The organism is Pseudomonas sp. CK-NBRI-02 (genome assembly GCF_008124495.1).
Lineage (GTDB): Bacteria > Pseudomonadota > Gammaproteobacteria > Pseudomonadales > Pseudomonadaceae > Aquipseudomonas > Aquipseudomonas guariconensis.
This window is the reverse complement of the sequence record NZ_VSJH01000007.1, coordinates 116326-219351: the sequence shown is the minus strand read 5'-3', so window position 1 is coordinate 219351 and position 103026 is coordinate 116326. Positions and strand designations below refer to the sequence as shown.

General features: G+C 63.0%; 96 protein-coding genes and 3 pseudogenes (1 of these 99 only partly in view). 63 read left to right on the top strand and 36 right to left on the bottom strand.

Going from position 1 to position 103026, the window contains the following annotated elements:
• Positions 1-1554, top strand: a pseudogene (locus DQ397_RS24985) (hypothetical protein); the annotation flags it as partial.
• 33 nt (positions 1555-1587) lie between these two features.
• Here the strand turns inward: DQ397_RS24985 and DQ397_RS07780 are convergent.
• On the bottom strand, positions 1588-2046 hold the full coding sequence (locus DQ397_RS07780) for an Lrp/AsnC family transcriptional regulator (protein ID WP_043215826.1): 459 nt from the start codon (positions 2044-2046) through the stop codon (positions 1588-1590).
• A gap of 156 nt (positions 2047-2202) precedes the next feature.
• Here DQ397_RS07780 and DQ397_RS07775 point away from each other — a divergent pair, with 156 nt between their 5' ends.
• Positions 2203-3387, top strand: coding sequence for a PLP-dependent aspartate aminotransferase family protein (locus tag DQ397_RS07775; protein ID WP_043215825.1), 1185 nt, complete (start codon positions 2203-2205; stop codon positions 3385-3387).
• A 111-nt stretch (positions 3388-3498) separates the two neighbouring features.
• Here the strand turns inward: DQ397_RS07775 and DQ397_RS07770 are convergent, their stop codons facing one another.
• Positions 3499-3732: a YdcH family protein gene (locus DQ397_RS07770; RefSeq protein ID WP_043215824.1), complete on the bottom strand. Its 234-nt coding sequence runs from the start codon at positions 3730-3732 to the stop codon at positions 3499-3501.
• A 118-nt stretch (positions 3733-3850) separates the two neighbouring features.
• Here DQ397_RS07770 and DQ397_RS07765 point away from each other — a divergent pair, with 118 nt between their 5' ends.
• From DQ397_RS07765 to DQ397_RS07745, 5 genes are all read left to right on the top strand, one after another.
• A complete protein-coding gene (locus DQ397_RS07765) occupies positions 3851-4225 on the top strand; it encodes a 5-carboxymethyl-2-hydroxymuconate Delta-isomerase (protein WP_043215822.1) in 375 nt (124 codons plus the stop codon).
• 148 nt (positions 4226-4373) lie between these two features.
• Positions 4374-6014, top strand: a complete 1641-nt coding sequence (locus DQ397_RS07760; protein WP_043215820.1) for a phosphoethanolamine transferase — start codon at positions 4374-4376, stop codon at positions 6012-6014.
• A 79-nt stretch (positions 6015-6093) separates the two neighbouring features.
• Positions 6094-7224: a ribonuclease D gene (rnd, locus tag DQ397_RS07755; RefSeq protein ID WP_070571426.1), complete on the top strand. Its 1131-nt coding sequence runs from the start codon at positions 6094-6096 to the stop codon at positions 7222-7224.
• On the top strand, positions 7224-7517 hold the full coding sequence (locus tag DQ397_RS07750; RefSeq protein WP_043215465.1) for a YcgL domain-containing protein: 294 nt from the start codon (positions 7224-7226) through the stop codon (positions 7515-7517). The genes rnd and DQ397_RS07750 overlap by 1 nt, the downstream gene beginning before the upstream one ends.
• A gap of 78 nt (positions 7518-7595) precedes the next feature.
• Entirely contained in the window at positions 7596-8528 is a 933-nt protein-coding gene (locus tag DQ397_RS07745; protein ID WP_043215467.1) for a D-2-hydroxyacid dehydrogenase, read from the top strand.
• Positions 8529-8621: 93 nt separating this feature from the next.
• Here the strand turns inward: DQ397_RS07745 and DQ397_RS07740 are convergent, their stop codons facing one another.
• Complete coding sequence (locus DQ397_RS07740; RefSeq protein ID WP_043215469.1) at positions 8622-9215, bottom strand: nitroreductase family protein; 594 nt, start codon at positions 9213-9215, stop codon at positions 8622-8624.
• A 219-nt stretch (positions 9216-9434) separates the two neighbouring features.
• On the opposite strand from DQ397_RS07740, the gene DQ397_RS07735 reads away from it, so the two are divergent.
• Together DQ397_RS07735 and DQ397_RS07730 are read left to right on the top strand one after the other, a co-directional pair.
• A complete protein-coding gene (locus DQ397_RS07735) occupies positions 9435-9884 on the top strand; it encodes a YcgN family cysteine cluster protein (protein WP_043215470.1) in 450 nt (149 codons plus the stop codon).
• A gap of 49 nt (positions 9885-9933) precedes the next feature.
• Positions 9934-11142: a hypothetical protein gene (locus DQ397_RS07730; RefSeq protein WP_043215473.1), complete on the top strand. Its 1209-nt coding sequence runs from the start codon at positions 9934-9936 to the stop codon at positions 11140-11142.
• Between the two features lie 97 nt (positions 11143-11239).
• On the opposite strand, the gene DQ397_RS07725 is transcribed toward DQ397_RS07730, so the two are convergent.
• The 3 genes from DQ397_RS07725 to DQ397_RS07715 form a co-directional block, all read right to left on the bottom strand.
• Positions 11240-11521, bottom strand: a complete 282-nt coding sequence (locus DQ397_RS07725; protein ID WP_043215502.1) for a DUF2892 domain-containing protein — start codon at positions 11519-11521, stop codon at positions 11240-11242.
• A 127-nt stretch (positions 11522-11648) separates the two neighbouring features.
• Positions 11649-12119 (bottom strand): RNA methyltransferase, encoded by a 471-nt coding sequence (locus tag DQ397_RS07720; RefSeq protein ID WP_043215476.1) that lies wholly within the window; start codon positions 12117-12119, stop codon positions 11649-11651.
• Between the two features lie 70 nt (positions 12120-12189).
• Positions 12190-12561 (bottom strand): YajD family HNH nuclease, encoded by a 372-nt coding sequence (locus tag DQ397_RS07715; RefSeq protein ID WP_043215477.1) that lies wholly within the window; start codon positions 12559-12561, stop codon positions 12190-12192.
• A gap of 133 nt (positions 12562-12694) precedes the next feature.
• Between DQ397_RS07715 and DQ397_RS07710 the strand changes: the two genes are divergently transcribed.
• Positions 12695-12973: a hypothetical protein gene (locus DQ397_RS07710; RefSeq protein ID WP_043215479.1), complete on the top strand. Its 279-nt coding sequence runs from the start codon at positions 12695-12697 to the stop codon at positions 12971-12973.
• 19 nt (positions 12974-12992) lie between these two features.
• Here DQ397_RS07710 and DQ397_RS07705 read toward each other — a convergent pair whose 3' ends face one another.
• Positions 12993-15035, bottom strand: coding sequence for a S9 family peptidase (locus tag DQ397_RS07705; RefSeq protein WP_043215481.1), 2043 nt, complete (start codon positions 15033-15035; stop codon positions 12993-12995).
• Positions 15036-15207: 172 nt separating this feature from the next.
• On the opposite strand from DQ397_RS07705, the gene DQ397_RS07700 reads away from it, so the two are divergent.
• From DQ397_RS07700 to DQ397_RS07690, 3 genes are read left to right on the top strand one after another with little or no spacing between them, the layout of a single operon-like run.
• Positions 15208-15711: a hypothetical protein gene (locus DQ397_RS07700; RefSeq protein ID WP_043215483.1), complete on the top strand. Its 504-nt coding sequence runs from the start codon at positions 15208-15210 to the stop codon at positions 15709-15711.
• A 16-nt stretch (positions 15712-15727) separates the two neighbouring features.
• Positions 15728-16501 carry a class II glutamine amidotransferase gene (locus DQ397_RS07695; RefSeq protein ID WP_043215485.1) on the top strand — a complete coding sequence of 258 codons (774 nt, stop codon included), beginning with the start codon at positions 15728-15730 and terminating at the stop codon, positions 16499-16501.
• Between the two features lie 12 nt (positions 16502-16513).
• Positions 16514-17035 (top strand): DUF2937 family protein, encoded by a 522-nt coding sequence (locus DQ397_RS07690; RefSeq protein WP_043215487.1) that lies wholly within the window; start codon positions 16514-16516, stop codon positions 17033-17035.
• Between the two features lie 101 nt (positions 17036-17136).
• Here DQ397_RS07690 and DQ397_RS07685 read toward each other — a convergent pair whose 3' ends face one another.
• Positions 17137-18048, bottom strand: coding sequence for a LysR family transcriptional regulator (locus DQ397_RS07685; protein ID WP_043215489.1), 912 nt, complete (start codon positions 18046-18048; stop codon positions 17137-17139).
• Positions 18049-18178: 130 nt separating this feature from the next.
• Here DQ397_RS07685 and DQ397_RS07680 point away from each other — a divergent pair, with 130 nt between their 5' ends.
• The 4 genes from DQ397_RS07680 to DQ397_RS07665 are packed head-to-tail and all read left to right on the top strand — an operon-like array spanning position 18179 to position 21857.
• Positions 18179-19462 carry an MFS transporter gene (locus DQ397_RS07680; protein WP_043215492.1) on the top strand — a complete coding sequence of 428 codons (1284 nt, stop codon included), beginning with the start codon at positions 18179-18181 and terminating at the stop codon, positions 19460-19462.
• 9 nt (positions 19463-19471) lie between these two features.
• Entirely contained in the window at positions 19472-20251 is a 780-nt protein-coding gene (locus DQ397_RS07675; RefSeq protein WP_043215494.1) for a 5-oxoprolinase subunit PxpA, read from the top strand.
• Positions 20248-20943, top strand: a complete 696-nt coding sequence (pxpB, locus tag DQ397_RS07670; protein ID WP_043215497.1) for a 5-oxoprolinase subunit PxpB — start codon at positions 20248-20250, stop codon at positions 20941-20943. Before DQ397_RS07675 ends, pxpB begins: the two co-directional genes overlap by 4 nt.
• Entirely contained in the window at positions 20940-21857 is a 918-nt protein-coding gene (locus tag DQ397_RS07665) for a biotin-dependent carboxyltransferase family protein (RefSeq protein ID WP_148921522.1), read from the top strand. Before pxpB ends, DQ397_RS07665 begins: the two co-directional genes overlap by 4 nt.
• 188 nt (positions 21858-22045) lie before the next feature.
• On the opposite strand, the gene DQ397_RS07660 is transcribed toward DQ397_RS07665, so the two are convergent.
• From DQ397_RS07660 to DQ397_RS07650, 3 genes are all read right to left on the bottom strand, one after another.
• The gene (locus DQ397_RS07660) at positions 22046-23224 is read right to left on the bottom strand and encodes a VWA domain-containing protein (RefSeq protein ID WP_043209273.1); all 1179 of its coding nucleotides are present in this window, start codon (positions 23222-23224) and stop codon (positions 22046-22048) included.
• 12 nt (positions 23225-23236) lie between these two features.
• Positions 23237-24082 (bottom strand): MoxR family ATPase, encoded by an 846-nt coding sequence (locus DQ397_RS07655; RefSeq protein ID WP_043209275.1) that lies wholly within the window; start codon positions 24080-24082, stop codon positions 23237-23239.
• Positions 24083-24288: 206 nt separating this feature from the next.
• Positions 24289-25362 carry a DUF748 domain-containing protein gene (locus DQ397_RS07650; protein WP_043209276.1) on the bottom strand — a complete coding sequence of 358 codons (1074 nt, stop codon included), beginning with the start codon at positions 25360-25362 and terminating at the stop codon, positions 24289-24291.
• 133 nt (positions 25363-25495) lie between these two features.
• Here DQ397_RS07650 and cysK point away from each other — a divergent pair, with 133 nt between their 5' ends.
• From cysK to DQ397_RS07635, 3 genes are all read left to right on the top strand, one after another.
• Complete coding sequence (cysK, locus tag DQ397_RS07645; protein ID WP_043209279.1) at positions 25496-26470, top strand: cysteine synthase A; 975 nt, start codon at positions 25496-25498, stop codon at positions 26468-26470.
• A gap of 214 nt (positions 26471-26684) precedes the next feature.
• A complete protein-coding gene (locus tag DQ397_RS07640) occupies positions 26685-27620 on the top strand; it encodes an aspartyl/asparaginyl beta-hydroxylase domain-containing protein (RefSeq protein ID WP_043209281.1) in 936 nt (311 codons plus the stop codon).
• Between the two features lie 490 nt (positions 27621-28110).
• Positions 28111-28992, top strand: a complete 882-nt coding sequence (locus DQ397_RS07635; protein WP_043209282.1) for a DMT family transporter — start codon at positions 28111-28113, stop codon at positions 28990-28992.
• A 90-nt stretch (positions 28993-29082) separates the two neighbouring features.
• Here DQ397_RS07635 and DQ397_RS07630 read toward each other — a convergent pair whose 3' ends face one another.
• On the bottom strand, positions 29083-29958 hold the full coding sequence (locus DQ397_RS07630) for a DMT family transporter (RefSeq protein WP_102081362.1): 876 nt from the start codon (positions 29956-29958) through the stop codon (positions 29083-29085).
• Positions 29959-30174: 216 nt separating this feature from the next.
• Here DQ397_RS07630 and aceK point away from each other — a divergent pair, with 216 nt between their 5' ends.
• Positions 30175-31890, top strand: a complete 1716-nt coding sequence (gene aceK / locus DQ397_RS07625; RefSeq protein ID WP_043209285.1) for a bifunctional isocitrate dehydrogenase kinase/phosphatase — start codon at positions 30175-30177, stop codon at positions 31888-31890.
• Positions 31891-31973: 83 nt separating this feature from the next.
• On the opposite strand, the gene DQ397_RS07620 is transcribed toward aceK, so the two are convergent.
• The gene (locus DQ397_RS07620; protein WP_043209288.1) at positions 31974-32834 is read right to left on the bottom strand and encodes a DUF6279 family lipoprotein; all 861 of its coding nucleotides are present in this window, start codon (positions 32832-32834) and stop codon (positions 31974-31976) included.
• Positions 32835-32964: 130 nt separating this feature from the next.
• Between DQ397_RS07620 and DQ397_RS07615 the strand changes: the two genes are divergently transcribed.
• Entirely contained in the window at positions 32965-33801 is an 837-nt protein-coding gene (locus DQ397_RS07615) for a S1 RNA-binding domain-containing protein (RefSeq protein ID WP_043209290.1), read from the top strand.
• Here DQ397_RS07615 and DQ397_RS07610 read toward each other — a convergent pair whose 3' ends face one another.
• The gene (locus DQ397_RS07610) at positions 33802-34182 is read right to left on the bottom strand and encodes a hypothetical protein (RefSeq protein ID WP_043209291.1); all 381 of its coding nucleotides are present in this window, start codon (positions 34180-34182) and stop codon (positions 33802-33804) included.
• A gap of 272 nt (positions 34183-34454) precedes the next feature.
• Here DQ397_RS07610 and DQ397_RS07605 point away from each other — a divergent pair, with 272 nt between their 5' ends.
• Together DQ397_RS07605 and def are read left to right on the top strand one after the other, a co-directional pair.
• The gene (locus DQ397_RS07605; RefSeq protein WP_043209293.1) at positions 34455-35408 is read left to right on the top strand and encodes a YihY/virulence factor BrkB family protein; all 954 of its coding nucleotides are present in this window, start codon (positions 34455-34457) and stop codon (positions 35406-35408) included.
• Positions 35405-35941, top strand: a complete 537-nt coding sequence (gene def / locus DQ397_RS07600; RefSeq protein WP_043209294.1) for a peptide deformylase — start codon at positions 35405-35407, stop codon at positions 35939-35941. Before DQ397_RS07605 ends, def begins: the two co-directional genes overlap by 4 nt.
• Here def and DQ397_RS07595 read toward each other — a convergent pair.
• Entirely contained in the window at positions 35896-36345 is a 450-nt protein-coding gene (locus DQ397_RS07595) for a GNAT family N-acetyltransferase (protein ID WP_080642071.1), read from the bottom strand. The two genes, def and DQ397_RS07595, sit on opposite strands and share 46 nt — an antisense overlap.
• 238 nt (positions 36346-36583) lie before the next feature.
• Here DQ397_RS07595 and DQ397_RS07590 point away from each other — a divergent pair, with 238 nt between their 5' ends.
• The 7 genes from DQ397_RS07590 (at position 36584) to DQ397_RS07560 (ending at position 41402) form a co-directional block, all read left to right on the top strand.
• Positions 36584-36841, top strand: a complete 258-nt coding sequence (locus DQ397_RS07590; RefSeq protein ID WP_043209299.1) for a DUF2790 domain-containing protein — start codon at positions 36584-36586, stop codon at positions 36839-36841.
• 82 nt (positions 36842-36923) lie between these two features.
• Positions 36924-37880, top strand: coding sequence for a threonine dehydratase (locus DQ397_RS07585; protein ID WP_043209302.1), 957 nt, complete (start codon positions 36924-36926; stop codon positions 37878-37880).
• A 98-nt stretch (positions 37881-37978) separates the two neighbouring features.
• Complete coding sequence (locus DQ397_RS07580) at positions 37979-38623, top strand: LysE family translocator (RefSeq protein ID WP_043209304.1); 645 nt, start codon at positions 37979-37981, stop codon at positions 38621-38623.
• Positions 38624-38828: 205 nt separating this feature from the next.
• Positions 38829-39254, top strand: coding sequence for a nuclear transport factor 2 family protein (locus tag DQ397_RS07575; protein ID WP_148921525.1), 426 nt, complete (start codon positions 38829-38831; stop codon positions 39252-39254).
• A gap of 52 nt (positions 39255-39306) precedes the next feature.
• Complete coding sequence (locus DQ397_RS07570) at positions 39307-39651, top strand: YciI family protein (protein WP_043209307.1); 345 nt, start codon at positions 39307-39309, stop codon at positions 39649-39651.
• An 18-nt stretch (positions 39652-39669) separates the two neighbouring features.
• Positions 39670-40161: an SRPBCC family protein gene (locus DQ397_RS07565; RefSeq protein ID WP_043209310.1), complete on the top strand. Its 492-nt coding sequence runs from the start codon at positions 39670-39672 to the stop codon at positions 40159-40161.
• Positions 40161-41402: an RNA polymerase sigma factor gene (locus tag DQ397_RS07560; protein ID WP_043209312.1), complete on the top strand. Its 1242-nt coding sequence runs from the start codon at positions 40161-40163 to the stop codon at positions 41400-41402. Before DQ397_RS07565 ends, DQ397_RS07560 begins: the two co-directional genes overlap by 1 nt.
• Before the next feature lie 109 nt (positions 41403-41511).
• Here DQ397_RS07560 and DQ397_RS07555 read toward each other — a convergent pair whose 3' ends face one another.
• Positions 41512-41982 carry a MaoC family dehydratase gene (locus DQ397_RS07555; protein WP_043209315.1) on the bottom strand — a complete coding sequence of 157 codons (471 nt, stop codon included), beginning with the start codon at positions 41980-41982 and terminating at the stop codon, positions 41512-41514.
• A gap of 36 nt (positions 41983-42018) precedes the next feature.
• Entirely contained in the window at positions 42019-42963 is a 945-nt protein-coding gene (locus DQ397_RS07550) for an alpha/beta hydrolase (RefSeq protein WP_043209317.1), read from the bottom strand.
• Between the two features lie 212 nt (positions 42964-43175).
• On the opposite strand from DQ397_RS07550, the gene fadD2 reads away from it, so the two are divergent.
• Together fadD2 and fadD1 are read left to right on the top strand one after the other, a co-directional pair.
• Positions 43176-44864 (top strand): long-chain-fatty-acid--CoA ligase FadD2, encoded by a 1689-nt coding sequence (gene fadD2 / locus DQ397_RS07545; protein WP_043209319.1) that lies wholly within the window; start codon positions 43176-43178, stop codon positions 44862-44864.
• Between the two features lie 292 nt (positions 44865-45156).
• Positions 45157-46854, top strand: a complete 1698-nt coding sequence (fadD1, locus tag DQ397_RS07540; RefSeq protein WP_043209321.1) for a long-chain-fatty-acid--CoA ligase FadD1 — start codon at positions 45157-45159, stop codon at positions 46852-46854.
• Between the two features lie 78 nt (positions 46855-46932).
• On the opposite strand, the gene DQ397_RS07535 is transcribed toward fadD1, so the two are convergent.
• Together DQ397_RS07535 and DQ397_RS07530 are read right to left on the bottom strand one after the other, a co-directional pair.
• On the bottom strand, positions 46933-48240 hold the full coding sequence (locus DQ397_RS07535; RefSeq protein WP_043209323.1) for an FAD-binding oxidoreductase: 1308 nt from the start codon (positions 48238-48240) through the stop codon (positions 46933-46935).
• Positions 48241-48265: 25 nt separating this feature from the next.
• Complete coding sequence (locus DQ397_RS07530) at positions 48266-49630, bottom strand: glutamine synthetase family protein (RefSeq protein ID WP_043209325.1); 1365 nt, start codon at positions 49628-49630, stop codon at positions 48266-48268.
• A 519-nt stretch (positions 49631-50149) separates the two neighbouring features.
• On the opposite strand from DQ397_RS07530, the gene hrpA reads away from it, so the two are divergent.
• Positions 50150-54055, top strand: coding sequence for an ATP-dependent RNA helicase HrpA (hrpA, locus tag DQ397_RS07525; RefSeq protein ID WP_043209327.1), 3906 nt, complete (start codon positions 50150-50152; stop codon positions 54053-54055).
• A gap of 207 nt (positions 54056-54262) precedes the next feature.
• Positions 54263-55384, top strand: a complete 1122-nt coding sequence (locus DQ397_RS07520; RefSeq protein WP_043209328.1) for a beta-ketoacyl-ACP synthase III — start codon at positions 54263-54265, stop codon at positions 55382-55384.
• 173 nt (positions 55385-55557) lie between these two features.
• Here the strand turns inward: DQ397_RS07520 and DQ397_RS07515 are convergent, their stop codons facing one another.
• The gene (locus DQ397_RS07515) at positions 55558-56802 is read right to left on the bottom strand and encodes a putative porin (protein WP_043209330.1); all 1245 of its coding nucleotides are present in this window, start codon (positions 56800-56802) and stop codon (positions 55558-55560) included.
• Positions 56803-57055: 253 nt separating this feature from the next.
• Here DQ397_RS07515 and DQ397_RS07510 point away from each other — a divergent pair, with 253 nt between their 5' ends.
• Positions 57056-58183 (top strand): GNAT family N-acetyltransferase, encoded by a 1128-nt coding sequence (locus DQ397_RS07510; protein ID WP_043209421.1) that lies wholly within the window; start codon positions 57056-57058, stop codon positions 58181-58183.
• A gap of 59 nt (positions 58184-58242) precedes the next feature.
• On the opposite strand, the gene DQ397_RS07505 is transcribed toward DQ397_RS07510, so the two are convergent.
• The 4 genes from DQ397_RS07505 to DQ397_RS07490 form a co-directional block, all read right to left on the bottom strand.
• Positions 58243-60075, bottom strand: a complete 1833-nt coding sequence (locus DQ397_RS07505; RefSeq protein ID WP_043209332.1) for an ABC transporter ATP-binding protein — start codon at positions 60073-60075, stop codon at positions 58243-58245.
• A gap of 62 nt (positions 60076-60137) precedes the next feature.
• Positions 60138-60695: a peptidylprolyl isomerase gene (locus tag DQ397_RS07500; protein ID WP_043209334.1), complete on the bottom strand. Its 558-nt coding sequence runs from the start codon at positions 60693-60695 to the stop codon at positions 60138-60140.
• Positions 60689-61501 (bottom strand): alpha/beta fold hydrolase, encoded by an 813-nt coding sequence (locus DQ397_RS07495; RefSeq protein WP_043209337.1) that lies wholly within the window; start codon positions 61499-61501, stop codon positions 60689-60691. Before DQ397_RS07495 ends, DQ397_RS07500 begins: the two co-directional genes overlap by 7 nt.
• Before the next feature lie 13 nt (positions 61502-61514).
• Positions 61515-62438, bottom strand: a complete 924-nt coding sequence (locus tag DQ397_RS07490; RefSeq protein ID WP_043209339.1) for a LysR family transcriptional regulator — start codon at positions 62436-62438, stop codon at positions 61515-61517.
• Positions 62439-62486: 48 nt separating this feature from the next.
• Here DQ397_RS07490 and DQ397_RS07485 point away from each other — a divergent pair, with 48 nt between their 5' ends.
• The 3 genes from DQ397_RS07485 to DQ397_RS07475 all read left to right on the top strand — a co-directional run bounded on the left by DQ397_RS07485 (position 62487) and on the right by DQ397_RS07475 (position 64580).
• Complete coding sequence (locus DQ397_RS07485) at positions 62487-62813, top strand: hypothetical protein (protein WP_043209340.1); 327 nt, start codon at positions 62487-62489, stop codon at positions 62811-62813.
• Between the two features lie 101 nt (positions 62814-62914).
• Positions 62915-63514: an FMN-dependent NADH-azoreductase gene (locus DQ397_RS07480; protein WP_043209343.1), complete on the top strand. Its 600-nt coding sequence runs from the start codon at positions 62915-62917 to the stop codon at positions 63512-63514.
• A 196-nt stretch (positions 63515-63710) separates the two neighbouring features.
• Positions 63711-64580: a carboxylate/amino acid/amine transporter gene (locus DQ397_RS07475; RefSeq protein ID WP_043209345.1), complete on the top strand. Its 870-nt coding sequence runs from the start codon at positions 63711-63713 to the stop codon at positions 64578-64580.
• A 48-nt stretch (positions 64581-64628) separates the two neighbouring features.
• Here DQ397_RS07475 and DQ397_RS07470 read toward each other — a convergent pair whose 3' ends face one another.
• Complete coding sequence (locus DQ397_RS07470; protein WP_043209347.1) at positions 64629-65921, bottom strand: mechanosensitive ion channel family protein; 1293 nt, start codon at positions 65919-65921, stop codon at positions 64629-64631.
• Between the two features lie 144 nt (positions 65922-66065).
• On the opposite strand from DQ397_RS07470, the gene DQ397_RS07465 reads away from it, so the two are divergent.
• Positions 66066-67391, top strand: a complete 1326-nt coding sequence (locus tag DQ397_RS07465) for a DEAD/DEAH box helicase (RefSeq protein ID WP_043209349.1) — start codon at positions 66066-66068, stop codon at positions 67389-67391.
• A 107-nt stretch (positions 67392-67498) separates the two neighbouring features.
• On the opposite strand, the gene DQ397_RS07460 is transcribed toward DQ397_RS07465, so the two are convergent.
• The gene (locus tag DQ397_RS07460) at positions 67499-67771 is read right to left on the bottom strand and encodes a hypothetical protein (protein WP_043209351.1); all 273 of its coding nucleotides are present in this window, start codon (positions 67769-67771) and stop codon (positions 67499-67501) included.
• A 200-nt stretch (positions 67772-67971) separates the two neighbouring features.
• Between DQ397_RS07460 and DQ397_RS07455 the strand changes: the two genes are divergently transcribed.
• Both DQ397_RS07455 and DQ397_RS07450 read left to right on the top strand, forming a co-directional pair.
• Complete coding sequence (locus DQ397_RS07455; RefSeq protein WP_043209353.1) at positions 67972-68364, top strand: transcriptional regulator; 393 nt, start codon at positions 67972-67974, stop codon at positions 68362-68364.
• A 106-nt stretch (positions 68365-68470) separates the two neighbouring features.
• A complete protein-coding gene (locus DQ397_RS07450) occupies positions 68471-69397 on the top strand; it encodes a DMT family transporter (protein WP_043209356.1) in 927 nt (308 codons plus the stop codon).
• Positions 69398-69418: 21 nt separating this feature from the next.
• Here the strand turns inward: DQ397_RS07450 and DQ397_RS07445 are convergent, their stop codons facing one another.
• Positions 69419-70591: a YbfB/YjiJ family MFS transporter gene (locus tag DQ397_RS07445; RefSeq protein WP_043209358.1), complete on the bottom strand. Its 1173-nt coding sequence runs from the start codon at positions 70589-70591 to the stop codon at positions 69419-69421.
• 105 nt (positions 70592-70696) lie between these two features.
• Between DQ397_RS07445 and DQ397_RS07440 the strand changes: the two genes are divergently transcribed.
• Together DQ397_RS07440 and DQ397_RS24705 are read left to right on the top strand one after the other, a co-directional pair.
• Complete coding sequence (locus DQ397_RS07440) at positions 70697-71590, top strand: LysR family transcriptional regulator (protein ID WP_043209360.1); 894 nt, start codon at positions 70697-70699, stop codon at positions 71588-71590.
• 125 nt (positions 71591-71715) lie between these two features.
• Positions 71716-71844 (top strand): PA1414 family protein, encoded by a 129-nt coding sequence (locus tag DQ397_RS24705; protein WP_256543834.1) that lies wholly within the window; start codon positions 71716-71718, stop codon positions 71842-71844.
• Between the two features lie 87 nt (positions 71845-71931).
• Here the strand turns inward: DQ397_RS24705 and DQ397_RS07435 are convergent, their stop codons facing one another.
• The gene (locus DQ397_RS07435; protein WP_043209362.1) at positions 71932-73311 is read right to left on the bottom strand and encodes a sodium:solute symporter; all 1380 of its coding nucleotides are present in this window, start codon (positions 73309-73311) and stop codon (positions 71932-71934) included.
• 247 nt (positions 73312-73558) lie between these two features.
• Positions 73559-74509 (bottom strand): agmatinase, encoded by a 951-nt coding sequence (gene speB, locus DQ397_RS07430; protein WP_043209365.1) that lies wholly within the window; start codon positions 74507-74509, stop codon positions 73559-73561.
• A gap of 225 nt (positions 74510-74734) precedes the next feature.
• Here speB and DQ397_RS07425 point away from each other — a divergent pair, with 225 nt between their 5' ends.
• From DQ397_RS07425 to DQ397_RS07415, 4 genes and pseudogenes are all read left to right on the top strand, one after another.
• Positions 74735-75628, top strand: a complete 894-nt coding sequence (locus DQ397_RS07425; RefSeq protein WP_043209367.1) for a LysR family transcriptional regulator — start codon at positions 74735-74737, stop codon at positions 75626-75628.
• 137 nt (positions 75629-75765) lie between these two features.
• Positions 75766-76047 (top strand): annotated as a pseudogene (locus DQ397_RS24980) (PAS domain-containing protein); the annotation flags it as partial.
• A gap of 303 nt (positions 76048-76350) precedes the next feature.
• Positions 76351-77331: pseudogene (locus tag DQ397_RS24975) on the top strand (methyl-accepting chemotaxis protein); the annotation flags it as partial.
• Between the two features lie 75 nt (positions 77332-77406).
• Positions 77407-78000, top strand: coding sequence for a tRNA-uridine aminocarboxypropyltransferase (locus DQ397_RS07415; RefSeq protein WP_043209370.1), 594 nt, complete (start codon positions 77407-77409; stop codon positions 77998-78000).
• 7 nt (positions 78001-78007) lie between these two features.
• Here the strand turns inward: DQ397_RS07415 and DQ397_RS07410 are convergent, their stop codons facing one another.
• Complete coding sequence (locus DQ397_RS07410) at positions 78008-78892, bottom strand: LysR substrate-binding domain-containing protein (protein WP_043209372.1); 885 nt, start codon at positions 78890-78892, stop codon at positions 78008-78010.
• A 149-nt stretch (positions 78893-79041) separates the two neighbouring features.
• On the opposite strand from DQ397_RS07410, the gene DQ397_RS07405 reads away from it, so the two are divergent.
• Complete coding sequence (locus tag DQ397_RS07405) at positions 79042-82062, top strand: FAD-binding and (Fe-S)-binding domain-containing protein (protein ID WP_043209373.1); 3021 nt, start codon at positions 79042-79044, stop codon at positions 82060-82062.
• A gap of 105 nt (positions 82063-82167) precedes the next feature.
• Here the strand turns inward: DQ397_RS07405 and DQ397_RS07400 are convergent, their stop codons facing one another.
• The 5 genes from DQ397_RS07400 to phhA all read right to left on the bottom strand — a co-directional run bounded on the left by DQ397_RS07400 (position 82168) and on the right by phhA (position 86208).
• Positions 82168-83367, bottom strand: a complete 1200-nt coding sequence (locus tag DQ397_RS07400; RefSeq protein WP_043209375.1) for an MFS transporter — start codon at positions 83365-83367, stop codon at positions 82168-82170.
• A gap of 102 nt (positions 83368-83469) precedes the next feature.
• Positions 83470-83598, bottom strand: coding sequence for a hypothetical protein (locus DQ397_RS24700; protein WP_256543836.1), 129 nt, complete (start codon positions 83596-83598; stop codon positions 83470-83472).
• 232 nt (positions 83599-83830) lie between these two features.
• The gene (locus DQ397_RS07395; protein ID WP_178113780.1) at positions 83831-85027 is read right to left on the bottom strand and encodes an amino acid aminotransferase; all 1197 of its coding nucleotides are present in this window, start codon (positions 85025-85027) and stop codon (positions 83831-83833) included.
• Entirely contained in the window at positions 85024-85380 is a 357-nt protein-coding gene (locus tag DQ397_RS07390; RefSeq protein ID WP_028691075.1) for a 4a-hydroxytetrahydrobiopterin dehydratase, read from the bottom strand. Before DQ397_RS07390 ends, DQ397_RS07395 begins: the two co-directional genes overlap by 4 nt.
• Before the next feature lie 39 nt (positions 85381-85419).
• Positions 85420-86208 (bottom strand): phenylalanine 4-monooxygenase, encoded by a 789-nt coding sequence (phhA, locus tag DQ397_RS07385; protein WP_043209381.1) that lies wholly within the window; start codon positions 86206-86208, stop codon positions 85420-85422.
• Positions 86209-86465: 257 nt separating this feature from the next.
• On the opposite strand from phhA, the gene DQ397_RS07375 reads away from it, so the two are divergent.
• Positions 86466-88025 carry a sigma-54-dependent phenylalanine hydroxylase transcriptional regulator PhhR gene (locus DQ397_RS07375; RefSeq protein ID WP_043209382.1) on the top strand — a complete coding sequence of 520 codons (1560 nt, stop codon included), beginning with the start codon at positions 86466-86468 and terminating at the stop codon, positions 88023-88025.
• A gap of 94 nt (positions 88026-88119) precedes the next feature.
• On the opposite strand, the gene DQ397_RS07370 is transcribed toward DQ397_RS07375, so the two are convergent.
• Positions 88120-88377 carry a DUF2790 domain-containing protein gene (locus tag DQ397_RS07370; RefSeq protein ID WP_043209383.1) on the bottom strand — a complete coding sequence of 86 codons (258 nt, stop codon included), beginning with the start codon at positions 88375-88377 and terminating at the stop codon, positions 88120-88122.
• A gap of 416 nt (positions 88378-88793) precedes the next feature.
• Between DQ397_RS07370 and acs the strand changes: the two genes are divergently transcribed.
• From acs to astE, 13 genes are all read left to right on the top strand, one after another.
• On the top strand, positions 88794-90755 hold the full coding sequence (gene acs / locus DQ397_RS07365) for an acetate--CoA ligase (RefSeq protein WP_043209384.1): 1962 nt from the start codon (positions 88794-88796) through the stop codon (positions 90753-90755).
• A 524-nt stretch (positions 90756-91279) separates the two neighbouring features.
• Positions 91280-92065: an ABC transporter substrate-binding protein gene (locus DQ397_RS07360; RefSeq protein WP_043209388.1), complete on the top strand. Its 786-nt coding sequence runs from the start codon at positions 91280-91282 to the stop codon at positions 92063-92065.
• Between the two features lie 90 nt (positions 92066-92155).
• Entirely contained in the window at positions 92156-92845 is a 690-nt protein-coding gene (locus DQ397_RS07355; protein WP_043209390.1) for an ABC transporter permease, read from the top strand.
• Positions 92842-93540, top strand: a complete 699-nt coding sequence (locus DQ397_RS07350) for an ABC transporter permease (RefSeq protein WP_043209392.1) — start codon at positions 92842-92844, stop codon at positions 93538-93540. The genes DQ397_RS07355 and DQ397_RS07350 overlap by 4 nt, the downstream gene beginning before the upstream one ends.
• Before the next feature lie 22 nt (positions 93541-93562).
• Positions 93563-94327: an ABC transporter ATP-binding protein gene (locus DQ397_RS07345; protein ID WP_043209394.1), complete on the top strand. Its 765-nt coding sequence runs from the start codon at positions 93563-93565 to the stop codon at positions 94325-94327.
• 99 nt (positions 94328-94426) lie between these two features.
• Positions 94427-95407, top strand: a complete 981-nt coding sequence (argR, locus tag DQ397_RS07340) for a transcriptional regulator ArgR (protein WP_043209396.1) — start codon at positions 94427-94429, stop codon at positions 95405-95407.
• A 327-nt stretch (positions 95408-95734) separates the two neighbouring features.
• Entirely contained in the window at positions 95735-96955 is a 1221-nt protein-coding gene (locus tag DQ397_RS07330; protein WP_043209399.1) for an aspartate aminotransferase family protein, read from the top strand.
• A gap of 148 nt (positions 96956-97103) precedes the next feature.
• On the top strand, positions 97104-98123 hold the full coding sequence (gene aruF / locus DQ397_RS07325; protein WP_043209401.1) for an arginine/ornithine succinyltransferase subunit alpha: 1020 nt from the start codon (positions 97104-97106) through the stop codon (positions 98121-98123).
• Positions 98124-98204: 81 nt separating this feature from the next.
• Positions 98205-99230 carry an arginine N-succinyltransferase gene (gene astA / locus DQ397_RS07320; RefSeq protein WP_043209403.1) on the top strand — a complete coding sequence of 342 codons (1026 nt, stop codon included), beginning with the start codon at positions 98205-98207 and terminating at the stop codon, positions 99228-99230.
• Positions 99231-100694 carry a succinylglutamate-semialdehyde dehydrogenase gene (astD, locus tag DQ397_RS07315; protein WP_043209406.1) on the top strand — a complete coding sequence of 488 codons (1464 nt, stop codon included), beginning with the start codon at positions 99231-99233 and terminating at the stop codon, positions 100692-100694.
• Between the two features lie 23 nt (positions 100695-100717).
• The gene (gene astB, locus DQ397_RS07310) at positions 100718-102067 is read left to right on the top strand and encodes an N-succinylarginine dihydrolase (RefSeq protein WP_043209408.1); all 1350 of its coding nucleotides are present in this window, start codon (positions 100718-100720) and stop codon (positions 102065-102067) included.
• A gap of 13 nt (positions 102068-102080) precedes the next feature.
• Positions 102081-102368 carry a hypothetical protein gene (locus tag DQ397_RS07305; RefSeq protein WP_043209409.1) on the top strand — a complete coding sequence of 96 codons (288 nt, stop codon included), beginning with the start codon at positions 102081-102083 and terminating at the stop codon, positions 102366-102368.
• Between the two features lie 11 nt (positions 102369-102379).
• Positions 102380-103026 carry the 5' portion of a succinylglutamate desuccinylase gene (gene astE / locus DQ397_RS07300; RefSeq protein ID WP_043209412.1) on the top strand. 361 nt of this gene lie beyond the right edge of the window, so only the first 647 of its 1008 coding nucleotides appear in the window; its start codon is at positions 102380-102382; its stop codon lies beyond the right edge, outside the window.

Below are 103026 nucleotides of genomic sequence, written 5' to 3'. Positions count from 1 at the left end.
AGCTGTTCGTGCGGGCCTTCGGTACCAACAACTTCCCGGACTGCTCGAACATGTGCCACGAAGCCAGTGGCGTGGGCATGGGCGAATCCCTCGGCGTGGGCAAGGGCACTGTGGTGTTCGATGACCTGGAGGAAGCCGACGCGATCTTCGTCATCGGCCAGAACCCCGGCACCAACCACCCGCGCATGCTCGAACCGCTGCGCGAGGCGGTCAAGCGCGGTGCCCAGGTGGTGTGCTTCAACCCGCTCAAGGAGCGTGGCCTGGAGCGCTTCCAGCATCCGCAGCACCCCTTCGAAATGCTCAGCAACGGCTCGGAGCCGACCAACACTGCGTACTTCCGCCCGGCGTTGGGCGGCGACATGGCGGCCATGCGTGGCATCGCTAAGTTCCTGCTGCAGTGGGAACGCGAGGCCCAGGCCAAAGGCGGGCCGGCGGTGTTCGACCACGCCTTCCTCGAGGCGCACACCTCGGGTGTGGACGCCTACCTGGCAGTCCTGGATGCCACATCCTGGGAGCATATCGTCGAGCAGTCCGGCCTGAGCCTGGCCGAAATCGAGCTGGCCGCACGCATGTACAGCAAGGCAGAGCGGGTGATCATGTGTTGGGCCATGGGCGTGACCCAGCATCGCCACTCGGGACCAACACTGCGTACTTCCGCCCGGCGTTGGGCGGCGACATGGCGGCCATGCGTGGCATCGCTAAGTTCCTGCTGCAGTGGGAACGCGAGGCCCAGGCCAAAGGCGGGCCGGCGGTGTTCGACCACGCCTTCCTCGAGGCGCACACCTCGGGTGTGGACGCCTACCTGGCAGTCCTGGATGCCACATCCTGGGAGCATATCGTCGAGCAGTCCGGCCTGAGCCTGGCCGAAATCGAGCTGGCCGCACGCATGTACCGCAAGGCTGAGCGGGTGATCATGTGTTGGGCCATGGGCGTGACCCAGCATCGTGGGTGATCGGCGACTATGCCCGCATCCGTGACCTGATCGCCGACACCATCGTGGGCTTCCAGGATTTCAATGCCCGACTGCAGCAACCGGGCGGTTTCCACCTGGGCAACGCGGCGGCCGAGCGCGAATGGAACACCGCCACCGGCAAGGCCCAGTTCACGCCCAGCGAACTGCCTGAGCAACTGGTCAATGCCAAGGTCCTGGCCCGCGGCGACCAGCCGGACCTGATCCTGCAGACCCTGCGCTCGCACGATCAGTACAACACCACCCTGTACGGCCTGGACGACCGCTACCGGGGCGTGTTCGGCCTGCGCGAGGTGGTGTTCGTCAACGAGGCTGACATCCGCCGCCTGGGCTTCGAGCCCGGCGAGCAGGTGGACATGGTCTCGCTCTGGGAAGACGGCCGTGAGCGGCGCGTATCGGGCTTCCGCCTGGTGGCCTACGACCTGCCCGAGGGCCAGGCGGCTGCCTACTACCCGGAGACCAACCCGCTGGTGCCGCTGGAGAGCTACGGCGAAGGGACCTACACTCCAACGTCGAAGTTCGTGGCGATCAAGCTTCAGAAGGCGCGTGCGGACATCAGAATCGAAGTCAGCCACGCAGACTGACTGAAGGCCGGGGCTGCTTTGCGGCCCCAGCGTTCAGCGGTGAACCGGGTACGCCGTGGTGTACTTCATCTGCTCCATGGCAAAGCTCGAGGTAATGTTCGAAAGGCCGTCGGTGCTGGTAATCAGCTTCTTGTAGAAACGGTCATACGCGGCGATATCGCCCACCACTACCCGCAGCATGTAGTCCCAGTCGCCGGACATTCGATACACCTCCATCACTTCCTCGAACCCGGTCACGACCCTGGCGAATTGCTCGAGCCAGGCGCTGTCGTGACGCTGGGTCTTGAGCTGGACGAACACGGTCAGTCCCAGGCCCAGCTTTTCGGGGTCGAGCAGGGCGACGCGGCCGCGGATGAAACCCTCATCCTCCAGGCGCTTGACCCGCTTCCAGCAAGGCGTGGTCGAGAGATTGACGGCTTCGGCCAGGTCCTTGAGGGAGATGGAGGCATCGCGCTGGAGCAGGGTGAGGATGTGTTGATCGAAACTGTCCATACCGTTATCGGGCGCCCGTTGAGAAAAAGTTTCTCGAGATTAACGTGCTTGAAGAATAACGAGAATAGTCAAACAGCCCAGGCAGCAGATTCATCCCCCGCTCGGCGAAGGGCAGTGGATATGCCATAGTGGCGCCTTCCTTCCTCATCATCGTCAATGGACCCGACCATGTCCGACAACAAGCCGCGCAATTTCGCCACCCGTACCATCCACGCCGGCGAGCAGACCAGCGTCGCCGACAACGCCATCTTCCCGGCCATCGTCACCACCAGCTCGTTCATCAAGCGCGGTCTGGATGACCACCCCGAATACGCCTACAGCCGGGTCAGCAACCCGACCCGCCACGCCTATGAAACCTGCGTCGCCGCCCTGGAAGAGGGCGTGGGCGCGGTCGCCACCGCTTCGGGTGTCGGCGCCACGGCCACCGTGCTGGAACTGCTGTCCAAAGACGCCCACGTCGTGGTGATGAACGGCGTGTATGGCGGTACCTTCCGCCTGCTGGAGGACTACCGCAGCCGCACCTCGGGCCTGACCACCACCTATGTCGATCTCAACGACTTGGACGCCGTCGCCGCCGCCATCCGCCCCGAGACCCAACTGATCTGGATCGAGTCGCCGACCAACCCGTTGCTGCACCTGGTGGACATCCAGGCAGTGTGCACGCTGGCCCGTGAGCGCGGCATCCTCACCTGCATCGACAATACCTTCTGCTCGCCCTGGAACCAGCGCCCGATCACCCTGGGGGTCGATCTGGTGATGCATTCGGCGAGCAAGTACATCGGGGGGCACTCCGACCTGATCGGTGGCGTGGTGGTGGCGGCCAACGACGAGCTGCTCAAGCGCCTGCGCCGCATCAGCATGGCCGTGGGCGCGATCCAGGGGCCGTTCGACTGCTACTTGGCCCTGCGCGGGCTCAAGACCCTCGACGTGCGCATGGAGCGCCAGTGCGCCAACGCCCTGCGCGTGGCCCAGTTCCTGGAGGGGCATCCGCAGGTCGAGCAGGTGTATTACCCGCAGCTCGAAAGCCATCCGCAGCATGAGCTGTGCAAGCGACAGATGCGCGGCGGCGGCGCGGTGGTGGCGATGAAGATCAAGGGCGACCGCGCTGCGGTCAACCGCCTGGTGCAAGCGCTGTCGATCTTTGTGCTGGCCGATTCGCTGGGAGGGGTGGAGAGCATGATCAACCACTCCTGGAGCATGTCGCACAACTCCCTGAGCCCCGAGCAGAAGGGGCAGATGGGCATCAGCGAGAACCTGCTGCGCCTGTCGGTGGGTATCGAAGACTACCGCGACCTGATCGAGGATCTGGAGACCGGGCTCAAGGCTTCGGCCGGGGCGTAACGACAGCCGCTTGGGTCGTATGTCTGGCTTTCGCGGGTGAACCCGCTCCCATTGGCTTTTGCAGAACCTGTGGGAGCGGGTTCATCCGCGAATGTTTTTGAAGAGGGAATGTTATCTGGCGGGATGAACGATCCGTTCGATCTTGTCCTTGATCAGCAGGCGCTCCTTGCGCAAGCGATTGACCGCGTCGTCAGCGGTACCGTTGCCTTCGGCGGCCACCACTTCCTTGTCCTTGGCGTTGTACTCCTTGTGCAGTTGATGGAGCGTCTGGTCCTTGTCGATCAGCGCCTGGAAATCGTCAGCGGAAATGTGCAGGTCAGCGAGCAGATCATGCGGGACTGGCATTTCTTCACCTCGGGTCAGGGGTTGGCAAAAAGTCCTGAACCTTGAGGATAGTCGCCTTTGCCCGGTTGCGGGACTGGAGTAGGCTGTGGCACTCCCGCCATGACCTGGAACCCGCGCCATGCCTCATCTGAACCTGGAATACAGCGACAACCTGGCCGATCTGAATGTCGATCTGCTGCTGATGCGCCTGAACCACACCCTGGTGGGCAGCGGGCAGTTCGCCGACGAGCTGGATATCAAGAGCCGTGCCCAGGCCTTCGCCCATTACCGGGTGGGCACCGCACCGCTCGAACGGGCGTTTGCCCATGTACGGCTGGCGATTCTCAGCGGGCGTTCGGCGCAGGTGAAGAAGCAGTTGTCCGCCAGCCTGCTGGAGGTGCTGAGCGAAGTAATCGCCGCTCGCGAGGGGCTGGATATCCAACTGTGCGTAGAGGTGCAGGATATCGACCGCGAGCCTTACGCCAAGCTACATCTGCCCGCCGGGGAAAGATGAAATTCATTTAATGTTAAAAAGATATCAGCCAACCCTTTGTTGGCGTCTTTTTCACAAATTCTTGATGGTGCGCTTTCTAGAGTTCGGTCAACTTCCCCGGTGCCCTGCCAGGTGCGTGGGCCGATCTTAATTCTCGACTGCGAACATCATCTTGAACGTAAAAACACTGCGGGCCGAATGGGTCACGTTGCTGGCCAGTCTTTACCTGTTGATCGGGTTCAATACCGCGCTCTGGGAGCACCTGGAAACCGCTGTACCTCCAGGCATGGTGGGCATGTGGCTGTTACTGGCCTTCGCCGTGATGATGCTGTTCGCGTTCAACCTGCTGCTGACGCTGGTGGCGTTCAGGTACGTGCTCAAGCCATTGTTGATCGTGTTGTTCATGAGCGGCGCGGGGGTTGCCTATTTCATGAACCAGTACGGTGTGCTGATCGACACAGGCATGTTCCGCAACATGGCCGAGACCAACGTCGCCGAAGTCCGTGACCTGCTGTCGATCAAGTTCGCCCTTTACATCGGCCTGCTCGGCGTCCTGCCGTCGGTGCTGCTGTGGAAGGCCAGGATCGCCTATCGGCCCTGGCATCGCGAGCTGCTGGGCAAGCTGGTGGTCAGCGGTGCCTGCGTGGCGGCCCTGGGCTCAGTGGCGCTGGTCAACTACCAGGGGCTGTCTTCGCTGTTTCGCAACCACCATGAAATCCGCCTGATGCTCACCCCGAGCAACATCGTCGGCGCCTCGTTCGGTTATGTCAGCGAGCGCCTGGGCAGTGCCGCGCGGCCGTTCCAGCACTACGGTGAGGACGCCAAGCGCGACCCCCATGCCTGGCAGCGCCACGAACGCAAGTCGCTGACCGTGCTGGTGGTGGGGGAGAGCGCCCGGGCCGAGAACTTCGGGGTACTGGGTTATGGACGCGACACCACGCCTCGCCTGAACCAGGAGCAAGGCCTGCTGGCGTTCAGCGATGTGCATTCGTGCGGCACCGAAACCGCCGTGTCGGTGCCGTGCATGTTCTCCGGCATGCCACGCAAGGACTACGATGCTCGCGTTGCCAAGAACCGCGAAGGGCTCCTGGACATCCTCCAGCGCGCCGGCCTGAGCGTGCAGTGGCGCGACAACCAGTCCGGGTGCAAAGGCACCTGCGACCGGGTGCAGTTCGTCGATGTCAGCAACCTCAAGGACCCTAAGCTCTGCGCCGATGGTGAATGCCACGACGAGATCCTTCTGCAGGGCCTTGGCGAGCTGCTGGACAATCTGACTCAGGACACCGTGCTGGTACTGCACCAGATGGGCAGCCATGGCCCGGACTATTACAAGCGCTATCCGGCCAGCGCCGAGCGCTTCACCCCGGTGTGCCAGAGCAACGCCCTGAACCAGTGCGACCAGCAGGCCATCGTCAACAGCTATGACAACACCTTGGCTTACACTGACCAGGTGCTGGGCTCGCTGATCGATCTCCTGCGCAGCCGTCAGGACAAGGTCGACACCGCGATGATCTACCTCTCCGACCATGGCGAGTCGCTGGGCGAATACAACCTGTACCTGCATGGCACGCCCTACATGTTGGCGCCCGAGCAACAGCGTCATGTGCCGCTTTTGGTTTGGTTCTCCGACAGCTACCGCCAGGACTTCGCCCTCGACACCGACTGCCTGGGCCGTCTGCGCGACGCGCCGCTGAGCCAGGACAATCTGTTCCATTCGATGCTCGGCCTGTTGCAGGTGCGTACCGAGGTCTACCGGCAATCGATGGATATGTTCGCCAGCTGCCGGCCGTGGATGACCGCCGACCGTTGATCAAACCAAGGATGGCGCAGGTTTCACCCCCAATGCCCGCGCCGTATATACTGCCCGCCATTATTTGTGGGAGAGCCTCGTGGGCATCGAAATACACTGGATACGAGATGACCAGACCCTGGCCGAACACTGCCGGGCCTGGCGCGAGCTGCCCTTCGTGGCGCTCGACACCGAGTTCATGCGGGTCGACACGTTCTATCCCAAGGCCGGCCTGATCCAGGTCGGTGAAGGCAACCGGGCTTTTCTGATCGACCCATTGCTGATCCGCGACTGGCAGCCGCTGGCCGAGCTGCTCGAGGACAACGGCGTGGTCAAGGTGCTGCACGCCTGCAGCGAAGACCTGGAAGTGCTCCTGCGCCTGACCGGCAAGCTGCCGCAACCGCTGTTCGACACCCAGCTGGCCGCCGGCTATCTGAATATCGGCTTCTCCATGGGCTACTCGCGCCTGGTGCAAGAGGTCCTGGGCATCGAGCTGCCCAAGGGCGAAACCCGTTCGGACTGGCTGCAACGGCCATTGTCCGAAACCCAGGTCAGCTACGCCGCCGAGGATGCCGTGCACCTGGCCGAGCTGTTCAGTGCCCTGCGCCCGCGCCTGTCGGACGACAAGTATGCTTGGGTGCTCGAAGACGGCGCCGAGCTGGTTGCCCAGTTGCGCCGCGAAGTCGAGCCGGAGCTGCTTTATCGCGACGTGAAGCTCGCCTGGAAGCTCAGCCCCCAGCAACTCGCGGTGCTGCGCGAATTGTGCATCTGGCGCGAGCGTGAGGCCCGCAGCCGTGATGTACCGCGCAACCGCGTGCTGCGTGAGCACTCGCTTTGGCCCATGGCCAAAAGCCAGCCGGACAACCTGTCGGCCTTGGCCCGGATCGACGACATGCACCCGCGCACCATCCGCCAAGACGGCGAGTTCCTGCTTGGCTTGATCAAGCGCGCGGCGAGCCTGCCGGCCGAACAGTGGCCGCAAGCCTTGCCCGAGCCGCTGCCGATCGAGGCCTCCGGCATCCTCAAGCGTCTGCGCGCGGTCGGCCAGGCCGAAGGCGAGCGTCTGGGTATCGCCCCGGAACTGATGCTGCGCAAGAAAACCCTCGAAGCCTTGCTCAAGAGCGGCTTCCCCAACGGCCCCTATCAACTGCCCGATTCGCTGCGCGGCTGGCGCCGCGAGCGCATGGGCCAGGCCCTGCTGGACAGCCTGGCAGGCGCCGGAGACTCCTGATGAAACGTATTTGCTCGATCTACAAGAGCCCTCGCAAGAACGAAATGTACCTCTATGTGCTCAAGGCCGAGGGGCTGGCGCGAGTGCCCGAGGCCTTGCTGCCCTTCTTTGGCACCCCGGTGCATGCCTTCGACCTGGTGTTGACCCCCGAGCGCAAGCTGGCGCGTGAGGACATCGCCAAGGTGCTTGAGAACCTCGACAACCAGGGCTACCACCTGCAGATGCCACCGCCCGAGGACGACTACATCGAGCACCTGCCCGAAGAGCTGCTGCGCCGCAACGACCCGGCCTGACCTCGGCCCGGTCCCCATCGTTCGTCAAGCGACCCGCCTGCCGGGTCGTTTTCGTTGTTTGCCAAGGTTGTCTTCTACATGCGCGTTCTGATCGCTGAACAGGATCATGCCAACTATGCCCGCCTGCTGGGCGAGGCGGCGCCAGAGCTGGATATCGTGACCAGCGGCGATTCCGCCGAATTATCGCGTCTGGCGCCTGACTGCCCGGTATGGCTGGGCCAGCCCGACCTGCTTGCCAGTCTGCTGCGCCAGGGCCATGCGCCCCGGTGGATACAGTCCACCTGGGCCGGCATCACGCCGCTGCTGGCCAAAGGCCTGCCGCGTGATTACCGCCTGACCCGTGCGGTCGGTATCTTCGGCCAGGTGATGGCCGAATACATGCTCACCTACATGCTGATTCACGAGCGCGACGTGCTGGCGCGTCTGGTCAGTCAAGTCGAGCGCCGTTGGGATGATCGTCCGGGGCGCTCCCTCGAAGGTCGTCGGGTGCTCGTGGTGGGCACGGGCGATATCGGCCAGCGGGTCGCCGAGTTTCTCGTGCCGTTCGGCGTGACCTTGTATGGCATTGCCAGCAGTGCTCGCGAGCAGGCGCCATTCGTCGAGGTGGCCGGGCTCGAGGACTTGCCGCGCATGGTGGCGCAGGCCGACTACGTGCTCAACCTGCTGCCGGACACGCCGGCGACGCATGATCTCTACGATGCTGCTCTGTTCAAGTGCTTCAAGCCCAGCGCTCTGTTCATCAATGCCGGGCGCGGCGTGGCAGTGGTCGATGCCGACCTGGTGGAAGCCTTGAAGCAGGGCCATCTGGCCGGGGCAGTGATCGATGTCTGCCGGCAGGAGCCGCTGCCTCAGCGCCATCCGTTCTGGACGGCCTGGGGCCTGCTGTTGACCGGGCACAGCTCGGCGCCCACCTCGCCAGTGGCGATGGTGCGGTTGTTTGTCGAGAACATGCAGGCGTATCAGGCGGGGCAGGGGTTGCGCGGGGAAGTGGATTTCAAGCGCGGGTACTGAGTCGGTCGCAGTTCGCGGATGAACCCGCTCTCACAAAGACCGCACGGTCTCTTGCAGGAGCGGGTTCATCCGCGCATCAGGGCCGGGAGAGCCTCAGAGGCTGAAGTCGCCCTCGGCCGCCAGTTCGCTCAGCGGACGGCGTGGGCTTGGCTCTTCACGCGCTTGCAGGGCCTCGGCCAAGGTGGCCTTGTCGCCGAGCTTGCCGATCGCCACCATCGCGTGCAGCGCATAGCCTTCGGGGATTTTCAGCTCCTTGCGAGCCAGCTCCTGATCGAAACCGGCCATGCCATGGGTGTGCCAGCCGCTGATGCTGGCTTGCAGCGCCAGGTGGCCCCAGGCGGAACCGGTGTCGAAGGTGTGCCACAGGGCCGGTTTTTCCTCGCTGGAGCCAGGGGCGGCGAAGGTGGTCTTGGACATCACCAGTACCAGCGCCGAGGCCTGTTGCGCCCAGCTGCGGTTGAACTCGTTGAGGATGCCCAGGTAGCGCTCCCAGTTCGCCGTGTCACGGCGGGCATACAGGAAGCGCCAAGGCTGTGAGTTGTAGGCCGAAGGCGCCCAGCGCGCGGCCTCCAGGAAACTCAGCAGGGTCTGCTCGCTGATCGGCTCGGCGGTGAACGCCCGTGGCGACCAGCGGTTGATGAACTGCTCATTGATGGCGTAGTCGGCGATGCGTGGGTTGGCGCTCATGCGTGCTCCTGCAAATGGACGGGAAAGCGCGCACGCTACTGCGTCTGGTCGGCACTGACAAGCGGTCTGGCTTTGGTTCGGGACAGGCTCTAGACTGGCGCCGCCATGGCGGCAGCTGCGCGTTTGAAGCTGCTAGCCACAAGAAAAAGCCGTTACGCCCGCTCTTGCTTGAAGCGTGTTGTTTCAAGCATGCCGCTGGCCCAAGCAGGAACACGTGTGATGATCGCCGATACCGCGCCCTTCTGGCGGCGCAAGACCCTCGAGCAACTCGACCCGCAAGAATGGGAGTCGCTGTGCGACGGCTGCGGCCTGTGTTGCCTGCAGAAGCTCGAGGACGAGGACGACAACAGCGTCTACTACACGCGCATCGCCTGCAAACTGCTAGACCTCACCACCTGCCAGTGCAGCGACTACCCGAACCGCTTCGCCCAGGTGCCCGACTGCATCCAGCTCACCCCGGGCAAGGCCGACCAGTTCAAGTGGTTGCCCACCACCTGCGGCTATCGCTTGGTCAGTGAAGGCAAGGACTTGCCTGCCTGGCATCACTTGGTCTGCGGGGATCGCAACCAAGTGCATGAACAGCGTATTTCCCAGTCTGGGCGCATGCTCAGCGAGCACGATGTCGACGAGGACGACTGGGAAGACCACCTCATCTTCCGCGCCGGCTGATCACGTCGCGCATTTTTGTCTTTCGCTTCTGGGAACAAGGAGTTTCTGCATGCGTTGCCATTTGTTGTGTGTTCTGGGCCTTCTGGCCTGTACGCCGGCCTGGGCCAAGAAAGTCGATCTGGATTACCAGGTGCGCCTGCTGCCGGCGAGCGGGCAGGCCGAGGTGCATCTGACCCTGGCCGATGGCAGTGTGGTGCGCAGCCTGGATTTCGACCTGGGCAAGCACAGCGCGTACAGCGATTTTCACGCCGATGGCCAATGGCAGGTGCAGGGCGAGCGGGGGATTTGGCGCCCGGCCTCGGGCAAGACCCAGCTCAGCTATCGCGTGCAGCTCGACCAAAAACCACGGGGCGGCGCCTATGAAAGCCGCATCACGCCGCACTGGGCGTTGTTTCGCGGGGACCAGCTGGTGCCGCCAGCGCGCCTGGACCAGCAGGACGGCACCGAGCTGGTGGCGCGCCTGATGTTCGAGTTGCCGACAGGCTGGAAGAGCGTAGAAACCGCTTGGCCACGTATCGGCAAGCAGAAGTTTCGCATCGACGATGTCTCGCGCCTGTTCGACCGTCCGACCGGCTGGATGCTTGCTGGCAACCTTGGCAGTCGCCGGGCGCGGTTGGGCGAGACGGAGGTCACCGTGGCCGCGCCGCAAGGCCAGGGCTTGCGGCGGATGGACACACTGACTTTGTTGACTTTCGTCTGGCCGCAGGTGCAGGCCGTGTTCCCGCGCAATCCGCCCAAACTGCTGTTGGTGGGGGCGCGGGATGAAATGTGGCGCGGGGCGCTGGCCGGGCGTAATTCCATCTATCTGCACAGCAACCGGCCATTGATCGGTGAAAGTGGCGCCAGCCCTTTGATGCGTGAGTTGGTTCAGGTATTCGCCCAGATCAACGACCGTGAGGGCAGCGACTGGCTCGGGGAAAGCCTGGCTGACTACTACGCCACCGAGCTGCTGCGCCGGGCTGGGGGGCTCAGTGATGACCGTTACGAGGCCTGGCAGGCGCGCCTGCACAAACAGGCGGCCAAGGTCACCCGTCTGAGAGGGGAGAGGGCTGATGCCGCCCAGGTTGCCCGAGGTGTGCTGCTGCTCCAGGCCCTGGACCGCGAGATCCGCCTGCACACCCAGAACAAACGCTCGCTGGACGACGTCACCCGTGCGTTGATGCGCCTGCCCAGCGTCAGCACGGCAGAGTTCATCCAGCTCAGCGAAAACGTGCTGGGACGATCTTCCGAGGTGCTGGACAGCAAGGTTCTGCGCTGAAGTTCCGAGGGTTTGTCCGCGGGTAAGCCCGCTCCACAGATGTTTCGATGTTCCCACTGTGAGGCGGCTTTACCCGCGAATGCGCCACGCAGGCGGCTCAGCCTTTGGCCTTGAGCGCCTTCAACTGCTCCGCACTGCGTTCGATATCGTCGCGCAGGCGCAGGTATTCCGCCCTGTGACGTTGCCACCATGCCTTGGTCGAGCAGTGTCCGCTGATCCCGCGGGCCAGGGCCATGCCGCCTACCACGATCTGCAGCAGCCCGAGCGCGCCGCCATGGCGCAGCCCCTTGCCGATCATCAGCGCGCCGCCTGCCAGGGAGCTGGCACGCTCCCAGCCGTGGACATTATGGGTATGCACAAGCAAAGGGGTATCACGCATGGCTTGGTCTCCGTGTGGGGTGTAAGTAACTGACCCGCTACGGCTGCTGGCCGTTCAGTTCGATTGCCAGGCGGAACCTGTTGGAGAGCGTTTCAACCGCGCGAAGGCCCCCTCGCGAAGGTGGTGTTCATTTGAATTTGGGCCCCGAGCGGGTATTGAGCCCCTTGGCCATGCGGTCATACAGCACCACATTCACCGTTGCCGCCAGGTTCATGCAGCCTTCGGTGGGGATGTAGATGGTTTCTTCGCACCAGGCCCGGACATCGGCGCTCAGGCTGCCGTCTTCGGGGCCGAAGATGTAGAGCGCGCGGTCGGGATGGGTGTACTCGGGCAGGGGGCGGGCGCCTTCGACCAGTTCCACGGCCACCGGGGTGCAGCCCAGGGGGATGATGCGCTGCAGATCGTCGATACCGATCAGCGGGATGTCGTAGTGCACGCGTTTGGTGTCGGTGACGAAGTCGCGGGCGCGCTCATAACGCTTGCCGGTGTAGAACACCGAATTGACGCCGTAGCAACCTGCTGCGCGCATCACCGAACCTACGTTCTCTGCCGACTTGGGATTGAACAGGCCGATGCAGCTGTACCGTTTGTTTGCCACGTGCCGGGGTCCTTCGCAAAAAAAGCGCGATTATACGGACTCGCCGGCGGCAGCGGAGGCGATTCGACGATCAGTCTTTCTTGAGCAGGCTCGCAAGGCCGGCGAACGGGTTGTGGGTTGCCTTGGCGATGCTCGGGGTACTGGTGGAACCTTCGCTGAAATACTGCTGGTCGGTGTAGCGCGAGTGCTCGTTGTCGTGGCAGTACAGGCACAGCAGCTCCCAGTTCGAACCATCCTGGGGGTTGTTGTCGTGGTTGTGGTCGCGGTGATGCACGGTCAGTTCGCTCAGGCGCTTGCCGGAGAACTCGCGGGCGCAGCGGCCGCAGACGTGCGGGTACATCTTCAGGGCCTTGTCGCGGTAGCCCATTTCCTTGTCGCGCTTGGCGTCGGCGAGGATGCGGTCGAGGCGGGCAGTGGCGGCGGAAGTAGAGGCCGAGCTCATGGGTGTTACCTTTCTAGTGTTCAGGCGGATGACGGTTTTACCATTGAGTCTAGCGCGCCTGCGCTGTCCTCGGACAGGCGAAAACGCAGGAATGGGCATAGCCTGTAGGTAGGTTCCAGACAGGAGGTTGCTGATGTTTCCTGCGATCCTCGCCGTATCGATCCTTGCTCTTGCGCCGTGCGCCGAGGCTGCGGGCCAGCCGACGCCGCGGATCAACACGTCAGTGCCAGGGGCGCCGGGCACGCCGACGCCGACACCTTACCCACAGATCACCCCGAGCACGCCGCCCAAGGCCGGCGACAACCGGCCCGGTGCGCCGCTGCTGCCGCCGATGCCGCTGCCCGGGCCGCGCAAAGACCAGCCTCTGCCAGGGCTACAGCCGGAGCCGCCGAAGGCGCCGATCAAGCATTAGCGGCTGGGTGAAATGCGGATTACATCACCCCCAGCTCGTTGAGCACGAAGGCATACTCCAGCGCCACATCGCGCAGCCCCTGGTAACGGCCGCTCATGCCACCGTGGCCGGCGCCCATTTCGGTCTTGAGCAGCAGCAGGTTGCCGTCGGTCTTGCAGGTACGCAGACGTGCCACCCACTTGGCTGCCTCCCAATACTGCACGCGGCTGTCGTTGTAGCCGGCGACCACCAGCATGGCTGGGTAGGCCTGGGCCTTGAGGTTCTCGTAGGGGGCGTAGGCCTTGATCCGCTGGTACACGTCCGGCTCCTGCGGATTGCCCCATTCGTCGTACTCGGTGACGGTCAGCGGCAGCTCTGGGTCGAGCATGGTATTGAGCACGTCGACGAACGGCACCTCGGCAATGGCGCAACGGAAGAGCTCCGGGCGCTGGTTGAGCACCGCACCTATGAGCAGGCCGCCGGCGCTGCCGCCACTGATGGCCAGGTGCGCGGAGTCGGTCACACCTTCGGCGATCAGGTGTTCGGCGCAGGCGATGAAGTCATCGAAGCTGTTCTGCTTGTGTTCCTGCTTGCCAGCCCGGTACCAGGCCTCGCCCAGCTCGCCGCCGCCACGCACATGGGCGATGGCGAAGGCCACGCCCCGTTGCAGCAGGCTCAGACGGGCATGGGAGAACCAAGGGTCGAGGCTTTCGCCATAGGCACCATAGCCGTACAGGTAGAGCGGCACGCATTTGCCCAGATCGTCACGGCGGCGCACCAGGCTGATCGGTACCCGGGTACCGTCCTTGGCCACCGCCCACAGGCGCTGGCTGACGTAGTCGTCGGCGTCGAACTCACCCAGCACCGGCGTCTGCTTGAGCACGGCCTGGGCGCCGCTGGCCAAGTCCAGCTGGCGCACTTGGGCCGGCCGATTGAGCGCTTCGTAGCGCAGGCGCACGCGGGGGCTGACGAACTCCAGGCTGTCTTGCACGTACAGGCTATAGGCGGCATCCGGCAGCTCGACGCGGTAGGGCGGCAGGTCGCGCGGGTGCACTTCGATGATCGGCAGGCCGCCTTCGCGCAGGCTCAGGGTCAGCGCGCTGGCATTGAGGCTCAGGCCTTCGAGCATGATGTCGTCACGATGGGGGACCAGCACTTGCCATTGATCACGGGTCGGCACCTGCTCGGCCGGGGCGTGGAACAGGGCAAAATTGATACCGTCCTGGTTACTGCGGATGAACCAGCGCCACTGGCCGTCGAGCTGGCCGTGGTCGGGGTAGTACTCGTGATCCTCGACCCGGGGCGCCAGGCACGTGAACGCGGCCTGTGGAGTCGCGGCGTCCAGTACCCAGGCTTCGCTGGTGGTCTTGCTGTTGAGCAGCAGCACCAGCTGGCGCTCGGAGCTGGTGCGATAGCAATGCAGGAAAAACCGCCCATCGGCTTCCTCGAACACGCTCTGGGCGGTGTCCTCACCGAGGGTGTGACGGCGCAGGCGCCATGGGCGGTGGGTGTCGTCCAGCTCGGCGAAGAACAGCGTGCGGCTGTCGTTGGCCCAGGTCATGCTGCCGTCGCAGTCCTCGAAGGGCAGGGTGGTGACCGCGCCGCTGGTCAAGTCCTTGACGTACAGGGTATAGATTTCGTCGCCGCTGGTATCGAGGCTGTAGGCCAGCAGGCGATGGTCGGGGCTGACGTTGAAGGAGCCCAGCGCCAGGAAGCCGCCAGCAGCCAGCACGTTGGGGTCGAGTAGCAGTTCTTCGCGGCTTTCATCGACGGTGTTGCTGTCGTCCGCCGGACGCGGGCAGCGGTAGTGGCGCGGGTATTCATCGCCTGCTGTGGTGCGGGTGTAGTACAGGTACGGGCCCCAGGGGGAGGGCAGCGACAGGTCGGTTTCCAGGATACGGCCCTTGATTTCCTCGAACAGTTGCTCGCGCAAGGGAGCCTGGTCGGCCAGGCAGGCCTGCTGGTAGGCATTTTCCGCGTTTAGGTAAGCCAGCACCTGGGGCGTGTCGCGCTGTTGCAGCCAAGCGTACGGGTCGGGGGCGTTGTCGGCGTGGGCGATCGGCGGCTGGGGCGTGTTGGGCATTGGCAGTCTCATGGCAAGGGGTGGGCTGCATGGGCCTGTTCGCGGGTAAGCCTGCTCCTACGGGTCGTCTGCATGGCTTGCGACCTGTGGAATCGGGATTGCCCGTGAAGAGGGCGGCGCGGTCCAAAAGTGTTTATCATAGGCGTCTCTTTACCTGGCTTGCACGAACACCATGACCGAGAACGACTATACGCTCGCCTGGGGCTTGTACGCCCTTGCCGCCCTGGGCTGCCTGTGGGTGGGTTTCAAGCTCACTGGCTGGATGTGGCGCTGGCTGCGCGAACCGCTGCGGGTGGTCATGGCGGTGCTGTTGCTGACGCCCACCATCGTTGACCCGGTCAAGGAAAGCTTCGCGCCGGCCATCGCCATCACGGCGCTGGACGTGGCCTTCAAGGTCGGCAACAACGCCTGGCGCGCTGCTTCGGACCTGGCTATGTACGGTTTGATTGCGTTCATCCTGTACGGGGTGTTCGTGGTGGTGCGCTGGCCGCTGGAAAAACGCGCCCGCGAACGCCGGGCCAACGCCGATGCCGCCGCCAAGCGCCAGGCTGCCGAGGATGAGCAGGTGATGGTCGAGGCGCCGGTCGCCGCCGACCGTCGCGACCGCTACCGCGACGACCCGCTGCCGGCGGCGCCTGTCGGCACCGGCCGTGGCCGGGTCGAGCCACGTCTGTAGGCAAGGGGCATCGAACATGTGCGAACTGCTGGGCATGAGTGCCAACGTCCCCACTGACATCGTCTTCAGTTTCACCGGCCTGATGCAGCGCGGTGGGCGTACCGGCCCGCACCGCGACGGCTGGGGCATCGGTTTCTACGAAGGGCGTGGCCTGCGGGTGTTCCAGGACCCGGCCGCGAGCAGCGAGTCGGAAGTGGCCAATCTGGTGCAGCGCTATCCGATCAAGAGTGAAGTGGTCATCGGTCATATCCGACAGGCCAACGTCGGCAAGGTGTGCCTGTCCAATACCCACCCGTTCGTGCGTGAGCTCTGGGGCCGCAACTGGTGCTTTGCGCACAACGGCCAGCTGGGCGATTTCCGTGGCCAGACCACCTTCTACCGCCCGGTGGGCGATACCGACAGCGAGGCGGCGTTTTGCGACTTGCTCAACCGCGTGCGTGAAGCCTTCCCGGAACCGGTTGAAATCGAACAGCTGCTGCCGGTGCTGGTCGAAGCCTGTGCCGGCTATCGCGGCCAAGGCGTGTTCAATTGCCTGCTGAGCGACGGCGATTGGTTGTTCTGCTTCTGCTCGACCAAGCTTGTGCACATCACCCGCCGTGCGCCGTTCGGGCCGGCGCGCCTGAAGGACTTCGACCTGAACGTCGACTTCCAGGCTGAAACCACCCCCAACGATGTGGTCACGGTGATCGCCACCGAGGCCTTGACCGAAAACGAGACCTGGCACCGCTACGAGCCGGGTCAATGGGCCCTGTGGCGGCATGGCGAGTGCGTAGCCCAGGGGCAGAGCTAGGGAAGCCATTGCATGTTCAGAGGTTACCTGCGGTTGCTGTTGTTCACCTTCGGCTTGTTGGTCGGTCTTCAGGTTCCGGGGCTGATCAAGGATTACAGCCAACGGGTCGAAGCGCACCTGTTCGAGTCGCGTGAGGCGCTCTCAGGGTTCGAAGAGACGGCGCAACGCTTCTTCAAAGGCGACCTGCAAGCCCTCATACGCCATTACCGCAGCAGCGATGACCCGGTGTTCAACAGCGATGCCAACAGCATCGAAAGCCTGCTGATCCGCAACCAGTTGCTGGAAAACGAGTGGCAGGCGCTGCAAGGCCCGTGGCTGAGCCGCACCTGGCATGTGCTGGTGCAGGCCGATCCTCAGTTGCGTGAGGAAACCCTCAATGGCTACAGCTATCAGATCCTGCTGGTGCCCGAGGCGATCGGCTGGGGCTTGGGCGCCGGTTTCGTGCTGGCGTTGGTGATCGAAAGCCTGTTGCTGGGGCTTGGTTGGGTGGCGCTCGGCGGGCGTCGCACGGCCGTCAAAGAGAGCTGGCGCTAAGGTCCGCGGGAAACCCGCTCCCACAGGGCCGGGGCAAACTTCACGTTCAGCGGCGTGCCTGTGGGAGCGGGTTTGCCCTTGTAGATGACACCGCCGTCGATTCAGACCAGCACGATCCGCTGCTCCCCCGCATCCTGCGCGTAGCGCTCCAGCACTTGCCGACACAGGCTCACCACTTCTTCCACCAGCTCCACCCCGGTCTGCCAGGCCACCACCAGCTCAAGGCTCGGCGGCGGCTGCAAGCCACCCAGCAGCACCAACTCGCCGCGGGCAAGTTCGGCATCGACCAGCGCCGGGGGCAGGGCGCCGATGCCGAAGCCATCGCGCAGCAGGCGGGTGATGGCTGCCACTGAATTCACGCAATTCAAACGAGGTGTCTCGGCGCCGGCCGCCTGCAGCAGGCTGAGCACCTCCTGGTGCGGGCGCGAGTTCTTCGAGAAGGTGATGATCCGTTCGCGGGCAAGCTCGGCCAGCGAGGCATAGTCATGCTGCTGGGTCGAGCCCGCGGCAACGATCCAGCCCATGGGGTAGCGTGCCAGGTCCAGGCTGCGGATCGACTCCTGGCGCAGCAGGTCGGTCTGCAGGATCACGTCGAGAAAGCCCTTCTGCAGCTGCTCGCGCAGGTTCAGGGCCGTGTCGGCCACCAGTTCGATCTCTACCTGCGGGTAGCGCTCGGTCAGTTCGGCCACCAGGGCACTCATCCAGGTGTGGATGACCGTATCCATCACGCCGATGCGGATCCGCCCGACCTTGGCCCGGTCAGTGTCCAGCGACTGTTTCATGGCCTTGGCGGTGTCGAGCATGCGCTCGGCATATTCGAGCACCTTGCTGCCCTCCGGTGTCAGGCTGACTCCGCGCGAATCACGCAACAGCAGCTTCACGCCCAGGTCCGCCTCCAGCGCGGCGATGCGGCTGGACACCGAGGCCTGGGTGGTGAAGAGCTTCTCGGCGGTGAGGCGAAAGCTCTTGAGCCGGGCAACCCAGACGAAGGTTTCGAGGAAGCGAAGGTTCATGATCAGTTTTTCTTGTTCCAGACCGGCGGTTTTTATCGTTGGACGCCCAGCGCACGGCCTCTGAACAATGACGCCCAGGCCGCGACGCAACGCGTCGCCCAGAGAACAATACCAACAAGGCGAGGCAATCATGAACCCAACCGGCGTGCAGCAGGCAGCCCCCCGGCCGTCCAACGGCCCCTTCGCCTGGTACCGCGACATCGACCGTCAGCAACGACGCACCTTCTGGAGCTGCAAGATCGGCTACGGCCTCGATGGCATGGACACCCAGATGCTGAGTTTCGTCATCCCCACGTTGATCCTGATGTGGGGCATCACCACCGCCGAGGCTGGGCTGATCCATACCAGCACCCTGATCGCTTCGGCCCTGGGCGGCTGGATTGCCGGCATTCTCTCCGACCGCATCGGCCGGGTGCGCACCCTGCAACTGACCGTGCTGTGGTTCGCCTTCTTCACTTTCCTGTGCGGCTTCGCCCAGAGCTATGAGCAACTGCTGATCGCCCGGACCCTGATGGGCTTCGGCTTTGGCGGCGAGTGGACGGCCGGCGCGGTGCTGATCGGTGAGGTGATCCGCGCCCAGGACCGTGGCAAGGCCGTGGGCATGGTGCAGTCCGGCTGGGCCATCGGCTGGGGATTGACGGCGATCCTCTATGCGTTGCTGTTCTCCTTCCTGCCGCCGGAGCAGGCCTGGCGGGCGCTGTTCCTGCTGGGCATCGTGCCGGCAGTGTTCGTGATCTTCGTCCGCCGCCTGGTCAAGGACCCGGAGGTCTACCGCCAAGCCAAGGCTGTGGAAAAGGCCCAGGCGCCGTCGCATTTTTATGAAATCTTCGCCCCAGGCATGCTCTGGACCACCCTGCGCGCCTCGCTGCTGACGACCGGCGCCTTGGGCGGTTACTACGCGATCACCTCCTGGCTGCCGACCTTCCTCAAGAACGAGCGCGGCCTGAGCGTGCTGGGCACCGGCGGCTACCTGGCCATGGTCATCGTCGGCTCCTACGTGGGTTATGTGACCAGCGCGTACCTGACCGATCTGCTGGGTCGCAAGAAGAACTTCATCCTGTTCGCTGTCGGCTCGTTCGTCATCGTGCTGCTTTATACCCAGATCCCGGTCAGTGACGGCGTCATGCTGTGGCTGGGTTTTCCGCTGGGGTTCTTCGCTTCGGGCATCTTCAGCGGCATGGGGGCCTTCCTGACCGAGCTGTTCCCCACCCGCATTCGCGGTTCGGGGCAGGGCTTTTGCTACAACGTGGGGCGCGCCATCGCTGCGTTCTTCCCGCTGCTGATCGGCATGCTCAGCCAGAAAGTGCCTTTGGGCCTGGGCATTGGTGGTTTTGCCGCGGTGTCCTACGGTGTGGTGATCCTCGCGGCCCTGAGCCTGCCTGAAACACGCGGCAAACAACTCCAGGCACGGTAAGGTAGGCACATGAACAACCACAAGAGAGTTCGACCGGTGAAACGCCTGCTTCTCAATTGCGACATGGGCGAGAGTTTCGGCAGTTGGCGCATGGGCCTGGACGCCGAGGTGATGCCTTACATCGATTGCGCCAACATCGCTTGCGGCTACCACGCAGGCGACCCTGGCACCATGCGCCGCACCGTGGCCCTGGCACTGGAGCACGGCGTGACCATCGGCGCGCACCCGGCTTACCCGGACCTGGTCGGTTTCGGCCGCCGCTCCATGGCGTGCAGCAACGAGGAGATCCGAGACCTGCTGCATTACCAGATCGGCGCGCTGGAGGGGATCTGTAAGGTGCTGGGCAGCCGCGTGGCCTACGTCAAACCCCATGGCGCGCTGTACAACGACATGATGGCCGACCCACTCAAGCTGCGCGCAGTACTCGAGGCCGTGGCCGCCTATGATGCGGGACTGCCGGTGATGCTGATGGCCACCGCCGACGACAGCGCCGCACGCGCCCTGGGCGAGGCGATCGGTGTGCCGTTGTGGTTCGAGGCCTTTGCCGACCGGGCCTATACCGCTAGCGGTCATCTGGTTTCCCGGCGCCTGCCCGGCGCGGTGCATCACGACCCGGCCTTGGTGATCGAGCAGGCCTTGCGCCTGGCCTGTGGTGAGGCGCTGGTGGCCGATGACGGCAGTGCTGTGCAACTGGATGCCGGTACCCTCTGCGTGCATGGCGACAATGACAGCTCCGTGGCGGCCGTGCGGCAGATCCGCCAGGCCCTCGACGCCTTGGAGCAGCCATGAACCCATGCATCGAGGTGGTGGCCATCGACAGCTTGATGGTGCGCCTGTTCGACGTCATCGATGAGGCCAACATGCCGTGGATCCTGGCTGCCAGCCAGCGCCTGCGCACAGCCTTCGGGGCGGGGCTGGTGGATTTGGTCCCCTCCTATACCACCGTGATGGTGCAGTTCGAGCAGACACCTGGGCAGGCGCGCGAGCTGATCGACCAGGCATTGGCGGATTTGCAGCCGGATGCGGGCAACACCGGGCGTCGCCATGAGATCCCGGTCTGGTACCACGCCAGCGTCGGGCCGGAGCTGCCGGTGCTGGCTGCCCGCAGCGGCCTGAGCGAGGCGGAGGTGATCGGCCTGCACAGCGAGCGGGAGTACCCGGTATTTGCCCTGGGTTTCGCGCCGGGGTTCGGTTTCATGGGCTTGGTGGACGAACGCCTGGCCAGCCCACGCCTGAGTACCCCGCGCAAGCGCGTGGCAGCGGGCAGCGTGGGCATCGCCGAGCGCCAGACCGCCGTCTACCCGGCGGTCTCGCCAGGCGGCTGGAACCTGATCGGCCGCACCCCGGTGCGCTTGTTCGACCACGCACGTGAGGGTTACAGCCTGCTGCAACCAGGTGATCGGGTGCGTTTCGTGGCGGTGTCTCACGAGCAGTTCATGGCATTGGGCGGCGACGACAGCCCGTTGGAGGCCCTGGCATGAAGCGATTGACGATCGAGGCCAGCACCGCGCTGTGTCAGTTGCAGGATGCCGGGCGTTTCGGCGTACGCCACCTAGGCGTGACCCAGGGTGGGGCGTTGGATTGGGTGGCGATGTACTGGGCCAACTGGCTACTGGGCAATGCGCTGGATGCGCCGGTGGTGGAGGTGACGCTGGGGGGCTTCACGCTGGTCGCCGAGGACGATTGCACCTTGGCCCTGGCCGGTGGAGATCTGGATGCGCGTGTCGACGATCAGCCTGTCCAGCCCTGGCGCAGCTTGCGTTTGGGCAAGGGCCAGCGCCTGAGTCTTCGCCAACCTCGGCAAGGCGCGCGGGCTTACGTGGCAGCGCCTGGCGGGTTCCAGGCCGAGACGGTATTGGGCAGTTGCGCGACCGTGGCACGCGAGGCGCTCGGCGGCCTCGATGGGAGAGGGAAGACGCTGGCCAAAGGGCAAGTGTTGTCGTTCGCCAAGGGGGCGCCTGCCTTGCGTGAAGTGGCGCAGCATTTGCGTCCGACCTACCCGCAAAAGCCCGAACTGGAGCTGGTCATGGGCGCACAGATCGGCGCATTCAGTGGCACCAGCCTGTTCGAGGCGTTCAATCGTGAGTGGACCCTGGACAGCCGCGCCGACCGCATGGGTATGCGCCTGCTCGGGCCGCAGTTGGTCTACCAGGGCGCGCCGATGATTTCGGAGGGTATCCCCTTGGGCGCCGTGCAGGTGCCGCCGGACGGGCAGCCGATCGTGCTGCTCAATGACCGGCAGACCATTGGTGGGTATCCACGGCTTGGAGCGCTGACGCCCCTGGCGCTGGCGCAACTGGCACAGTGCCTGCCCGGGGCGGTGGTGTGCTTCAGGGCGGTGGTGCAGGAGCTGGCCTGGCAACAGCAGCAGGCTTATCTGCAACGTTGGCGGTGAGGCTGCCGGCCCTCTGGCGGGGCAATCGGAGCGCCGGACCCCGGCTTGCACAAGGTACGTGCTTCAGCCGGTAGGTGCGGGCTGACCTGCGACGGGCCTATGCAGGGCAGTTGCTCAGGTGCAGCACAGTCCTCAATGGATGTGCTGCACCTGTGGGCGCGGGTTTACCCGCGAAACGGGCGACGCCATTACTTGGACAGGTAACGCATCCCGTCTTCCAGCCCCTGCAAGGTCAGCGGGTACATCTTGTCTTCGATCAGCTCGCGCACCAGATGGGTGGAGGCGGTATAGTCCCAGGCCTGCTTGGGATACGGATTGATCCAGATGATCTTCCTGAACTTCTCCATGAAACGCTGCATCCACACGTACCCGGCTTCTTCGTTCCAATGCTCCACGCTACCGCCCGGCTGGGTGATCTCGTAAGGCGCCATGGCCGCATCGCCGACGAATACCACTTTGTAGTCGTCGCCATACTTGTGCAGCAGGTCGAAGGTGGAGAAGCGCTCCGATGTACGGCGCAGGTTGTTCTTCCACACCGACTCGTAGACGAAGTTGTGGAAGTAGTAGTACTCCATGTGCTTGAACTCGGTCTTGCACGCGGAGAACAGCTCCTCGCAGACCTTGACGTGGGCGTCCATGGAGCCGCCGATGTCGAACAGCAACAGCAGCTTGACCGTGTTGCGCCGCTCCGGGCGCATCTGGATGTTCAGCAGCCCTGCATCCCGTGCGGTGTGGTCGATGGTGCCATCGATGTCCAGTTCCTCGGCAGCGCCTTCGCGGGCGAACTTGCGCAGGCGACGCAAAGCCAGCTTGATGTTGCGTGTGCCCAGTTCGACTTGGTCGTCGAGGTTCTTGTATTCGCGCTGGTCCCATACCTTGACCGCCTTGCCCTGGCGTTTGCCGGCCTCGCCCACGCGAATGCCTTCGGGGTTGTAGCCGCCGGAGCCGAATGGGCTGGTACCGCCGGTGCCGATCCATTTGTTGCCGCCGGCGTGACGTTCCTTCTGTTCTTCAAGGCGTTTCTTGAATTCCTCGATCAGCTTGTCCAGCCCGCCCAGGGACTGGATCTGCGCACGTTCCTCGTCACTGAGCGAGCGCTCGAACTCCTTGCGCAGCCAATCTTCGGGGATCAACGCCTCCAGGTGTCGGTCGAGATTCTCCAGGCCCTTGAAGTAGGCGGAGAAGGCCCGGTCGAACTTGTCGAAATGCCGCTCGTCCTTCACCAGGATGGCCCGCGCCAGGTAATAGAACTCGTCCATGTCGGCGAACACCACCCGCTGCTGCAAGGCATTGAGCAGGTCGAGCAGTTCGCGCACCGACACCGGCACCTTGGCCGCGCGCATTTCGTTGAACAGATTGAGCAGCATGGCCGGCTCCTGTCAGCGGTTGCCGCGCCGGCTCATGAAGGCCAGGCGCTCGAGCAGTTGCACGTCCTGCTCGTTCTTGACCAAGGCGCCGGCCAGCGGCGGAATGGCCTTGGTCGGGTCGCGCTCGCGCAGCACGGCTTCGCCGATGTTGTCGGCCATCAACAGTTTGAGCCAGTCGACCAGCTCGGAGGTGGATGGCTTTTTCTTGAGGCCCGGCACCTTGCGCACGTCGAAGAACACATCCAGCGCTTCACTGACCAGCGACTGCTTGATGTTGGGGAAGTGCACGTCGACGATGCGCTGCAGGGTGTCGCGGTCGGGGAAGGCGATGTAGTGGAAGAAGCAGCGGCGCAGGAAGGCGTCGGGCAGTTCCTTCTCGTTGTTGGAGGTGATGATGATGATCGGACGTTGCTTGGCCTTGATCGTCTCGTCGATCTCGTAGACGTAGAACTCCATCTTGTCGAGTTCCTGCAGCAGGTCGTTGGGGAACTCGATGTCGGCCTTGTCGATCTCGTCGATCAGCAAGATCACACGTTCTTCGGCCTCGAAAGCCTCCCAGAGCTTGCCCTTTTTCAGGTAGTTGCGCACGTCATGGACCTTGTCCACACCCAGTTGCGAATCGCGCAGGCGGCTGACCGCGTCGTATTCGTAGAGGCCTTGGTGGGCCTTGGTGGTGGATTTGATGTGCCAGGTGATCAGGCGGGCGCCGAAGGAGGCGGCGAGCTGTTCGGCGAGCATGGTCTTGCCGGTGCCCGGTTCACCCTTGACCAGCAGCGGGCGCTCCAGGGTGATGGCTGCGTTGACCGCCAGCTTCAGGTCGTCTGTGGCGACGTAGTCGCGGGTGCCTTCGAACTTCATGAACCGATCCTCTGCGGGGTGTCATTCAAGACCCTTTCGCGGGCAGACCACTCCCACAGGAAGCGGTGACGATGGCCCTGTGGCAGCGGATTCACCCGCGAAAGAGGCGATACGTGTTTGTCATTGCCAGCGACTATAACGCGGGCCCAGGCGAGAGAAAACGCAGACTGGTCATTCAGTCTCTGAATGGTGCGTCGCGCCCCGGTTCAGTCGGAATCGGGCGGCGGTTGTTCGTAGCGTGCATTGAATGCCTGGATAAAGCCGTTGCGCAGGATCTGCAGGAACGCCTCGAAGGCGCTGATGTTGCGCTGGTGCACGCTACCGCTCAGCTCCACGCGGGTGGCGAACTGGTTCTTGGGCTGGTTCTTGAGCACCGTTTCGCTGGCGCCGACCAGCGCTTCCCAGATCGAACGGAAGAAGCCTTTGTCCTTGTCTTCCACGTCCTGCTGCCAATTGAACACATCCACATCCCGCAATAAAGGCTTGATGTACCCGTGCAGACGGCCTTTCTCGGCCTGGGCTTCGATCACCAGATCGCCATGACCTGCATTGAAGTCGAACTTGCCGTAAGCACTGGCGAAATCATTGAGCCGGCGCAGCTGGATACCGGTCGCGCGCAGGCGAAACTCGAAATCGTCGAAATCGCTGAACGGGTCGAAAGTGGCACGGCTTTCCACCCGGGCATCCCCCAGCAGCCGCGCTGTGCCGTCGAAATGGGCGTCGCGGCGGCCTTTTTCGTCGCGTACGTTGGTCAGGTTGCGGATGCTCGCGTCCAACTGGGTAGCCTTCAGATCGACAGGCGGTTTGGAATTGAAGTTGCGAAAGGTCAGGGTGCCGTTTTCGATGCGCACCTCGTTGAGGGTGATGGGCAGCAGTTTTTCTAGCTGCTGGCGCCAGTCGGTACCCTGGCCGGTCTGGGAGTTCTGCTTGTTGCCACCGTCGACGAAATTGAGCTCTGGGTGCACGAAGACGACCTCGGCGACCACGGCATGGTCGTACCACAGCGAACGCCAGCTCACCGAGAGGTCGATCAGCGGGGCATCGAGAAACGGCACCGGTACCTTGCCGCTGGTCTTGACGATCTTCAGCTCGTTGATCTGGTAGGCCCCGCGCCACCAGGCCAAGTCCACGTCGGTGATGTGCCCGCGGTAGTCGCCCATGTCCGCGAGCCGGTCGTTGAGGTAGTCACGGACCAGGTAGGGCAGGGCCAGGTGCAGGGCCAGCAACAGCGCGACCAGGCTGGCCAGGCCTATCAGCGGCCAACGATAGCGAGCTTTCATCGAGGGCTCTCCGGGGCAGGTTGTCCGGTTGACCACCATGGCCTGTGGGGAGTTCGAACGGGCTTTACTGCCCCCCGGGGCAGGCTTACCCTTGAAGCTTTCCCTGCTCCTACAAAGTTCAAGGACTCCTGCCATGAGCCGCATCTACGCAGACAACGCCCACTCCATCGGCAATACGCCGCTGGTGCAGATCAACCGCATCGCTCCGCGTGGTGTGACCATCCTGGCCAAGATCGAAGGACGCAACCCAGGCTATTCGGTCAAGTGCCGGATCGGCGCGAGCATGGTCTGGGACGCCGAGAGCAGCGGCAAGCTCAAGCCGGGCATGACCATCGTCGAGCCCACCTCGGGCAACACCGGCATTGGCCTGGCCTTCGTCGCCGCTGCCCGTGGCTACAAGCTGGTATTGACGATGCCTGCATCCATGAGCCTGGAGCGGCGCAAGGTGCTCAAGGCGCTGGGGGCCGAACTGGTGCTGACCGACCCGGCCAAGGGCATGAAGGGCGCGATCGAGAAAGCCAACGAAATCGTCGCCTCCGACCCGGCCAACTACTTCCTGCCGGGCCAGTTCGATAACCCCGCCAACCCGGCGATTCACGAAAAGACCACCGGTCCGGAAATCTGGAACGACACCGATGGCGCGGTAGACGTCCTGGTGGCGGGCGTCGGCACCGGCGGTACCATTACCGGGGTTTCGCGTTACATCAAGCACACCCAGGGCAAGTCGATCCTGTCAGTGGCGGTGGAGCCGGTGGCCTCGCCGTTGATCAGCCAGACTCTGGCGGGTGAAGAGCTCAAGCCAAGCCCGCACAAGATCCAGGGCATCGGCGCAGGTTTCGTGCCGAAGAACCTTGACCTGTCCATCGTCGACCAGGTCGAGACCGTCACCGACGACGAGGCCAAGGCCATGGCCCTGCGCCTGATGCAGGAAGAGGGCATTCTCTGCGGTATTTCCTGTGGCGCGGCGATGGCCGCCGCCGTGCGCCTGGCCGAGAAGCCCGAGATGCAGGGCAAGACGCTCGTGGTGATTCTGCCGGATTCGGGCGAGCGTTACCTGTCGAGCATGCTGTTCAGTGACTTGTTCACCGAACAGGAAAACCAGCAGTAACACGCGGTCCTGGCGATACCGGGGCCGTGTGGCGGCCCCGCTTTTCTGATGCACGGCTGATCCGGAGCAATGCCGGGCAGCACTCTTTGTTGCAAGATCCTGAAAACTGCACTGCGTCCCTGGAGGTTTTTACCAGGGGCAGATGGGTTTATGATGGCCGGATGATTTTGAATGGAGCAGGCCACGGCCTGGTTTCTTCTCCAAGGAGTGTTGCATGACCTTTTCCTTCGCCGCCAAGGCAGGTGTCCTGCTGGTGTTCTTCTCCAGTGTGCTGTTCGTGCACCTGCGCGGCAAGGCACGTCTTCCCGTGCTGCGCCAGTTCGTCAATCATTCGGCGCTGTTCGCACCTTATAACAGCCTGATGTACCTGTTTTCCGGCGTGCCGTCCAAGCCTTACCTGGACCGTCAGCGGTTTCCCGAGCTCGATGTGCTCAAGGACAACTGGGAAGTGATCCGCGAAGAGGCCATGCGCCTGTTCGACGAGGGCTACATCCGTGCCGCGGAAAAGGACAATGACGCAGGCTTCGGCTCGTTCTTCAAGAAGGGCTGGAAGCGCTTCTACCTGAAGTGGTACGACAAGCCGCTGCCCTCGGCCGAAATGCTCTGCCCCAAGACCGTCGAACTGGTCAGCCGCATCCCCAATGTCAAGGGCGCCATGTTCGCCTTGCTGCCCGGTGGCAGCCATCTGAACCCGCACCGCGATCCGTTTGCCGGCTCCCTGCGTTATCACCTGGGCCTGTCTACTCCGAATTCTGACAACTGCCGCATCTACGTCGACGGCCAGCCCTACGCCTGGCGCGACGGTGAGGACGTGATGTTCGACGAGACCTATGTGCACTGGGTGAAGAACGAAACCGACGTAACCCGCGTGATTCTGTTCTGCGACATCGAGCGCCCGCTCAGTAGCCCTTTGATGACCCGCATCAACCGCAAAGTCAGCGCCTTCCTGGGCCGCGCCACTGCGCCGCAGAACACCGATGACGAGCGCGTGGGCGGGATCAACCAGGCCTATGCCTGGAGCAAGCGCTTCAGCAACAAGATCAGCACCCGCGTGAAGCAGTTCAAGCGCGCAAACCCCAAGGCCTACCGCATCCTGCGGCCAGTGCTGGCGGTGGTGGTGGCGTATCTGCTGTACCGTTGGCTGTTCTGAATCACCTGTCATCGCATTCGCCGGTAAACCCGCTCTCACAGGCTCAGCGCAAACCTTGAGAGCGGGTTTTTCACTCCCACCGGCTCAACCTGGAACGTGCGGAAGCGGGTTTACCGGCGAAAGGGCCTGATCTGCCAATCCAGAATGCAGCTATTGCCCGGCCCGGGATTCGCCGTTATATTCCGAAACATTCTCTTCTCCGAAGACCCGATCATGCCTGCCATCCCTTCCATCACAGCTGTCGTCCTCGCGCCTGACGCGGGCGTGGTTGTGCGTGGCAGTCAGCAGCCGGCCATGATCAGTCATTACCCACCACCTGTCAGTGGCGTGGTAGGCGGCGTAGCTCCGCCTCCTTGCGCAGTGGTGCTGGGCTGATCGGCCTCTGGCCGCCTCCCATCACGCTCGCAACCTACTGAACACGGTCGGCTACCTCCCTCGCTAACGCGACAGCCTGCCGTTCGGCTCATTTGCCCTATACAGGTGGCAATACATGTCTGTCTTTTCCAAAGCATCCGTGGCCTCGGCGGCCACGACCAGCCTGTTCGTCCTGCTGTGGAGCAGCGGGGCGATCGTCTCCAAGCTTGGCCTTGCCCAGGCCAGCCCCTTTGCCTTCCTCCTGCTACGCTCGGCCCTGGCGCTTGCCGGCCTGCTGATGGTCAGCCCACTGCTGGGGCTGCGCTGGCCGCGTGGTCGTGGTGCCGTGCTGCGCGCCCTGGGTACCGGTTGCGTGTTGTTGGGCGCTTACCAGATCTTCTATCTGCTGGCGCTCAACACCCACGTCACCCCTGGCATCATGGCCACGGTCATGGGTGTTCAACCGATCCTTACCGTTGTGCTGATGGAGCGCCAGCGTTCCTGGAGCCGGCTGTTCGGGCTTGGCTTGGGGCTTGGGGGGCTGGTGATGGTGGTCTACCAAGGCCTCAATCTGGGCGGGGTATCCCTGGCTGGGATGCTGTTCGCCCTGCTGGCGCTGGCCAGCATGACGTTGGGCTCGATCCTGCAAAAGCGCATCACCGACAACCCCATGGGTACCTTGCCGTTACAGTACATAGCCGGCTTTGCCTTGTGCGCAGTGTTCGCGCCATTTCAGCCGCTCCAGGTGCAATGGAGTGCAAGCTTCATCGGTGCGCTGGCATGGATGGGGCTGGTGGTCTCGCTGTTGGCGACTTTGCTGCTGTATCGCCTGATCGCCCGTGGCAACCTGGTCAATGTCACAAGCCTGTTCTACCTGGTGCCTGCGGTGACTGCCGTGATGGATTATCTGATCTTCGGCAATCGTCTGGCACCGCTCAGCCTGATGGGCATGGGGTTGATCGTCGTCGGGCTGCTGTTCGTGTTCCGCAAGCCGGTATTGCGTACGGCTGAAGCCTGATGCACCGAGGGCCGCTTTGCGGCCCTCTTCGCGAATGGGTGTACGCCGTTGCGAAGACGCAGGGCCTTGTCCCGTGATAGGGCCATGGCCCTATTTTTTGGCCGGACGCAGCACCAGCCACAAGGCCACACCGATCAGCACTCCACCATAGAGATGCGCCATCGACAGCGGCTCGTCCAGCAGCCAGGCGCCCCACAGGACGCCGAATACCGGAATCAGGAAGGTCACGGTACTGGCCTTGACCGGTCCGATCTCGGCCAGCAGGCGGAAATACAGGATGTAGGCGAACGCCGTGCACAGCAGGCCCAGGCCCAGCAATGACAGCCACACCGGCCAACCGCCCCAGCTGGCCGGTGGCTGGGTGAGGGCACTCCAGGCGAACACCGGCGTCAGCAGCAAGGTCGCGCCGAGCATGCTGCCCAAGGCCGACAACCGACTATCGAGATCGCTCACCCAACGTCGCGCAAGGAACCCGGCAAAGCCATAGCAGGTGGTCGCGGCCAGACAGGCAAGGGCACCTTGCAACAAGGCTAGATCCAACGCCACCGGGCCCGCACCGCTGAGGATGCCGACGCCGAACAGCCCCAGGAATATGCCGCACAGCTTGGCCAGGGTCATGGGCTCGCGGAAGCAAAGCACGCCGATCAGCACACCCATCAGCGGCGTGGTGGCGTTGAAAATGGCTGAGTAGCCGGCTGGCAGCACCTGCGCGGCCACTGAATAGAAGGTGGCCGGGATCCCGGAGTTGATCATCCCCAATACCAGACAGGCGCCAAGCTTACCGTTGAAGTCCCAGCGCACCCGCGCCGCGGCGAGAATGGCGATCAGACCCAAACACGCGATCGAGACGCGAAAGAACGCTGTCGGCACGGTACCGAGTTCCGGCGCGATGATGCGCATGAACAGGAAGCTCGCCCCCCAGACAGCGGCAAGGGTCAGCAGGCGGGCAAGGGCGATGGGGCTCACAGCGGTCTCCAGCAATCGGCAAGGGCGCGAGTGTACGCCATCGACTGAGCGCGGTTCTTGTCCTTTCTTGCTGTGTGAATTTGTCCGTGGCCTTTCATGGTTACCCGCTCACAGGGCGGCGATTGTCCTGCAAGAGCGGGTTTGCCTGTGAAAAGGGCACGACGAAAGCAGGGGCAACTAAGCTTGCGTGTTGAACCCCCGCATGGAGTCCCCTGCATGTCCCAGTCATGGCCGGCGGCCGAGATCGCCCGGATGATCCTCGATGGTTTCGACGACTACCGCGAACATTTCCGGCGCATCACCCTGGGCGCGCGCGAGCGCTTCGAACAGGCGCTGTGGCAGCAGATCCAGCAGGCTGCGGCGGCACGCATCAATCTCTATGAAGAAAAGGTCGCTCAGGTCAATGGTTGGCTGCGCGATGGCTTTGCCGAGGCGGTACTGCTCGATGTCGAGCAATGGCCGCTGGTGAAGAATGCCTATATCCGCCTGATCGACCCGCGCCTTGACGATGAGTTGGCCGAGACTTGGTACAACTCGATCTTCTGCAGCCTGTTCAGCCACGACCTGATCAGCGATGGCTGCATGTTCATCCATACCACCCGGCCGTCGATGCGCGGACATGAGCGGGCTGCACAGACTCGTATCTATCGGCCTGACGGCAGCGTCCGGAGCCTGTTGCGCTCGATCTTTGCCGACTACCCGTTCAACGTGCCCTATGGCGACCTGGACGGGGACGTAGCACGTCTGGAGCAGCAACTGCGCGAATGCTTGCCCGATTGGGTCTGCAAGGATCCCGCGCTGGCCGTCGAGCTGTTCTCACCGGTGCTCTACCGCAACAAGGGCGCCTACCTGGTGGGGCGGCTGTACACGCCGGATGAGCAGTGGCCGCTGGTGATTCCGCTGCTGCACCGCGAGGGCCATGGCATCGAGGCGGATGCGGTGATCACCGACGAAGCCGAGGTGTCGATCATCTTCTCCTTCACCCGCTCGTATTTCATGGTCGATGTGCCGGTGCCGGCGGAGTTCGTCAATTTCCTCAAGCGCATCCTGCCGGGCAAGCACATCGCGGAGCTGTACACCTCGATCGGCTTCTACAAACACGGCAAGTCGGAGTTCTACCGTGCGTTGATCAATCACTTGGCCAGTACCGAGGATCGCTTCGTCATGGCGCCTGGGGTGCGCGGTATGGTGATGAGCGTGTTCACCCTGACCGGCTTCAATACTGTGTTCAAGATCATCAAGGACCGCTTCTCGCCGTCCAAGACCGTGGACAGGGCCACGGTGATCGACAAGTACCGTCTGGTCAAAAGCGTCGATCGGGTCGGGCGCATGGCCGATACCCAGGAATTCGCCGATTTCCGTTTCCCCAAGGCCAAGTTCGAAGCGCAGTGTCTGGCCGAGCTGCTGGAGGTGGCACCCTCGACCGTCAAGCTTGAGGGCGACACAGTGCTGATCCGTCACTGTTGGACCGAACGGCGCATGACGCCGCTCAATCTTTACCTGGAACAGGCCAGTGAAGCCCAAGTGCTGGAAGCGCTGGAGGACTACGGCCTGGCGATCAAGCAACTGGCGGCGGCGAACATCTTTCCTGGTGACATGCTGCTCAAGAATTTCGGCGTCACCCGTCATGGTCGGGTGGTGTTCTATGACTACGACGAGATCAGCTTCCTGACCGAGGTGAACTTCCGGCATATCCCGCCGCCGCGTTATCCGGAGGACGAGATGTCCGGCGAACCGTGGTATTCGATCGGGCCGCACGATGTGTTTCCGGAGGAGTTTCCGCCGTTTCTGTTCGCCGACATCGGCCAGCGACGGCTGTTCAGCCGGTTGCATGGCGAGCTGTATGACGCCGATTACTGGAAGGGGCTGCAGGCGACGATCCGTGACGGGAAGGTCATCGACGTGTTTCCGTATCGGCGCAAGGCGCGGTGAGCGTTTGAGGCTGGCTTAGAGCCCATCGCAGGTTGTCGCCAGGCGCTACAGCCTGATCTGAGGCTGGCGACAGCGCAAAGGTGCTACCCCTTCATGCACTTGAGTTCGGTGAAGTCGTTGCGCACCTTGCTCAGCCGTTCCTGGAGGTACTGCCGTTGTACCGGGGTGCTCTGCTTCATCAGGTCCACCAGCAGGCTGCGGGCCTGTTGTTCGGAATGCTGGAAGGCAATGCGGTATTCCGGGCTCCATAGGCTCTCCTTGCGTTGGAGCAACTGCGCGAGGCGGGGCTCGAAGGCGGGCGTGTCGCGCTGAGCCATGACCAGCACCAGTTGCTGCTGCCAGTGGGCGCGGTTGGCGATCCACTGACGATTCTGGTCGCCGAGGGCCTGGGACCAGGTCAGCACGCGCAGGCGTTGGGACGCGTTGAGTTCGCCCAGCCAGGGTTCGAGGCGCTTTTCCATGCGTTTGGCGCGGTCGTTGATCTGCTTGGGCAGGGGCGTCTCGACATAGTTGGCCTGGCGCTCGCGGATGTCATCAAGAAAGGCCTGGCGCATCTGCGCGACCTGCTCGTCGCTCATGCCACGCAACAGCTGGGTGGCGGAGGGGGTGATCGCCTCGGCGACCCGGCCGATGGCCTGGCGAGCTTCGGTGGTGCGCTGCAGTAGTGCCTGGTCGGTGACTTGGTCGGTGACGACCATCTGGCGGATCTGGTCGAGCCACTTCAGGTAGCCGGGCAGTTGCGTCTTGCAATGCCAGGCCAGGTGCTGCTTGAGACGCTCATCGAGCCAGGTTTTCTGCTGGCGGTTCATGTTCAGGTAGTCATTCAGGGACCAGGGCACCAGCACGTCGAGGTTGCGGTAGGCCAGGTCGATGCGGCTGCAGGCGGCCACTGCCAGGGTCAGGCACAGGACGATGATGAACACAGGGCGTAGGGTGACGGGCATTGGCGAATCCTTGCTGGAGCTTGCCAGGCAGTAGACGCAAGGGAGCTCCGTCGGTTCCTGGGCACGGACGGCCAGGCGGCGAAGGCTGTTCAGGTGTAGAATAGCCGCCTTGTCTTGAGGATCTTCGTAAATGGCTTTGCTTGGGCGTTACAACAGTTTGCAAATCGTGAAATACACGGACTTCGGCCTGTACCTGGATGGCGGTGCGGATGGCGAGATCCTGCTGCCCAAGCGCTACATCCCCAAGGACGTCGACGCCGAGATCGACGACTGGCTCAATGTGTTCATCTACCTCGACAGCGAAGACCAGCTGATCGCCACCACCGAAAAGCCCAAGGTACAGGTCGGTGAGTTCGCCAGTCTCAAGGTCAAGGACATCAACGGCGCGGGCATCTTCCTCGACTGGGGGCTGTCCAAGGACCTGTTGATGCCCTATTCGGAAGAGTCGCGTCCGCTGAAGATCGGCGACTACTGCGTGGTGCACGTCTACCTGGACAAACGTACCCGTCGCATCACCGCCACCGCACGCCTGGACCGCTACCTCGATCGCACCCCGGCCGACTACCAGGCCGGCCAGCCGGTGGAACTGCTGGTGGCCGGGCAGACGCCCATGGGCTTCAAGGCGATCATCAACAACCGCCACTGGGGCTTGATCCACAAGAACGAGGTGTTCAAGTTCCTGCGTTCGGGCATGCATGAGAAGGGTTACATCAAGGAAGTGCGCCACGACGGCAAGATCGCCCTGAGCTTGCAGCCGGTGGGCAAGGTCCTGGTCGACAGCCTGCCCGAGCAGATCATGGCGCGCCTGGAGGCTGCGGGCGGGATGCTCGAGGTGTGCGACAAGAGCGACCCTGAAGTGATCAGCCGACTGTTCAATGTCAGCAAGGGCAACTTCAAGAAAGCGATCGGCGCCCTCTACAAGCAAGGCCGCATCGTCATCCTTGACGATCGCATCGAACGGGCCTGATCAACCCTGCAGGAAGGGCGTGAAGTCCAGCTGCTCGCCACCGGGGCGGGTGTCGCGCAGTAGCGAGTCACGGTCGGCGCTCAGGGCCAGGCTGATGGTCGAGCGCCGCTTGCCCGGATGACGGACTTCCATCTGCTCCTGGTGAGCGCGCAGGAAGTTGGTCGGCACTTTCAGGTGCTGCAGCTCATCGGTCTCGGGGGTGTGCAGCAGCAGGTTGACCCAGTCGGGCTGGCCTTTGCGCAGTAGCGCCGTCGGCACATCGAACCACCACAGGTTGCGTTTGCGGTCCAGGATCGCGAGCAGGGTGTTGTCGCGGTTGAGCACCGGCCGCTCCAGCGCTTGGTTACGGCGGGCGATGGCGGTGGGTTTGTCGAGTTTCATGCAGGTTCCTGCGGGTTGACGCGAGATAAGGCCTGGTATTGTGCGGGGCCGGCTGCGGGCAAACAAGCCTGGGAGCAGCGGCCCGGTCCAGCAGCAAGGCGCTTACGGTTCAGCCCCGGTCGGTCTACAGGCATTTGTAGCTGTTTTCTTTTGTTGGCCTGGCGTTGAGCTGCAACGTGTCTGATGTGGTCTATTAGACTTGCATCATTGAAACGTGCCTGCCCGATTGGCTGGCCTTCACCTGACACGATCCTGCAGCGAAAGGAGACGCTATGTTTTTCCCCAACCTGCGCGGTTTGCCCCTGCACCGCGTGCTGGTGCGCACCGTCCGCGAGTTTCTCGATGACGAGATGTCCACTTATGCGTCCGCGCTCGCCTACCAAATGCTGTTTTCGTTGTTTCCCTTCCTGTTGTTCCTCATCGCCCTGATCGGTTTCCTGCACCTGCCGGACTTCTTCTCCTGGCTGCGCCTGCAGTCGGAGCTGGTGCTGCCGCCCCAGGCCCTGGAGCAGGTCAATCCGGTGATCGACCAGCTGCAGCAGTCAAAGGGGGGGCTGCTCTCGGTGGGTATCGTCATCGCCCTGTGGACGGCTTCGGCCGGCGTGCGCCTGATGATGAGCGCGATGAACGCCGCCTACGACGTACCCGAAGGGCGGCCGGTCTGGAAGCGCATCCCGCTGTCGGTGGTTTACACCATCGGCATCGCCGGTATGCTCCTGGCGGCGGCGGCGCTGATGGTGCTAGGGCCGCAGGTGATGGAGTGGATCGCCGCCCAGGTGGGCATGCAGGAGGTCATCGTCACGGTCTGGACCATCCTGCGCTGGCCGGCGATCATCATTCTGATGATGGTGGCGGTGGCGCTGATCTACTACGTCATGCCCGATGTGAAGCAGGAGTTTCGCTTCATCACCCCAGGCTCGGTATTGGCGGTGGTCGTGTGGATCATTGCTTCGCTGGCATTCGGTTACTATGTGAAGACCTTCGCCGATTACAACGCCATGTACGGCAGTATCGGGGCAATCATCGTCCTGCTGCTGTACTTTTACATTTCCGCCGCCGTGCTGCTGCTCGGTGCCGAGATGAACGCGGTGATCGAGCACATGTCGGCCGAAGGCAAGAACCCTGGTGAGAAGGAAGCCGCAGGTCATACCTCCAAGGAGACATTGACCGTGCTCGGCCATGAACATCCTGTCGAGCCCCAGCCGAGTGAGCCGAACCCCCGATGATCCGTGACATCCTCAAGATGGGCGACGAACGCTTGTTGCGCATCGCCCCGCCGGTACCGGCGGACCTGATCGGCAGCGAGCAGTTGCAGGCGCTGATCGACGATATGTTCCAGACCATGCGCCATGTGGGCGGCGTGGGCCTGGCCGCACCGCAGATCGGCGTCGACCTGCAACTGGTGATCTTCGGCTTCGAGCGCAGCGAGCGTTATCCGGATGCCGAACCCGTACCCCAGACCATCCTGCTCAACCCGGTGATCACGCCCTTGTCCCCGGAGGTCGAGGACGGCTGGGAAGGCTGTCTGTCGGTGCCGGGGCTGCGCGGTGTGGTGCCGCGCTTCAAGCACATCCGTTACGAGGGCATCGACCCCGATGGCAATCCGATCAACCGCTTCGCCGACGGTTTCCACGCCCGTGTCGTGCAGCATGAATGCGACCATCTGATCGGCCGGCTGTACCCGTCGCGCATTCAGGACTTCAGCAAGTTCGGCTATACCGAGGTGCTGTTCCCTGGGCTCGATGCACGTGACGACTGATCTCGCACCATTGCCACCAGACGCTTGCTGCGCTGGTAGCGCGCCAGCCGTGAGGCCAGTGCCTCGGGCAGCGTATCTGTCAGGGTGAAGGCCTGGCGCTGGTAGAAGGCCTCCAAATCAGGATGGCAGAACAACCAGGTCGGGCCGCAGGTGACCTGCAGTGCCGCTTCGATCAACTGGGACGCGACCTGTTGGCCGCGCCACGCTGGCGCAACGAACAGGCCTGTGAGCCAGTGCCCTTGGGCCATGGGGCTCAGGCTCATGCCCGCGACGATACCTCCCGCCCGTGCCACCCACCATTGGCCATCGCCCGCGGCGCGCATGCGAGAGTCGTGCTGGCGGTAGAAATGATCGAGTAGCTTACGTTCAAGGGGCCCCAGAGGGCTGCAATGGAGCGGATTCATGGGCGTGGACAAGGGTTTTCGTGGAGGCGTTTTTTCGCAGATTGTTGCAGGGTTCGCAAGAGTGATTGTCCGAGTTCGGGGTTCAACTATTCCAGGCGGGGAGTAGACTTTCAGACATCCCCCGGCAGTACGAAACGGGATCGGTACTTCGTGTCATCTTCGGAGTGATGACAACTTCTCCGCGCCATTCACGGCATATGAAGTCAATCGAGTTGATTGCTTTTAAGGCCAACCTCTCATGAAAGCTTTACTGATTCTCGCACTGGTCGGTATGTCCTCGCTCGCCTTCGCCGATGAGGTCAAGACCGCCACCAACCAACCTGCAGTCGAGCAGTACGACTATTCCACCAACCTGGACATCAAGCGGGTGATCAGCCTGTCGACCATCCCCAACGTCTGCGAGGTGGTGCCTGCGACCATGACCTACGAAGACCACCAGGGCCAGGTACACACCATCCAGTATCGCGCCATGGGCGAGGGTTGCAGCCAGGGCTGAAACTGTCGGTGGGCAGATAAGGTTTACCTCGGCGTCGGGTCGGGCTTAGGATCGATCTCCCTTTGATGAAGGAATATCGTCCATGTTCGACCTGCCCGCCCTGCGTGAAGCCGCCGACTTCGTCCACCAGCACGTTCCCGCCACACCGCAGCATGCCTGGCCGCTTTTGGCCGACCGTTTGGGTTGCAAGGTCTGGGTCAAGCACGAAAACCATGCACCGACCGGTGCCTTCAAGGTTCGTGGCGGGCTGGTCTATGTGCGGTCGCTGTTGGCCAATGGCAAACCACCGCGAGGGCTGGTCACCGCCACCCGTGGTAACCATGGCCAGAGCATGGCGCTGGCGGCGCGTCAGGCTGGGGTGCCGCTGGTGATCGTAGTGCCGGAAGGCAACTCGCGAGAAAAGAACGCCGCCATGCGTGCCTTGGGCGCCGAATTGGTGGAACACGGGGTCGATTTCGATGTGGCCCGCGAAGAAGCCGCCAGGCTTGCCGAGTCGCTGGGTTACGCCATGGTGCCTTCATTCCATCCGGAGCTCGTGCGCGGCGTGGCCACCTATGCGCTGGAGCTGTTCGATGCGGTGGCAGACCTGGATTGCGTCTACGTGCCGATCGGCATGGGTTCGGGTATTTGTGGTCTGATCCAGGCGCGCAACCTGCTGGGGTTGAAGACCCAGATCGTCGGCGTGGTCTCCAGTGCTGCCGATGCTTATGCCCAGAGCTTCGAGCAGGGACGCATCGTCACTACCGAGACCGCCGACACCTTCGCCGACGGCATGGCCTGCCGGGTTCCGCACCCTGATGCCTTCGCGCTGGTTCATGAACACGCCGCACGCATCGTGCGCGTCACCGACGATGAAGTCGCCCAGGCCATGCGCCTTTACCACGAAGCCACCCACAACACCGCCGAAGGTGCCGGCGCAGCGGCCCTGGCGGCGTTGATGCAAGAGCGCGCGCGTCAGGCCGGCAAGCGTGTGGCGGTGGTGCTGAGCGGGGCGAACATCGATCGAGAGCGCTATGCGCGGGTGCTGCTCGGTGCTTGAGGGTATTCAGGCGATGTTTCATGCGCGAAAGATATGAACAGGGCATCACGCGCTCAGGCACAATCGCCTTCCCTTGAACCTGCATGACCGAGTCTCCCATGCCCTTTTCGAATGGATTCCTCCTCAGCTTGTCCCTGTGCCTGGACATCGGTGTCGCCAACATCGCCATGATCACCCTGGCCATGCAACGCGGTTTCATGCAAGGCGTGTGGCTGGGGCTGGGGACGTGCGTGGGTGATCTGATCTATGCCGTTGCCGCGCTCGCGGGCATGACCGTGCTGCTGCAGTTCGAAGCGGTGCGCTGGACGTTGTGGCTGGGCGGCTCGGCCCTGCTGGTGTGGTTCGCGCTGAAGATGTTGCTGGCGGCGTGGCGCGGTGGGCATCTAGAGGCCAGTGGACAGGCAGTGGTGGAGCCGGCCTGGCGCGAATTCTTGCGGGGGATGTTCCTGGCCATGTCTTCGCCCAGTGCCATCCTCTGGTTCGCGGCAGTGGGCGGGGTGCTGATTTCCCGCTCCGGTGCCGGTGGGCCGCTGGAGGCCGGACTGTTCCTGGGCGGCTTCTTTGCGGCCGGGGTGGTGTGGTGCCTGGGCCTGTGTGCTATCGCCAGTCACGGCGGGCGTTTGCTGGGGGATCGTCTGCTGACGTGGTCGTACCTGCTTTCGGCGGCGATCTTCTGTTACTTTGCCGGATACGTGGTGCTTTCAGGGTACCGTGAGTTCATCCTTGCGAGCCCTGCCATGTGATTTTCCGGGGCTGTGATTTGTCCGTGAGCAACGATTTGGCATTCGCGGGTAAACCCGCTCCTACACGTCGAAGCTGAAAAGCCGCAGTATTTGCTGCTTTGATTTTTTTTCGCCTGCCTTGTCGATTTCCCCAATCACCATTCGACCAGTCATGAAGGCGCCGAAACTTGAGGCGCCAACCGCTCATGACCGATTGGAGGAAACACTGATGAACACCGCCGAAACCCAACTCAGCCAATTGATCGATCGCTGGATGCAGGCCGTGCGCGACCGCGACCTGGACGCCATCTGCGCGCCGTACGCTGACGACATCGTCGCCTTCGATGCCATCAACGCATTGCAATTCAAGGGTAAGGCCGCCTACCGGGCGCACTGGGAAATGTGCATGAGCTTCTGCACCGGGCCCATGGTGTTCGAACTGGCGCAACTGACCGTGCATGCCGACGGTGACCTGGGCTTTGCCCATTGGCTCAATCGCTGCGGCCCTTCGGACGACGAGAGCCAATGCGGCTTCATGCGGGCCACCGTAGGCTATCGTCGTAGTGGCGGGCAATGGCAGGTCATTCACGAGCACTGGTCGGCACCGTTCGACATGCAAACCCAGAAAGCCCTGTTCAACCTCAAGCCTTAACGACCCTGCCGCTCATCGGCAAGCGCACCTTTGCGCAGCATTGGAGACGACCATGAAATACCTGTGCCTGGTCTATTGTGACGAAGGGCTGCTGCACAGCCTGCCCGACAGCCCTGAAGATGCCGAATGCATGGCCTACGCTGAGTCGTTGCAGGGGGCCGGGCGAATGCTTGCGGCCGAGGCGCTCAAACCTGTGCAGACCGCCACCACAGTGCGTGTGCGGGGTGGGCGCATGAGCCTGACCGACGGTCCGTTTGCCGAGACCAAGGAGCAATTGGCGGGTTTCTACCTGGTCGATGCGCGCGACCTGAACGAGGCACTGAACATCGCCAAAGGCATTCCGGCGGCGCGAGTCGGTAGCGTCGAGGTACGGCCTGTACGTGAGTTGCAACCCTGACGACGGAGAACGACCAGCATGAGCCTTGCACAGCCCGGCCCGCAACAGTCGCCACACGAGTTGTCCATCACACGCTTGATCGATGCTCCTGCGGCCAAGGTGTTTCGCGCCTGGACCGAGCCACAGTGGCTGACACAGTGGTGGGGCCCCCATGGCATGACCACCCCCGAGTGCGAGTTGCAACTCTGGGTGGGCGGGCTGTTCCGGACCTTGATGCGAGCGCCCGATGGCGCCGAGTATCCCAACCAGGGGGTGTTCCTGGAGATTGTCGCGCCGCGGCGGTTGGTGTTTACCGATGCCTTTGGGCCGGGCTGGGTACCTTCGGACAAAGCGTTCATGACGGCCGTGATCACCTTCGACGAGGAACAGGGCAAGACCCGCTACACCGCACGCGCCTTGCACTGGAACGCCGCCGACTGCCGTGCTCATGAGGAGATGGGTTTTTACCAGGGCTGGGGTGAAAGCCTGGATCGGCTGGTCGAGGTGGTGACCCAGCGGATGCCGGACTGATGCTCGAGGCTCAACAGGTGCGGCGGGAGGTCGAGGCGGTCTATCGACAGGACTCCCGGCGTATCCTGGCGACGCTGATCCGCCTGCTGGGCGACTTCGATCTCGCCGAAGAGGCCCTGCACGACGCCTTTTTCATTGCGGTCGAGCGTTGGCAACGCGATGGCATCCCAGACAACCCGCGTGCCTGGCTGGTGTCTGCGGGCCGCTTCAAGGCCATCGACGCCTTGCGCAGGCGCGCCCGCTTCGACCGATCCCAGGCGGATCTGGTCATGTTGCTCGAGGACCAACGGCAGGGTCCCGGCGAGGAGGAGGACTTGGTGGATGATCGCCTGCGGCTGATCTTCACCTGTTGCCACCCGGCGCTTTCAGCCGATGCCCAGGTGCCGCTCACCCTGCGTGAAGTCTGCGACCTGACCACCGAGCAGATCGCCCGAGCCTTCCTGCAGAGCCCGGCGACCATTGCCCAGCGCATCGTGCGCGCCAAGGCCAAGATCCGCGATGCGCGCATTCCCTATCAAGTACCGGCGCTGGCCGAACTGCCAGAGCGCCTGGAAAGTGTGCTGCGAGTGGTCTACCTGGTCTTCAACGAAGGTTATTCGGCCTCCACGGGTGATGACCTGATACAGCGTGAGCTGTGTGACGAAGCGATCCGGCTCGGACGGTTGCTTGCCCAGTTGTTGCCGGATGCCGAGGTGCTTGGGCTGTTGGCGTTGATGCTGCTGCAGGCCTCGCGATTGCAAGCGCGCAGCGATGCGGCGGGGGAGTTGGTGGTTCTGGACCGACAAGACCGCAGCCTGTGGGATCGTGCCCAGATCGCCGAAGGTTGCCAATTGGTGCAACAAGCACTGCGCAGCCGGCAGTTCGGTGCCTATAGCGTGCAGGCGGCCATTGCCGCGGTGCATGCCGAGGCTTCAAGTCCCGAGCAGACCGACTGGCAGGAAATCGTAGGGTTGTACGATGTGTTGCAACGGCACTGGCCGTCACCGGTGGTCGAGCTTAACCGGGCGGCGGCATTGGCCAGGCGTGACGGGCCAAGGGCGGGGCTTGTGGCGATCGAGGCGATTCTGCAGCGTGGCGAGTTGCGCGACTATCATCTGGCCCATGCTGCCCGTGCGGAGCTGCACCGTCAGTTGGGTCAGGACGAGCAGGCCCGCACAGCCTGGCAGCAGGCGCTGGCGCTTACCCGGCAGGGGCCGGAGAGGCGGCACATCGAGCGGTGTCTGCGGGAGCTGGATCGCTAGGCGGCGCGAGTGAATCTTTCGCAGGTGAACCCGCGCCCACGGTTTTCAGGGCAGCGCTGGCCTTGTAGGAGCGGGTTCACCCGTGAAGGCGTACTGTCGACGGGCTCGATCAGCTGGCAACGAAGTTCGGTGGGCTGACCAATTCGACGGTCTGCTGTTTGCGCGGAGCCAGGATCTCGGCGACGCCTTCGACCACCAACTCGTCGTTCTGGTTGTACACATTCGTTGCGATGCGCACCTTGAACTTGGGCAGCTTCTCGAGAATCTCCAGGCGCACGGTCAGGGTGTCGCCGATCTTGACCGGCTTCTGGAAGCTCATCTGCTGACCCAGGTAAATGGTGCCTGGGCCTGGCAGGGTGCAGGCAACCGCGGCACTGATCAGTGCACCGCTGAACATGCCATGGGCGATACGCTCGCGGAACATGCTCTTGGCGGCGAATTCGGCATCCAGGTGTACCGGGTTGTGGTCACCGGACATCGCAGCGAACAGCTGGATGTCGCGCTCTTCCACGGACTTTTCATAGCTGGCTTTCTGCCCGACTTCGAGGGCTTCGTAGGGCGTGTTGGTGACCTGGGACATCTGGGCTTCCTTAAGGGGCGGACGAGCAAGTGTACATCATTCACTGCGGGCAGGGCGGCCAAGGGCCAGCGCCTGCTCCAGCCAGCCGAGGATGTCGGCGGTGACCTCGTCGCGATTGGTTTCGTTGAGCACTTCGTGTCGCGCTGCAGGGTACAGGCGCAGCTGCACATGGCGGTTGCCGGTCGCGCGCAGGGCGTCGGCCAGATGCTTCAGACGCTTGCCGTCGCTGACCGGATCACATTCGCCGCCCAGGACCAGGATCGGCAGGTTCGGGTCGATCTGCGCGAGGTTCTTCGGCTGGCTGATCTGCGCCAGGCCCTGGAGCAGGTCGATCCACAGCTGGTTGCAACAGCGAAAACCGCACAGGGGATCGGCGATGTACTTGTCGACCTCCACGGCATCGCGGCTGAGCCAGTCGAAGGCCGTGCGGTTGGGCTTGAACGCTTTGTTGAACGAACCAAAGGACAGCCATTCGATCAGTGCACTCTTGCCCAGATAGCCCTGGCGCCAGGCCTCCAGGCGTGCAATCAGCGCGGCGGTGCGGTAGAGCAGCGGCGGCTGGAAGTTCGAGCCGCTGAGCACGGCACCCTGGAGGCTGGCGCTGTGGTGCATGAGGTAGGCCTGGGCGATGTAGCTGCCCATGCTGTGGCCGAACAGAAACAGCGGTGTGCCGGGAAACTGCTGGCCGATGTGCTGGGCCACCAACCCAAGGTCGTTGACCACGGTGTTCCAGCCATGATGGCGGGCGAATAGGCCGAGATTGCCGAGTTCCGCGGTGCGGCCATGGCCGCGTAGATCGGGGGCGAACAGGGCGAAACCTGCATCCGCCAGGGCATGCCCCAGGCGCTGGTAGCGGCCGGCGTGCTCGGCCATGCCGTGGGCCAGCAGCACCACGGCCTTGACCGGTGTTGTCGGTAACCACTGATGGACATACAAGCTGCAATGCTCGCTGGCGGGCAGCCAGAAGGCGTCATGGGGCATGGCGAGTCCTTGGCTCATGGGTTGCAGACAGTGTATGCCCAATGGGCCTGATTGCAGGAAGGGCACAAATAAGATTCACAATGTTAATGGCGGCACTTGGCGTATATGCCGTCTCCTGCTTACCTGCTAACGTCGATTCAACGCCTTCTTGCCCGTTCGTGAGCTTGGGCAGGCAGGTCAGGGACAGCGCATGGCAGAGGAACAACAATAAGATGCAAGCCGACTTCTGGAACGACAAACGCCCGGCGGGCGTGCCCTCCACCCTCGAGATCACTGCTTATCGATCGGTCGTCGACGTGTTCGAGCGCTCCTGCAAGCGCTTTGCCGACCGTCCGGCCTTCAGTAACCTGGGCGTGACCCTCAGCTACAGCGACCTCGAGCGTTATAGCGCTGCCTTCACCGCCTGGTTGCAGCAGCACACCGACCTCGTTCCGGGCGATCGCATCGCGGTGCAGATGCCCAATGTCCTGCAATACCCCATTGCCGTGTTCGGCGCGATGCGCGCCGGGCTGATCGTGGTGAACACCAACCCGCTCTACACCGAGCGAGAAATGCGCCATCAGTTCAAGGATTCCGGTGCCCGTGCCCTGGTCTACCTGAACATGTTCGGCAAGCGGGTCCAAGAGGTATTGGGCGACACCGATATCGAGTACCTGATCGAGGCGAAGATGGGCGATCTGCTGCCGTTCGCCAAGGGCTGGCTGGTCAATACCGTGGTCGACAAGGTCAAGAAGATGGTGCCGGCCTACCGGCTGCCCCAGGCCATATCGTTCAAGCAGGTGCTGCGCCAGGGCCGGTCGGGGGTGCCCAAGCCGGTGCCCCTGAGCCTCGATGATGTCGCGGTGCTGCAGTACACCGGTGGCACCACGGGGCTGGCCAAGGGGGCCATGCTCACTCATGGGAACCTGGTGGCCAACATGTTGCAAGTGCTGGCCTGTTTCTCCCAGCACGGCCCGGATGGGCAGAAGCTGATCAAGGATGGCCAGGAGGTGATGATCGCACCGCTGCCGCTGTACCACATCTATGCCTTCACCGCGAACTGCATGTGCATGATGGTCACCGGCAACCATAACGTGTTGATCACCAATCCCCGTGATATTCCCGGCTTCATCAAGGAGCTGGGCAAGTGGCGTTTCACTGCCTTGCTTGGCTTGAACACCTTGTTCGTCGCCTTGATGGATCACCCTGGCTTCAAGTCCCTGGACTTTTCCTCGCTCAAGGTCACCAACTCCGGAGGCACGGCTTTGGTCAAGGCCACGGCCGAACGCTGGGAGAGCCTGACGGGCTGTCGCATCGTCGAGGGCTACGGCCTGACCGAGACCTCTCCGGTCGCCAGCACCAATCCTTACGGCGCGCTGGCGCGTCTGGGGACGGTGGGTATTCCTGTGCCTGGCACAGCATTCAAGGTCATCGATGACGAGGGCAACGAGCTGCCTCTGGGCGAACGGGGCGAGTTGTGCATCAAAGGCCCGCAGGTCATGAAAGGCTACTGGCGCCAACCTGAGGCCACCGCACAAACGCTGGATGCCGACGGCTGGCTCAAGACTGGCGATATCGCCGTGATCGACCCGGACGGTTTCACCCGGATCGTCGATCGCAAGAAGGACATGATCATCGTCTCGGGTTTCAACGTGTACCCCAACGAGATCGAGGAAGTGGTCATGGGCCATCCCAAGGTTGCCAACTGCGCGGCCATCGGTGTGCCCGACGATCGCTCCGGCGAGGCGGTCAAGCTATTCGTGGTGCCGCGAGAAGCAGGCTTGAGCGTCGACGAGCTCAAGGCGTACTGCAAAGCCAACTTCACCGGTTACAAAGTGCCCAAATACATCGTATTGCGCGACTCGCTGCCCATGACCCCGGTGGGCAAGATTCTGCGTCGCGAGCTGCGGGATATCGCCTGATTTTCACGCAGGCTTCTTCGAGCGGCAGAATAGGGTGGTTGTAAACCGCTCTATCCTGCCGTTTTCGGCTTGAATTGCGACGTTTTGGATAAATACTCTAAAAATGACCGATACATTTCTTTGAGTCATTTTTGTGACCGATTGGGCCGATTTGGGCTCTAGTCGACCCCTGGTAAAGCTGTTACTCTCGGCGCGCTTCCAGATGATCCGGTTTGCAATGAGCCGTCATCCCATATCAATAATAAACGCGTAATGCGTGACGAATTCGCTGTTGCTGAAGGAGCGGGCTTCCATGATCGAAAATTTTTGGAAGGATAAGTACCCAGCCGGGATAACGGCGCAAATCAATCCTGACGAGTTCCCCAATATCCAGGCGGTGCTCAAGCAATCCTGCCAACGCTTTGCCGACAAACCGGCCTTTAGCAACCTGGGCAAAACCCTCACCTATGGTGAGCTGTACACCCTGTCGGGCGCCTTTGCCGCCTGGCTGCAACAGCATACCGACCTCAAACCGGGTGATCGGATTGCCGTACAACTGCCCAATGTCCTGCAATACCCCGTGGCCGTATTCGGTGCCATGCGCGCAGGTTTGATCGTGGTCAACACCAACCCGCTCTACACTGCGCGGGAGATGGAACACCAGTTCAACGACTCCGGCGCCAAGGCCTTGGTGTGCCTGGCCAACATGGCGCATCTGGCCGAGAAGGTGGTGCCGAAGACCCAGGTCAAGCACGTCATCGTCACTGAAGTGGCCGACTTGCTGCCACCGCTCAAGCGCCTGCTGATCAACAGCGTAATCAAGTACGTGAAGAAGATGGTGCCGGCCTACAACCTGCCGGGCGCCGTACGCTTCAACGATGCCTTGGCGCTGGGCAAGGGCGGCGCGGTGACCGAAGCCAACCCACAGCCGAACGACGTCGCGGTGCTGCAGTATACCGGCGGCACCACCGGGGTTGCCAAGGGGGCCATGCTGACCCACCGCAACCTGGTGGCCAACATGCTGCAATGTCGCGCCCTGATGGGGGCGAACCTGCACGAAGGCTGCGAGATCCTCATCACCCCGCTGCCGCTGTACCACATCTATGCTTTTACCTTCCATTGCATGGCCATGATGCTGATCGGCAACCACAATGTGCTGATCAGCAACCCCCGTGACCTGTCGGCGATGGTCAAGGAGCTGGGCAAATGGAAGTTCAGCGGCTTCGTCGGCCTCAATACCCTGTTCGTTGCCCTGTGCAATAACGACGCCTTCCGCGCCTTGGACTTCTCGGCGCTGAAGATCACTCTCTCCGGTGGCATGGCCTTGCAACTGAGCGTGGCCGAGCGCTGGAAGACCGTCACTGGCTGCGCAATTTGCGAAGGCTACGGCATGACCGAGACCAGCCCGGTCGCAGCGGTCAACCCGGCCGAGGCCAACCAGGTCGGGACCATCGGCATTCCTGTGCCTTCAACCCTGTGCAAGGTGATCGACGACAGCGGTCGCGAGTTGGGCCTGGGCGAGGTCGGTGAGCTGTGCGTCAAGGGCCCGCAGGTCATGAAGGGCTACTGGCAGCGCGAAGAGGCCACCGCTGAAATTCTCGACCAGGACGGTTGGCTGAAGACGGGCGATATCGCAGTCATCCAGCCCGATGGCTACATGCGCATCGTCGATCGCAAGAAGGACATGATCCTGGTCTCCGGTTTCAACGTCTATCCGAACGAGCTCGAAGACGTACTGGCCAGTCTGCCGGGCGTGCTGCAGTGCGCGGCGATCGGTGTGCCGGACGAAAAGTCGGGCGAAGTGATCAAGATGTTCATCGTGGTCAAGCCGGGCATGACCCTGACCAAGGAGCAGGTGATGGAGCACATGCGCGCCAACGTCACCGGCTACAAGGTCCCTCGTCACATCGAGTTCCGCGATGCGCTGCCGACCACCAACGTCGGCAAGATCCTGCGCCGTGAGCTGCGTGATGAAGAGCTCAAGAAGCAGGGCCTGAAGAAGATCGCCTGACGTTGCTCATGCAGGGCTGCATTGCAGCCCTGCGCAACCAAGGTTCGGATCCTGGGGCTGTCACGCAGCCCTCAGTGATCAGCGCAGTTTCTCGAGCATCTGGTAGTACCACATACCTGCCGCCAACAGCGGATTGCCCAGCAAGTCCCCCATCGGCACCTTGATGTGCTTGCACGCCGCGAAGGTGTCGAACTTCTCCAACGTCCCGGTCAGCGCCTCGGCCATGATCTCGCCCATGATGTGGCTGGTGGCGATACCGTGCCCGGAGTAACCCTGGCAGTACCAGACGTTGTCCGACAGCTTGCCCAATTGCGGAATGCGGTTGACCACGATACCCATCGCACAACTCCACTTGAACTCGATCGGCACACCCTTGAGCGCCGGGAAGGTGCGCTCGATGCACGGGCGCAGCTCGGCTTCGATGTCCCGCGAATCCTTGCCCGAATAGTTGGCGCCACCGCCGAACAGCAGGCGCTTGTCGGCCGTGAGACGGTAGTAGTCGAGAACGAAGCGGCAGTCGTATACCGCCAGATCCTGGGGGTTGATCTGGTCGGCCAGCTCACCGAGCGGCGCAGTGGTGACGATGCCGCCCATGGCCGGGAAGATCTTGCCCTTGAGCTGGCGTTTTTCCAGCTTGTGATAGACATCGCCGGCCAGCAGCACCTGGCGCGCCTCGATCCGGCCTCGGGCGGTGACCACCGCCGGGCGTGGCCCATGGACGATCTCCAGCACCTCGGAGTTCTCGAAAACCAGTGCGCCCAGGCCATGGGCTGCGCGCGCTTCGCCCAAGCATAGGTTGAGCGGGTGCAGGTGCAGGTTGCGACGGTTCTTGAGGGCGCCCAGGTACAGCGGGCTTTGCAGATGTTCGCTGACGGCATTGCGATCGAGCAGGTGCACCAGGTCGCCCATGCCACGGCGCTGGGCTTCGTCGTAGCTCGCTTGCAGTTCATCCATGTGCGAAGGCTTCATCGCTGCGTGCAGGTGCCCGCGCTTGAGATCGCAGTCGATGCCGTAGCGCTCCACGCGCCGCTCGATGATCTCGTGGCCCCGCCAGCGCAGGTGCCAGATGAAATCGTCCACGTCTTCACCCAGGCGCTTGCGCATCTGCGTGCGCATGGCCTCGTCACCCGACAGGCTGCCGGTGACCTGACCGCCGTTGCGTCCGCTAGCGCCCCAGCCGATGCGGTTGGTTTCGACAATGGCCACCTTCAGGCCGCGTTCGGCCAGTTCCACGGCGGTGGCGACGCCCGTGAAACCGCCGCCGATGATGGCCACGTCGACCTGCTCGGTGCCCGTCAGGGTGGGGTATTGGGTCGGGTCGTTGAGCGTGGCGGTGTAGTAGGACGGCGCCCGTTGGGCCGGCCCGTTGTTCACTGCTGAGTTCATGTTCGTTCCTTACTGTGAATGGGGCTCAGGCCTGGTGCAGGTACCAGCGCCAGTCCTGTTCGCCGACTTCGGCCATGAACTGGCGATACTCGGCGCGCTTGACCTTCAGATAGACGCCGAGGAAGGCTTCGCCGAGTGCTTCCCGGGCCCAGCTCGAATGCTCCAGCGCCTCGAGGGCGGTGAGCCATTCGGTGGGCAGGTGTTCGGTGGCCTGGGCGTAACCGTTGCCCTCGATCGGGGCACCCGGGTCGAGTTGTTCGCGTACGCCTTGATGAGTCGCGGCGAGGATCGCGGCGGCAGCCAGGTAAGGGTTGGCGTCGGCGCCGCAGATGCGGTGCTCTACATGCCGGCTGTTGGCAGGCCCGCCCGGCACGCGCAGGCTCACGGTGCGGTTGTCCACCCCCCAGGTGGGCGCCAGCGGCGCATAGCTGTTGGCCTGGAAGCGCCGGTAGGAGTTGGCGTTGGGGCAGAACAGCAACAGCGACTCGCGCAGGTGGCGCAACATCCCGCCCACGGCCTGACGCAGCAGCGGGGTGCCGGCGGGATCATCGCTGGCGAACAGGTTGCGGCCCTCGGCGTCGGCCAGGCTCAGGTGCATGTGCATGCCGGTGCCGGCCAGGTGGGCGAAAGGTTTGGCCATGAAGCAGGCCTGCATGCCGTGGGCATGGGCGATGCCCTTGACCAGGCGTTTGTAACGCACGGCCTGGTCCATGGCCTGCAGTGCATCGCCGTGTTCCAGGGTGATTTCCACCTGGCCGGGCGCATATTCGGAGATGGCGGTGCGCGCCGGGATGCCCTGGGCTTTGCAGGCAGCGTACAGGTCGGCGAGAAACGGCTCGATCTGCTCCAGCTCGCGCAGGCCATAGACCTGGGTGGTGCGGGGGCGACCACCGTCATTGTCCAGCGCCGGTTGCGGACGCCCCTGGGCGTCGCGCTGCTGGTCGAGCAGGTAGAACTCCAGTTCGCAGGCCATCACCGGGTAATAGCCGTCGGCCTTGAGCGCATCGAGCGTGCGGATCAGCACGTGGCGCGGGTCGGCGACGCTGGCGGGCAGCCCTTGGCTGGGGTGCATGCTGACCTGCACGGCAGCCGTCGGCACGCGCCGCCAGGGCAGGCGCACCAGGCTGCCTTCCAGAGGGTAGGCGCGGCAGTCGATGTCGCCGACATCCCAGACCAGGCCTGAGTTTTCCACATCGTCGCCATTCAAGGTCAGGCCCAGGATGGTGCTGGGCAGCGGGCGACCGCTTTCATAAACGGCCAGCAGTTCGTCGCGGTGAAGCAGCTTGCCGCGGGGCACGCCGTTGGCATCGAGGATGAACAGCTCGAACAGTTCGATATCGGGGTTGTCGGCCAGAAAGCGACGGGCTTGCTCGGGGTTGGCAAAATGCATGATGTTCGCTCGCGCCCGCAGGCGCACAGGACCGGCCGCAGGTGGGCGGCGAGTCGGGCTGATTGATGTCGGCCAGGGATGGCCGAGGCTGGATCAGTGAGACGCGAACGAAGTATCCGGTGGGCGAGCGTGGCGGCAGTGCCACAGGGCCCAGAAGGCGAGGATGACATGTACCAGCGGGTTTTCGCCGGCGCGGGCCCGGGCCTTGGGAAGGGTGGGGCGCGCATTGCTCGGTCGGCAGGTCATCGGTGGATACTCACACGGGGCATAAGGTTGATTAAAGCAGTGAATGGCAACCTTCATTCCGTGATTGGCTAAACATTCGTGCTGGCGTCTTCGCGGGTAAGCCCGCTCCTACAGGACCGGGCAGCCTCCAAGTTCTGTGCAATTGCTGGGAGCGGCTTTACCCGCGAAGAGTCCCGCATAGGCAGCAGAGAACCGGCAAATCTGCGACAATCGCCCGACTTTCCGAATGACGATCATGAAAAAGCAGGCTCACCTGCATCATCAAAAAGCCCCATGACAGACCACGCCATCGATCAACTGCTGAAGAACCTCGACCACGCCATGATCGCCGACCGCCATCGGCTACGGCGGCAACTGCACGAGCTGCGCAAGCGCCCCGACGAGGCCAAGCTTGCCCAATGGGTGGAGCGGGTCCAGGCGTCCTGTGCCCAGGTTGTCGCGCGCCAGAACAGCGTGCCGAGCATCCGCTACGACGACAGCCTGCCGATCGCCGCCAAGCGCGACGAGATCAAGAAGGCCCTGGCCGAGCATCAGGTTCTGGTGATTGCCGGCGAGACCGGTTCGGGCAAGACCACCCAGTTGCCGAAGATCTGCCTGGAAATGGGCCGCGGTCAGCATGGCCTGATCGCTCATACCCAGCCCCGCCGGATCGCCGCGCGCAGCGTCGCGGCACGGGTGGCCGAGGAGATCGGCACACCGCTGGGCGCTCTGGTGGGCTACCAGGTGCGTTTCGAGGACCAGAGCGATGCGGGTACCCTGGTCAAGCTGATGACCGACGGTATTCTGCTGGCCGAAACCCAGCATGACCGCTTCCTCGAGCGCTACGACACGATCATCGTCGACGAAGCCCACGAGCGCAGCCTGAACATCGACTTCCTGCTCGGCTACCTCAAGACGCTCCTGCACCGTCGCCCGGACCTGAAACTGATCATCACCTCGGCAACCATCGACCTGGAGCGGTTCTCCAAGCATTTCGACGGGGCGCCGATCATCGAGGTGTCCGGCCGTACCTTCCCGGTGGAAACCTGGTACCGCCCGCTGATCAGCGAACAGGACGAAGAGGGCAACCGGGTCGAGGACGACCTGACCGTCGACCAGGCGATCCTCGCTACCCTCGATGAGCTGGCCCATCACGAACGCAGCGAGGGCAAGGGCCCCGGCGATGTGCTGGTGTTCCTGCCGGGCGAGCGTGAGATCCGCGATGCCGCCGAGATCCTGCGCAAGGCCCAATTGCGCCATACCGAGATCCTGCCGTTGTACGCGCGCCTGACGCCGGCCGAGCAGCAGAAGATCTTCCAACCCCATACCGGGCGCCGGGTGGTGCTGGCCACCAACGTTGCCGAAACCTCGCTGACCGTGCCGGGCATCCGCTATGTGATCGACAGCGGCACCGCGCGCATCAGCCGCTACAGCTACCGCGCCAAGGTCCAGCGTTTGCCGATCGAGGCGGTATCCCAGGCCAGCGCCAACCAGCGCAAGGGCCGTTGCGGTCGGGTCGAACCGGGCATCTGCGTACGTCTTTACAGCGAAGAGGACTTCAACGCACGGCCCGCGTTCACTGACCCTGAGATCCTGCGGACCAACCTGGCCGCGGTGATCCTGCAGATGCTGCACCTGCGCCTGGGCGCCATCGATGCGTTTCCGTTCATCGAGCCGCCGGATGGCAAAGCCATCAGCGACGGTTTCAACCTGTTGCAGGAGCTCTCGGCGGTCAACCGCGAGAACCAGCTGACACCCTTGGGCCGCCAACTGGCGCGTCTGCCGATCGACCCCCGATTGGGGCGCATGCTGCTCGAAGGCGCTCGCCAGGGCAGCCTGCAGGAGGTGCTCATCGTCGCCAGCGCCCTGTCGGTGCAGGACCCGCGCGAGCGTCCTCCGGAACGCCAGCAGGCCGCCGACCAGGCCCATGCCCTGTGGAAAGATCCTGACTCCGACTTCGCGGCTTTGGTCAACCTGTGGCGCGGGTTCGAGGAACAGCGCCAGGCGCTGACCGCCAACCCGCTGCGCAACTGGTGCCGCAAGCATTTTCTCAATTACCTGCGCCTGCGTGAGTGGCGCGACGCCCATCGCCAATTAGCGCTGATCTGCCGCGACCTGCAATTGTCGGTCAACAAAGAGCCTGCGGATTTCCCGCGTATGCACAAGGCCATTCTCAGTGGCCTGCTCAGCCAGATCGGCCACAAGACCGAAGAGGGCGACTATCAAGGCGCACGCCAGCGGCGCTTCTGGATCCACCCGTCCTCGGGCATCGGCCGCAAGCGTCCGCAATGGGTGATGGCTGCCGAGCTTGTGGAAACCACCAAGCTCTATGCGCGCATGGTGGCCAAGATCGAACCGGACTGGATCGAGCCGCTGGCCACGCATCTGGTCAAGAAGAACCATTTCGAGCCGCACTGGGAGAAAAAGCGAGGCCAGGTGGTGGCCTACGAACAGATCACCCTGTACGGGCTGATCCTGGTCGGCCGCCGGCCTGTGCATTTCGGGCCTATCGATCCGGTGGCCTCGCGCGAGCTGTTCATCCGCGAAGGCCTGGTCGGCGGCGAGATCCAGTCTCGGGCCAAGTGCCTGACCGCCAACAAGCGCCTGCTCGAGCAGCTTGACGAGTTGGAAGCCAAGGCTCGTCGGCGCGACATCCTGGCCGACGAAGAAACGCTCTATGCCTTCTATGAGGCGCGTTTGCCTGCAGAAATCCACCAGACTGCGACCTTCGACAGCTGGTACCGGATGAACAGCCAGAAGGATCCGAACCTGTTGATCATGCGCGAAGAGGACGTGCTGGCCCGTGAGGCCAGCGAGGTTACGGCCGCGCAGTATCCCGACAGCCTTCAGGTCGGCGACCTGCGCCTGCCGCTGACTTACCACTTCGAGCCGGGTCATCCGCGAGACGGCGTCACCATACGGGTGCCGGCACCGCTGCTGCCGAACCTGCCGGGCGAGCGCTTGGAGTGGCTGGTGCCAGGCCTGCTGGAGGCCAAATGCGTGGCCTTGGTGCGCAACTTGCCCAAGGCCCTGCGCAAGAACTTCGTGCCGGTGCCGGACTTCGTCAAGGCCGCCCTGGCGCGCATGACATTCGGCCAGGGGGCCTTGCCTCAGTCGTTGGGTCAGGAGCTGTTGCGCATGACGGGCGCTCGGGTGTCCGACGAGGCCTGGACGGAAGCTGCCGGGCTGGTCGAAAGCCACCTGCGCATGAACATCGAAGTGGTCGATGGCCAAGGCAAGTTCCTTGGCGAAGGTCGTGACTTGGCCGAGCTGACAGCACGATTTGCCGCCGCGAGCCAGGCGGCATTGGCCATGCCGCGCAACGACAAGGCCGAGCAACCGGTGCAGGCCAAGGCGTTCTCTGAAGTGGCGCAGACGGCGCAGCAGAAGATCGCTGGCCTGTCGTTGACGGTCTACCCGGCCTTGGTGGAAGAGGCCGGCACCGTGCGTGAAGGGCGATTCTCGACCCAGGCCGAAGCCGAGTTCCAGCATCGCCGAGCCTTGCAACGGCTGTTGCTGCAACAGTTGGCCGAGCCTGCCAAGTTCCTGCGGGGCAAGCTTCCGGGGCTGACCGAACTGGGCTTGCTGTATCGCGAGTTGGGGCGTGTCGAGGCGTTGGTGGAGGACATTCTGCTGGCCAGCCTGGACAGCTGCATCCTTGAAGGCGAGGCGCCGCTGCCCCGAGATGGCGCTGCCCTGGCCGGCCTTGCCGAGCGTAAGCGTGGCAACTGGGCCGAGCACGCCGAACGCTTGGCCCGCCAGACCCTGGAGGTGCTCAAGCTGTGGCACGGTTTGCAGAAGCGCTTCAAGGGCAAGATCGACCTGAGCCAGGCAGTGGCCTTGAACGACATCAAGCAGCAGCTGGCCAACCTGGTCTATCCGGGCTTTGTCCGCGAGACACCGGCAGCGTGGTTCAAGGAGTTGCCGCGTTACCTCAAGGCGGTGGAACTTCGTCTGGAGAAGCTTGGCGCCCAGGTGCAGAAGGACCGTGTCTGGAGTGGCGAGCTGGCCAATCTGTGGGCGCAGTACAAGGCCCGGGCCGACAAGCATGCCCAGGAGGGCAAGCGTGACGAACAACTGACGGTCTACCGCTGGTGGCTGGAGGAATACCGGGTGTCGTTGTTTGCCCAGCAGTTGGGAACCAAGGTACCGGTTTCCGACAAGCGTTTGAGCAAACAGTGGGGGCAGGTGGAAGCCTAAAGCCCGGGAAATGTGGCAAACTTGTGGGAATTTGGGCCGCTGTGCGACCCATCGCGGGACACGCCCGCCCCCGCAGGTTCTGCGGGTGCAGGTTTGCTCCGTGACCGAGGGGCAAACCCTTGCCTACAAATTGGCACTAAAGTGCCATTATGTTGCCCTTTTCCGGCCAGCGCCGTGTGGTGGTGGCCTTTGACCAGAGGAACGACCGTGCATAACGTCGTGATCAGCGGCACCGGCCTGTACACCCCGGCCCAGAGCATTTCCAACGAAGAACTGGTGGCATCCTTCAACACGTGGGCCCAGCAGTTCAATCAAGACAACGCGGCCGCCATCGAGCGTGGCGAGATCGAAGCTGCGCCGCTGTCCGATGCGGCCTTCATCGAGAAGGCTTCCGGTATCAAGAGCCGCTTCGTCATGGACAAGGCGGGCATCCTCGATCCCCAGCGCATGAAGCCGCGCCTGCCGGAGCGCTCCAACGACGAACCGTCGATCCTCTGCGAGATGGCCGTGGCCGCTGCTCGCCAGGCCCTGGAGCGCGCGGGACGCACAGCGGCCGATGTCGACGGTGTGATCGTCGCCTGCTCCAACCTGCAGCGCCCGTACCCGGCCATTTCCATCGAGGTGCAGCAGGCACTGGGCATCCAGGGTTTTGCCTTCGACATGAACGTGGCTTGCTCTTCGGCCACCTTCGGCATCCAGACCGCCGCCAACAGCGTGCAACTGGGCCAGGCGCGTGCGGTGCTGATGGTCAACCCTGAGATCTGCACCGGCCACCTGAATTTCCGCGACCGCGACAGCCACTTCATCTTCGGTGACGCAGCGACTGCAGTACTGATCGAACGTGCCGACCAAGCCACCTCCAAGCATCAGTTCGACATTGTCAGCACCAAGCTGCTGACCCAGTTCTCCAACAACATCCGCAACAACTTCGGCTTCCTCAACCGCGCGGCGGAGGAGGGCATCGGGGCGCCGGACAAACTGTTCGTCCAGGAAGGCCGCAAGGTGTTCCGCGAAGTGTGCCCGATGGTCGCCGAACTGATCGGCCAGCACCTGGGCGAGAACGGGTTGCAGCCCACCGACGTCAAGCGCTTCTGGCTGCACCAGGCGAACCTGAGCATGAACCACCTGATCGTCAAGAAGCTGGTCGGCCGTGATGTGGCCGAGGAAGACGCGCCGGTGATTCTGGATCGCTATGCCAATACCAGCTCGGCAGGTTCGGTGATTGCCTTCCACCTGTATCAGGATGATCTGCCCAAAGGTGCGCTGGGTGTGCTGAGTTCGTTTGGCGCAGGCTATTCGATCGGTAGTGTGATCTTGCGCAAGCGCTGATTCCTGCCCTGGTCTTTTCGCGAGTAAACCCGCTTCCATAGGTAGAGTGCCGCCCTCGATGGGCAGCGCCCAATTGGTGAGGGCGGGTTTATCTGCCAATGACCTATAAAAAAGGCGGGAAGCGCCGGATGGGGTCGGCACTTCCCGCCTGAGCAACGCAGGGGAGCTCGCGCTTAGAACTTGGCTTCCAGGTCGACCTGCAGGGTGTCGACATCGGCATCGCTGTTCGGCAGTTGCGACAGGTCGGTCTTGGCCATCAGGTAGGCCGCGCCCAGCGAGAAGTTCTTGTCGATTTCGTAACCGACCTTGAACTTGTGACCACGGGAACCGGTGTAGCCGGCACCGAAGTCGGAGTCGGTGAAGGCACTGACCACCGCGTTACGCTGCACGTCGCGGTAGTTGTAATCCAGGCTCCAGGCGCCAAGCTTGGTCTTCAGACCGGCCAGCCAGGCCTTGTCTTCGCCGTCGGTGCTTTCGGTGTTCTTCACGTACTGGCCATAGGCGGACAGCGGGATGGCGAAACCGGTGAAGTCGACCTGGCCGAAGCCTTCCACCAGGTTGAACTCGTTGGTGGTGTTGCCAAAGGCCTGCAGTGGGGCTGCGTCCTTGTCATTGTCATAGCCGTAGATGCTGGTGCCCACGGTGACCTTGACGGTGTCGGCGGCATTGAAGCGGGCGCCCAACTGGCCGTGATAGAGCTGTGCGTCGTGCTTGAACTGTACGCCTTCGCCGTCGACGTTGTCCTTGAGGTTGTAGTGACCGGCGCTGCCGAACAGCTCGGCCGCGCCCAGGTCGGTCTTGTAGGTGACGGCCACGCCTTCTGGGTTGATGTCGCTGTCCCAGATGATATCGCCCATGCTCACCCAGGGCTGCATCATCTTACCGCCGATCAAGTGCAGGTTCGGCACGGCAGTGGGGTGCCAGTCGAGGTAGGCCAGGTCGACCCACAACGATTTCTTCTCGAAGTAATTGTCCAGGCTCTGGTTGGTGGAGCGGGCATCGGCGCTGCTGCCGGTGGCCACGCGCACGCCGGCATCGACCTGCGGGTTGATCTCGCTGTAGAAGCCGACACGGGCACGGACGCGCTCGCGGTCCTGGTTGGGGCTCTTGCGGTTGGGGTCGTCGACGTTGACGTCTTCGTAGCGCAGGCGCACGTCGCCTTTGATCTGGGTCTTGGCGGCCCAGGCCACTTTCTGTTCGAAGGAGCTCAGGCGCTCGGACTGGGCTTTCTGCTCTGCCTTTTCCTTGGTTTCCTTGGCCAGATCGGCCTGCAGTTCGTTGTACTGCGCCTGGTTGATCGAGCCGTTGGCGCGGAGCATTTCGAGCAGCTTGGCGTCGACTGCAGCACTGGCCGGAGCACTCAGTGCCAGCATCATGCCGGTGAGGCTGACTCCGGTAAGTGTAGAAACAAGACGCATAAGGTTCTCCCTGTTGGAAAAAAGTGGGGAGGCTTTGGCGCCCACCCCCAAGTTGGCATGTCTTCGGAAAGGGCCTGAATAGACAGGTTGCTGGGGTTCCGAAAAACAGGCGCAAGTATTGCGAGGGGGAATGACAGAATGATGTCTATTTGGTGGCACTGCGGTTAAGTGCGTGGGATCCAAGCGCCCCTTCATTTGAGTGCGTGGCCCCATATCCGGGATACTGGCCATCTCTTTGCAGCGAGTCGAAATCGTGACCAGCCTGTACAGCCTTGCTCATTTGCACGATCTGCCGGCGGCGACCTGGGACGCCTTGGTCCCCGAGGGCCAGCCGTTCTTGCGCCATGCGTTTCTAAGCGCTCTGGAAGACAGCGGCAGCGTCGCGCCTGCCACAGGCTGGGCCACCGAGCACCTGGTGCTGGAGCGTGATGAAAAGGTGCGCGCGGTGCTGCCGGCGTATCGCAAATGGCATTCGTTCGGCGAATACGTGTTCGACCAGGGGTGGGCCGATGCCTGCGAGCGAGCCCGCATTCCCTACTACCCCAAGCTGCTTGGCGCGGTGCCCTTCAGCCCTGTGGGTGGCCCCCGCCTGCTGGCGGCAGACTGCGCCGATGGCCTGCTGTTGCTCCAGGCCATCCCTGAGTACCTAGTCAAGGGAGGGCTCTCAGGCGCTCACATCAACTTCACCGACCATGCCCTGGATGAGCAGATCGCCGATGTGCCGGGCTGGATGGAGCGCCTGGGCTGCCAGTTTCATTGGCACAATCGTGGCTATCGGGACTTCCAGGATTTCCTCGACACCCTCAGCTCACGCAAGCGCAAGCAGATGCGCAAGGAGCGTGAACAAGTGGCGGGGCAGGGGATCGACTTCCACTGGTACCGTGGCGATGAGTTGAGCCAGGTGCAATGGGACTTCGTCTACCTGTGCTATGCCAACACCTACGCGGTGCGCCGCCGCACGCCCTATCTGACCCGCCACTTCTTCAGCCTGCTGGCAGAGCGCATGCCCGAGGCAGTGCGCGTGGTCATCGCGCGCCAGCAAGGGCGGGATGTGGCCATGGCCTTGAGCCTGGTCGGTGGCGACAGCCTCTTCGGCCGGTATTGGGGCTGCCTGGCCGAGTTCGACCGCCTGCATTTCGAGACCTGTTTTTACCAGGGTATGGACTTTGCCATCAGCCAAGGGATACAGCGGTTCGATGCTGGGGCCCAAGGAGAGCACAAGCTGATACGCGGATTCGAGCCGGTGCTGACGCGCTCCTGGCATTACCTGTTGCATCCGGGGTTGCGTCGGGCGGTCGAGGATTTTCTCGAGCAGGAGCGGGCAGGGGTCAAGGCCTATGCCGAAGAGGCGCTGGGGATGTTGCCTTACCGCAAGGATTGAAAGCCGCCGCCTGGCCCTTTGTTCGCGGGTAAGCCCGCGAACGGGCGCAGTTGCGGCGATCAATCCACCCCGACGAACCCTCCGGTCTGGTGATGCCAGAGCCGGGCATAAAGCCCATGCTGGGCCAACAGCTCGGCATGGGTGCCGCTCTCGACGATGTGCCCTTTGTCCAGCACCACCAACCGATCCATGCGGGCGATGGTGGACAGGCGGTGGGCGATGGCGATCACCGTCTTGCCCTGCATCAGGGTTTCCAGGCTTTCCTGGATCGCCGCCTCGACCTCCGAATCCAGCGCCGAGGTGGCTTCGTCCATGATCAGAATGGGCGCGTTCTTGAGCAGTACCCGGGCAATGGCGATCCGTTGCCGCTGCCCGCCTGAAAGCTTGACCCCACGCTCGCCGACATGGGCATCGAAGCCGGTGCGCCCCTGGGCATCTGAGAGTTGTGGGATGAACTCATCGGCCCGGGCTCGGCGCACGGCTTCCCAGACTTGCGCTTCGCTGGCATCCGGACGGCCATACAGCAGGTTGTCGCGGATCGAGCGGTGCAGCAGAGAGGTGTCCTGGGTGATCATGCCGATCTGCGCGCGCAGGCTGGCCTGGTTGACCTCGGCGATGTCCTGGCCATCGATTGTGATCCGCCCGCCCTGTACGTCGTACAGGCGCAGCAGCAGGTTGACCAGGGTCGACTTGCCGGCTCCGGACGGGCCGATCAGGCCGATCTTCTCGCCGGGACGAATATCCAGGCTCAGCCCGTCGATAACTTTGCTGCCCTTGCCATAGTGAAAGCTCACGTCATCGAAATGCACGGCCCCACGGCTGACCTTCAGCGCAGGGGCATTGGGCTTGTCGGTGACGCTGACCGGTTGGGCGATGGTCTGCAGGCCGTCCTGGACCATGCCGATGTTCTCGAAGATGCCGTTGACCACCCACATGATCCAGCCGGACATGTTGATGATGCGGATCACCAGGCCTGTGGCCAGGGCAATGGCACCGACGGTGATCAACGACTGGCTCCACAACCACAGGGCAAGGCCTGTGGTCCCCACCACCAGAAGCCCGTTCAGGCCGGTGATGACGACGTCCATGCTGGTGACGACCCGTGCGGCCAGCTGGGTTTTCTCGGTCTGTTCGCTGATCGCCTCGCGGGCATACTGTTGCTCGTAGTCGGTATGGGCGAACAGTTTGAGCGTGGCGATGTTGGTGTAGCCGTCGACGATCCGCCCCATCAGCTTGGAGCGGGCATCGGAGGAAATCACCGAGCGCTCCTTGACCCGCGGAACGAAGTAATAGAGCGCGCCGATGTAGCAGACGATCCAGGTCAGCAGCGGCAGCATCAGGCGCCAATCGGCCTCGGCAAACAGCACCAGCGAGCTGATTGCATAGATCAGCACGTGCCACAGGGCATCGACAGCCTGGACGGCAGAGTCGCGCAGGGAGTTGCCGGTCTGCATGATGCGCTGGGCGATACGCCCGGCGAAGTCGCTCTGGAAGAAATTCAGGCTCTGCTTGAGCACATAGGTGTGGTTCTGCCAGCGGATCAAGCTGGTCATGCCGGGGCTGATGGTCTGATGCACCAGCAGGTCGTGCAGGCCGAAGAACACGGGGCGCAGCACCAGGACCACCACCAGCATCCAGATCAGCTCGCCGCTGTGCAGGCTGAAGAACTCGCTGCCCGGGGTGGCCTGGGCCAGGTCGATGATGCGGCTCAGGTAACTGAACATGGCCACTTCGATCAGGGCCGCCACCAGCCCGACGACCAGCAGTGCAAGGAAGCTGGGCCAGACCTGGCGCAGGTAATAGAGGTAGAACGGCCATACCTGGCTAGGCGGTGCTTCGCTCGGTGCCTCGCGAAAGATGTCGATCAATTGTTCGAAACGACGGTACAGCATGATGGGCACACTCCTGTTCCATCCGACCCTGAGGCGGTTTCACGTCCTTGTGAGACCTTCGGTCAGTCGATGCGTTTGGCGGACTTGATGTACACAGGGTCCGCCGGCACGTCACGCATGCCTTGCTTGATGGTGGTGGGTGAGTTGACGATCTGGTCGACCACTTCCATGCCTTTGGTCACCTTGCCGAACACGGCATAGCCACGGTCGCGGCCTGGGTTGAGGAAGTCGTTGTCGGCCACGTTGATGAAGAACTGGCTGGTGGCCGAGTTCGGGTCCGAGGTGCGTGCCATGGCGAGGGTACCGCGGGTGTTGGCCAGGCCATTGCTGGCTTCGTTGCGGATCGGGTCGCGGGTTGGCTTTTGCACCATCCGGTCGGTGAAACCGCCGCCCTGGGCCATGAAGCCCGGGATCACGCGGTGGAAGATGGTGTTGTTGTAGAAGCCGCTGTCGACGTACTCGAGGAAGTTCTTCGTGCTGATCGGCGCCTTCTCGGCATTGAGCTCGATTTCGACCGGGCCGAAGCTGGTGTCGAGCAGGACGTGAGGGGTCTTGTCGGAGGCCATGACGCTGGTGGCGAAGGCGAGCGAACAGGCGGTGAGCAGAAGTTTTTTCAGCATGGGCTCAAAGATCCTTGAGGAGTGGAGGCGGCTGCGAGAAAACACAGCAGGGTCTGGTTGAAGACCTCGGGTTGGTCCAGGGGCGTAGCGTGCCGCGAATCCTCGATGACCGCCAGTGTTGCCTGGGGCATCAGGGCGACATAGCGCTCCTTCAGTTGTATCGGGGTGTAATCATGGTCGGCGGCGATCACCAGGGTGGGACAGTGGATCTGCCCGATGCGTTCCTGCACCCCCCAGTCGACAATGGCATCGAAGCTCTTGAGGTAGGCGCGCTTGTCGTTGCGTGCCCAGCGTTGGGCCATCTTGTGACGCAGCTCGGTTTGTTCGGGCTTGGGAAACAGGCGTTCGGCCAGGCCCTTGCCGATGGTCTCGACGCTCAGGATGCGGGCCAGGATCCAGCGCTTGATCCACCAGATCCAGTGGGCGACGGAGTTGCGCCTGACCTCAGGTGCGCTGTTCACGATGCACAGACTGCGCAGCCAGGCGGGGTGGTCGACGGCGAACTGGAAACCCACCATGCCCCCCATCGACAGGCCGACGAAGTGCACGGGGCCGGTGTGCAGGTGCTCCAGCAGCGCCAGCAGGTCAGCGCTGAAGGTCGCGATCTGGTAGCCGTCACGGGGTTTGTCGGAGCGCCCATGGCCGCGGATATCCATGAGGATCACCCGGTAGTTTCGGCTCAGCGTCGGGACCTGCAGCTCCCAATCCTGGCAGCTTGAGCCCAGTCCGTGTAACAGCACCAGGGGTTCGCCCTGGCCGTATTCCTCGTAATGCAGCGTGCATCCTTCGTGTTCGAAATAGGCCATGGGCGCGGTCCTCTCAGGCTTGCGGGGGGGCTGCGAAGGGCACGTCCAGTGGCGCGGTGTCGAAGTTGCGCAGCAGCTCGATGAGGATCTGCGTGGCCGGACCCAAGGTCTTGTCCTTGTTCGAATAAAGGTAGAACAGCGGATGGCGGCTGCCACCCTGATCCAGCGGCAAAGGCTTGAGCACGCCCTCTTGCAGCTCGCGCTCGATCATGTGCCGTGGCAGCCAGGCAAAGCCCAGCCCGCTGCTGACGAAGGTGGCGGCGGTGCCCAGGCTGCCGACGGTCCAGCGTTGCTCGGCGCCGAGCCAGCCGACATCCCGGGGCTGGGCGCGACCGGAGTCGCGGATAACCACTTGCAGTTGGCTTTCCAGATCCTGGAAGGTGATTTCCCGTCCCAGGCGATGCAGGCTGTGATCGGGGTGGGCAACGGCGATGAATTCCACCGAACTGAGCTCGGCGCCCAGATAGCCGCCAATGCTATAGCTGCTGATGGCCAGGTCCGCGATTCCCTCGTGCAGGACTTCCTCGACGCCCGACAGCACCTCCTCGCGCAGGCGTACGCGGCAACCGCGGCTCTGCGGCATGAAGGCGCTCAGGGCGCGGACCAGCCGGGCGCTGGGGTAGGCGGCGTCGACCACTACGCGCACCTCGGCCTCCCAGCCTTGCTCCATGTGGTGGGCGAGGTCCTCGAGCTGGCTGGCCTGCTTGACCAGATGGCGTGAGCGGCGCAGCAGCACGTTGCCGGCTTCGGTCAGTACCGCCTTGCGACCATCGATGCGCAGCAGTGGTACGCCCAGTTGCTCCTGCATCCGTGCGACCGTGTAGCTCACCGACGATTGCGAGCGGTGCAGGGCCTCGGCGGCCTGGGCGAATCCGCCATGATCGACCACTGCCTGGAGAGTTCGCCACTGATCCAGGGTTACGCGTGGCGCTTTCATCTTCGGCTCCTGTTGTCCTAAGCTGCGCTCTGTCAAGGAGAGCGCCCTATGAAGAAATGTTGTGCGGCATTGCTGATGTGCCTGCCCCTCGGGGCGATGGCCTATTACCCCATCGATGTCGAGAAGGACTTGGAAGGGGTCAAGCTCGACTACACCACCTACGACACCGCGCGCAATATCGGCTCGATCACCCTGAACAACTATGGGCAGGTCCCGGCGGCGTGCAAGGTAACCTTCCGCAATGGGCCTGAAGCGCCGCGGGTGCGACGGGTGAACGTGCCGGCGGGCAAGAGCCGCGATGTCACGGCCACCTTCAACCGGGAGATCATCAAGCTGCGCATCGCATTGAGCTGCAAAGCCGAAGGAACTGATTAATCGATAGATTGAACCCACTTTTTACGCTTTTTTATCGATAGGTCAAGTCTTAATCTCACCTCCATCGAATCGCATCCCCTTGTTTGCCGATGGAGGCTCCCATGTCCCGCGTACTGATCATTGAAAGCAGCGCCCGCCAGCAGGATTCCGTTTCTCGTCAATTGACCCGTGACTTCATCCAGCAATGGCAGGCCGCTCATCCGAGCGATGAAATCAGTGTGCGCGACTTGGCGGTTACCCCTGTACCGCACCTGGATGCGGACCTGCTCGGTGGTTGGATGAAGCCACAGGAGCAGCGCTCGCCGGCCGAGCTTCAGGCTCTGGCTCGCTCCAATGAATTGACCGATGAACTGCTGGCCGCTGACGTGCTGGTGATGGCTGCGCCCATGTACAACTTCACCATCCCCAGCACGCTGAAGGCTTGGCTGGACCATGTACTGCGTGCCGGCATCACCTTCAAGTACACCCCGACCGGCCCGCAGGGCCTGCTGACTGGCAAGCGCGCCATTGTGCTCACTGCCCGTGGCGGCATTCATGCCGGTGCCAGCACCGACCACCAGGAACCCTACCTGCGCCAGGTCATGGCCTTCATCGGCATCCACGACGTTGAGTTCATTCATGCCGAAGGTTTGAACATGAGCAGCGATTTCCACGAGAAGGGCCTGAATCAGGCCAAGGCCAAGCTGGCGGCAGTGGCCTGACACGCAACGCATTCCCAACCCCTGACACCTGTCGCTCCTTTGGGTGTATCCGCCCGGCCATATGATGGCCGGGCTTTTTTTTGCCGCGTCAGCCGAGGCCACTGCCTTGTGTTCCCGGCGCTAGCCGAAGCCTTGATAGTTGAACGACGGCAGGCCAACCGGCTAAGGTCGCCGCCTTGATTCACGAGAGGCAATCATGGGCTATCTGATAATCGTCGCGCTGATCCAGGCGTTCTCCTTCAACCTGATCGGGGTCTACCTGGCCGGCAACGTGGACAGCTACTTCGCGGTGCTGGCACGGGTGGTGCTGGCGCTGCTGGTGTTCCTGCCACTGACCCGCTGGCGCCAGGTGGAGCCGCGCTTCATGCGTGCGATGCTGTTGATCGGGGCGCTGCAGTACGGCATCACCTATGTCTGTCTGTACCTGAGCTTCCGCGTGCTGACGGTGCCGGAAGTGCTGCTGTTCACCATCCTCACACCGCTGCATGTGACCTTGATCGAAGATGCGCTCAACCGCCGCTTCAACGCTTGGGCCTTGCTGGCTGCGCTGGTGGCGGTGGCCGGTGCCGCGGTGATCCGCTTCGACAGCATCAGTGGTGAGTTCTTCATGGGCTTTTTGTTGCTGCAGTTGGCCAACTTCACTTATGCCGCCGGCCAGGTGCTCTACCGTCATCTGGTCGCCCGGCATCCCAGTGATCTGCCGCACTACCGGCGCTTTGGCTACTTCTACCTCGGGGCGTTGATCGTCGTGCTGCCGGCCTTTGCGTTGTTCGGCAACGCCCAGCACCTGCCAAGCACCGACGTGCAATGGCTGGTGTTGTTGTTCCTCGGTTTGTTCCCGACCGCCCTTGGACTGTACTGGTGGAACAAGGGGGCCTGCCTGGTCAGTGGTGGCACACTGGCGGTAATGAACAACCTGCATGTGCCCGTGGGCTTGTTGCTCAACTTGCTGATCTGGAATCAGGACGAGCCGCTGGGGCGGCTGTTCATAGGCGGGGCGGTGATTCTGGGGTCGGTCTGGATGAGCCGGCTGGGCCTGCAGCGCCCGGCAACAGCATCTGGCTGACAGTGTCAGGGCTCGTTGGGGCCGCAGCGCGGCCCCGTTCTGCCGGCTTCAAGCCTCGGTGAGTTCACTCAGCCGTTGTGCGGAATGAGGCCTGCCAGCAAGACCCACTCGCATGTCGTTGCCGCTTGGCTGCTGATACAGGCTCAGGCCGAACTCCGGCAACACGGCCAGCAAATAGTCGAAGATATCGCCCTGGATCCGCTCGTACTCGCCCCAGGCAGTGGTGCGCGTAAAGCAATAGATTTCCAGCGGCACGCCCTCGGCGGTGGCCTGCATCTGGCGGACCATGCAGGTCATGCCTTGCTGCACGTCGGGGTGGTTCTGCAGATAGGCCAGGGCGAAGGCGCGGAAGGTACCGATATTGGTCAATTGGCGACGGTTGGCCGACAGAGCCGCCACCGGGCCCAGCGACTCGTTCCAGGTGCTCAACTCTTTGCGCTTTTGCGCCAGGTAATCACCCAGCAGGCGGACCTGGCACAGGCGCTGCTCCTCTTCCGGGGTAAGGAAGCGTACGCCCACAGCGTCGATGAACAGGCTGCGCTTGATGCGGCGCCCACCTGATTGCTGCATGCCGCGCCAGTTGCGGAAGGACTCGCTCATCAGGCGCCAGGTGGGGATGGAGACGATGGTCTTGTCGAAGTTCTGCACCTTGACCGTGTGCAGGGTGATGTCCACCACGTCACCATCGGCGCCCACCTGAGGCATCTCGATCCAGTCTCCGACGTGGAGCATGTCGTTGCTCGTCAGCTGCACGCTGGCGACGAACGACAGCAGCGTGTCCTTGTACACCAATAGCAGCACCGCCGACATGGCACCCAGACCGGACAGCAGCAACAGCGGCGAGCGGTCGATGAGCGTGGCGACGATGACGATGGAGGCGAAGATCCACAGCATCATCTTGGCCAGCTGCACGTAACCCTTGATGGAGCGGGTGCGGGCGTGCTCGGTTCGGGCGTAGATGTCCAGCAGGGCATCGAGCAGGCAGGAGACGGCCATGGTCATGAACAGCAGGGTGAAGGCCAGGGCGACGTTGCCGAGGAAATGCTGGGCGGTGTCGCCCAGCTCCGGCACCAGCTTGAGGCCGAACTGGATCACCAGCGAGGGGGTGGTTTGGGCCAGGCGGTGGAAGACCTTGTTGTGACGCAGGTCATCGAGCCACTTGAGCGGTTGCTGCCGAGCGAGCAACCGGCTGGCGTGCAGCATCAGAAAGCGCGCGAGGCGGCCGATGATCAGGGAAATCAACAGCAGCACCGTCAGGCCTAGCGCCGCATGCAGCATGGGGTGTTGATCGAGGGTGCCCCAGAGGTCCAGGGCGTCGTTCCAGAGTCGTTGTATATCCATGAGGGTAATAGCAGGGTCTGTGTTGCGAAAACGAGGCCCATTAGAGCGCGGATCGGCAACAAGTTGCCAAAAGAAATTCGGCGCCAGCGATGGAAAACGTTACCCTATGCAACTGAATTTCCAGCGACTGCCCGAGGTACATCCGTGTTTTCCCAATTCGCCCTGCACGAACGCCTGCTCAAAGCTGTGGCCGAGCTGAACTTTGTCGAGCCGACTCCGGTGCAGGCAGCGGCCATTCCCCTGGCCCTGCAAGGGCGTGACCTGCGGGTGACCGCGCAGACCGGCAGCGGCAAGACCGCCGCCTTCGTGCTGCCATTGCTCAATCGCTTGGTCGATCTGCGCGAGCGCCGCGTCGAGATCCGCGCGCTGATCCTGCTGCCGACCCGTGAGCTGGCCCAGCAGACCCTCAAAGAGGTGCAGCGCTTCTCCCAGTTCACCTACGTCAAGTCGGGCTTGGTTACCGGTGGCGAGGACTTCAAGGAGCAGGCCGCACTGTTGCGCAAGGTCCCGGACGTGCTGATCGGTACCCCGGGTCGTCTACTGGAACATCTCAATGCCGGCAACCTGGACCTCTCCCATGTCCAGGTGCTGGTACTGGACGAGGCCGACCGCATGCTGGACATGGGCTTTGCCGAGGACATGGAGCGCCTGTGCAAAGAATGCGAAAACCGTGAGCAGACCCTGCTGTTCTCTGCCACAACCGGTGGTGCAGCCCTGCGCGACATCATCGGCAAGGTGCTGAAGGATCCTGAGCACCTGATGCTCAACAGCGTGTCGCAGCTCTCCGAGGGCACCCGCCAGCAGATCATCACCGCTGACCACGACCAGCACAAAGAGCAGATCGTCCAGTGGCTGCTGGCCAACGAGACCTACCAGAAGGCGATCATCTTCACCAACACCCGTGCCCTGGCCGACCGGATCTACGGTCACCTGGTGGCCAAGGATGTGAAGGCCTTCGTGTTGCACGGCGAGAAGGACCAGAAGGACCGCAAGCTGGCGATCGACCGTTTCAAACAAGGCGGTTCCAAGGTCCTGGTGGCGACTGACGTGGCCGCGCGTGGCCTGGACATCGATGGTCTGGACCTGGTGATCAACTTCGACATGCCGCGCAGTGGCGACGAGTATGTACACCGCATCGGTCGTACTGGGCGCGCAGGTGCCGAGGGCTTGGCGATCTCGCTGATCTGCCACAACGACTGGAACCTGATGTCGAGCATCGAGCGCTACCTCAAGCAGCAGTTCGAGCGCCGGGTCATCAAGGAGGTCAAAGGCACCTACAGCGGGCCGAAGAAGGTCAAGGCCTCGGGCAAGGCCGCCGGTACCAAGAAGAAAAAGATCGAGAAGAAGGCAGGCGAGAAGAAAGGCGCCACCGCCAAGCGCAAGCCGGCCGCCAAGCCCAAGTCCAAGGCGCCTTTGGCCAGTGCCGATGGCATGGCCCCGCTGAAGAAACGCGCGCCCAAGGCGGAGTAAGCTCATCAGGGCCGCTGCGCGGCCCTTTGCGGATCAACCCGCTCCCACCACCTGGAGGGGCGTCATCCTTGTGGAAGCGGGTTTGCCGTGAAAGGGCCTTCAGCGGGTTAGTCTGCCTTTTTCTCCGCTGCTTTGAGTTCCTGGATTCGCTTGTCGATCAGCTGGCACTTGTCCGGCAGGTCCTTGCTGGCCGTGCCCAGATCCATCCCCTGCAACTCCTCGTTGATTTCCTTGGCCTTCTGCGGATTCTGCTCCGTCAACTGGGTCACCAGCCCGGCCAGCTCCTCGCGTTTCTGAGTCGCTTCTTCCGGTGTGCAGGCCCAGCCGGGCAAGGCGTAGAGCAATGCACTCGCGCACATGAAGGGCAGTAAGCGTTTCATCCATTTTCCTCCCGAGTGGGGTGTACGCGGTTGAAAGACGGGAACTCTGGAAGTTCAACGAGATGGCATGGGTGGATTGACCCTGACAGAGCGCTGTATGTCCCAGCGGCTTTTTAGCCATCCGATTTCGCCGGAACACCCATCACCACTCACCGGTCCCATGCTGTGTACCCCACACGTTCACAGCAGGAGGCCACCACATGAGCACCTATGACTGGGACCTGATCGAACGCTTGTTGCATGAAGTGCAGAACAGCGCAGGCCACAGCTTCACGCCACGTCCCTATGCCGAGCAGCATGCGGCTGCCCTGGCCGCCGCCGGTCAGCCGGTGGGCGATCTGGATCATCTCAAGACGCGGGCCTGCGAGTACGAGAAGATCCTCTTCGAGCGCGGTTACATCGAAAGCCGTCCGGAGGAGGACGGCGGTAATGGCGAGAATTTCGTTCTCACCGAGCGTGGCTCGCGCCTGCTCAGCCTGATCGACAGCAGCATCCCTGGGTTCGAGCATCCGCGTCAGGTGCTGGACGAACAGGACGACGCCCTCGATGAGGCGACTTTCGAACAGGTGGCCACCAAGGCGCAAATCGCTTGAGGTCGTTTTGAGACTGGCATGGGCACCCTGGCAAACCCGATAATCGGCACTCAGTTGCCAGAGACAGGACCTCGCCCATGCCATCGATAGACCACGGGGGTCGCCCATGAGCGCGGCCCGCAAGAACCCCGATGCTTTTGCGTTGCAGGTCATGCTGGGCCTGTGCCTGATCTGGGGCAGCCAGCAGGTGATGATCAAATGGGCCGCCAGCGACATTGCGCCGGTGATGCAGGCGGCGTTGCGTTCCGGGATCGCCGCGGTGCTGGTGGGGCTGCTGGTCTGCTGGCGCGGCGGCTGGTCCATGGTGGGCAGCACCTGGCGGGCGGGCATGTTGGCCGGCGCCTTGTTTGGCCTGGAGTTCTTGTTCATCGCCGAGGGGCTGAAGCTGACATCGGCGGCGCACATGTCGGTGTTTCTCTACACTGCCCCGGTGTTCACAGCCCTGGGGTTGCATTTCACGCTGCCAAGCGAGCGCCTGCGGCTGCTGCAGTGGCTGGGCATCCTGTTGGCTTTCGCCGGGATCGCCACGGCGTTCGCCGGCGGAATGTCGCTGAGCCAACTGGATGGGCGAATGTTGCTCGGTGACGCCTTGGGCGTGCTGGCGGGCCTGGCCTGGGGCGCGACCACTGTGGTGGTGCGTGGGTCGCGACTGTCGGAAGCCCCGGCCGATCTGACCCTGTTCTATCAGTTGCTGGTGGGCTTTGTCGGGTTGCTGCTGATTGCGCTGGTCAGCGGCCAGATCGGCAGGGTTGCGTTCACACCGGTAGCCGTTGGCAGCGTGTTGTTCCAAGCGGTGGTGGTGTCCTTCATCAGTTACCTGACCTGGTTCTGGTTGCTGCGCAAGTACCTGGCCTCCAACCTGGCGGTGTTTTCCTTCATCACGCCGTTGTTCGGCGTGACCTTCGGCGTGCTGTTGCTGGGCGAGCCCTTGAGCCTGAACTTCGTGTTGGGCGCATTGATGGTCCTGGGCGGGGTCATCCTGGTCAGCGCCGAACCCTGGGTGCGTCAGCAGTTACGCAGATTCGTGGGCTGATGGAACGAACACGATCGGACTTCAGGAACTGGTGCAGGCCCTTGGCGTGCTGACCTGCGCGGCGCTGAGGCCGGTCAGCGCCAATACACCGGCCAACCCCAGCCCGCCTGCGGCGAGCATCAAGGCAGGCTGCAGCCCGCCCCAATAGTGAGTGCTCGCTGCTGCCAGCAAGGGGCCGCTGAGCTGCCCCAACGCGAAACAGGCGGTCAACAGGCCGGCATTCCGTTGGGTCGCATGGGGCGCCAACTCTCGCGAGCGCTGCATTACCAGCTGCATGCATGCCAGGAAGGGGGCGCCACACAGCAGCACGCCCAAGGCCAGGCCAAGACCGTCGCCCAGCAAGCACGCCAGCACACCCAGGCCCTGCAACCACAAAGTCGCGCTCAGCCAGGTGGATGTCCGGGTGGGGCGCCGCAGATTGACCAGCACCACGCCCAATGCTGCCGCCAGGCCGAACGCCGGCCAGAACAGATCGGCCGCCCAATGTCCCTGAAACTGATGGCTGGCCATCTGTGACAGAAAAGTCGCCGGCAGGATGTAGCCGATGCCATACAGGGCGTAGATCACGCCCAGCCGTCCGATCCCGGTGGTGGGTACAGCTGCGCTGTCGGTCATGCCCGACGGCACCTTCGTGGCCTGCGGCTGCGGCAGCCAGGGCAATACGGCCAACAGCACGACCAGCGCCGCCACCGCATAGATCAGCCAAAGGGCGGCCGACCCCAGCCCCAGCAAGTGTGCGCCCAGGGCCAGCAGGCCGGTCAAGGCGATACCCACGCCTGGCCCGGCGAATACCAGGGCGCCGAGGCGAGGACGGCCGTATGCGGTGGCCACTTGCTGACTGAGACTGGTGATCATCACCAACACCCAGGCGCTGGCCACCCCTGTGCCGAAGCGCAGGAGCATATGACCCCAGAAGCCATCGGCAGCCCAGGAGGCGAGCGTCAGCAACACGCATAGCCAGAGGCCGGCATGCAGACGCAGGCGCACTTGGCCCGGCTGACGGGCGAACATGCTATCGACCGCGCCGAGAAAATAGCCCAGGTAGTTGGCCGCTGCGACCAGGCCGCCTGCGGTCAGGTCGAGCTGACCTTCGGTGATCAGGCGTGGCAGTTGCGGGGTGAGGGCGAAGCGGCCGATGCCCATGGCCATCATCAAGGCCATGGCGCTGGCCAGCAGTTGTACGAACGGGGACATGGCGGCTCTCCTGCCAGACGAAAGGGATGGAGGGCAGGTTAGAGGGGATTGACTTTCAATAAAATTGAATAATGATGATCAAGTTATTCTGTTTTGGAGAATGCCATGGAGTTCAGCCAACTGCGCATCTTCCAGGCCGTGGCCGAGGAGGGATCGGTCACGCGTGCCGCCGAGCGCTTGCATCGGGTGCCTTCGAACCTGTCGACGCGCCTGCGTCAGTTGGAAGAGCAACTGGGGGTGGAACTGTTCGTGCGCGAGCGCCAGCGTTTGCAGTTGTCTCCGGCAGGCAAGGTCCTGCTGGACTACGCCAATCGTCTGTCGACCCTGCGCGATGAGGCGGTCGCTGCGGTGCAGGGCGGTCAACCGGCAGGCGACTTCGTCCTCGGTACCATGTACAGCACCGCGGCGACGCATTTGCCGCCGTTGCTGGCGCGTTATCACCAAACCTACCCGGCGGTGAACCTGCAGGTGCAAGCCGCGCCCAGTGGTGAATTGCTGGAGGGGTTAATGGCCCACCGGTTGGACGCAGCGCTGGTGGACGGCCCGCTGAGCCTGGCCGGGCTCGATGGCGTGCCGTTGTGCGAGGAGGTGCTGGTGCTGATCACCCGCCCGGAACATCCGCCGGTTCACAGCGCGCGGGACGTCGCGGGGCGTGCAGTGTTCGCGTTCCGGCAGGGCTGTTCCTACCGCATGCGCCTGGAAGCCTGGTACGCCCATGACCACACCCCCATGGGGCGGGTGATGGAGATCGAGTCATACCAGAGCATGCTGGCGTGCGTAATTGCCGGGGCAGGGGTGGCATTGATGGCCCAGTCCATGCTCGACACCCTACCTGGTCGCGACCAGGTGCAGGCGCACCGTTTGCAGGCGCCGTTCGATCATGCAGTCACCTGGCTGATGTGGCGCCAGGGCATGCTGGGGGCCAATCTGCAGGCGTGGATCGATGTGCAACAACGGGAAACAATTGACCGACGGTCGGCACGTGCCATTTCCGCTTGATCCGCGTCAAACTCGCCCCTATCTGTAGGATCAGAGGCATGCGCGATGTAGGACATCGGGCTATGATCTGTATGAAGCATCGAAGGACTGAATCGCCGTGAGGTTGACCCGTTAAGGGGGCATTTATGAACAATCGAATGTACAACTGGCTCCATGACCTTGCCGTCGCCCTGGGCTTGCTCCCACCTCCGCTGCAACCGGTGCCGATTCCTACCGACGAAGAGCAGCGCAAGCGCCAACCGCGTCGCCGCTGAAACGAAAAGGCCGCCGCATCTGACGATGCCGCGGCCTTTGCTTTTTCTTGCCTGGCGCCCGTCGGGGCGCCAAGCGTTCGCTTTACATCACGCCAGGTTGACAGTTGCCACCGGGCGGCGCGACAGCAGGCTGACCACCACGAAGCTCACCAGGCCGATCGCCAGGCTGTAGTAGATCGGCGAGTTGGCATCCAGACCGTCCTTGAACATGAAGAACAGTGCGGTAGCGAAGCCCAGCGCCATGCTGGTGATGGCGCCTGCGGTGGTGGCGCGCTTCCAGAAGATCGCCCCGATCAGCGGAATCAACATGCCGCCGACCAGCAAGTTGTAGGCCAGGGTCAAGGCGCTGATCACATCGTTCACCGCCAGGGCGATGCCCAGTACCACCAGACCGGTGAGGAGGGTGAACAGGCGGTTGACGCCCAGGCTCGATTGCTTGCCGCCACGCAGTTTAGGCAGCAGGTCTTCGGTCAGGGTGGTCGAGGCCGCCAACAGGCCTGCGCTGGCGGTGGACATCATCGCTGCGAGGGCAGCAGCCATCAGCAGGCCACGGACGCCTTCTGGCAGTTGGCCCTTGATCATTTCGGCGAAGGCATTGTTCGGGTTGGCCAGGTCAGGCAGCAACACGTGGGCAGCCATGCCGATCAGGGCGCAGGCCAGGCCGTACAGGACGCAGTAGATACCGGCGACAGTACCGGCGCGCTGGCAGACCTTCTCGTCACGGGCGGTGAACACACGTTGCCAGATGTCCTGGCCGATCAGGATGCCGAAGAAGTAGATCAGGAAGTAAGTGATGATGGTGTCCCAGCCGATGGTGGTCCAGCTGAAGCTGGCCGCCGGCAGCTTGGCTACCAGGGTGTCCCAGCCACCGGCCTTGTACAGGCAGATCGGCAGCAGAATGAACATCAGGCCCACGGTCTTGATGATGAACTGGACGATGTCGGTCAACGTCAGCGACCACATGCCGCCGATGGTCGAGTACACCACCACTACGCCACCGCCGAACAGCAGGGCCATCCAGAACGGTACATCCAGCAGCACTTGCAGCACGGTGCCCATGGCCAGGGTCGAAGTGACCGCGATCATCAAGGCATAGGCGAGCATGATCGCTGCGCTGGCCTGACGGGCCATCGGATTGTAGCGGCGCTCCAGAACCTGGGTGACGGTGAAGATCTTCAGGCGCAGCAGGGGTTTGGCGAGGAACAGGTTCAGGGCGATGATCCCCAGACCCAGGGCCGCACACAGCCAGAAGCCGGAAATGCCGTGGACGTAGCCCAGGCGCACGGTGCCGACAGTGGAAGCGCCGCCCAGCACGGTGGTGGCCATGGTGCCCATGTACAAGGTAGGGCCGAGGTTGCGCCCTGCCACCAGGTAGTCTTCATGGGTTTTCGCGCGTCGCATGCCATACCAGCCGAGGCCGAGCATGCCTGCGGCATAGATCAGTACAACGAAGATGTCCAAGGCCATTGGGGGTCTCCCGATTATCTTTATTATGGCGAGATCGACCGTCCGGGCGGTTCATGGCGCCCAGCGGTCTTGTCTTGTGTTGACGGGCCTCTATGGCCCTTCCTAATGGCTCCTGCCGCAGGTATTGCGTTCACGTCCTTCGTCGGTGCGGGCTGGCCCGGCGATCACGGTCGCGAGGACTGCATGGCCGGTCATGCCATCGTCATCGCAAGGCAGCCTGCGCCTACAAAGGTGTGTGACTACTCGCTCAGCGGCGTACCACGCCCGGCAGAACGCAGAGCATCTCGAACAGCAGGTTCGCGCCGAGCAGTGAGGTGTTACCGGTGGTGTCGTAGGGCGGCGAGACTTCGACCAGGTCGCAGCCGATCAGGTCCAGGCCGTGGCAGCCACGGATGATCTCCATCGCCTGGATGGTGGTCAGGCCACCGATTTCCGGGGTGCCGGTGCCAGGCGCCCAGGCTGGGTCGATGCCGTCGATGTCGAACGACAGGTACACCGGACCGCCACCGACCTTTTCACGTACTTCGGCCATCAGCGGCTCCAGCGACTTGTGCCAGCACTCTTCGGCCTGCACGACGCGGAAACCTTGGCGACGGCTCCAGTTGAAGTCATCGGCGGTATAGCCCTGGGCGCGCAGGCCGATCTGCACTACGCGGTCGCAGTCGAGCAGGCCTTCTTCCACGGCGCGGCGGAAGGTGGTGCCGTGGGCGATCTTCTCACCGAACATATGATCGTTGACGTCGGCGTGGGCGTCGATATGCACCAGGCCGATCTTGCCGTGCTTTTTGTGCAGCGCACGCAGGATCGGCAGCGTGATGGTGTGGTCGCCACCGAGGGTCAGGGGGATGATGTTGTGCTCGAGGATCTCGTCGTAGGCCTCTTCGATGATGCGCACGGCGTCGAGCAGGTTGAAGGTGTTGATCGCCACGTCACCGATGTCGGCGACCGACAGCGAATCGAACGGAGCGGCTCCGGTCGCCATGTTGTACGGACGGATCATCACCGACTCGGCGCGGATCTGACGCGGACCGAAACGAGTGCCCGAGCGCAGCGAAGTGCCGATGTCCAGCGGTACGCCAATGAACGCGGCGTCCAGGCCTTCGGCGCTTTGCAGGTGGGGGAGACGGAGCATGGTGGCGATGCCGCCGAAACGCGGCATTTCGTTGCCGCCCAGTGGTTGGTGGAGAATCTTTTCCACGGTGGGCCTCATCAGTCGGTCGATTGTTTTGTTTGTTCGAACCTGTGCCGCAGCGTGCCAGGCAGGCAAGGAGACGCCGGCGGGCAGGGACATTGGGAGCCAGTCTGCGCAAGGTAGTGGGCAGGAGGAATCGCTACAGACAAATACTTACTTCAGGATTTTCTAAACTATCCGTTCACAGCGGGTTAGACTCTGGTGATTTCCACCCTGCGGAACCGTTGCACCATGGCTTCTTCACTGCCCGACCTGAAACTGCTGCGTATCTTCGTCAGCGTGGTACGCCACCAGGGCTTCGCCAATGCCCAGCGCGAACTGAACCTCTCTACATCGGCCATCAGCACTTACATGAGCCAGTTGGAAAGCGCCTTGGGCATCGTCCTGTGTCACCGTGGCCGTGGCGGTTTCAGCCTGACCAGCAAAGGCGAGCTATTCCACCAGGAGACCTTGCGCCTGCTGGCCGAACTCGATGGCTTCGAGCAATACGCCGCGGCGCTCAAGGGCGAGCTGCGCGGTACCCTCAATCTCGGGGTGATCGACTCCACCGTGGGCGACCGCGCCCTGCCGCTGGCCGAGGCCATCGGGGCCTATAGCCAGGAGCATCCGGCGGTGCATCTGCACCTGTCGGTCTCCAGCCCCTATGAGTTGCAACTGGGGGTACAGGACAACCGCCTGGACCTGGCCATCGGCGCCTTCTCTTCGCGCATGAGCGGTCTGGTCTATCAGCCGTTGTACCGCGAGCAGCACTGGCTGTACTGCAGCAGCCGGCACCCGTTGTTCGGCGAGCGGCGGGTGCCGGAAGAAGTGATCACCCAACAACGCATGGTGGGGCGGGGCTACTGGAGCCAAGCGGAGCTGGCGCGCCACGGTTTCAAGCACAGCGCGGCGACGGTTGAGAGCATGGAGGCCCAGTTGATTCTCATCCTCTCCGGCGCCTATATCGGTTATCTGCCCGAACACTATGCCCAGGCCTGGGTCGACAAGGGAGACCTGCGCGTCCTGTCGCCTGCCACCTTTGGCTATCAGGCGCCGTTTTCGTTGATCATCCGCCGTGGGCGTAGCCGCGAGCCCTTGATCCAGACCTTCCGTGACCTGCTCAAGTCGCAACTGAATGTCAGTTAAAAAACGTCGCTTTTAGAACATTGCGTCAGGCTGTGTAAATTTCCTGGGAGGCATGCGACTGGAGTGATGGCGTTCTGCTAAATATCTATTTGCTTTGATGAAATTTCCCATCATCTAACAAAGCAAGGACTGCCCAGATGCGCATGAATTTGCCCGTCACAGAGCAAGAAAGAACCTTCCCGTCCGACCAGCGGCTCATTTCCACCACCGACCTGAACAGCCGCATTACCTATTGCAATGACGCGTTCGTGGCCATCAGCGGTTTTACCTACGACGAACTGGTGGGGCAGCCGCACAACCTGGTGCGGCACCCCGACATGCCACCGTCGGTGTTTGGCCACATGTGGGAAACCATCAAGCAGGGCAAACCTTGGATGGGGGTGGTCAAGAACCGCGCCAAGAACGGTGATTTCTATTGGGTCAGCGCCTACGTCACGGCCATCTATGAAAATGGCCGGATCAGCGGCTACGAGTCGGTACGTTCGGTCCCGACCCGTGACCAGATTCGCCGTGCCGAGGCGCTTTATGCGCGTTTGCGTGGCGGACGTTCGGCAGTGCCTTGGGCCGCACGCCTCGGGTCCGGGCTGCAACATGGCTTGCCGCTGATTGGCGCAGGTTTCGCGTCGGCCGCCGCTTATCTCTGGTTACCGCAGTACGCGGCGCTGGGCGTGCTGATGGCCAGCATGCTGGGGGCCTGGTACTGGATCGAACACCGGCAGAACCAAGCCATTCGCCGGACCTTGGCCGAGCACCCCAAGGCGTTCACCAGCCCGTTGGTGGCGCTGACCTACAGCGACAACCCTGGTCTGCAAGGGCAGTTGGACTTGGCGATCATCAGTGAAGAGGCTCGCCTGCAAACAGCCCTGACCCGTCTGGTGGATGCCGGCGTCGGGGTCAAGTCGCGGGCGGCGGAGTCGGCCGGTTTGTCCGATGCCCAGGCGCAGATGCTCGACCGCCAGCGCAGCGAGACCGACCAGTCGGCCACCGCCATCGCCCAGATGGCCGCAACCATCCAGCAAGTTACCCACAACGTGCAAAGCACCGCTCACGCCGCCAGCGATGCCGATCATCTGGCCCAGCAAGGCAGTGAGCTGGCGCAACAGAGTCTGAAGGCCATGGGCAGCATGAGCGATGCGGTCAACGATATCGGGCAGGCGGTCAATGCGCTGGCCGAACAGACCCAGTCGATCGGCAGCGTGGTGGATGTGATCACTTCCATTGCCGAGCAGACCAACCTGCTGGCGCTCAACGCAGCGATCGAGGCCGCGCGGGCGGGCGAGCAGGGGCGTGGATTCGCGGTGGTGGCCGATGAAGTACGTTCCCTGGCCCAGCGCACCCGTGCTTCCACCGACGAAATCCATCACATCATCGCCTCGCTGCGTTCGGGCGCTGAGCGGGCGGTCACCACCGCCAACCGCGGCGAGCAAATTTCCCGAGACAGCGTGCACAGCGTCGAAGCGGTCCAGGAGGCGTTGTCCGGTATCGTCCAGGCGGTCAGCCGTATCACTGGCATGAGCCAGCAAATGGCAACGGCCTCGGAGCAGCAGAGCCATGTCGCCGAGGACATCAATCAGCAGATCGTGCGGATCGCCCACCTGTGCGACGAGAGCGCCGGGCAGGCCAAGCAGGGCGCGCAGATCAGCCAGGACCTCGAACGCATGGCCGAGTACCTGCACAGCCTGGCCGAACGATTCAATCGCTGAAAATTCACCTCTCCCACAGGGATGTGGGGCTTTTCCGAGCGGCTGTGGCACACTGCGCCGGGTAAGGAGAAGCCGATGTCCAGACCCCGCTGCGAACGCTGCCAGCGTCCGCTCGATCACTGCCTTTGCCCATTGATTCCCAGCCTCGACAGCAGGACCCGCGTGGTCCTGCTGCAGCATCCCAGCGAAGTGTCCCATGCTTTGAACACCGCACGCCTGGCCGCGCTTGGCCTGGTGAACGCCGAACTGCGGGTAGGCGAGGTATTCGATGACCTGCCGGCACTGCTCGCCACACCCGGGTACCGGCCGGTGCTGTTGTTCCCAGGGGAGCAGGCGCAGGTGTTGTCGGCTTACGAAATCGCAGACGATACGCCGCTGTTGTTGATCGTGCCCGATGGCACTTGGCGCAAGGCACGCAAGCTGCTGTATCTCAATCCGCTGCTCGACGCGTTGCCACGGGTGACCCTGGGTCAGGTACCGCCCTCACGCTACCGGTTGCGCAAGGCGCCGGAGCCGGGCGCCTTGTCGACCATCGAGGCCGTGGTCGAAGCCTTGAATGCCCTGGAGGGCGTTGGGCGTTTCGATGCGCTGTGCCGGCCTTTCGATGCCTTGATCGAAGGGCAGATCAAGGCGATGGGGCGGGAGACGTTCGAGCGCAATCACGGCTAGGCGGCGATCAGATCTGTTCCAGCAACCACCCTCGGAACGCCCGCAGCGAGGGCAGCGCCTCGTTGCGCGGTGGATAGATCAGGTAATAGCTGCGCTGGCTGGCAAAGGCGCCCCCGGCGCTGACCAGCTCACCGCTGGCCAATTCTTCTTCCACCAGGATCCGCGGTACCAGGCCGATGCCGATTCCCGCCCGTACGGCCTGGATCAGATGCGATGTCAGCTCGAAGCTTGGCCCCAGGCGCATGCTGCGATGGGGCAGGCCATGGTGGGAGAACCACTCGCCCCACGCATGCGGGTTGTTGGCGACGTTGAGCAGCACTTGTTCGCTGATGCGCGCAGGGTCCCAGCCTTGGACATCGTCCGCAGCCGTTGGTGGCAGGATGACGACCAGCTCTTCGGCATGCAGCCGATGGCAAATCAGTCCCGGCAGGTCATGGGTGGCGACACCGATGGCGGCGTCGATTTCGCTGGTGTCGAAGTTGATCGCTTCGATCCGTGAATGGATGTGCACCAGCATCCCGGGGTGCGCGGTATAGAACGCATGCAGGCGTGGCAGCAGCCATTTGGAGCCGAAGGTCGGTAAGGTGGCCAGGCGCAAGGTACCGACGCCCGACTGGTAAGCCAGGGCCTGCAAGGTGGCGCTGCGGATGCGCCCCAGGGCTTCGCTGAGCTCGCGCTGATACAGGCGGCCTACGTCGGTCAGCTGGACCTGGCGCCCTTCACGGCGAAACAGCGTCAAACCCAGCTGCTGCTCCAGCGCCTGCACCTGTCGGCTGACCGCGCTCTGGGTCAGGGACAGTTCGGCAGCAGCGCGGGTGTAGCTCTCATGTCGGGCGGCGGCCTCGAAGGCCAGCAGTAACGACATCGATGGGGTCAGGTGGCGGTAATTCATTCGCAAAACTCATCGATAGCGGCAGGAATATCCGTTTGCCCTTGGCTGGAAACTACAGGAACATTGGCGCATTCGTCATCCCTGCGCATTCCATCCATGCCGGAGTGACAGTATTTCCGTGAATTTGCCTATATAGAGGCCATCCTTCGATGATCGCCCAGCTGTCGACCCGTGCGCCCGCCGCCCACTACCCAGAATTCCTCGAAGCGCTGCGCAACAGCGGCTTCCGTGGCCAGATCAGCGCCGACTACGGCACCCGTACCGTGCTTGCCACGGACAACTCCATCTACCAGCGCCTGCCCCAGGCGGCGGTGTTCCCGATGGACGCCGACGATGTCGCCCGGGTTGCCACCTTGATGGCCGAGCCACGGTTCCGCCAGATCAAGCTGACCCCGCGTGGTGGCGGCACCGGCACCAACGGCCAGTCGCTCACCGACGGTATCGTTGTCGACCTGTCGCGGCACATGAACAAGATCCTTGAGATCAACGTCGAGGAGCGTTGGGTCCGGGTCCAGGCCGGTACCGTCAAGGACCAGCTCAACGCTGAGCTCAAACCCCATGGGCTGTTCTTCGCCCCGGAGCTGTCCACCTCCAACCGTGCCACCGTCGGTGGCATGATCAACACCGACGCCAGCGGCCAAGGCAGCTGCACCTACGGCAAGACCCGCGACCACGTGCTCGAACTGCACAGCATCCTGCTCGGCGGTGAGCGTCTGCACAGCCTGCCGATTGACGATGCCACGCTGGAGCAGGCCTGCGCTGCGCCCGGCCGGGTCGGTGAGGTGTACCGCATGGCCCGGGAGATCCAGCAAACCCAGGGCGAGCTGATCGAGAGCACTTTCCCCAAGCTAAACCGCTGCCTGACCGGCTACGACCTGGCGCACCTGCGCGACGAACAGGGCCGTTTCAACCTCAACAGCGTGCTGTGCGGCGCTGAGGGCTCGCTGGGCTATGTGGTCGAGGCCAAGCTCAACGTGCTGCCGATTCCGAAGTACGCTGTGCTGGTGAACGTGCGCTATACCAGCTTCATGGATGCCCTGCGCGATGCCAACGCGCTGATGGCGCACAAGCCATTGTCGATCGAGACCGTCGATTCCAAGGTGCTGATGCTGGCGATGCAGGACATCGTCTGGCACAGCGTCGCTGAATACTTTCCGGCCGACCCCGAGCGTCCGACCCTGGGCATCAACCTGGTCGAGTTCTGCGGTGACGAGCCGGCCGAGGTTAACGCTCGGGTCGAGGCATTCATCGCTCACTTGAAAGCCGATACCAGCGTCGAGCGCCTGGGCCACACCTTGGCCGAAGGCGCCGAGGCGGTGACCAAGGTCTATACCATGCGCAAGCGCTCGGTGGGCTTGCTGGGCAATGTCGAGGGCGAGGTTCGCCCGCAGCCGTTCGTCGAAGACACTGCGGTACCGCCGGAGCGACTGGCCGATTACATCGCTGATTTCCGTGCATTGCTCGACAGCCATGGCCTGGCCTACGGCATGTTCGGTCACGTCGATGCCGGTGTGCTGCACGTGCGCCCAGCCCTGGACATGAAGGATCCGGCCCAGGCTGCGCTGGTCAAGCCGATCTCCGATGCCGTCGCCGCATTGACCCAACGCTATGGCGGCCTGTTGTGGGGCGAGCACGGCAAGGGCCTGCGCTCGGAATACGTGCCGGAATACTTCGGCGAGCTGTACCCGGCGCTACAACGCCTCAAGGGCGCTTTCGACCCGCATAACCAGCTCAACCCGGGCAAGATCTGCACGCCGCCGGACAGCAGCGAAGGCCTGACCCCGGTCGATGGCGTGACCCTGCGCGGCGACCTGGACCGCACCATCGACGAGCGTGTCTGGCAGAGCTTTGGCAGCGCGGTGCACTGTAACGGTAACGGCGCCTGCTACAACTACGACCCCAACGACGCCATGTGCCCCTCCTGGAAAGCCACCCGCGAGCGTCAGCATTCGCCCAAGGGCCGCGCTTCGCTGATTCGCGAATGGTTGCGCTTGCAGGGCGAGGCGGATATCGATGTGCTCGCTGCCGCACGTGGCAAGGTGTCCTGGCTCAAGGGTTTGCCGGCACGCCTGCGCAATGCCCGCGCCCGTCAGCAGGGGCAGGAGGATTTCTCCCACGAGGTCTATGACGCCATGGCCGGCTGCCTGGCCTGTAAATCCTGTGCCGGACAGTGCCCAATCAAAGTCAACGTGCCGGACTTCCGCTCGCGCTTCCTCGAGCTGTACCACGGCCGTTACCAGCGCCCGCTGCGCGACTACCTGATCGGTTCGCTGGAGTTCACCATCCCGTATCTGGCTCACGCGCCTGGCCTGTACAACGCCGTGATGGGCTCCAAATGGGTGAGCAAGCTATTGGCCGACAAGGTCGGCATGGTCGACAGCCCATTGATCAGCCGCTTCAACTTCCAGTCGACCTTGACCCGCTGCCGCGTCGGTGTGGCGAGTGTGCCGGCTCTGCGCGAGCTGACCCCGGCCCAGCGCGAGCGCGCCATCGTGCTGGTTCAGGATGCCTTTACCCGTTACTTCGAGACGCCATTGCTGGCGGCCTTCATCGAGCTGGCGCATCGTCTGGGCCATCGGGTGTTCCTGGCGCCTTACAGCGCCAATGGCAAGCCGCTGCACGTGCAGGGCTTCTTGGGGGCCTTCGCCAAGGCGGCGATCCGCAATGCCACCCAGCTCAAGGCGCTGGCCGAATGCGGTGTACCGCTGGTAGGCCTGGACCCGGCCATGACCCTGGTGTATCGCCAGGAGTACCAGAAGGTCGATGGCTTGGACGGCTGTCCGAAGGTACTGTTGCCCCAGGAGTGGCTGATGGACGTGCTGCCGGAGCAGGCTGCCGTCGACGCTGGCAGCTTCCGCCTGATGGCCCACTGCACCGAGAAGACCAATGTGCCGGCCAGCACCCGGCAGTGGGAACAGGTGTTCGCGCGTCTGGGCCTGAAACTGGTCACTGAGGCTACCGGTTGCTGCGGCATGTCCGGCACCTATGGCCACGAGGCGCGCAACCAGCAGACCTCGCGGACCATCTTCGAGCAGTCCTGGGCCACCAAGCTGGACAAGGAGGGAGAGCCATTGGCCACGGGGTATTCGTGCCGCAGCCAGGTCAAGCGCATGACCGAGCGTCAGATGCGCCATCCACTGGAAGTGGTGTTGCAGTACGCGCAGCGTTAGCCGTTCTGGCCTCTTCGCAGGTAAACCCGCCCCCACAAGGATCATCGCCAACCCTTGTGGAAGCGGGCTTACCCGCGAAGAAGCGGATCAGGCAGTGCAGGGCTCTCAGGTTTCGTCGGCGTGCTGGCGCGGGCGTCGTGCCTGGCGGTACAGATAGAGACTCAACACCAGCCCGCAAGCCGCCGCGCCGGCTGCGAACAGAAAGATCGAAGCAAAGCCGAAGCCCGACGCCACCGCGCCCACCAAGGGCCCGGTGATGCCCAGCGACAGATCGATGAATAGCGAATAGGCGCCCACCGCAGCCCCGCGGTTGGCAGCTGAGACTTGATTGACTGCCTCCACGCCCAGCGCCGGAAATACCAGCGAAAAACCGAAACCACTGAGGGCGGCGCCCGCCAGGGCCAGCTCCGCGCTGGTCGCCTGCCATAGCATCAACAGGCCAAGGGCTTCGACGGCCAGGCAGGCGATGGCCACGCGGAACCCGCCGATACGATTGATCAAGTGGCCGAACAACAAGCGGGCCCCGATGAAGCAGGCCCCGAACACGCTCAGGCACAGCGCTGCGTTGTTCCAGTCGCGGCTGGCGTAATAGAGCGTGATGAAGGTGGCAATGGTGCCGAAACCGATCGAGCCCAGGGCCAGCCCCGAGCCATGCGGGAATACCTTGCCCAAGACCCGTAGGAACGGTAGCCGCACGCCGGCGACGATCGGCGCGGCACGCTTGGGCCAGGCCAGCAACAGGCCGATGATCCCCAGCAGGATGATGCTCACGCCCATGCTCCACAGCCCCAGGCTTTTCACCATCAGCACTCCAAGCGGCGCACCAACCGCCAGGGCGCCATAGCTGGCGATGCCGTTCCAGGAAATCACCTTGGCGGTGTGCTCGGCACCGACCCGGCCGATGCCCCAGCCGATGGCGCCTGAGCCGACCAGGCTTTCTGCACTGCCCAGCACCAGACGTCCAATGAGCAGGCACGCCAGGCTCAGCCAGGGCAGGTGGGGGAAGAAGCTGCTGGCCAGCATCAGCACGCCGCTCAGGCCGCAGCCGAGCAGGCCATACATCACGGCCTTCTTGCTGCCGAGATTGTCGATGATGCGCCCGGCATGGGGGCGGCTGAGCAGGGTGGCCAGGTACTGCACGCTGATCACCAACCCCGCAACAATTGCGCTGAAACCCAGGTCGTTGTGCACATAACTCGGCAGCACGGCCAAGGGAATGCCGATGTTCAGGTAGCCGATAAAGGTGAAAAGGACGATGGAGACGACTTGCAGGGTGACCGCAAGGAGACGCGGTGAGTCGGGCATGGAGGTCTTTGGCGGGTAGAGGGTTCTGGACGGTGTGAAAACGCGATGACGGGCAAGTTCCCGCGAGTCAGCCGTTTTCACACAGTCTGGGGGATGCGCGATTTATTCCTGGTCAGCGCTGGATTGATCGTCGCCATCCTGTTCGACGGCAGGCGTCGGTTCGGTGTGGGCGGCAACGGTTTGCTCTTCGGGGTTCAGGCTTGGGAAGGGAAGATTCGGGATTTCATGCATCTCGTCGTTCCTCGCAAGTGTGAGTGAAAAGACTGCGCCAGGCGCGTGTGTGGCTTCGAAAAAGTTGGGGCAGGATACAGGAGTCCGGATGACAGTTTGAGTTTTTTCCGCCCTGCGGCGCGGTTTTGCGGGCGACTATCGGACAATCGGGGAAGCTTTTTCGCGGGGTAAGCCCGCTCCGGCAAAGGCCTCGTGCAAGCCTTGGCAGAGCGGTTTACCCGCGAATAGGCACTTACCGGCAGACGTCGGCGATGGCCGCTGCCAGTTGCTCCAGTCGCTGCGCATCGGCCCCGGCGATATTCGCCCGACCTGTGCCGACCATGTACACACTGTGCTTTTCACGCAGCAGGCGGACCTGCTCCGGGTTCAGCCCTGTGTAGGAGAACATCCCGCGTTGCGCGGCGATGTGGGCGAAGCGCTCGGCCAGACCATGGGGGGCCAAGGCCTTGACCAGTCCCTCGCGCAATTCGGCGATGCGCTGGCGCATGGCGTTGACCTCTTCGATCCAGAGCGCCTTGAGGGCCGGATCGCCGAGGATCTGCGCGACCACCGCGGCGCCATGGTCCGGTGGTGTGGACCACAGGTTGCGGGCCAGCAGCGCCAGTTGGCTACGTACATCCAGGAGCTTTTCGGCGTCATGGCTGCAGACCAGCAGTGCGCCGGTCCGGTCGCGGTACAAGCCAAAGTTTTTCGAGCAGCTACTGGTGATCAGCAGTTCAGGCAGTTGCGCAGCGAACAGGCGAACCGCCCAGGCGTCTTCTTCCAGACCATCACCGAAACCTTGGTAGGCAAAGTCGATCAGCGGCAGCAGGTTGCGCTTGCGCACGACTTCGAGCAGGGCGCGCCAATCGTCCTGGCTCAGGTCGAAACCGGTGGGGTTGTGGCAGCAGGCGTGCAGCAGCACGACGTCGCCTTCCGGAGCCTGTTCCAAAGCGGCCAGCATGCCGGCGACATCCAGGCGGTTGTCCGCACCCACGTAGGGATAATGGGACACCTTAAGCTTGGCGCCAGCAAAAATGGTCTCGTGGATCGGCCAGGTGGGGTCGCTGAGCCAGATGCCACGCCCCGGCAGGCAATGGGCGATGAACTCCGCCGCCAGGCGCAGGGCGCCGGTGCCGCCAGGGGTCTGGGTGGCGCCGGCACGGTGGCTGTCGAGCAGCGGCGAGTCGCTGCCCAAGACCAGTTCGCTGACCAGGCGGCCGAACTCAGCATCGCCATGGCCGCCCACGTAGCTCTTGGTGGCTTGATGCTCCACCAGGCGCTGCTCGGCCTGCTTGACCGCCGCGGGAATCGGGGTCATGCCCTGGGCGTCCTTGAACACGCCCACGCCCAGGTCGAACTTGGCCGGGTTGGTGTCGCGGGCGTAGGCTTCCATCAGCCCGAGGATCGGGTCGCCTGGGACCCGGCCAATGGCCGCGAAATGCATCACTTGCGCCCTTCGGCGGTCTTGGCGACTTCGTCGGTGCGGGCGCACATGATGAAGTCGTTGCGGTGCAGGCCTTTGATCGAGTGGCTCCACCAGGTAACGGTGACCTTGCCCCACTCGGTCAGCAGACCAGGGTGGTGGCCTTCGGCTTCGGCGATTTCACCGATGGCGTTGGTAAAGGCCAGGGCATGCTTGAAGTTCTTGAACAGGAAGACACGCTCCAGCTCCATGTGGCCGTCACGCACTTCAATGTTCCAGTCCGGGATCTCACGGATCAGTTCGGCCAGTTCTTCGTCGGTGACTTTAGGGGCGTCGGCGCGGCAGGCTTCGCAATGGGCTTGGTTCAAGGCATTCATGGGTGTTTTTCCGATTTGAGTTGTTATCGACAAGGCAGCTCAGGCAGCCGCCTTGGGTGGAAACTTCGGCGCGTGCAGGCCCAGTTTCATGGCCTGGTGGACCATGCCCATGATGTCTTCGTGGGCCAGGTCGAACAAACGCTTGAGGTTAGGCAGGACAAAGTACAGAGGCTGCAGGATATCGATGCGATAGGGCGTGCGCATGGCTTCGATCGGATCGAACGCCTGGTGCTCTGGCTCGTCGGACAGGCTGTAGACGGTTTCCTTGGGCGAGGAGAGGATGCCGCCGCCGTAGATCTTGCGACCTTGGGCAGTCTCCATCAGGCCGAACTCGATGGTCATCCAGTACAGGCGGGCCAGGTAGACGCGTTCTTCCTTGGTCGCCGCCAGGCCCAGCTTGCCGTAGGTGTGGGTGAACTCGGCGAACCAGGGGTTGGTCAGCAGCGGGCAATGGCCGAAGATCTCATGGAAGATGTCCGGTTCCTGCAGGTAGTCCAGCTCTTCGGGGGTACGGATGAACGTGGCCACCGGGAAGCGTTTGCTGGCCAGCAGCTCGAAGAAGGTCTGGAAAGGGATCAACGCAGGGACGCGGGCGACTTGCCAGCCGGTGGTGGCGCCCAGGACCTTGTTGATTTCGCCCAGTTGCGGGATGCGGTCGTAGGGCAGCTTGAGCTGCTCGATGCCGTCGAGGTATTCCTGGCAGGCGCGGCCTTCGATCACTTTCATCTGTCGGGTGATCAGGGTGTTCCACACCGCGTGTTCCTGTTGCGGGTAGTCGATAAAACCATGCGCATCGGGCTCGCGTGCCACGTATTGCGTCTGTTTCATGTGGCTCTCCTGGTGAGGGCTTTCTTGTTATGTGCAGGACATGCCTTAAGGAATATCCCCTTGCCTGAGCCTTTGCACGAGGTATGGCGCGTGGGTGGGCCGAATCGCTACGTAGTTTCTGTAACGTTAATTTTACAAAAAGGCCGGGATGCCGGAAAATCACAGGCATCGAGCTGGCCTTAGCTGGGTTTTTGTCAGCTTATCTTTACGACTTTTCCACGCGTCGCTGAAATTTCTGCGCGCCTCGGGGCTTTTCCATGCGTATCAAAGTGCATTGTCAGAACCGCATCGGCATCCTGCGGGACATCCTCAACCTGTTGGTGGAATACGGCATCAACGTGTTGCGTGGGGAGGTTGGCGGCGATCACGGCAATGCCATCTACCTGCACTGCCCGAACCTGATCAACCTGCAGTTCCAGGCGCTGCGGCCCAAGTTCGAGTCGATCGCCGGTGTGTTCGGGGTCAAACGCGTAGGCTTGATGCCCAGCGAACGCCGGCACATGGAACTCAACGCCTTGCTCGGTGCGCTGGATTTCCCGGTATTGTCGGTCGACATGGGCGGCAGCATCGTCGCGGCCAACCGCAGCGCCGCCCAGTTGCTGGGGGTGCGGGTCGACGAAGTGCCGGGGCTTCCGCTGGCGCGCTATGTCGAGGACTTCGACCTGCCGGAACTGGTACGGGCCAACAAGTCGCGGATCAACGGCTTGCGCGTCAAGGTCAAGGGCGATGTGTTTCTTGCCGATATCGCGCCGCTGCAATCGGAGCACGACGACAGCGAGGCGCTGGCGGGTGCGGTGCTGACGCTACACCGGGCAGATCGTATCGGTGAGCGTATCTACAACGTGCGCAAGCAGGAACTGCGCGGCTTCGACAGTATTTTCCAGAGCTCTCGGGTGATGGCTGCGGTGGTGCGCGAGGCGCGGCGCATGGCGCCTCTGGATGCACCGCTGCTGATCGAAGGCGAAACGGGTACCGGCAAGGAGCTGTTGGCGCGTGCCTGTCACCTGGCCAGCCCACGCGGCCAGGCGCCGCTGATGGCACTCAACTGCGCGGGCCTTCCGGAATCGATGGCTGAGACTGAGCTGTTCGGCTATGGCCCGGGGGCTTTCGAAGGCGCCCGGGCCGAAGGCAAGCTGGGCCTGCTGGAGCTGACCGCCGGTGGCACGTTGTTCCTCGACGGTGTGGGAGAGATGAGCCCGCGCCTGCAGGTCAAGCTGCTGCGGTTCCTGCAGGATGGCTGCTTCCGCCGGGTGGGCAGTGACGAGGAGGTGTATCTCGATGTGCGGGTCATTTGCGCCACCCAGGTCGATCTCTCCGAGTTGTGCGCCCGGGGCGAGTTCCGCCAGGACCTGTATCACCGCCTCAATGTGTTGTCGCTGCATATCCCGCCGCTGCGCGAGTGCATGGACGGGCTGGACGGGCTGGTGCAGCATTTTCTCGACCAGGCCAGTCGGCAGATTGGTTGCCCGATGCCGCGTCTGGCGCCAGCGGCGATGGACAAGCTCAGCCAGTACCACTGGCCAGGCAATGTGCGCCAGTTGGAGAACGTGCTGTTCCAGGCGGTGTCGTTGTGCGAGGGCGGTGTAGTGAAGGGCGAGCATATTCGCCTGCCGGACTATGGGGCGCGGCAACCATTGGGTGAGTTTTCGCTGGAAGGGGATCTTGCGCAAATTGTCGGACGATTTGAAAAGGCCGTGCTGGAATCCTTGATGACGGAATATTCCAGTAGTCGAGCGCTGGGCAAACGTCTGGGTGTTTCACATACGACAATAGCCAATAAGTTGCGCGATTACTCGCTCAACAAATCGGCGGAATGAAGTAAGAGATATGAATTACTCGGATATTGAGTAAACACAACTTTTGGCGCTGCGCCTCGGGATGTTCGAGGCGCAGCGGGCGTTACTGCCAATGTCAGCCGTTGGAGCAGCCGTTGCCCATCACGCGGTATTCGAGGATGTGCTTCTGGCCCTGGGAATCCTCATACGTCATGCGGGCTGGAACCACTTCACAGACGTTCGGGACCTCGCTCATGGAGAGCACGCGGGCGATGTCCAGATGCTGCGAGTAACTGTACTGCTCAACCGGAATCTGCTCGACATCCTTTGCAACTTCGTCGGCCATCGCCGCGCTGCAAAGACCGCCAAGTACCAATGCCAGTAACGCTTTCATTTTCAATTTACCTATTTTAGGTCGTGAGGGGGCACGCGGCGCTTTTGGCGCCGCGAGTACAGCCAGGTCTTAACTATCGGATCAAGAGAGGGATCAACTTGCCTTCGTGGGGGCTGTTACTTGAGTTAATCGCCTTGCCGTTGTTGGCGAGATGAATTTTATGGCGGGGCAGTGCACTGAAACAGATGGACTTTTGATAAAGTTTTTTTGCCTTTTGACAGAATCTGTAACAATCCCCAGGATCGGCTCCTCGTTTTTTTTCTTCACCGCCCTGTGAGTGCTGGGTTAGAGCGGTTGTGTAAGTTTTTGTAGGGAATTCAGCGTTTCGCTACTACCAACGTCGAATGGCTTTTCGCGCTCTGGTACAGTTACAAACGATTCCATACAAAAACAACTATTACACCGAGGTAAAACAGATGAGTGCGGCTCCCCTGTATCCCGTTCGTCCCGAGGTTGCGGCCAATACCCTGACCGACGAGGCCACCTACAAGGCCATGTACCAGCAGTCGGTGATCAACCCGGACGGCTTCTGGCGCGAGCAGGCCCAGCGCCTGGACTGGATCAAGCCCTTCACCAAGGTCAAGCAGACCTCCTTCGACGATCACCATGTCGACATCAAGTGGTTCGCTGATGGCACTCTGAACGTTTCCTACAACTGCCTCGACCGTCATCTGGCCGAGCGTGGCGATCAGGTCGCCATCATATGGGAAGGCGACGACCCGGCTGACAGCCGTAACATCACCTATCGCGAGTTGCACGAGCAGGTTTGCAAGTTCGCCAACGCCCTGCGTGGCCAGGACGTGCACCGCGGTGACGTGGTGACTATCTATATGCCGATGATCCCTGAGGCCGTGGTGGCCATGCTGGCCTGCGCACGCATCGGCGCGATCCACTCGGTGGTGTTCGGTGGCTTCTCGCCCGAGGCGTTGGCTGGGCGCATCATCGACTGCCGCTCGAAGGTCGTCATCACCGCCGACGAAGGTGTGCGCGGTGGTCGTCGTACCCCGCTCAAGGCCAATGTCGACCTGGCCCTGACCAACCCTGAAACCAGCAGCGTGCAGAAGATCATCGTGTGCAAGCGCACTGGCGGTGACATTGCCTGGCACCAGCACCGTGACATCTGGTACGAGGACTTGATGAAGGTCGCCTCCAGCCACTGCGCCCCGAAGGAAATGGGTGCCGAGGAGCCGCTGTTCATCCTTTATACCTCCGGCTCGACCGGCAAGCCCAAGGGTGTGCTGCACACCACCGGTGGCTACCTGGTGTACGCCGCACTGACCCACGAGCGGGTGTTCGACTACCGTCCGGGCGAAGTCTACTGGTGCACCGCCGACGTGGGTTGGGTCACCGGTCACAGCTATATCGTCTACGGCCCTCTGGCCAACGGCGCGACCACGCTGTTGTTCGAAGGCGTGCCGAACTACCCGGACATCACCCGCGTGTCGAAGATCATCGACAAGCACAAGGTCAACATTCTCTACACCGCACCGACCGCCATTCGCGCCATGATGGCCGAAGGGCAGGCCGCAGTGGCCGGTGCCGACGGCTCCAGCCTGCGCCTGCTGGGTTCGGTGGGCGAGCCGATCAACCCTGAAGCCTGGAACTGGTACTACCAGACTGTGGGCAAGGAGCGTTGCCCGATCGTCGACACTTGGTGGCAAACCGAGACGGGCGGCATCCTGATCAGCCCGCTGCCAGGCGCCACGGGCCTGAAGCCTGGCTCGGCGACCCGTCCGTTCTTCGGCGTAGTGCCGGCGTTGGTGGACAACCTGGGCAATCTGATCGAGGGCGCTGCCGAGGGTAACCTGGTGATCCTCGACTCCTGGCCGGGCCAGTCGCGTTCGTTGTACGGCGACCACGACCGCTTCGTCGATACCTACTTCAAGACCTTCCGCGGCATGTATTTCACCGGTGACGGTGCCCGCCGTGACGAGGATGGCTACTACTGGATCACCGGCCGCGTCGATGACGTGCTCAACGTCTCCGGTCACCGCATGGGCACGGCCGAGATCGAAAGCGCCATGGTGGCGCATGCCAAGGTCGCCGAAGCTGCGGTGGTGGGCGTGCCGCACGACATCAAGGGGCAGGGCATCTATGTGTACGTGACGCTCAATGCTGGCGAGCAACCGAGCGAGGCGCTGCGTCTGGAGCTTAAGAACTGGGTGCGCAAGGAGATCGGCCCGATCGCTTCGCCGGACGTGATCCAGTGGGCGCCGGGGCTGCCCAAGACTCGCTCGGGCAAGATCATGCGGCGCATCCTGCGCAAGATCGCCACGGGTGAATACGATGCGTTGGGGGACATCTCGACGCTGGCCGACCCTGGGGTGGTGCAGCATCTGATCGACACCCACAAGGCGATGGCGTTGGCGTCGGCGTGATGGTTGTGGGGCGCTTCGCGCCCCTTTCGCTCGCGTTTTTCGAAACAACGAAACCCCGCTCGGGCAACCGGCGGGGTTTTTGCTTTACTGGAGGGATGTTACCCGACATTCATCGGTAACCTTTCCTGTCACCGGATTCGCACAAAAGCGGGGCGAGTCGAAACAGTTAGATACCTTTGTGGTGCTGCGCGCGGGCTTTTCTTGCAAGCTGGCACGCTGGACTTGCCGGAGTACAAGGCTTTGCCAATAATAGGCCCGCTTATTGCTTGGCTTATAGGTTATTTTTCTTTTGCTCTTGCATATTGCGCGGGAGCTGTCAATATCGCCCGCCGCGGTTCAAGGCGCTTCTGTAAGTAGTTGTCGCTTTGAAGAAATATCGGCCACCGGGCTGTCGTTAAAATGCCACTCACTCGCTCGTGGTCTGCGACCTTGGTCGATACCCCCGCGGCTCGCGTTGTACCCATTCGCATGTCGGGCAGTCGTTACACCTGCCTTGTATTGCCCTGTACCGATGGAGTTACCTGATGAAGAAGCTCGCACTGCTTGGCGCCCTGGCGCTGTCCGTGTTGTCCCTGGTATCGCAGGCCGATGAGAAACCGTTGAAGATCGGTATCGAGGCTGCCTACCCACCCTTCGCCTTCAAGCAACCCGACGGCAGCATCGCCGGTTTCGACTACGACATCGGCAACGCCCTGTGCGAAGAGATGAAAGCCAAGTGCACCTGGGTCGAGCAAGAGTTCGACGGCCTGATCCCGGCGCTGAAAGTGCGCAAGATCGACGCCATTCTCTCGTCCATGTCCATCACCGAAGACCGCAAGAAGTCGGTCGACTTCACCAAGCGCTACTACCTGACCCCGGCTCGCCTGGTCATGAAGGATGGCACTCAGGTCAGCGAAGACCTGCATGAACTCAGCGGCAAGAAGATCGGCGTGCAGCGCGGTTCGATCCATGACCGCTTCGCCAAGGAAGTCCTGGCGCCCAAAGGGGCCACCGTCGTGCCTTACGGCACTCAGAACGAAATCTATCTCGACGTCGCGGCCGGTCGCCTGGACGGCACCGTTGCCGACGCCACCCTGCTCGAGGACGGCTTCCTCAAGACTGACGCCGGCAAGGGCTTTGCCTTCGTCGGTCCATCGTTCACCGACGTGAAGTACTTCGGTGACGGCGTCGGCATCGCCGTGCGCAAGGGCGACAACGCCAATCGTGAGCGCATCAATGCCGCGATCGACGCGATCCGCAAGAACGGTAAGTACAAGGCCATCGAAGCCAAGTACTTCAACTTCGACATCTATGGGCCTGAAGCTCAGTAAGACGTCGGGTTTCACCTGTGCAATGGTGCAAACAGCAGAGGCTCTGAGGTTTGCACCATTTTTCATTCCAAGTCCCGAGGAATCCCAATCATGTTGAAAGGCTACGGGGCAGTCATCCTCGATGGGGCATGGCTGACGCTGCAGCTCGCCCTGTCGTCGATGGCCCTGGCTATCGTGCTTGGCCTGATCGGCGTGGCGCTGCGTTTGTCGCCAGTACGCTGGTTGGCCTGGCTGGGTGATATGTACGCCACGGTGATCCGTGGCATTCCAGATCTGGTGCTGATCCTGCTGATCTTCTATGGCGGTCAGGATCTGATCAACCGCATTGCGCCGCTGGTCGGCTATGAAGACTACATTGACCTCAATCCGTTAGTGGCCGGTGTGGGCACCTTGGGCTTCATTTTCGGTGCGTACCTTTCCGAAACATTCCGCGGTGCCTTCCTGGGTATACCCAAAGGGCAGGCCGAGGCGGGCATGGCCTATGGCATGAGCGGCATGCAGGTTTTCTTCCGCATCATGGTGCCGCAAATGATCCGTCTGGCGATCCCGGGCTTCACCAACAACTGGTTGGTGCTGACCAAGGCCACGGCGCTGATCTCGGTGGTCGGCCTGCAGGACATGATGTTCAAGGCCAAGCAGGCGGCCGACGCCACACGCGAGCCTTTTACCTTCTTCCTGGCAGTAGCGGCACTGTACCTGGTGCTCACCAGCATCTCGCTGCTGGCCCTGAAGTACCTCGAGCGACGCTATTCGGTGGGCGTAAAGGTGGCTGAACTATGATCTTCGACTACAACGTCATCTGGGAGGCCATGCCCCTTTACCTGGGCGGCCTGCTGACCACCTTGAAGCTGCTGGCGCTGTCGCTGTTCTTCGGCTTGCTGACGGCCATTCCCCTGGGCCTGATGCGTGTCTCCAAGCAGCCGCTGGTGAGCCTGGTCGCCTGGCTCTATACCTATGTGATCCGTGGCACGCCGATGCTCGTGCAGCTGTTCCTGATCTACTACGGTCTGGCGCAGTTCGAAGCCGTGCGCGAAAGCTTCCTCTGGCCCTGGCTGTCGAGCGCGACCTTCTGCGCGTGCCTGGCATTTGCGATCAATACCAGCGCCTACACGGCCGAGATCATCGCCGGCAGTCTGCGGGCCACCCCGCACGGTGAGATCGAAGCGGCCAAGGCCATGGGCATGTCGCGCATGATGATGTACCGCCGCATCCTGCTGCCGTCGGCCTTGCGCCGGGCGCTGCCGCAGTACAGCAACGAGGTGATCATGATGCTGCAGACCACCAGTCTGGCCTCGATCGTCACCCTGATCGACATCACGGGCGCGGCACGTACCGTCAATGCCCAGTACTACCTGCCTTTCGAGGCCTACATCACGGCGGGCGTGTTCTACCTGTGCCTGACCTTCATTCTGGTGCGCCTGTTCAAGATGGCCGAACGCCGCTGGCTCAGCTACCTGGCGCCACGCAAGCACTGATCGCTCTGTGAGAACCGACAGCATGTACAAACTTCAAGTCCAAGACCTGCATAAGCGCTACGGCAGCCACGAAGTGCTCAAGGGCATTTCGCTCGAAGCCAAGGCGGGCGACGTGATCAGCATCATCGGCTCCAGTGGTTCGGGCAAGTCGACCTTCCTGCGCTGCATCAACCTGCTCGAGCAGCCGCACGCCGGGAAGATCCTGCTCAACAATGAAGAGCTCAAGCTGGTCCCCGGCAAGGATGGCGCGCTCAAGGCCGCCGACCCCAAACAGTTGCAGCGCATGCGTTCGCGCCTGTCGATGGTGTTCCAGCACTTCAACCTCTGGTCGCACATGACGGCGCTGGAGAACGTGATCGAGGCTCCTGTGCATGTGCTGGGCGTGAGCCGCAAGCAAGCGCTGGAAAAAGCCGAGCACTACCTGAACAAGGTGGGCGTGGCCCATCGCAAGGATGCCTTCCCTGGGCACATGTCCGGTGGTGAGCAGCAGCGGGTCGCGATCGCCCGGGCCTTGGCCATGGAGCCTGAGGTGATGCTGTTCGACGAGCCGACCTCGGCCCTTGACCCGGAGCTGGTGGGCGATGTGCTCAAGGTCATGCAATCGCTGGCTCAGGAAGGCCGCACCATGGTCGTGGTGACTCACGAAATGGGCTTCGCCCGTGAGGTGTCCAACCAATTGGTGTTCCTGCACAAGGGGTTGGTGGAAGAGCGCGGCAACCCGCGTGAAGTGCTGGTCAATCCGCAGTCGGAGCGACTCAAGCAGTTTCTTTCCGGCAGCCTGAAGTAAAGGCTGCACCTTGCACCAGAATAGGGCATGCTGCGCAGCGAAGCGCAGCCTGACCCGGCGCCACAGACACGAACGATCCCAGGTTTCGGACCACGCCCTATGACCACCCAGCGAATCGGATTTCTCATCTGGCCCAGTACCCGGCCGCTGACCCTGGCGCTGGCCGAGGAAGTGCTGCAGGTCGCCCAGCGGGTGCATCCGGATGTGTCTTACGAGTTGGTGTTTCTCCAGGCTGAAGTAGCGCCCGACGGGGCCTGGCGCTTGCCGGGCGAGCCTTGGAGCGGTCGTCTGGAGGGCTGTCAGAAGCTCTTTCTTCTGGCGGATGAGCCGCCAGTGGCGGTGGGCTCGGCCCTGTCGTCCGCGCTCAAGCAATTGGCGCGCAGCGGTTGCCTGATCGGTGGTCTGTCGGCCGGTGTGTACCCGCTGGCGGCGCTGGGTCTGCTCGATGGTTATCGCGCCGCAGTGCACTGGCGTTGGCAGGATGACTTTGCCGAGCGCTTTCCCAAGGTCATCGCCACCAGTCACCTATTCGACTGGGACCGTGATCGCCTGACCGCATGCGGTGGCATGGCTGTCACCGACCTGCTGCTGGCGGTGCTGGCGCGTGATCACGGCGCCGAGCTTGCCGGAGCGGTGTCTGAGGAGCTGGTGGTCGAGCGCATCCGTGAAGGGGGCGAGCGCCAGCGTATTCCGCTGCAGAATCGGCTCGGCTCCAGCCATCCGAAGCTCACCCAGGCGGTGCTGCTGATGGAGGCCAACATCGAAGAGCCGCTGACCACCGACGAAATCGCCCAGCACGTGTGCGTGTCCCGTCGGCAACTCGAGCGAATCTTCAAGCAGTACCTCAATCGCGTACCCAGCCAGTATTACTTGGAGCTGCGCCTGAACAAGGCGCGGCAGATGCTGATGCAGACCAGCAAGTCGATCATCCAGATCGGGTTGTCGTGCGGGTTTTCCTCCGGGCCGCATTTCTCCAGTGCCTACCGCAACTTCTTTGGGGCCACCCCGCGCGAAGACCGCAATCAGCGGCGCAGCGCCAGCCCGTTCGAGCTCAGTTCGGCGCCTGCCGAAAAGGGCTGAGTCTGATCGTTCGAGTCGGCCTTTTTCGCAGGTGAACCTGCGCCTGCAGGTCCCCGTCGGCGTTGGTGCCCGGCGTGGCCTGTGGGGCGGGCTCACCTGCGAAAAGGCCACCGCTCTTCTTATGTGAACACCCGTTCACCCATCCCTTTCTCTCCCGTACACTGCGCGATTGCGACAGTGTTTGTCGCATTGCCGAAAACCTGCCTGAAACAGGGTTTTGCGCTGTAATAAGTTGTCGCCTGGCAGCAAGGACAGGCGCCGATCAGTCCTTACAATCCCCCCATCGCTCGCCACTTCCAGGCCAGCGTTCCTCTTCAGGAGACTCAGATGTCCGTTGAGCAAGCCCCGGTGCAACGTGCCGATTTCGACCAGGTCATGGTTCCCAACTATTCTCCGGCGGCCTTCATTCCTGTGCGAGGCGAGGGCTCCCGAGTCTGGGACCAGTCGGGTCGCGAACTGATCGACTTCGCCGGTGGTATCGCCGTGAACGCCTTGGGTCATTGCCATCCGGCGCTGGTCAAGGCCCTCACCGAGCAGGCCAATACCCTGTGGCATGTGTCCAACGTCTTCACCAACGAGCCGGCCCTGCGCCTGGCCCACAAGCTGGTGGACGCGACCTTCGCCGAGCGTGCCTTCTTCTGCAACTCTGGCGCCGAGTCCAACGAGGCCGCTTTCAAGCTGGCCCGTCGCGTGGCCCATGACCGCTTCGGCCCGGAGAAGCACGAGATCATCGCCACCGTGAACAGCTTCCACGGTCGCACCCTGTTCACCGTCAGTGTCGGTGGCCAGCCCAAGTACTCCGATGGCTTCGGTCCAAAGATCACCGGTATCAGCCATGTGCCATACAACGACCTCGAAGCGCTGAAAGCCCAGATTTCCGACAAGACCTGCGCTGTGGTGATCGAGCCGATCCAGGGCGAGAGTGGTGTGGTTCCGGCTGACAAGGCCTACCTGGAAGGCGCGCGCAAGCTGTGCGACGAACACAACGCGCTGCTGATCTTCGACGAAGTGCAGACCGGCGTGGGCCGTACCGGCTCGCTGTATGCCTACCAGCACTATGGCGTGACCCCGGATATCCTCACCAGCGCCAAGAGCCTGGGCGGCGGTTTCCCGATTGGCGCCATGCTGACCACCACCGACCTTGCCAAGCACCTGGCCGTCGGCACCCACGGCACCACCTATGGCGGTAACCCGCTGGCCTGCGCCGTGGCCTGCGCCGTGCTCGACGTGGTCAACACGCCTGAGACGCTGGCCGGCATCAAGGCCAAGCACGAGCGCTTCAAGTCTCGCCTGGAGAAGATCGGCCAGCAGTCCGGCCTGTTCACCCAGGTGCGTGGCGTCGGCCTGCTGATCGGTTGCGTGCTCAGCGATGCCTGGAAAGGCAAGGCCAAGGACATCCTCAATGCCGCCGAGAAAGAAGGCGTGATGGTCCTGCAAGCCGGCCCGGACGTGGTGCGCTTCGCCCCGAGCTTGGTGGTGGAAGATGCTGACATCGACGAAGGTCTGGCGCGCTTCGAGCGTGCTGTGGCCAAGCTGACCCAGGGCTGATAGCCCGCGGTCACCTTCGCCGGCCCTGACTGCGGTCGGGGCTGGCGATACCCGAATTTCTGCGCGGGCGCCCGCTTTCCAACGAAGTAGCGCGCCCGTTGTTTTTCCGTGCCGATGCGTCGGCCTGTTTTCCCAAAGGAGTGACACCATGCTGGTGATGCGCCCCGCGCAAATGGCGGATCTGAACGAAGTGCAGCGCATGGCTGCCGACAGCCCCATTGGTGTCACCTCGCTGCCCGACGACGCCGGTCGCCTGGGCGACAAGATCGCCGCCTCGGAAACGTCCTTTGCCGCCGAAGTGAGCTTCAACGGCGAAGAAAGCTACTTCTTCGTCCTTGAGGACAACGAAACCGGCAAGCTCGTCGGTTGCTCGGCGATCGTCGCCTCGGCGGGCTACTCCGAGCCGTTCTACAGTTTTCGTAACGAGACCTTCGTGCACGCCTCGCGCGAGCTGAAGATCCACAACAAGATCCACGTCCTGTCGTTGTGCCACGACCTGACTGGCAACAGCCTGCTGACCAGCTTCTACGTGCTGCCGGAGTTGGTGAACAGCGCCTTCGCCGAACTCAACTCCCGCGGTCGTCTGCTGTTCATGGCTTCGCATCCGGAGCGCTTTGCCGATTCGGTGGTCACCGAGATCGTCGGCTACAGCGACGAGCAGGGGGAGTCGCCGTTCTGGGACGCCATCGGTCGCAACTTCTTCGACCTCAACTACGCCGACGCCGAGCGCCTGTGTGGCCTGAAGAGCCGCACCTTCCTCGCCGAACTGATGCCGCACTACCCGATCTACGTGCCGCTGCTGGCCGATGAGGCTCAGGAGGCCATGGGCCAGGTCCATCCGCGAGCGCAGATCACCTTCGACATCCTCATGCGCGAAGGCTTCGAGACCGAGCACTACATCGACATCTTCGACGGTGGCCCGACGTTGCACGCGCGCACCTCGGGCATCCGCTCGATCGCCCAGAGCCGGGTGGTGCCGGTAAAACTCGACGATAGCCCGATCAAGGGCGGGCGCGCCTATCTGGTCTGCAACGGCCAGTTGCAGGATTACCGCGCCGTGCTGCTGGAGCTGGACTGGGTGCCGGGTAAACCGGTCAGCCTCAGCCACGAAGCCGCTGATGCCCTGGGGGTCGGTGAGGGCGGCAGTGTCCGCCTGGTCGCCGTCTAAGCCTGCGCCCGGCCCGCCCGTGTCGGGGCGCCGGTTCAGAGAGATTCGCGGTAGGCACGAGCCGCCGCACAAGGAGATAGCATGATCGTTCGTCCCGTACGCAGCAGCGACTTACCCGCGCTGATCGAATTGGCACGCAGCACCGGCACCGGCCTGACCACCTTGCCGGCCAACGAAGGTCGCCTCGGACACCGTGTCGGCTGGGCCGAGAAGAGCTTCCGTGGCGAGGCCGAGCGCGCTGATACCGACTACCTGTTCGTGCTGGAGAACGACGAAGGCCTGGTGGTCGGCATCTGCGCCATCGCCGGCGCCGTGGGACTGCGCGAGCCTTGGTACAACTACCGCGTCGGCCTGACCGTCAGCGCCTCCCAGGAACTGAAGATCTATCGCGAGATCCCGACCCTGTTCCTGGCCAACGACCTGACGGGCAACTCCGAGCTGTGCTCCCTGTTCCTGCGGGGCGACTACCGCAGCGGCCTCAATGGCCGCCTGTTGTCCAAGGCGCGCATGCTGTTCATCGCCGAATTCCCAGAGCTGTTCGGCAACAAGATCATCGCCGAAATGCGTGGCATGTCCGACGAGAACGGTCGTTCGCCATTCTGGGAGAGCCTGGGGCGGCACTTCTTCAAGATGGAGTTCAGCCAGGCCGACTACCTTACCGGTGTAGGCAACAAGTCCTTCATCGCAGAACTGATGCCCAAGTTCCCGCTGTATACCTGCTTCCTGTCGGAGGCTGCGCGCAACATCATCGGTCGTGTGCACCCCGACACCGAGCCTGCGCTGGCCATGCTCAAGCGCGAAGGCTTCAGTTACCAGGGCTATGTCGACATCTTCGACGCCGGCCCGGCCATCGAATGCGAAACCTCGAAGATCCGTGCCGTGCGCGAAAGCCAGACCCTGGTGCTGGCGGTCGGGACGCCAGGCGACGATGCGACCCCTTATCTGATTCATAACCGCAAGCGCGAGGACTGCCGCATCACCGCGGCGCCGGCACGCCTGGCGGCTGGCACTTTGGTGGTCGATCCACAGACCGCCAAGCGCCTGCGCCTGGGGGCCGGCGACAGTGTGCGCGCCGTGACGCTGTCCGCTAGCCGGGAGGCCAATTAAATGACGACCCATTACATCGCCGGCCAATGGCAGGCCGGGCAGGGCCAGGCCCTGCAATCGCTCAACCCGGTGACCCAGGCCGTAGTCTGGGAGGGGCAGGGGGCCGACGAGGCGCAGGTGCAGGCAGCCGTGCAGGCCGCACGCCAGGCCTTTCCAGCCTGGGCGCAGTTGAGCCTGGATGCGCGCATCGGTGTGCTGGAAGCCTTTGCCGAAAAGCTCAAGGCCAATGGTGACGCCCTGGCCCGCTGCATCGGCGAGGAAACCGGCAAGCCTCTGTGGGAATCGGCCACCGAAGTCACCAGCATGGTCAACAAAGTGGCCATCTCGGTGCAGAGCTACCGTGAGCGTACGGGCGAGAAGAGTGGGCCACTGGCCGACGCCACTGCCGTGCTGCGACACAAACCCCACGGCGTGGTGGCGGTGTTCGGCCCTTACAACTTCCCTGGGCACCTGCCCAACGGCCACATCGTCCCGGCCTTGCTGGCGGGCAATTGCGTGGTGTTCAAACCCAGTGAGCTGACCCCCAAGGTGGCCGAGCTGACCGTCAAGTGTTGGATCGAGGCGGGGCTGCCGGCAGGCGTGCTCAACCTGGTGCAAGGCGCCCGTGAGACCGGTGTCGCGCTGGCCGCCAATCCCGGTATCGATGGTCTGTTCTTCACCGGCTCCAGCCGTACCGGCAACCTGTTGCACCAGCAGTTCGCTGGTCGTCCGGACAAGATCCTCGCCCTGGAGATGGGCGGCAACAACCCGTTGGTGGTGGACGAGGTCCAGGACCTGGACGCTGCCGTCTATACCATCATCCAGTCTGCCTTCATTTCCGCCGGCCAGCGCTGCACCTGCGCTCGCCGCCTGCTGGTGCCTCAAGGCGCCTGGGGTGACGCGCTGCTGGCGCGTCTGGTCGAAGTCAGCCGTGCCATCAGTGTCGGCGCGTTCGACCAGCAACCGGCGCCGTTCATGGGGTCGGTGATTTCGCTGCAGGCCGCCCGCGCACTGCTGGATGCCCAGGCCGAGTTGCTGGGTAAAGGCGCCGTGGCGCTGCTGGAGATGACCCAGCCACAAGCCGGCGCTGCCCTGCTGACCCCCGGCATCATCGACGTCACTGCTGTGGCTGGCCGCCCGGACGAAGAATTTTTCGGCCCCCTGCTGCAAGTGATCCGCTACAGCGGCTTCGATGCCGCGATCGACGAGGCCAACAACACCCAGTACGGCCTGGCCGCAGGGCTGCTGTCGGACTCCCGGGCGCGCTACCAGTACTTCTGGCTGCGCAGTCGCGCCGGCATCGTCAACTGGAACAAACAACTGACCGGCGCCGCCAGCAGCGCGCCGTTCGGTGGCGTCGGGGCCAGCGGCAACCACCGCGCCAGCGCCTATTACGCGGCTGATTATTGCGCCTACCCAGTGGCTTCGCTGGAGACCGCGAGCCTCACTCTGCCGGCGACCCTGACGCCGGGCGTCACCCTATAACAACAGGTCTCGGAGCCTAGCCGATGAAATCCTACGAAGTGAATTTTGATGGCCTGGTGGGGCCTACCCACAACTATGGTGGTCTGTCCTACGGCAACGTGGCTTCGCAGAGCAACAGCCAGCAGCAGTCCAACCCGCGTGAAGCGGCGCGCCAAGGCTTGGCGAAGATGAAGGCTCTGGCCGACATGGGCTTCAAGCAAGGCGTGCTGGCCCCGCAGGAGCGTCCGGACGTTGCAGCCTTGCGTCGCCTGGGCTTCAGCGGCAGCGACGCCGAGGTGATCCGCCGCGCGGCGAAAGAGGCCATGCCTCTGCTGGTGGCAAGCTGCTCGGCCTCGAGCATGTGGGTGGCCAACGCCGCGACCGTCAGCCCTAGCGCCGACACCGCCGATGGCCGCGTGCATTTCACCGCTGCCAACCTGAACTGCAAGTACCACCGCAGTATCGAGCATCCCACCACCAGCCGTGTGCTGGGCGCCATGTTCGCGGACGAAAAGCACTTCGCCCACCACCAGGCCCTGCCGGCAGTCGCCCAATTCGGTGACGAAGGTGCGGCCAACCACACGCGCTTCTGCCGTACCTATGGCGAGCCAGGCGTTGAGTTCTTCGTCTACGGGCGCAGCGCCTTCGACAGCCGGTACCCGGCGCCGCAGAAGTACCCGGCGCGCCAGACCCTGGAAGCGTCCCAGGCTGTGGCACGGCTGCACGGGCTCGCCGATGACGGTGTGGTCTACGCTCAACAGAACCCGGCGGTGATCGATCAGGGTGTGTTCCACAACGACGTGATTTCGGTAGGCAATGGCGAAGTGCTGTTCTATCACGAGGATGCCTTCCTCGAGACCGATACGGTGCTTGGCCAGTTGCAGGCTAAACTGGCCAGCAAGGGCGGCAACTTCCAGGCGATCCGTGTGCCGCGGGCCGAGGTGACGGTGGAGGACGCGGTGCGCTCCTACCTGTTCAATAGCCAGCTGCTCAGCCGGAATGATGGCTCCATGTTGTTGGTGGTGCCGGAGGAGTGCCGTAACAACGAGCGGGTATGGTCCTACCTGGGGCAGTTGACCAGCCAGGGTGGCCCGGTGAAGGAAGTCAAGGTGTTCGACCTCAAGCAGAGCATGCAGAACGGCGGTGGCCCGGCTTGCCTGCGTCTGCGGGTCGCTTTGAAGGACAACGAACTGGCAGCGGTCAATCCAGGCGTTATCATGACCGCGCCGCTGTACGATACCTTGGTCCAGTGGGTCGACAAGCACTACCGCGATCGCCTGAGCGAAGCGGACCTGGCCGACCCGCAACTGCTGGACGAATGCCGTACGGCACTGGATGAGCTGACCCAAATCCTGAAACTGGGTTCGGTCTATCCGTTCCAACGCCAACCTTGAGAGAGAACTTGTAATGTCCGATGCCCTGCGGCTGATCCTTGAAGACAACGATGGTACCCAGCTGGAAACCTCCTGCACTCGCTTTGCTGTGGTCTGGCAGGGCAAGGAAGTCTGGATCCAGCAGGATGGCCGCGGCCAGCTGCTGATCGGCGTCGACGTGGAGGAAGGCGATACCGAATACGCCAACCTGCTGCTGCGCCCCATGGCGACCAACCTGGTCAGCCTGCAACTGGAAATGGAGCCGGCTGAAGTCGGTGACGACGATCACGTGCATGGCCCGGATTGCGGTCACCATCACTAAGGAAACGCCCTATGCTCGCCCTCGGAAAACTGCTTGACCTGACCCTGGCCGATCATGAACCGGCCGAGAAAACGCAAGTGACGGTCGAGGGCGTGCGCTTGCGCTGGCTGGGGGAGGGCGCCCTTGAGGTACGTCCGCCCGAAGGCAAGGACAATGGCCTGGACCTGCTGCTGTCGGCCGGCATCCACGGCAATGAAACCGCACCCATTGAACTGCTCGACGAGCTCCTCCACGGTGTGGCCCGTGGCGAGATCAAGCCACGGGCGCGTGTATTGTTCCTGTTCGGCAATCCCGAGGCGATCCGCAAGGGCGAGCGTTACGTCGAGCAAGACATCAACCGCCTGTTCAACGGTCGGCATGAACTCTCCAGTGGCCCCGAGGCCTTGCGCGCGGCAGAGCTGGAGCAGTTCGCCCGGGTGTTCTTCAGCCTGCCGGGGCGTACCCGCCTGCATTACGACCTGCACACGGCGATCCGGGGTTCGAAGATCGAGCAGTTCGCGCTGTATCCGTACAAGGAAGGGCGTCGCCATTCCCGTCGTGAGCTGGCTCGCCTGAACGCCGCGGGGATGGAAGCGGTGTTGCTGCAGAACAAGTCATCGATCACCTTCAGTGCTTTCACCTACGAGCAACTGGAAGCCGAGGCGTTCACGCTGGAGCT

Bases quoted from the DNA above. Each gene is read 5' to 3' on its own strand.
- DQ397_RS07780 (WP_043215826.1), bottom strand. From the start codon at position 2,046: ATGGACAGTTTCGATCAACACATCCTCACCCTGCTCCAGCGCGATGCC.
- DQ397_RS07775 (WP_043215825.1), top strand. From the start codon at position 2,203: ATGGACCCGACCATGTCCGACAACAAGCCGCGCAATTTCGCCACCCGT.
- DQ397_RS07770 (WP_043215824.1), bottom strand. From the start codon at position 3,732: ATGCCAGTCCCGCATGATCTGCTCGCTGACCTGCACATTTCCGCTGAC.
- DQ397_RS07765 (WP_043215822.1), top strand. From the start codon at position 3,851: ATGCCTCATCTGAACCTGGAATACAGCGACAACCTGGCCGATCTGAAT.
- DQ397_RS07750 (WP_043215465.1), top strand. From the start codon at position 7,224: ATGAAACGTATTTGCTCGATCTACAAGAGCCCTCGCAAGAACGAAATG.
- DQ397_RS07745 (WP_043215467.1), top strand. From the start codon at position 7,596: ATGCGCGTTCTGATCGCTGAACAGGATCATGCCAACTATGCCCGCCTG.
- DQ397_RS07740 (WP_043215469.1), bottom strand. From the start codon at position 9,215: ATGAGCGCCAACCCACGCATCGCCGACTACGCCATCAATGAGCAGTTC.
- DQ397_RS07735 (WP_043215470.1), top strand. From the start codon at position 9,435: ATGATCGCCGATACCGCGCCCTTCTGGCGGCGCAAGACCCTCGAGCAA.
- DQ397_RS07730 (WP_043215473.1), top strand. From the start codon at position 9,934: ATGCGTTGCCATTTGTTGTGTGTTCTGGGCCTTCTGGCCTGTACGCCG.
- DQ397_RS07725 (WP_043215502.1), bottom strand. From the start codon at position 11,521: ATGCGTGATACCCCTTTGCTTGTGCATACCCATAATGTCCACGGCTGG.
- DQ397_RS07715 (WP_043215477.1), bottom strand. From the start codon at position 12,561: ATGAGCTCGGCCTCTACTTCCGCCGCCACTGCCCGCCTCGACCGCATC.
- DQ397_RS07710 (WP_043215479.1), top strand. From the start codon at position 12,695: ATGTTTCCTGCGATCCTCGCCGTATCGATCCTTGCTCTTGCGCCGTGC.
- DQ397_RS07705 (WP_043215481.1), bottom strand. From the start codon at position 15,035: ATGCCCAACACGCCCCAGCCGCCGATCGCCCACGCCGACAACGCCCCC.
- DQ397_RS07700 (WP_043215483.1), top strand. From the start codon at position 15,208: ATGACCGAGAACGACTATACGCTCGCCTGGGGCTTGTACGCCCTTGCC.
- DQ397_RS07695 (WP_043215485.1), top strand. From the start codon at position 15,728: ATGTGCGAACTGCTGGGCATGAGTGCCAACGTCCCCACTGACATCGTC.
- DQ397_RS07690 (WP_043215487.1), top strand. From the start codon at position 16,514: ATGTTCAGAGGTTACCTGCGGTTGCTGTTGTTCACCTTCGGCTTGTTG.
- DQ397_RS07685 (WP_043215489.1), bottom strand. From the start codon at position 18,048: ATGAACCTTCGCTTCCTCGAAACCTTCGTCTGGGTTGCCCGGCTCAAG.
- DQ397_RS07680 (WP_043215492.1), top strand. From the start codon at position 18,179: ATGAACCCAACCGGCGTGCAGCAGGCAGCCCCCCGGCCGTCCAACGGC.
- DQ397_RS07675 (WP_043215494.1), top strand. From the start codon at position 19,472: ATGAACAACCACAAGAGAGTTCGACCGGTGAAACGCCTGCTTCTCAAT.
- pxpB (WP_043215497.1), top strand. From the start codon at position 20,248: ATGAACCCATGCATCGAGGTGGTGGCCATCGACAGCTTGATGGTGCGC.
- DQ397_RS07665 (WP_148921522.1), top strand. From the start codon at position 20,940: ATGAAGCGATTGACGATCGAGGCCAGCACCGCGCTGTGTCAGTTGCAG.
- DQ397_RS07660 (WP_043209273.1), bottom strand. From the start codon at position 23,224: ATGCTGCTCAATCTGTTCAACGAAATGCGCGCGGCCAAGGTGCCGGTG.
- DQ397_RS07655 (WP_043209275.1), bottom strand. From the start codon at position 24,082: ATGAAGTTCGAAGGCACCCGCGACTACGTCGCCACAGACGACCTGAAG.
- DQ397_RS07650 (WP_043209276.1), bottom strand. From the start codon at position 25,362: ATGAAAGCTCGCTATCGTTGGCCGCTGATAGGCCTGGCCAGCCTGGTC.
- cysK (WP_043209279.1), top strand. From the start codon at position 25,496: ATGAGCCGCATCTACGCAGACAACGCCCACTCCATCGGCAATACGCCG.
- DQ397_RS07640 (WP_043209281.1), top strand. From the start codon at position 26,685: ATGACCTTTTCCTTCGCCGCCAAGGCAGGTGTCCTGCTGGTGTTCTTC.
- DQ397_RS07635 (WP_043209282.1), top strand. From the start codon at position 28,111: ATGTCTGTCTTTTCCAAAGCATCCGTGGCCTCGGCGGCCACGACCAGC.
- aceK (WP_043209285.1), top strand. From the start codon at position 30,175: ATGTCCCAGTCATGGCCGGCGGCCGAGATCGCCCGGATGATCCTCGAT.
- DQ397_RS07620 (WP_043209288.1), bottom strand. From the start codon at position 32,834: ATGCCCGTCACCCTACGCCCTGTGTTCATCATCGTCCTGTGCCTGACC.
- DQ397_RS07615 (WP_043209290.1), top strand. From the start codon at position 32,965: ATGGCTTTGCTTGGGCGTTACAACAGTTTGCAAATCGTGAAATACACG.
- DQ397_RS07610 (WP_043209291.1), bottom strand. From the start codon at position 34,182: ATGAAACTCGACAAACCCACCGCCATCGCCCGCCGTAACCAAGCGCTG.
- DQ397_RS07605 (WP_043209293.1), top strand. From the start codon at position 34,455: ATGTTTTTCCCCAACCTGCGCGGTTTGCCCCTGCACCGCGTGCTGGTG.
- def (WP_043209294.1), top strand. From the start codon at position 35,405: ATGATCCGTGACATCCTCAAGATGGGCGACGAACGCTTGTTGCGCATC.
- DQ397_RS07595 (WP_080642071.1), bottom strand. From the start codon at position 36,345: ATGAATCCGCTCCATTGCAGCCCTCTGGGGCCCCTTGAACGTAAGCTA.
- DQ397_RS07590 (WP_043209299.1), top strand. From the start codon at position 36,584: ATGAAAGCTTTACTGATTCTCGCACTGGTCGGTATGTCCTCGCTCGCC.
- DQ397_RS07585 (WP_043209302.1), top strand. From the start codon at position 36,924: ATGTTCGACCTGCCCGCCCTGCGTGAAGCCGCCGACTTCGTCCACCAG.
- DQ397_RS07580 (WP_043209304.1), top strand. From the start codon at position 37,979: ATGCCCTTTTCGAATGGATTCCTCCTCAGCTTGTCCCTGTGCCTGGAC.
- DQ397_RS07570 (WP_043209307.1), top strand. From the start codon at position 39,307: ATGAAATACCTGTGCCTGGTCTATTGTGACGAAGGGCTGCTGCACAGC.
- DQ397_RS07565 (WP_043209310.1), top strand. From the start codon at position 39,670: ATGAGCCTTGCACAGCCCGGCCCGCAACAGTCGCCACACGAGTTGTCC.
- DQ397_RS07560 (WP_043209312.1), top strand. From the start codon at position 40,161: ATGCTCGAGGCTCAACAGGTGCGGCGGGAGGTCGAGGCGGTCTATCGA.
- DQ397_RS07555 (WP_043209315.1), bottom strand. From the start codon at position 41,982: ATGTCCCAGGTCACCAACACGCCCTACGAAGCCCTCGAAGTCGGGCAG.
- DQ397_RS07550 (WP_043209317.1), bottom strand. From the start codon at position 42,963: ATGCCCCATGACGCCTTCTGGCTGCCCGCCAGCGAGCATTGCAGCTTG.
- fadD2 (WP_043209319.1), top strand. From the start codon at position 43,176: ATGCAAGCCGACTTCTGGAACGACAAACGCCCGGCGGGCGTGCCCTCC.
- fadD1 (WP_043209321.1), top strand. From the start codon at position 45,157: ATGATCGAAAATTTTTGGAAGGATAAGTACCCAGCCGGGATAACGGCG.
- DQ397_RS07535 (WP_043209323.1), bottom strand. From the start codon at position 48,240: ATGAACTCAGCAGTGAACAACGGGCCGGCCCAACGGGCGCCGTCCTAC.
- DQ397_RS07530 (WP_043209325.1), bottom strand. From the start codon at position 49,630: ATGCATTTTGCCAACCCCGAGCAAGCCCGTCGCTTTCTGGCCGACAAC.
- hrpA (WP_043209327.1), top strand. From the start codon at position 50,150: ATGACAGACCACGCCATCGATCAACTGCTGAAGAACCTCGACCACGCC.
- DQ397_RS07515 (WP_043209330.1), bottom strand. From the start codon at position 56,802: ATGCGTCTTGTTTCTACACTTACCGGAGTCAGCCTCACCGGCATGATG.
- DQ397_RS07505 (WP_043209332.1), bottom strand. From the start codon at position 60,075: ATGCTGTACCGTCGTTTCGAACAATTGATCGACATCTTTCGCGAGGCA.
- DQ397_RS07500 (WP_043209334.1), bottom strand. From the start codon at position 60,695: ATGCTGAAAAAACTTCTGCTCACCGCCTGTTCGCTCGCCTTCGCCACC.
- DQ397_RS07495 (WP_043209337.1), bottom strand. From the start codon at position 61,501: ATGGCCTATTTCGAACACGAAGGATGCACGCTGCATTACGAGGAATAC.
- DQ397_RS07490 (WP_043209339.1), bottom strand. From the start codon at position 62,438: ATGAAAGCGCCACGCGTAACCCTGGATCAGTGGCGAACTCTCCAGGCA.
- DQ397_RS07485 (WP_043209340.1), top strand. From the start codon at position 62,487: ATGAAGAAATGTTGTGCGGCATTGCTGATGTGCCTGCCCCTCGGGGCG.
- DQ397_RS07480 (WP_043209343.1), top strand. From the start codon at position 62,915: ATGTCCCGCGTACTGATCATTGAAAGCAGCGCCCGCCAGCAGGATTCC.
- DQ397_RS07475 (WP_043209345.1), top strand. From the start codon at position 63,711: ATGGGCTATCTGATAATCGTCGCGCTGATCCAGGCGTTCTCCTTCAAC.
- DQ397_RS07470 (WP_043209347.1), bottom strand. From the start codon at position 65,921: ATGGATATACAACGACTCTGGAACGACGCCCTGGACCTCTGGGGCACC.
- DQ397_RS07460 (WP_043209351.1), bottom strand. From the start codon at position 67,771: ATGAAACGCTTACTGCCCTTCATGTGCGCGAGTGCATTGCTCTACGCC.
- DQ397_RS07455 (WP_043209353.1), top strand. From the start codon at position 67,972: ATGAGCACCTATGACTGGGACCTGATCGAACGCTTGTTGCATGAAGTG.
- DQ397_RS07450 (WP_043209356.1), top strand. From the start codon at position 68,471: ATGAGCGCGGCCCGCAAGAACCCCGATGCTTTTGCGTTGCAGGTCATG.
- DQ397_RS07445 (WP_043209358.1), bottom strand. From the start codon at position 70,591: ATGTCCCCGTTCGTACAACTGCTGGCCAGCGCCATGGCCTTGATGATG.
- DQ397_RS07440 (WP_043209360.1), top strand. From the start codon at position 70,697: ATGGAGTTCAGCCAACTGCGCATCTTCCAGGCCGTGGCCGAGGAGGGA.
- DQ397_RS24705 (WP_256543834.1), top strand. From the start codon at position 71,716: ATGAACAATCGAATGTACAACTGGCTCCATGACCTTGCCGTCGCCCTG.
- DQ397_RS07435 (WP_043209362.1), bottom strand. From the start codon at position 73,311: ATGGCCTTGGACATCTTCGTTGTACTGATCTATGCCGCAGGCATGCTC.
- DQ397_RS07425 (WP_043209367.1), top strand. From the start codon at position 74,735: ATGGCTTCTTCACTGCCCGACCTGAAACTGCTGCGTATCTTCGTCAGC.
- DQ397_RS07415 (WP_043209370.1), top strand. From the start codon at position 77,407: ATGTCCAGACCCCGCTGCGAACGCTGCCAGCGTCCGCTCGATCACTGC.
- DQ397_RS07410 (WP_043209372.1), bottom strand. From the start codon at position 78,892: ATGAATTACCGCCACCTGACCCCATCGATGTCGTTACTGCTGGCCTTC.
- DQ397_RS07405 (WP_043209373.1), top strand. From the start codon at position 79,042: ATGATCGCCCAGCTGTCGACCCGTGCGCCCGCCGCCCACTACCCAGAA.
- DQ397_RS07400 (WP_043209375.1), bottom strand. From the start codon at position 83,367: ATGCCCGACTCACCGCGTCTCCTTGCGGTCACCCTGCAAGTCGTCTCC.
- DQ397_RS24700 (WP_256543836.1), bottom strand. From the start codon at position 83,598: ATGCATGAAATCCCGAATCTTCCCTTCCCAAGCCTGAACCCCGAAGAG.
- DQ397_RS07390 (WP_028691075.1), bottom strand. From the start codon at position 85,380: ATGAATGCCTTGAACCAAGCCCATTGCGAAGCCTGCCGCGCCGACGCC.
- phhA (WP_043209381.1), bottom strand. From the start codon at position 86,208: ATGAAACAGACGCAATACGTGGCACGCGAGCCCGATGCGCATGGTTTT.
- DQ397_RS07375 (WP_043209382.1), top strand. From the start codon at position 86,466: ATGCGTATCAAAGTGCATTGTCAGAACCGCATCGGCATCCTGCGGGAC.
- DQ397_RS07370 (WP_043209383.1), bottom strand. From the start codon at position 88,377: ATGAAAGCGTTACTGGCATTGGTACTTGGCGGTCTTTGCAGCGCGGCG.
- acs (WP_043209384.1), top strand. From the start codon at position 88,794: ATGAGTGCGGCTCCCCTGTATCCCGTTCGTCCCGAGGTTGCGGCCAAT.
- DQ397_RS07360 (WP_043209388.1), top strand. From the start codon at position 91,280: ATGAAGAAGCTCGCACTGCTTGGCGCCCTGGCGCTGTCCGTGTTGTCC.
- DQ397_RS07355 (WP_043209390.1), top strand. From the start codon at position 92,156: ATGTTGAAAGGCTACGGGGCAGTCATCCTCGATGGGGCATGGCTGACG.
- DQ397_RS07350 (WP_043209392.1), top strand. From the start codon at position 92,842: ATGATCTTCGACTACAACGTCATCTGGGAGGCCATGCCCCTTTACCTG.
- DQ397_RS07345 (WP_043209394.1), top strand. From the start codon at position 93,563: ATGTACAAACTTCAAGTCCAAGACCTGCATAAGCGCTACGGCAGCCAC.
- argR (WP_043209396.1), top strand. From the start codon at position 94,427: ATGACCACCCAGCGAATCGGATTTCTCATCTGGCCCAGTACCCGGCCG.
- DQ397_RS07330 (WP_043209399.1), top strand. From the start codon at position 95,735: ATGTCCGTTGAGCAAGCCCCGGTGCAACGTGCCGATTTCGACCAGGTC.
- aruF (WP_043209401.1), top strand. From the start codon at position 97,104: ATGCTGGTGATGCGCCCCGCGCAAATGGCGGATCTGAACGAAGTGCAG.
- astA (WP_043209403.1), top strand. From the start codon at position 98,205: ATGATCGTTCGTCCCGTACGCAGCAGCGACTTACCCGCGCTGATCGAA.
- astD (WP_043209406.1), top strand. From the start codon at position 99,231: ATGACGACCCATTACATCGCCGGCCAATGGCAGGCCGGGCAGGGCCAG.
- astB (WP_043209408.1), top strand. From the start codon at position 100,718: ATGAAATCCTACGAAGTGAATTTTGATGGCCTGGTGGGGCCTACCCAC.
- DQ397_RS07305 (WP_043209409.1), top strand. From the start codon at position 102,081: ATGTCCGATGCCCTGCGGCTGATCCTTGAAGACAACGATGGTACCCAG.